Here is a 113,994-nt window from a genome sequence, read left to right as displayed (position 1 = left end):
TCTGGTACTCCTACGGCGCCTCCGACAACATCGGCCGTGAGGTCCGGCCCTCGAACGCGATGCAGTGGCGGATGCTGCGCGACGCGTACGCCATGGGCGCGACCGTCTACGACCTGCGCGGCATCTCCGACTCGCTGGACGAGACCGACCACCTCTTCGGCCTCATCCAGTTCAAGGTGGGCACCGGCGGCGAGGCCGCCGAGTACCTCGGCGAGTGGGACTTCCCGCTCAACAAGCTGCTGCACAAGGCTCTCGACATCTACATGTCGCGTCGCTGATGGTTGCGTAACCTCGTCTCTCACACCTCCGCTACACCGCAGCCACCAGAAAGGTTCCGGATCGTCCATGGCGCTCTCCCTGTACGTCGACACCGCTCGCTGGCGGGCGCACCAGAAGTCCGTGGTCGATCAGTTCCCGGGCATCGTCCCGGTCTGCAAGGGCAACGGGTACGGCTTCGGCCATGAGCGGCTGGCCGAGGAGGTGAGCCGCTTCGGCTCGGACGTCCTGGCCGTCGGCACCACGTACGAGGCGGCCCGCATCAAGGACTGGTTCGGCGGGGACCTGCTGGTGCTCACGCCGTTCCGCCGGGGCGAGGAGCCGGTGCCGCTGCCGGACCGCGTCATCCGCTCCGTGTCGTCCGTCGACGGGGTGCACGCCCTGGTCGGCGCGCGCGTGGTCATCGAGTGCATGAGCTCGATGAAGCGTCACGGCATCAAGGAGGAGGAGCTCGGCATGCTCCACTCCGCCATCGACGACGTGCGCCTGGAGGGCTTCGCCCTGCACCTCCCGCTCGACCGCACCGACGGCTCGGACGCGGTCGAGGAGGTCATCGCCTGGATGGACCGGCTGCGCGCGGCCCGGCTGCCGCTGCACACCATGTTCGTCAGCCACCTGCGGGCCGAGGAACAGGCAAGGCTCCAGCAGCAGTTCCCGCAGACCCGCTTCCGCGCCCGCATCGGTACGCGGCTGTGGCTCGGCGACCACGAGGCGACCGAGTACCGGGGCGCCGTCCTGGACGTCACCAGGGTCGCGAAGGGGGATCGTTTCGGCTACCGCCAGCAGAAGGCGGCCTCCGACGGCTGGCTGGTCGTGGTCGCGGGCGGCACCTCGCACGGTGTGGGCCTCGAAGCCCCGAAGGCGCTGCACGGTGTGATGCCGCGCGCCAAGGGCGTCGCCCGGGCCGGCCTCGCCACGGTCAACCGCAATCTGTCGCCGTTCGTCTGGGACGGCAAGCAGCGCTGGTTCGCCGAGCCGCCGCACATGCAGGTGTCGATCCTGTTCGTCCCCTCGGACTCCCAGGAGCCGCGGGTGGGTGACGAGCTGGTGGCCCATCTGCGGCACACCACCACGCAGTTCGACCGCCTGGTCGACCGCTAAGCGCTGCACGAAGGGGCCCCGCCGATTGACGGCAGGGGCCCCTTCGTCGTTTCTCCTACACGCCCGGCTGGCGCGTTCCCCACTCCACCCGAGGGCCCTCGGTCAGCTGCGCCGCGTGCCGGGGCGGATGCGCCGCCTGCCCCAGGACGAAGACGTCCGGGGCGCCGTCGAGCACCCCGCCGGACGGATCGTCCGCGCCGTCACGCCGTACGACGTCCCGCTCGGGCATCAGGATGTCCCGGACGATCACCGCGCACAGATACAGCGTCGCCAGCAGATGGGCGGCGATGGCCAGTTGATAGCCCTCCGGCGGCAGCCCTTGGTGCTTGTCGCCGCTCATCGTGTACGCCAGGTACATCCAGATCCCGAGGAAGTAGACCACCTCGCCGGCCTGCCAGATCAGGAAGTCCCGCCAGCGCGGCCGGGCCAGCGCGGCGAGCGGGATCAGCCACAGCACGTACTGCGGCGAGTAGACCTTGTTGGTGAGGATGAACGCGGCGACGACCAGGAAGGCGAGCTGTGCGAACCGCGGGCGCCGCGGCGCGGTGAGGGTGAGCGCCGCGATCCCCGCGCACAGCACGAGCATCAGCAGCGTCGCCAGGTTGTTCACCATGTCGACGTCCAGGGACTTGCCCGTACGCTGCGAGATGATCAGCCAGAACGACCCGAAGTCGACGGACCGCTCCTGGCTGAAGGTGTAGAACTTCTTCCACCCCTCGGGCGCGAGCAGCATCACCGGCAGGTTCACCACCAGCCAGGCCCCCGCCGCGCCGAGCACGGCGGCCCCGTACTCCCGCCACTTGCCGGCCCGCCAGCACAGGAACAGCAGCGGTCCGAGGAGCAGGAACGGATAGAGCTTGGCGGCTGTCGCCAGCCCGATGAGGATGCCGAAGGCGAGGGAGCGGCCGCGCGACCACATCAGCATCGCGGCGGCCGTGAGGGCGACGGCGAAGAGGTCCCAGTTGATCGTCGCGGTGAGCGCGAACGCGGGCGCCAGGGCGACCAGCAGGGCGTCCCAGGGGCGACGGCGGTGGGTGCGCGCGACACAGACGGCGATGACGGCCGTGCAGGCCATCAGCATGCCCGCGTTGACCATCCAGTACATCTGCTCGCGGTGCTGCATGGATCCGCCGACAGGGCCGGTGATCCAGGCAGCCACCTCCATGAACAACCCCGTCAGAACGGGGTATTCGAGGTAGTCCATGTCGCCGTTGAGACGGTCGAAGTACGGGACGAGGTTGTCGGCGAAGCCACGCCCCGCATACAGGTGCGGGATGTCGGAGTAGCAGGCATGGGTGTACTGGGAGTTCGCTCCCCGGAACCAGGCCCAGTCGTAGCACGGCGCCTTCTGCGCCATCCCGAGGGCGAACATGCCGAGCGCGACGAGGACGATCACCCGGACCGGCGTGAGCCAGTGACCGGCTCCCCAGGCCCAGCGGCCCACCGGACCGCCCAGCACCTCACTGCCCGCCGCGGCGACCTCGTCCTGCTCCGTGGGCCGTACGACGGGTTCGGCGGGATCTTCCCGCCGGTCCTCGCCGACGCGGGCACTGGTCTCGCTCGTCATGCCGCACATCCTGCCGTACACCTCTGTGGAAAAGCCGAGGGGCGGTGTTTCACGTGAAACATCGCCCCTGACTTTCAGCCCTGTGCGCCGGACCCGTTAGCCGCCGCCCGGCCCGCCGAAGATATTTCCTTGAGGTCCGTTACCCGGTTTGGAGCTGCTGGGTGACGGGCTGCCGCTGGGACCGCCGACGTTGCCGGTCGTGGTGCCCTGGTCGGCTCCGGCGTTGGTACCGCCGGGTCCGCCGCTGCAGTTCCAGTCCCACTTGCCGCAGGACTTGGTGGGCTTCGGCGACTTCGACGGAGTCACCGACGGAGTAGGCGACGGGCTGTCGGACGGCTTCGGGGAGTCCGAGGGCGACGGGGGCGCGCTCGGGCTGGGCGACATGCCGCCGCCGTACACCTTGTCGCCGATCGGCTCGGGCGTCGGGAAGGCGGCGGCCGGGACGCCGTTCAGCGCCTGCTCCATGTAGTCGTGCCAGATGGTGGCCGGGAACGAGGCACCATGGATCTTCTCCTGGCCGCCCGTCCCGAACATCTTCAGGAACTCGCGCTTCTTGTTGGTCTCGTTGTCGTCGAGCCGGTACATGCTGACCGCGGTCGACAGCTGGGGCGTGTAGCCGACGAACCAGGCCGACCGGTTGCCGTCGGTCGTACCGGTCTTACCGGCCACGTCACGGCCGCTGAGCTGGGCGTTGGTACCGGTGCCCTTCTCCACGACGTTCTTCAGCACGTCGGTGACGTTGTCCGCGATCGCGGCGGAGAAGGCGCGGGTCGCCTTGTCGTCGTGCTGGTAGACGACCCGGCCCTGCTTGTCGACCTTGTCGACCGAGTAAGGGTCGTGGTGCATCCCGCTGGTGGCGAAGGTGGCGTACGCACCCGCCATCCGGATCGCGCTGGGGGAGGAGGTACCGATGGAGAACGAGGGCACGCTCGACGAGGCCAGGCTGTCCTTGCGCAGACCCGCCGCGAGGGCGACGTCCTTCACCTTGTCGGTGCCGACGTCCATGCCGAGCTGCACATAGGGCGTGTTCGCCGACTCCTGCATCGCGTACCGCAGGTCTATGGCGTAGCTGGGCGGGTTGTAGGACTCATCGCCGTCGTTGGTCTGCAGCCACTGCCCGCCGTCCTTGTCGGTCCAGATGGTCCCGTCGTAGTTCTTGATCTTCAGCTTGTTCATACCGCTGTAGATGCTCTTGGGCGAGACCGGCGTCCGCTCCGAGTCGCCCTGGTCGGCGGGCCCCTTGGGGTCGCGCTTGCCGTACTCCATGGCGGCGGCCAGCACGAAGGGCTTGAAGGTCGAGCCGACCTGCGCACCGGTCTGGTCGGCGTTGTTGGTGAAGTGCTTGGTGGCGTCCTCGCCGCCGTACAGCGCCTTGATGGCGCCACTCTTGGTGTCCACCGACGCGGCGCCGAACTGTACGAACGTGTCGTACTTGGGCCGCTTCTTCGGGTCGATGTTCTCCTTGCGGACCTTCTTCACCACGTCTTCGAGTGCCTGGACCTTCTTCTTGTCGAAGGTCGTGTGGATCTCGTAGCCGCCCTGGTCGAGGTCGGCGGCGGTGATGCCCTGGGTGTTGTTGTTCACGAAGTACGCCTTGGCCAGGCTGACCAGATAGCCGATCTGGCCGCTGAGCTGCGCGTTCTTCTTGGGCTTGTCCGGCATCGGGAACTGCTTGTACTTCGCGCGGTCCGCCGCGGACAGATGGTCGTCCTTGACCTCCTGGTCCAGGATCCAGGCCCAGCGGTTCATCGCGTTCTTGGTGTTCTGCTCGGGCGTGGCGGCCGGGTCGATCTCTGTGGCACCGGCCGGGTCGAAGTACGTGGCGCCCTTGAGCAGCGAGGCCAGGAAGGCGCACTGGCTCGGATCGAGGTCCTTGGCGTCCTTGCTGTAGTACGTGCGGGCGGCGGCCTGCAGACCGTAGGCGCCGCGACCGTAGTAGGCGGTGTTCAGATAGCCCGCCATGATCTCGCTCTTCTTCTTGGTCGCACCGACCTTGATCGAGATGAAGAGCTCTTTGAACTTACGGGTGATCGTCTGCGACTGGTCGTCGAGCCGGGCGTTCTTCACATACTGCTGGGTGATCGTGGAGCCACCCTGCGTGTGGCCGCCCTTGGCCATGTTCAGCAGGGCGCGCGCGATGCCCTGCGGGTCCACGCCGGAGTCGGTCTCGAACGTCTTGTTCTCCGCGGAGATCACCGCGTACCGCATGGCCGCGGGGATCTTCTCGTACGGGATGATCTGGCGGTTGACCTCACCGCCGGTGGCGACCATCTGGGAGCCGTCGGCCCAGAAGTAGACGTTGTTCTGGGCCTGGGCCGCCTGGGCCACGTTCGGGACGCTCACCATCCAGTACGCGATGGCGATCACCGCCACCAGCGTGCCGAGGAAGCCGACGCACAGCCCGCTCACAAGTTTCCAGGACGGCATCCAGCGCCGCCACCCGCGCTTGTTGTAGCGCGGGTAGTCGATGATGCGCTTCTTGCCGGGCCGCCGGTTGCCGGGACCCGCACCGCCGCGCCGTCCGCCGGGGCCCGCCGGACCGCCGCCACCGGACTCGGCCCCGCGTCTGCGCCCGCCTCGCTGGGCGGCTCGCCGCGCCTCGGCGCGCCCACCGGCCGGGCGCGGCTCCCCGTGGGGAGCGGAGGGCGACCCTGCGACGGCGTCCCGGGCCGGGGCCGCGCGGCGGCCGGACGGCTGCTGCGCGGCTCGCCGGGCGGCAGCCCGGCCGCCGCCTTGCGACTCCGGCGGTTTGCGACGGTGCTCGCTCATCGAACGACTACTCCTCGGGCAGGCGAGAGCGCCTGAAAACGACTGGTGAGTTCCGGTCCCCCCGATACACGGACCAGCGCTGCGAGGAGCGCGTCCGCTGTGCACCCGGTATGCCGATGGCGCTGTACGCGCCGACGCCCCCTGACGTCATTCGGCCACCGGTGGTCTGCATGCCGCACAGACTACGCACGGTCAAAACCCACCTAGGGCCGAAGTTCACCCCAAATCAGGCAAGTTGCTTCCCATGAATTGACGATGTGACGCCGTTCACGATGGCCCCTCTTGTCGCAGGGGCGACACCGTTCTATCGTCAGGATGTATCGAGTCGATACATCAGCACGGCATAAAGGTCCGCGGCGACAGAGGAGGCGAAGGGTGAGCAGACGCTCCGGCATCCTCGAATTCGCCGTACTCGGTCTGCTTCGCGAGGCCCCGATGCACGGGTACGAGCTGCGCAAGCGGCTCAACACCTCACTGGGGATCTTCCGGGCCTTCAGTTACGGGACCCTCTACCCCTGCCTCAAGACGCTGGTCGCGAGCGGCTGGTTGATCGAGGAACCGGGCAGCGCTCCCGAGGACGCGCTGGCCGCTTCACTCGCAGGGCGCCGGGCCAAGATCGTCTACCGGTTGACGGCCGAGGGGAAGGAGCATTTCGAAGAACTGCTCTCCCACACCGGCCCCGACACCTGGGAGGACGAGCACTTCGCCGCCCGTTTCGCCTTCTTCGGGCAGACGGAGCGCGAGGTGCGGATGCGCGTGCTGGAAGGTCGTCGCAGCCGGCTGGAGGAGCGCCTGGAGAAGATGCGCGCCTCCCTGGCCCGTACGCGCGAGCGCCTGGACGACTACACGCTTGAGCTCCAGCGTCACGGCATGGAGTCCGTGGAGCGCGAGGTGCGCTGGCTGAACGAGCTCATCGAGAGCGAGCGGGCAGGGCGGGATCAGCGATCCGGCCCGGCCACCGGCTCCGCTCAGCAGGACCACACATCAGGAGAGACGGGCGGCCTGCCCCGGCATCGGGACAGTACCCGGCCGGATCCGTCCGAGGACACCGCCAACTGAAGGCCCTGCGTCCGCAGGACTTCGTCGAGAACACACAGGGAGCAACCGGAATGGGTTCGGTTCGCGTAGCCATCGTCGGCGTGGGCAACTGCGCCGCCTCGCTGGTGCAGGGCGTCGAGTACTACAAGGACGCCGACCCGGCCGGCAAGGTGCCGGGTCTGATGCACGTCCAGTTCGGCGACTACCACGTCAAGGACGTGGAGTTCGTGGCCGCGTTCGACGTGGACGCCAAGAAGGTCGGCCTCGACCTCGCGGACGCCATCGGTGCGAGCGAGAACAACACCATCAAGATCGCGGACGTGCCCTCCACGGGCGTCACCGTCCAGCGCGGTCACACCCACGACGGTCTGGGCAAGTACTACCGCCAGACCATCGAGGAGTCCGCCGAGGCCCCGGTCGACATCGTCCAGGTCCTCAAGGACAAGCAGGTCGACGTTCTGGTCTGCTACCTCCCCGTCGGTTCCGAGGTCGCCGCGAAGTTCTACGCGCAGTGCGCCATCGACGCCAAGGTCGCGTTCGTCAACGCCCTCCCGGTCTTCATCGCCGGTACCAAGGAGTGGGCGGACAAGTTCACCGAGGCCGGTGTGCCGATCGTCGGTGACGACATCAAGTCGCAGGTCGGCGCCACCATCACGCACCGCGTCATGGCGAAGCTGTTCGAGGACCGGGGTGTCATCCTGGACCGCACGATGCAGCTGAACGTCGGCGGCAACATGGACTTCAAGAACATGCTCGAGCGCGAGCGCCTGGAGTCCAAGAAGATCTCCAAGACGCAGGCCGTCACCTCCCAGATCCGCGACCGCGAGCTGGGCGAGGACAACGTCCACATCGGCCCGTCCGACTACGTCGCGTGGCTCGACGACCGCAAGTGGGCGTACGTGCGCCTTGAGGGCCGCGCCTTCGGTGACGTTCCGCTGAACCTTGAGTACAAGCTCGAGGTGTGGGACTCCCCGAACTCCGCGGGTGTCATCATCGACGCCGTCCGCGCCGCGAAGATCGCCAAGGACCGCGGCATCGGCGGCCCGATCCTCTCCGCGTCCTCGTACTTCATGAAGTCCCCGCCGGTCCAGTACTTCGACGACGAGGCCCGCGAGAACGTCGAGAAGTTCATCAAGGGCGAGGTCGAGCGCTAAGTCTCGGCTTCCGTGCCACTGTTGAGGGTCCCTGTGCCGCACCGGCACAGGGACCCTCTTCATATGTGACGCTTGCACACATGCCCGTCGTGCGTGATCTGCGCGTACTCCTGCGCCTGATGAATTTCCGGCATCTGCTGGCCGTACGGCTGCTGTCCCAGGCGGCGGACGGCGTCTACCAGGTCGCGCTCGCCACGCATGTCGTCTTCTCCCCCGAGAAACAGGCCTCGCCCACCGCGATCGCCTCGGCCATGGCCGTCCTGCTGCTGCCCTACTCCGTGGTCGGCCCCTTCGCGGGCGTCCTGCTCGACCGCTGGCAGCGGCGCCAGGTCTTTCTGTACGGCAATCTGCTGCGCGCCCTGCTGGCCGGCTGCACCGCGCTGCTCCTGGTCGCCGCCGCGCCCGACCCGCTCTTCTACGCCTCCGCGCTCTGTGTCACGGCCGTCAACCGCTTCGTCCTGGCCGGGCTGTCGGCCGCGCTGCCGAGGGTCGTGGACGCGGACCGGCTCATCATGGCCAACTCCCTCTCCCCGACAGCCGGAACGCTGGCCGCGACCGCCGGCGGCGGCCTCGCCTTCGGGGTGCGCCTGCTGGTTCCCGTCGACGCCGCGACCGTCCTGCTCGGGTCCCTCCTCTATCTCTGCGCGGCCCTGTGGTCGCTGCGGCTCGCGCCCGCGCTCCTCGGGCCCGACCCCGAGTCGGCACAGCCCGGTCTGGGCACGGCGATCCGTACGACGGCACGCGGGCTCGTCGACGGGCTGCGCCATCTGCGGCAACGCCCGTCGGCCGCCCGGGTCCTGGCCGCGATGACGCTCCTGCGCTTCTGTTACGGGGCCCTGACCGTCATGGTGCTGATGCTCTGCCGGTACGCCTGGGCCGACGGCACCTCCGACGGGCTGGCCCTGCTGGGGCTCGCGGTGGCCATCTCGGGCGCGGGGTTCTTCGCCGCGGCCGTCGTGACGCCCAGTGCGGTGGCGCGGCTGGGCCCCTATGGGTGGATGGCGGTGTGCGCGGCGGCAGCGGCGGTGCTGGAACCCGCTCTGGGGCTCTCGTTCGCTCCCGTACCCATCCTGATCGCCGCCTTCGTGCTGGGGCTGGTCACCCAGGGCGCGAAGATCTCCACGGACACGGTGGTGCAGTCCTCGGTGGACGACGGGTTCCGGGGCCGGATCTTCTCGCTCTACGACGTGCTCTTCAACGTGGCCTTCGTCGGTGCGGCGGCGGTTGCCGCGCTGATGCTGCCGCCTGACGGCAAGTCGGCCCCTCTGGTGGTCACGGTCTCCGTCATCTACGCGGCGGTTGCAGTGTTTATGACCCGCTTTCAGCGCGGCCAGTGTCACATGAGGGCCACAGAGTCCCCTCCGGTATCGGGGTTGTCGTAGCGGACCGCTACCTTACGGGCGTCATACATCGCCTGTTTTTCACCAAGGGGGAACCCCGAAGTGTCCACTCCGCCGCCCCAGGGCCAGAACCCGTACGCGCCGCAGCCCAACGCTCCCTACGGCCAGCCGCAGGGCGCAGGGCCGTACGGGCCGCCGCAGGGAGGCGCTCCGTACGGTCAGCAGCCGGGCCAGCCCGGGGTCCCGCAGCAGCCGTCGCCCTACTTCAACCAGGGCGCCCCGATACCGCACGCGCCCGCGCCGGCCCCGCCGCGCCGCAACGTCAAGAAGATCGTGCGGATCGTCGTCGCGGTGAGCGTCGTCATCGCCGCGGCCGTGGGCTGGTACACCAGCCGTCATGACGCCGACACCGCCAAGGTGGGCGACTGCATGAGCATCGGCAACCCGACCAGCAGCACGCACCCGGACCTGAAGGTCGTGAGCTGCGACGACTCCAAGGCCAAGTACAAGGTCGTCGAGAAGAAGGACGACAACAGCGGCTGCGACCGCACCAAGTACTCGGAGTACACGCAGACGGGCGGCAGCAAGGACTTCACCCTCTGCCTGGAGGACTACAAGAAGTAGTCCGAGGCAGACGCGAGGGGCGATGTTTCACGTGAAACATCGCCCCTCGTCGTACCACCGTGCCACCGTGTTTCACGTGAAACGCCGCCATGTTTCACGTGAAACATGGCCTCAGCCCTGCGCGGCCCACCACTCCTTGAGCGCCGCGATGGCCGCGTCGTGCTCCATCGGCCCGTGCTCCAGCCGCAGCTCCAGCATGTGCTTGTACGCCTGCCCGATCGCCGGACCGGGGCCGATCCCCAGGATCTCCATGATCTGGTTGCCATCCAGGTCCGGGCGGATCGAGTCGAGCTCCTCCTGCTCCTGAAGCTGCGCGATCCGCTCCTCAAGGCCGTCATAGGCTCGCGAGAGCGCGCCGGCCTTGCGCTTGTTCCGCGTGGTGCAGTCCGAGCGGGTCAGCTTGTGCAGCCGGTCGAGAAGCGGGCCGCCGTCGCGTACGTACCGGCGCACCGCCGAGTCGGTCCACTCGCCCGTGCCGTAGCCGTGGAAGCGCAGATGCAGCTCCACCAGCCGCGAGACATCCTTGACCATCTCGTTGGAGTACTTCAGCGCGGTCATGCGCTTCTTGGTCATCTTCGCGCCGACCACCTCGTGGTGGTGGAAGGAGACCCGGCCGTCCTGCTCGAAGCGGCGCGTGCGCGGCTTGCCGATGTCGTGGAGCAGCGCGGCCAGACGAAGCACCAGGTCGGGCCCGTCCTTCTCCAGCGCGATGGCCTGGTCGAGCACCGTCAGCGAGTGCTCGTAGACGTCCTTGTGCCGGTGGTGCTCGTCGCTCTCCAGCCGCAGCGCGGGCAGCTCGGGCAGGACGTGGTCCGCGATCCCGGTGTCGACGAGCAGCCGCAGCCCCTTGCGCGGGTGCGCGGAGACAAGCAGCTTGTTCAGCTCGTCGCGCACCCGCTCGGCGGAGACGATCTCGATCCGGTCGGCCATCGCCTTCATCGCGGCGACGACCTCGGGGGCCACCTCGAAGTCGAGCTGCGCGGCGAAGCGCGCGGCCCGCATCATGCGCAGCGGATCGTCCGAGAACGACTCCTCGGGGGTACCGGGGGTGCGTAGCACCCGCTCCGCCAGGTCCTCCAGGCCGCCGTGCGGGTCGATGAACTCCTTCTCGGGGAGCGCCACGGCCATCGCGTTGACGGTGAAGTCGCGGCGGACCAGGTCCTGCTCGATGGAGTCGCCGTAGGACACCTCGGGCTTGCGCGAGGTCCGGTCGTACGCCTCGGAGCGGTACGTCGTCACCTCGATGAGGTAGCCGTCCTTCTGGCAGCCGACGGTCCCGAAGGCGATCCCGACCTCCCAGACCGCGTCCGACCACGGGCGCACGATCTTCAGCACGTCCTCGGGGCGGGCGTCCGTCGTGAAGTCCAGGTCGTTCCCGAGCCGGCCAAGGAGCGCGTCCCGCACCGAGCCGCCGACCAGGGCGAGCGAGAACCCGGCGTCCTGGAAGCGGCGGGCGAGGTCGTCGGCGACAGGGGACACCCTCAGCAGTTCACTGACCGCGCGGCGCTGCACCTGGCTCAGTGCGCTGGGATTGTCTTCATTGGCGTTCGGCACAACTGAAAAGGGTACGTGCCCCGGCCGACCGGAGCGTCCCCGTTTCCGCCCGCCCCGCGCGCACAGGCTCCCCAGACGTCCCCGGCGGCTTGAAATGGCGCCTCGCGCGCCGCCTTGTCACACTCTTCCGATCATGTGGAGCAGTCCACGGCACTTCGCCACAGTCCACCTCGTTACCATGCGGGGACGCAGAAACCGACAACCACCGACACAGCTGACGACGACGAGGGACGGGCGAACGCGTGGCCGAGGCGGCAGATTCTCAGGGGACGGGCCACTCTCCTGCCCGCCGGTGGCTGCGCCGCACCGCGGCGCTGCTGGTCGGCGCGCCCCTGCTCGCCGGTCTGCTCTCCGGGACGGCCGCCACGCCGGTGGCCCACGCCGCTGAGAAGGCCGCCGCGGGCAAGGCCGGGACCGGAACGCGCACCGTCCAGGTGACGCTCGACTCGATGACCCCGAGCGCCCCCGTCAAGAGCGACACGCTGACCATCTCGGGGACAGTCACCAACACGGGCAAGCAGCCCGTCACGAGCGCCCATGTGGGGCTGCGGGTCGGCGGGCGCCTCCAGGGCCGCACCACGATCGACGACGCCTCCCAGCGCACCGGCTTCACCCCCGGCGTCGACGCCGCCGAGCTCGGTGACGGGCCCACGGTCAAGTTCCCGAAGCTGGCCCCGGGGATCAGCCGGGACTTCACCCTCTCCCTGCCGGTGAGCAAGCTGGGCTTGGACGGGGACGGCGTGTACCAGCTCGGCGTCTCCCTCTCGGGCCAGACCCCGAACCAGCCGTACGACCAGGTCCTGGGCATCCAGCGGACCTTCCTGCCGTGGCAGCCGGAGGCCGTCGACGGCAAGAAGTCGCAGCTCACCTACATGTGGCCGCTGATCTCCTCGACCCACCTCACCGCGCAGACGGGCTCGGACGAGCAGCAGACACCGGTGTTCGCCGACGACTCGCTGGCCGCCGAGCTCGCCCCCGGCGGGCGCCTGGAGCGGATGGTCTCGCTCGGCAGCCAGCTGCCGGTGACCTGGGTGATAGACCCCGATCTGCTGGCCGCCGTCGACGCGATGACCCGGAACTACAAGGTCAACTCCGGCGACACCAATGTGCCGGGCACCAATCAGGAAGTGGCCAAGCAGTGGCTGAGCTCGCTTGAGGAAGCGGTGCAGGGCGACAAGGTCGTCGCGCTGCCCTTCGCCGACCCGGACCTGGCCTCGCTCGCCCACCGGGGCAAGGACGTCTCCGGCTCGCTGAGCCATCTGCAGGGCGCCACCGAGGTCGCCGAGAAGACCGTCGACACGATCCTGCACGTGACCCCGTCGGTCGACTTCGCCTGGCCGGTGGACGGCGCGATCGACCCGTCGATCGTGGATGTCGCCACCTCGGCCGGCGCGCACAACGTGATCGCCCGCAGCGACAGCCTCCGGGAGACCGGCAACCTGTCGTACTCGCCGACGGCCGCCCGGCCGATCGGCGGCGGCACCACCGCCGTGGTCGCCGACGCCCGGCTCTCCACGGCCTTCGAGGGCGACATGTCGAGAGCCGGCAGCTCCACCCTGGCGGTCCAGGAGTTCCTCGCCCAGACGCTGGCCGTCACGCTCCAGAACACCGACACCCAGCGCAGCATCGTCGTCGCGCCGCAGCGGATGCCCACCTCCAGCCAGGCCCAGACGATGGCGAGCGCCATCCGCGCCCTGAGCGGACAGCGCTGGACCCAGCCCCTCGGCCTCGACGCCGCCGCCTCGGCCAAGCCGGACTCCCACGCCACCACCCGGGTCCCCGGCTCCTCCTCGTACCCGGGAGATCTGCGCAAGGACGAGCTGCCGCCGCAGGCGTTCCAGGACATGCGCAGCACCCAGGGCACCCTGGACAAGTTCAAGGTCATCCTGACCGCCCCCGACCGGGTGGTCACCCCCTTCGGCAACGCCATCAACCGCGAGATCTCCACGTCCTGGCGCACCAACCGGGAAGGCGCGGTGGTCTACCGGGCCGGCGTCCAGAGCTATCTGGACAGCCTCACCGACAAGGTCCGGCTCATCCAGAAGTCCACGGCCACCATGTCGGGGCGCAGCGCCACCCTCGCGGTCACGGTGCAGAACCAGCTGGTCCAGCCCGTCGACAACCTGGTGCTTCGGCTGGAGCCGGGCAGCCCCACCCGCCTCAAGGTGACCACCAACGACGACACGGGCGGCGGCCAGCAGGTCAAGGTCGACGGCGGCCACACCCAGTCGGTGAAGTTCACCGCCACGGCGAACGCGAACGGCCCCGTTCAGGTGACCGCGCGGCTGTACACCCAGGACGGCACGCCGTACGGCGACCCCATGGAGTTCACGGTCCAGGTCTCCGAGATCACCCCGACGGTGATGCTGGTGATCGCCGGCGGTGTCCTGCTGCTCGTGCTCGCGGGCATCAGGATGTACACCCAGCGCAAGCGCTCGACGGCCCGGAAGGAGAACGGCGAGGAGAACGGGGACGGCGACGGCGCCGAGCCCGGACACGGTGACGATCCCGAGCAGCCGAGTGACCCGACACCGGACACCGGTCCGGAAAGCGGGGCCTCGCCCGGCCCGGGTGAGAAAGTGGAGCATTGAGCTATCGCTATGCCGTGGCCGGCCAGGCCGGGGACGATGAGGTGGGGTATCCATGAACGCGCCGTACGACGGTGACCGCGGGCAGGGCGCGGGCGGCGGCTCCGCGTCTTCCGGGGGCACGCCCCCGGTGCCTCCCTACGCCGGACAGGTGCCTGCGCCGCAGCAGCCCGTACCGCCGGACCCGTATCAGCCGCAGCAGCCCGTGCCAGACCCGTACCAGCAGCAGCCCGCGGCCGACCCGTACCTCCAGGACGCCTACGGCTACGACCCGTACCGGGCGCAGGACCTGTCCGCCCAGGACCCGGTGGGCGAGGCGCTGTACGACCGCGCCGCGCACCCGCCGCCGCCCCCGGGCACCTACGCCGAGCCGCAGCCGCTCTACCAGCAGCCGCCCGCGCAGCAGTACGCGCCGGACCCCCGGATCTGGGCCCAGACCCCGCCGCCCGAGCCGGACGGGCCGTCGCGTCATCTGCCGTACGGCGACACGGCGGGCACCACGCAGTTCGTGGGCGTCGACGACCTGGTGACCTACTCGGGCGAGGAGCCGCCCGAGCAGGACGCCTTCGCGTACCTCTACCGGGACCAGCAGGCGGCGGGCCCGGCACCGGCCGGTCCGGAGCCCGAGCCGCTGCCTCCCGTGCCGCCGAAGGAGTCGGGCGGCCGGGCCTCCAACCTGCTCAAGTCGAGCGCCGTGATGGCCGCGGGCACGCTCGTGTCCCGGCTCACCGGCTTCGTCCGCAGCCTGGTCATCACCGTGGCGCTGGGCACCTCGCTGCTCGGCGACACCTACACCGTCGCGTACACGCTGCCGACGATGATCTACATCCTCACCGTCGGCGGCGGTCTGAACTCGGTGTTCGTGCCGCAGCTGGTGCGGTCCATGAAGGACGACGAGGACGGCGGCGAGGCGTACGCCAACCGCCTGCTGACCCTCGTCATGGTGGCGCTCGGCGCGATCGTCACCCTCGTGGTCCTCACGGCCCCGCTGCTCATCAAGCTGATGTCGAGCACCATCTCGGACGACACGGCCGCCAACAGCGTCGCCGTCACCTTCGCCCGCTACTGCCTGCCCACGATCTTCTTCATGGGTGTGCACGTGGTGCTGGGGCAGATCCTCAACGCGCGCGGCAAGTTCGGCGCGATGATGTGGACGCCGGTACTCAACAACATCGTCATGATCGGCACGTTCGGCCTGTTCATCTGGGTGTACGGCACCTCGGGCGAGTCCCACATGGGGGTGCAGACCATCCCGGCGGACGGCATCCGGCTGCTGGGCATCGGCACGCTGCTCGGCCTGGTCGTCCAGGCCCTGGCGATGATCCCCTACCTGCGGGAGACCGGCTTCCGGTTCCGGCCGCGCTTCGACTGGAAGGGCCACGGCCTCGGCAAGACGGTCAAGCTCGCCAAGTGGACCGTGCTGTTCGTGCTCGCCAACCAGGCCGGCGTACTCGTCGTCACCCAGCTCGCCACGGCCGCCGGAAAGGCGTCGGGCGCTCACGGGGCGGGCTTCCTCGCCTACTCCAACGCCCAGCTGATCTGGGGCATGCCGCAGGCCATCATCACCGTCTCGGTGATGGCCGCGCTGCTGCCGCGCATCTCCCGCGCCGCGCACGACAACGACCCGGGCGCGGTGCGCGACGACATCTCACAGGGCCTGCGCAACTCGGCCGTCGCGATCGTCCCGATCGCCTTCGCGTTCCTGGCGCTCGGCGTCCCGATGTGCAGCCTGCTGTACGCCAACACCAGCACCGAGGCCGCGCGGTCCATGGGCTTCATCCTGATGGCGTTCGCGCTGGGGCTGATCCCGTACTCGGTCCAGTACGTCGTGCTGCGCGGCTTCTACGCGTACGAGGACACCCGCACGCCGTTCTACAACACCGTCATCGTGGCCGCGGTGAACGCCGCCGCATCGGCCGCCTGCTATGCGCTGCTGCCCGCCCAGTGGGCGGTCGTGGGCATGGCGGGTGCGTACGGGCTGGCCTACGCGGTAGGTGTGGGAGTGGCCTGGCGCCGACTGCGCAACCGGCTGGGCGGCGACCTGGACGGCGCGCACGTCCTGCGTACCTACGCGAGGCTGTGCCTGGCGTCCGTACCGGCGGCGGCGATCGGCGGCGCGGTGGCCTTCGCGTCGCTCAAGGGCCTTGGCCAGGGGGTACTCGGCTCGCTCGTGGCGCTGATCGTGGGCGGGGCAGTCCTGCTCGGAGTCTTCTTCGTCTCGGCGAAGAAGATGCGGATCGAGGAGCTGAACTCCATGGTCGGAATGGTGCGGGGACGCCTCGGGCGCTGAGCCCGCTGCCCGAGCACAACCATCGTCCGCCGCCGTGTGTCGTGCATAGCGCCGGACTGTGGGCACAATTGGCATGACTTTGCATGGCTGGCCGACAGCACGCAACGGATGGGGAGGCAGGAACGACGGTGGCGGAACGTAGCACGGCTGCCGTCGACGTGGCCGACAACAGCGGCGACAACCCGCTGACCGCCAAGGCGGACGCGGCCACGACCGACGGGGTGGCGGAATCCATCGATACGGCAGACACGGCGGAGCAGGGCGCCGGCGACACGGGCGGTGAGCGGAAGGCCGCGGAGCCCTCCATCGCCACACCGGAGCTGCACAGCGGCCACAAGCTCGCCAGACGCTACCGACTCGAAGAGTGCGTCACCCGTCTGGACGGTTTCAGCAGCTGGCGGGCGGTCGACGAAAAGCTCCGCCGCGCCGTCGGGGTCCATCTGCTCCCCGCGGACCATCCGCGGGCGCGCTCGGTGCTGGCCGCGGCCCGCTCGTCCGCGCTCCTCGGGGACCCCCGCTTCGTCCAGGTCCTGGACGCGGTGGAGGAGAACGACCTCGTCTACGTGGTCCACGAGTGGCTGCCGGACGCCACCGAGCTGACCGCGCTGCTGGCCCTGGGCCCGCTGGAGGCGCACGACGCCTACCAGATGGTCACCCAGGTCTCCCAGGCCATGGCTGCGGCCCACCGCGAGGGCCTGGCGCACCTGCGGCTGACCCCCGGCGCGATCCTTCGCACGTCGTCCGGGCAGTACCGCATCCGCGGGCTCGCGGTGAACGCCGCCCTGCGCGGCATCGCCTCCGACACCCCGCAGCGGACCGACACGGAGGCGATCGGCGCGCTCCTGTACGCCGCGCTCACCCAGCGCTGGCCGTACAACAGCGACGCGTACGGCCTGCACGGCCTGCCCAAGGGGGTCGGCCTGATCGCCCCCGACCAGGTACGGGCGGGAGTCCACCGGGGCCTGTCGGAGCTCGCCATGCGGGCGCTGGTCAACGACGGCGCCACCGCGTCGCGCCAGGAACCGGCCTGCACCACCCCGGACGAGCTCGTCAAGGCCATCTCGGCGATGCCGCGCATCCGCCCGCCGGAGCCCGCGTTCACGGCGCCGCCGGAGTACCAGCGCACCACCTACCAGCAGGGCACCTACGGCCGCCCGCCCGCCGGGCCGCGCCCGCAGGTCACCCAGGCCGTGCCCGTCCCGCCGCCGACGCTTCAGGGCCGTACCGGCAAGGTCATCAAGTGGGGTGTCTCGGCGCTGCTGATCGCCGCGCTGGGCCTCGGCAGCTGGCAGCTCGCGGACACGCTCCTGGGCCACGACAAGGGCGGCTCCGGCGAGTCCGGCACGTCCCAGCAGACGACCAAGACCGACGGCGACAAGCCGAAGGTGCCGGTGCCGCTGCGGATCCAGGGCGCCGAGGAGTACGCGCCGGACGGCAATCCGCAGGACGCCAGGGACGTGGGCAAGACGTACGACGGCGATGCCTCCACGTACTGGCGCTCCAAGAGCTACAACGACGGCCCCAAGCTCGCGCCCTTCAAGCAGGGCGTGGGCATCGTCTACGACCTCGGGTCCGAGAAGGACGTCTCGGCGGCTTCGATAGCGCTCCGGTACGGCGGCGACCACACCACACTGGCGCTGTACGCGGCGGACTCCATGTCGCCGGGGCCGGTCGGCTCGATGCAGCAGATCGCCACCACGACGACCAAGGGCACCACGGTCGATCTGAAGGCGAAGAAGCCGGTGAAGACCCGCTATGTCCTCCTGTGGATCACGGCGGCGCCGTACGCGTCCGGCGACGAGTTCAGTGTCTCCGGCTACAAGCAGGCCATAACAGACGTCAAGTTCACCGGCTGATCAGAGATCCGACAGCAGGGGGAGGGGGTTCACCGTTGGACGACGCCACGCGCGGCGCGAGCGACCAGGAGCTCCTGGCCCGCCATGTCGACGGTGACCCCGACGCCTTCGGTGAGCTCGTGCGGCGCCACCGCGACAGACTCTGGGCGGTCGCCCTGCGGACGCTCGGCGACCGCGAGGAGGCCGCCGACGCGGTACAGGACGCCCTGGTGTCCGCCTACCGGGCCGCCCACACCTTCCGCGGCCAGTCGGCCGTCACGACGTGGCTGCACCGCATCACCGTGAACGCCTGCCTGGACCGGGCCCGCAAGGCGGCCTCCCGCAAGACCTCGCCCGTGGACGACGCGGAGCGCCTGGAGCAGCTTCTGGAGCCCCATGAGTCCGCCGAGGCTCCCGCGGAGCGCTCCGACCTCCACAGGCAGCTGGTGAAGGCCCTGGGGACGCTCCCGCCCGAGCAGCGCGCCGCCCTGGTCCTGGTGGACATGCAGGGCTATCCGGTGGCGGAGGCGGCGCAGATCCTCGATGTGCCGGTGGGAACCGTGAAAAGCCGCTGTGCCCGGGGCCGGGCGCGGCTACTGCCCCTGCTCGGGCATCTGCGCGGCGATGCGGGCGAGACCAGGGGCGGCAGAGATGGCGGGGATAGCAACGAGCAAGCCGGGGGAAGGAACCGGACGCCGGGGACATCCGTCCCACCTGCGTCGGGACCAAGGGACGCAGGACCGAATGATCCTGCTGCTGTGAAGGGCGGAGGTGGGCGCGCGTGACATCCACGGCCGACACGACTCAGCACCCGGACGTCTCGGAGATCTCCGACCTCCACGAGGGCGTTCTGCCGCCCTCCCGCACGGCCGCTGTCCGGCGGCATCTGGACTCCTGTGACCTCTGCGCCGACGTGCACGCCTCCCTGACGGAGATCCGTGAGCTGCTGGGCACCCTGCCGGGCCCCCCGCGCATGCCTGCCGATGTCGCAGGCCGTATCGACGCCGCGCTCGCCGCCGAGGCTCTTCTCGACGCGACGGCCCCCGCCGACAACGAAGCGCCCGTCAGCGTCGCGGCGACCGCTGAAGCAGCGCATGTTTCACGTGAAACATCGCCCCAGGCCGTCCCGGCGGAAGCACCCACGGTGGACCGTCCGGCCGGGCGCCCCCGGGCCGCGACAGGACCCGGCCGCCCCCGGATGACCAGGCGTCGTCGTACGGCCGTGCTCGGCGCCGTCTTCGGCGCGGCGGCGATCGGCTTCGGGGTCCTGCTGGTGCAGACCGTCCACACGTCCGACGACCACAGCACCCAGGCGACCGATACGACCACGCACAAGCCGCAGGGAGCCGAATTCTCAACCGCCTCCCTCCCGGGGCAGGTGCAGACCCTGCTCTCCTCCGCTCACCCGTCCCTGGAGAGCGCCCCGAACGCCACGTCGGGCAGGAAGCCTTTCGAGGCCGCGTCCGGCGACTCCTCGAAGACCGGAAGCGCCGTCACCGTGCCACCGTGTGTCCTGGCGGGCACCGGCCGTACCGCCGAGGCTCCCTTGGCGGCGGAGACCGGCGAGTACCAGGGGACCCGGGCGTACCTTGTCGTCCTTCCGCACGCCACGGACAACTCCCAGGTCCAGGCGTACATCGTCGACGCGTCCTGCGAGAGCGCGGCGCCCAATGACAAGGGCAAGCTGCTGCTGACCCACGCCTATCCCCATCGGTGAGACTCCTCGGGAATGCTCGCCCCGTAGGATCCGTTGGGTGGGGTGAGAGTCCTGGACCGGGCCCCGGTAGGCAGCAGGCAGTCCGCAGAGACGAGGAAGAAACCCGTGAGCGACGTCCGTAACGTGATCATCATTGGCTCCGGGCCGGCCGGGTACACGGCCGCGCTCTACACCGCGCGTGCGTCGCTTCAGCCGCTGGTGTTCGAGGGCGCCGTCACCGCCGGCGGCGCGCTGATGAACACCACCGAGGTGGAGAACTTCCCCGGCTTCCGCGACGGCATCATGGGTCCGGACCTCATGGACAACATGCGCGCGCAGGCGGAGCGCTTCGGCGCAGAGCTGCTCCCGGACGACGTCGTCGCCGTCGACCTCTCCGGTGACATCAAGACCGTCACGGACACCGCGGGCACCGTCCACCGCGCCAAGGCCGTCATCGTCACCACCGGCTCCCAGCACCGCAAGCTCGGCCTGCCCAACGAGGACAAGCTCTCCGGGCGCGGTGTCTCCTGGTGCGCCACCTGCGACGGCTTCTTCTTCAAGGACCAGGACATCGCCGTGGTCGGCGGCGGTGACACCGCGATGGAGGAGGCGACCTTCCTCTCCCGCTTCGCCAAGTCGGTCACCATCGTCCACCGCCGTGACAGCCTGCGCGCCTCCAAGGCGATGCAGGAGCGCGCCTTCGCCGACCCGAAGATCAAGTTCGCCTGGGACAGCGAGGTCGCCGAGATCCACGGCGACCAGAAGCTCTCCGGTCTGACCCTGCGCAACACCAAGACCGGCGAGACCTCGGAGCTGGCGGTCACCGGCCTGTTCATCGCCGTGGGCCACGACCCGCGCACCGAGCTCTTCAAGGGCCAGCTGGACCTGGACGACGAGGGCTACCTCAAGGTCGCCGCGCCCTCCACCCGCACCAACCTGACCGGTGTCTTCGGCGCCGGCGACGTGGTGGACCACACCTACCGGCAGGCCATCACCGCCGCCGGTACCGGCTGCTCCGCCGCCCTCGACGCCGAGCGCTTCCTCGCCGCGCTCGCCGACGACGAGAAGGCCGCCGCGGCCGCCGTCTGACCTCTTTCCCCACCCCCCAACCCACACCCCGCAAGGAGGATGCCGTGGCCGGCACCCTGAAGACCGTGACCGACGCCGACTTCGACGAGGTCGTCCTCAAGAGCGACAAGCCCGTACTGGTGGACTTCTGGGCCGAGTGGTGCGGCCCGTGCCGTCAGATCGCCCCGTCCCTGGAGGCCATCGCGGCGGAGCACGGCGACCAGATCGAGATCGTCAAGCTCAACATCGACGAGAACCCGGGCACCGCGGCGAAGTACGGCGTCATGTCGATCCCGACCCTGAACGTCTACCAGGGCGGCGAGGTCGCCAAGACGATCGTCGGCGCCAAGCCGAAGGCCGCGCTCCTGCGCGACCTCGACGTCTTCCTCGGCGAGTAAGTCACAGCCGCGCTGTTTCACGTGAAACAGCGACACGGGCCCGGTCCTCTTGGGGACCGGGCCCGTTCGCGTACAACGGTATGGATGCGGCGGCGCGCTACAGCGGCCGCAGGGCCGGTTCCTTCTGAACGGCTCCCAGCAGCCGGTCCAGGGCCAGCTCGACGTCTTCCTTCCAGGAGAGCGTCGTCCTCAGCTCCAGCCGCAGCCGGGGATGGCGAGGATGCGGCCGGACCGTCTTGAAGCCCACCGCCAGAAGATGGTCCGCGGGCAGCACACAGGCCGGCTCCCGCCAACGGGCGTCCCCGAACGCCTCGATAGCCTTGAAACCGCGCCGCAGCAGATCCTTCGCGACGGTCTGCACCATCACTCTGCCCAGCCCCTGCCCCTGGTAGCCGGGCATGATCCACGCCGTCATGAGCTGCACCGCGTCGGGTGACACCGGGCTCGTGGGAAAGGCGGTGGAGCGCGGCACATAGGCGGGCGGGGCATAGAGCACGTAGCCCACCGGCACGTCGTCGACATAGACGACCCGGCCGCAGGAGCCCCATTCCAGGAGCACGGCCGATATCCAGGCTTCTTTTTCGAGCTCGGGCGTCCCGGCCTTTATCGCGGCTTCTCCGCTGACCGGGTCAAGCTCCCAGAAGACACAGGAGCGACAGCGCTTGGGAAGGTCCGGAAGGTTGTCCAGCGTGAGCGGTACAAGCCGACGCCCCATGAAGGCTGTTCCTCGCTTCCCTCGCCTGCCGCTCCCTGGGCGGCCGACAGCGCGCTCCGTTCCCGGAGGAGACTGCCGACGAAGCCGCCGACCGCCCCGAGGCCAAGCCCCGCTGTCACCAGTTGGGTACGGCTCACCGTACGCATGGCTCCCCGCCCTCCCTTTGAAGTGGCTCAAGGTGGATGTGCCATACCAGAACGCATCGTATCCACCCAACGCCGACGCGCATACCGCGTGAAAGCAAAGGGCGGGCTGTGTTCCGTATGCATCGGAACACAGCCCGCCCGCTACGACAACTACCCTGGCCGCGACGACGAGAACATCATCGGGTCAGGCTTCGTCGCCCTCCGCCGACTCCTCGGCCAGGCCCTTGTTGAGGACCCGTCCCTCGCCGGGGGCGAGCGTGCCGAGGATCCGCTCCAGATCGTCTATCGACGCGAACTCGACGACGATCTTTCCCTTCTTCTGGCCCAGATCGACCTTCACCCGGGTCTCGAAGCGGTCCGAGAGGCGGGTGGCCAGATCGGTGAGCGCGGGCGCCAGCCGGGTCCCGGCACGCGGGCCCTTGGCCTTCGTGGCGCTCTTGGGCTCCGAGTTCAGCAGCGTCACGATCTCCTCGACCGCACGCACCGACAACCCCTCGGCCACGATGCGATGCGCCAGCCGGTCCTGCTCGTCCGAGTCGTCGACCGAGAGCAGGGCCCGGGCATGGCCCGCCGAGAGAACTCCGGCCGCCACCCTGCGCTGAACGGGTGGCGAAAGGCGCAGCAGGCGCAGCGTGTTGGAGACCTGCGGGCGCGACCGGCCGATGCGGTCCGCCAGCTGGTCGTGCGTGCAGCTGAAGTCCTTCAGCAACTGGTCGTAGGCGGCCGCCTCTTCCAGCGGGTTCAGCTGAGCCCGGTGCAGGTTCTCCAGAAGGGCGTCCAGGAGCAGCTTCTCGTCGTCCGTGTCCCGGACGATCGCGGGGATCCGCTCCAGGCCCGCCTCACGGCAGGCCCGCCAGCGCCGCTCACCCATGATGAGCTCGTAGCGCTCGGGGGCCAGCTGGCGTACGACGACGGGCTGGAGGAGCCCGACTTCCTTGATGGACGTGATGAGTTCGGCGAGCGCGTCCTCGTCGAACACCTCACGCGGCTGCCTCGGGTTGGGCGTGATCGAACCCAGCGGCACCTCGGCGAAGTACGCCCCGGCGGGCTCCTTCAGCTCCGGTACGGCCTCCGGCTCGGGCGCCTGAACCGGCAGCGATGTTTCACGTGAAACAGGAGGCGCGGCCAGCGTGGCCACCTTGGCCGCCGCCACCCCCCGCTCCGCGGTCAGTACCGGCACCGCCGCCGGGGACGTGGAAGCCGTCCCCTGCGAGGGCGCGGACTTCTCCTGCGGGGCGGCGGGGATCAGCGCACCGAGCCCGCGCCCCAGACCTCTACGTCGCTCACTCACTGGATCCCCTCCGACATGCTGTGCTGGTTGTTCTGACTGCCCACGGGGATGTGCGTCGTCGGGTCGTAGTTGATGCCGACCCCGCGCAGTGCGATCTCGCGGGCGGCTTCGAGATACGAGAGCGAGCCGCTGGAGCCCGGGTCATAGGTGAGCACCGTCTGGCCGTAGCTCGGAGCCTCCGAGATGCGGACCGACCGCGGGATGCTCGTCCGCAGGACTTCCTGCCCGAAGTGACTGCGTACTTCGTCCGCCACCTGGGAGGCGAGCCTGGTCCTGCCGTCGTACATGGTGAGCAGGATCGTCGACACATGCAGGGTCGGGTTCAGATGGGCGCGCACCAGATCGACGTTCCGCAGCAGCTGCCCCAGACCCTCCAGCGCGTAGTACTCGCACTGGATCGGGATGAGGACTTCGGCTCCGGCGACCAGCGCGTTGACCGTCAGGAGCCCAAGCGACGGCGGGCAGTCGATCAGGATGTAGTCCAGCGGCTGCTCGTATGCCTGGATGGCACGCTGCAACCGGCTCTCCCGCGCCACCAGGGACACCAGCTCGATCTCCGCGCCGGCCAGGTCGATCGTGGCGGGGGCGCAGAAAAGGCCCTCGACGTCATGAACCGGCTGGACGACGTCGGAGAGCGGCTTGCTCTCCACCAGGACGTCGTAGATCGAGGGGACTTCGGCGTGGTGGTCTATCCCCAGCGCGGTGGAGGCATTGCCCTGGGGGTCGAGGTCGACGACCAGGACCCGGGCGCCATGCAGGGCCAGCGAGGCGGCGAGATTGACCGTCGTCGTGGTCTTGCCGACGCCGCCCTTCTGGTTGGCGACCACCATGATGCGTGTCTGCTCCGGCCGGGGCAGTCCCTCGCCGGCACGGCCGAGAGCTTCCACCGCCAGCTGGGCAGCACGACCGATGGGGGTGTCGTCCATCGGGGGCGGTGTTTCACGTGAAACATCCTCCCCCGTTGACTCGGTACGGGGACCGGGGACCGGATCGGTCATCGGTCCCGCGATGTTGGCGTCGGACCGCAAGGATTCACTCTCCTCGACTTCAGGCTCGCAATGCACAGAGCCTGCCATGCCTTCGGGGTGGTGAACCAGCGAGGCCCGGTCTTCTGTGGATGAATCCACCGTTGTGGACAACTCCGTAGCCCCCAAGGGGGACTCCAGGGCCCCGCCGAAGGGCTTGCGGTCGCGTGGCGCGGCGGAACGGCCGCGGCTGATGATTCCATGCAGCAGAGAGCGACGTTTCACGTGAAACACGATGCACGCGCCCTGCGGTCAGATGGTTACGACACTCCGAAATGCGTACGTATCGCACCTTCTATGGAGCATCCACCCCGCGGCGGGTCCGACAGCGCAGGTCCGACACCTCAGCGACGGCGCCTGGTGCGGCCGGTCCTGGCAGCCTTGGCGCGCTTGGCGGCGAACCGGACACCGCCCGGGCTCTCGCCGACCTCGACCCGTACGACCGTGGAGAGCGGGTCCACGACGCCCTCACCGACGTGGAGCACTGAGGCGTTCACCACACCGAGCTTGCTCAGCGCGGCCCGCGCCCCCTGGATCTCCTCCTCGGCGGTGTCGCCCTTGAGGGCCAGCATCTCGCCGTACGGGCGCAGCAGCGGGACACCCCAGCCGGCCAGCCGGTCCAGCGGGGCCACGGCGCGCGCCGTCACCACATGCACGGGCTGGAGCTTGCCCAGCACCTCCTCGGCCCGGCCGCGCACCACGGTCACATGGTCCAGGCCCAGCAGTTCCACCACTTCCTGGAGGAAATTGGTGCGGCGCAGCAGCGGCTCAAGCAGCGTGATCTTCAGATCCGGGCGCACCAGCGCCAGCGGGATACCGGGCAGCCCCGCGCCGGAGCCGACATCGCAGACCGTGACGCCCTCGGGGACGACCTCGGAGAGCACCGCGCAATTGAGCAGATGCCGCTCCCAGAGGCGAGGAACCTCACGGGGCCCGATCAGGCCGCGCTTGACTCCCGCGTCCGCGAGCAGCTCGGCGTACCGGACGGCTTCCGGGAAGTACTCGCCGAATACCGCGCGCGCCTCTTCGGGCGCCTGGGGAAGCTCTGCTGCTGCCTCCGTCACGGGGACCGTCCTTCCGTACCGCGCTTCCCGCGCTGGGGTGGCTGACTATCAGGCTGACAAAGATCGGCCCCGCCTGCGAACAGACGGGGCCGAGAAAGCGATGAACCGCTCAGGCGGGGAGCACGACGACGAAGCGCTGCGGCTCCTCGCCCTCGGACTCACTGCGCAGACCGGCGGCCGCGACCGCGTCGTGCACGACCTTGCGCTCGAACGGCGTCATGGGCTGGAGCTTCACCGGCTCGCCGGAGTTCTTGACCTCGTCCGCGGTCTTGGCACCCAGCTCGGCGAGTTCCGTGCGCTTCTTGGCCCGGAAGCCCGCGATGTCCAGCATCAGGCGGCTGCGGTCCCCGGTCTCCCGGTGCACGGCCAGCCGCGTCAGCTCCTGGAGCGCCTCCAGCACCTCACCGTCACGGCCGACGAGCTTCTGGAGATCGCGGCTGTTGGCGTCGCTGATGATCGAAACCGCGGCACGGTCCGCCTCGACGTCCATGTCGATGTCGCCGTCGAGATCGGCGATGTCGAGCAGACCCTCAAGGTAGTCGGCGGCGATCTCCCCCTCCTGTTCCAGGCGGGACAGGGTGTCGACACCCTCGGCGGCCGGGGTGGTGCCTTCCGTCACGGATGGACTCCTTCTTACTTCTTGGACGGGTGCTTGGGCCGCTGCTGACCCTTGCGCTGTCCGGACTGGGCCTTGCTGCGTGCGGTACCGGAGGCGGGCTTGGCCGCCTGCTTGGCCTTGGCGTTCTGCGGCGCGTCCTGCTTCGCCTCGGACTCCTCGTCCGACGTGCCCTTGTCCAGCGAGGTCTTCGGCTCGTCCTCGGTGTCGACCGTGCCCTGCGCGGCACCCGCCTGGCGCTGGGCCTTGGTCTGGCGCTTGGGCTGCTGGCGCTTGGGCGCGGCGCCCTCCGCCTCGGCGACGGCGACGTCGCTCTTCGTCACGCTGCCGTCGGCCTGGGCCGCGAAGCCCTGCTTGGCCAGGCCGGTGATGAACTTGCGCTCGTTGTCGTTGCGGTCCGGGCCCTTGGCCACGATCGCCTGGACGACAGCGCGCCGGCGCTTGCCCCGCACCTCGCCGTGGGCGGCGACGCTCTTGCTCAGTCGCTCCAGGTAGCTGGCCTGCGCCTTCGAGCCCGGCGTCGGGTTCTGGTTGATCACGAACATCTGCTGGCCCATGGTCCACACGTTGGTGGTCAGCCAGTAGACGAGGACACCGACGGGGAAGTTGACACCCATCACGGCGAACATGACCGGGAAGACGTACATCAGCATCTTCTGCTGCTGCATGAACGGCGTCTTCACCGACAGGTCCACGTTCTTCGTCATCAGCTGGCGCTGCGTGAAGAACTGCGACGCGGACATCATCACGATCATGATCGCGGTGATCACGCGGACGTCGGTGAGCGTGGCACCCAGGCTCTCGACCTTGTGGGCGCTGTCCGTGAACTTGGCCGCCAGCGGGGCGCCGAAGATGTGGGCCTTCTGGGCGCTCTCCAGCAGCGGCTGGTTGATGACGCCGATGGTCTTGCCGCTCGCGATGCCCGACAGCACGTGGTACAGCGCGAAGAAGAAGGGCGACTGCGCCAGGATGGGAAGGCACGAGGAGAGCGGGTTGGTGCCCGTCTCCTTGTACAGCTTCATCATCTCTTCGGACTGACGCTGCTTGTCGCTCTTGTAGCGCTCCTGGATCGCCTTCATCTTCGGCTGGAGCGCCTGCATGTTCCGGGTCGACTTGATCTGCTTCACGAAGAGCGGGATCAGACAGATCCGGATCAGCACCACCAGGGACACGATGGACAGTCCCCAGGCCCAGCCCGTGTCCGGCCCGAAGATCGCGCCGTACAACTTGTGGAACTGGACGATGACCCAGGAAACAGGCCAGGTGATAAAGCTGAACAGACTGGCAATCGTGTCCACTAATCAGGCTCCTTGAGCATTGGGCGAGGTCTCTGCGGCCGGGCTGGGCTCGGTCTCAGCGGCGGAGTGCCCGCCCTTGCTGCCGCGCCAGGCGTTGCGCAGCGCCTCGTGCCAACGAGGGCGCTTGCGTTCGGGGACGTAGTCCACGCCGCCCGGCGACCACGGATTGCACCGCAGAATGCGCCAGGCGGTCAGTGCCGTGCCCTTCACCGCGCCATGCCGGTCAATGGCCGTGTACCCGTAGTGGGAGCACGACGGGTAGTACCTGCAGACGGGCCCGAGCAGCGGGCTGATCGTCCACTGGTACAGCTTGATCAGGGCCAGCAGCGGGTACTTCATCGCGCACCCCCTCCCAGCAGCCGCTGAAGGGCGGCGTCCAGGTCTCGGGCCAGCTGTGCATGATCGGCATCGCCCGCGCCGGGCAATGCTCGTACGACAACCAGGCTACCGGGGGGCAGCTGGGGCAGCCGATCGCGCATCAGATGGCGAAGCCTGCGCTTCACCAGGTTGCGCACGACCGCGACTCCCACGGCCTTGCTGACGACGAAACCCGCACGCGTCGGGGGAGCGCTCTCCCCAGGCGCGTGCGGGTCCGTTGCACCGCTGCGTAGATGGACGACGAGAAGCGGGCGACCGGCCCGGCGTCCTCGGCGTACCGCGGTCGCGAAGTCTTCGCGCCGCCTCAGCCGATTCTCGGTAGGCAGCACGTCATGACCTGATTACGCGATTACGCGGACAGGCTGGCGCGACCCTTGCCACGACGGCTCGCGAGAATCGCGCGGCCGGCACGGGTGCGCATCCGCAGGCGGAAGCCGTGGGTCTTGGCGCGACGACGGTTGTTCGGCTGGAAGGTGCGCTTGCTCACTCGGGGGCTCCAGAAGTGTTTCGGTGGTGGCGGGACATCGCCTGGCTGTCACCGTGCGCCCACGAGAAGCTCGCAATACGCCCGAGTGCACCGCTTCACGATCACAGACCGTGATCTTTGCCCATCGGAGGCAGGCGGCAGCAGCCATCGACAACTCGACCTGGTTACGGTACGCGCGACTACGCCATCCGGTCAAACCAGCATCTCGACGGGCCCCACTGTGCACAGGCTGTGGACAACAACTTGAACCACGTCAGCCGCCCCGACTACCGTGACTCGACCCCGACTTTTTCCTTCTGTCCTTTCCCAGCCCTTCCATCCCGTCCCGAGAACCACACATTCGTGGGACCTGCGAGAGAGCGTGCCTTGTGGCTGACGTACCTGCCGATCTTGCCGCAGTGTGGCCACGAGTGCTGGAGCAGCTCCTCGCGGAGGGCCAGCAGGGCATCGAGCCCAAGGACAAGCAGTGGATCGAGCGCTGCCAGCCGCTCGCCCTGGTCGCCGACACGGCGCTGCTCGCCGTCCCCAACGAGTGGGGCAAGCGCGTCCTGGAGGGCCGCCTGGCCCCGCTGATCAGCGAGACGCTCAGCCGTGAGTGCGGCCGCCAGATCCGGATCGCGATCACCGTCGACGACTCCGTGGGCGAGCCCCTCGGCGGCCCGCAGCCCGCGCCGCCCACCCCGCAGCAGCCCCCGCGCTACCAGGACGACGCCTATGGGCGCCCGGTCGACGACGGTCTGCCGAACGTGCGGCCCGCCTACCCGGACTACCAGCAGCAGCGCCCCGAGCCCGGCGCCTGGCCGCGCGCCCAGGAGGACCTCTCCTGGCAGCAGCCCCGCCTCGGCGGCTTCCAGGAGCGCGACCCGTACGCGACCGCCCGCCCCCAGCCGCAGCACGACTACCGCCAGCCGCAGATGCCCGAGCGGCCGCAGTACGAGCAGCAGCCCCAGGCGTACGAGCAGCAGCGGCCGGAGCGGCACGAGTTGCCCGAGCCGCAGGCCCAGCAGCACCACGGCGGACCGCAGGGCGGCGGTGCCCCGCGCCCGATGGGCGGCCCCTCGTCGTCCTCCGCGGCCCAGCCCGGCGGTCCCGGCGAGCCGCACGCGCGCCTGAACCCCAAGTACCTCTTCGACACCTTCGTCATCGGCTCGTCGAACCGGTTCGCGCACGCGGCCGCGGTCGCCGTCGCCGAGGCGCCGGCCAAGGCGTACAACCCGCTCTTCATCTACGGGGAGTCGGGCCTGGGCAAAACGCATCTGCTGCACGCGATCGGGCACTACGCCCGCAGCCTGTACCCCGGCACGCGCGTGCGGTACGTGAGCTCCGAGGAGTTCACCAACGAGTTCATCAACTCGATCCGCGACGGCAAGGGCGACACCTTCCGCAAGCGGTACCGCGATGTGGACATCCTGCTCGTCGACGACATCCAGTTCCTGGCGAGCAAGGAGTCGACGCAGGAGGAGTTCTTCCACACGTTCAACACGCTCCACAACGCCAACAAGCAGATCGTGCTCTCCTCGGACCGGCCGCCCAAGCAGCTGATGACGCTTGAGGACCGGCTGCGGAACCGTTTCGAGTGGGGTCTGACCACCGACGTGCAGCCGCCCGAGCTGGAGACGCGTATCGCGATCCTCCGTAAGAAGGCGGTGCAGGAGCAGCTCAACGCCCCGCCGGAGGTGCTGGAGTTCATCGCGTCCCGGATCTCGCGGAACATCCGTGAGCTGGAGGGCGCGCTGATCCGGGTGACGGCGTTCGCGTCGCTCAACCGGCAGCCGGTGGACCTCGGGCTCACCGAGATCGTGCTGAAGGACCTGATCCCCGGCGGCGAGGACTCGGCGCCGGAGATCACCGCGGGCGCCATCATGGCGGCGACCGCCGACTACTTCGGGCTGACGGTCGAGGACCTGTGCGGATCCTCGCGCAGCCGCGTCCTGGTGACGGCCCGCCAGATCGCCATGTACCTGTGCCGTGAGCTCACGGACCTCTCGCTGCCGAAGATCGGGGCGCAGTTCGGCGGCCGCGACCATACGACGGTGATGCACGCCGACCGCAAGATCCGCGCGCTGATGGCCGAGCGCCGCTCGATCTACAACCAGGTCACCGAGCTCACCAACCGCATCAAGAACGGCTGAACGAGCCGCTGAGCAGAGCCTCCAAAGGCGCCCGGGACACCCGTCCCGGGCGCCTTTGTCGTGCCGTGGCGGCCTCTCGCCGAGCGCTGTGAGGGCCCTTGCCGAGCGCCGTGAGGGCCCTTGCCGAGCGCCGTGAGGGCGTCTCGTCGAGCGCTGTGAGCCCTCTCGGCGCATGCCGTGGGGGCCTCTCACCACCGGTTCGTACGGACCTCCGAGCCCACCGGTGTTCGAATACCCGCTGGTCGGTGGGGGTTCTCCACAGATCGGGGGACATTTTCCCGTCCACACCCTGGGGACTGTTCAGTTGTCCAGATTGCATCCACAGGCCGACACCCTGATACTCCATCACCCCAGGTCAGCCGCCTGTGGATTTGTGCGCGAGCGGCCTCCACAGGCTGTGGACAAAATCTTCGTCCACAGCCTGTGATCAAAGTTGTCCACCGGCGGCCCACAGGCTGGGCCCTGTTGCCCACAGCTTCTCCACACCCCTGTCCACTGTTCGGCAACGAAACACCCCCGATCACCGTGTCGAGTGAAAGGCGTCACACCAAGGAGGTCGGTTGGGCTGTGGGGAACGTGGGTAAAGCTGGGGACAGCTCTGGGGAGAAGTACCCCCTGCCTGTGCATCGGGTGTGCAGAACTTTCGGATGTCCACAGAACCGGTGAGTTGTCCACCGGCTCCACCCACAGGCGCAGTGGACAAAAAAATGGGTCTGACCTGCGAAAACGGGGTTATCCACGGTTTCCACAGGCCCTACTACTACTGCCACTTAGAGTTAGCTCGGATTCCGCTTCGAAGTGGGGCCTGTGCACAACTCGGGCTCGGCGGCTCCGTGACCCGTCGGCGCGACTTGACCCCGACTCGCACCGAGTGTCAGCGGCGTACGTCAGACTGGTCCCCGGCGATACAGCCGACGACGAATGCCAGCAGGGCGAGCCAGCAACAGCAGGAGGCGGTTCCGGTGAAGATCCGGGTGGAGCGCGATGTTCTCGCGGAGGCGGTGGCGTGGGTGGCCCGCAGCCTCCCGGCCCGTCCGCCCGCGCCCGTCCTCGCGGGCCTTCTTCTGAAGGCGGAGGACGGCGCCCTCAGCTTCTCCAGCTTCGACTACGAGGTCTCGGCGCGGGTCTCCGTCGAGGCCGAGGTCGACGAGGACGGCACGGTGCTCGTCTCCGGCCGCCTGCTCGCCGACATCTGCCGCGCCCTGCCCAACCGCCCGGTGGAGATTTCCACAGACGGTGTACGGGCGACGGTCGTCTGCGGCTCCTCCCGCTTCACCCTCCACACCCTGCCTGTGGAGGAGTACCCGGCGCTGCCGCAGATGCCGACCGCGACCGGCACCGTTCCCGGTGAGGTCTTCGCCTCCGCCGCCGCCCAGGTCGCCATCGCCGCCGGTCGCGACGACACGCTGCCCGTCCTGACCGGCGTACGGATCGAGATCGAGGGCGACACGGTCACGCTGGCCTCGACCGACCGCTACCGCTTCGCGGTCCGCGAGTTCCTGTGGAAGCCGGAGAACCCGGACGCCTCCGCGGTCGCCCTGGTGCCCGCCAAGACACTCCTGGACACCGCCAAGGCGCTGACCAGCGGTGACACGGTCACCCTCGCCCTGTCGGGCTCGGGCGCCGGAGAGGGCCTGATCGGCTTCGAGGGCGCCGGACGGCGTACCACCACGCGGCTGCTCGAAGGCGACCTGCCGAAGTACCGCACGCTGTTCCCCACCGAGTTCAACTCGGTCGCGGTGATCGAGACCGCCCCGTTCGTCGAGGCCGTCAAGCGTGTCTCCCTGGTGGCCGAGCGGAACACGCCGGTCCGCCTCAGCTTCGAGCAGGGCGTGCTCATCCTGGAAGCCGGTTCCAGCGACGACGCACAGGCTGTGGAAAGGGTCGACGCCAACCTGGAGGGCGACGACATCTCGATCGCCTTCAACCCGACCTTCCTGCTCGACGGCCTGAGCGCCATCGACTCCCCGGTCGCCCAGCTCTCCTTCACCACCTCGACCAAGCCGGCGCTGCTGAGCGGCAAGCCCGCGCTCGACGCCGAGGCGGACGACGCGTACAAGTACCTGATCATGCCGGTGCGCCTGTCCGGCTGACCTGCGCGGGGCGTACGTCTGAGCGGCCGACCCCACAGGTGTGTGCCCGTGTCCGGGCGTAGTCTCGGACGCGGGTACGAAAGCCACAACGTCAAAGGATCATGTGATGGAGCTCGGTCTCGTCGGCCTCGGCAAGATGGGCGGCAACATGCGCGAGCGGATCCGCCGCGCAGGCCACACCGTCATCGGTTACGACCGCAACCCGGACGTCGCCGATGTCCACAGCCTGGAAGAGCTGGTGGGCAAGCTCAAGGGCCCGCGCGTGGTCTGGGTGATGGTTCCGGCCGGTGCCGCGACCCAGTCCACCATCGACGAGCTCGCCGAGCTGCTCTCCCCCGGCGACGTGGTCGTCGACGGCGGCAACTCGCGCTGGACCGACGACGAGAAGCACGCCGTCGAGCTGGGCATCAAGGGCATCGGCTTCGTCGACTGCGGCGTCTCCGGCGGCGTCTGGGGCCTGGAGAACGGCTACGCGCTGATGTACGGCGGCGACGCCGAGAACGTCGAGAAGGTCCAGCCGATCTTCGACGCGCTCAAGCCCGAGGGCCAGTTCGGCTCGGTCCACGCGGGCAAGGTCGGCGCCGGCCACTTCGCCAAGATGGTCCACAACGGCATCGAGTACGCGATGATGCAGGCGTACGCCGAGGGCTGGGAGCTCCTGGAGAAGGTCGACTCCGTCACCGACGTCCGCGAGGTCTTCCGCAGCTGGCAGGAGGGCACGGTCATCCGTTCCTGGCTGCTCGACCTGGCGGTCAACGCCCTCGACGAGGACGAGCACCTGGATCAGCTGCGCGGCTTCGCGGCGGACTCCGGCGAGGGCCGGTGGACCGTGGAGGCCGCCATCGACAACGCCGTGCCGCTGCCCGCGATCACCGCGTCGCTCTTCGCGCGGTTCGCGTCCCGGCAGGACGACTCCCCGCAGATGAAGATGATCGCGGCGCTGCGCAACCAGTTCGGCGGCCACGCGGTCGAGTCCAAGAAGTAATCCACAGGCTGTTGGCAGGGCCGGGGGAGGTCGGCGCACCACCATGCACGTCACGCATCTCTCGCTGGCCGACTTCCGCTCCTACGCCCGGGTCGAGGTCCCGCTCGACCCGGGCGTCACCGCTTTCGTGGGGGCCAACGGCCAGGGCAAGACCAATCTGGTCGAGGCGGTCGGCTATCTCGCGAGCCTCGGCAGCCACCGGGTGTCCTCGGACGCGCCGCTGGTGCGCATGGGCGCCGAGCGGGCGGTCATCCGCGCGGCCGTCACCCAGGGCGAGCGGTCCCAGCTGATCGAGCTGGAGCTCAACCCGGGCCGCGCGAACCGGGCCCGTATCAATCGATCCTCGCAGGTCAGACCGCGTGACGTGCTGGGGATAGTACGCACCGTGCTGTTCGCGCCCGAGGACTTGGCGCTGGTCAAGGGCGACCCCGGCGAGCGGCGCCGCTTCCTCGACGAGCTGGTCACCGCGCGCTCGCCGCGCATGGCGGCGGTCCGCTCCGACTACGACCGGGTCCTCAAACAGCGCAACACCTTGCTGAAGTCGGCGGCGATGGCCCGGCGGCACGGCGGCCGCGGCATGGACCTGTCGACCCTGGACGTGTGGGACCAGCATCTGGCGCGGGTCGGCGCGGAGCTGCTGGCGCAGCGCCTCGACCTCATCGCGACCCTCCAGCCGCTCGCGGACAAGGCGTACGAGCAGCTGGCGCCCGGCGGCGGCCCGGTGGCGCTTGAGTACAAGCCGTCGGCGCAGGGCCCGGCCGTCTCCCGCGAGGACCTGTACGAGCAGCTGATGGCCGCGCTCGCGGAGGTGCGCAAGCAGGAGATCGAGCGCGGTGTCACCCTCGTCGGCCCGCACCGCGACGACCTGCTCCTGAAGCTGGGCCAGCTGCCCGCCAAGGGGTACGCCAGCCACGGCGAGTCCTGGTCGTACGCGCTGGCGCTGCGGCTCGCCTCGTACGACCTGCTGCGCGCCGAGGGCAACGAGCCGGTGCTCGTCCTGGACGACGTCTTCGCGGAGCTGGACGCCCGGCGCCGCGAACGGCTGGCGGAGCTGGTGGCTCCGGGCGAGCAGGTGCTGGTGACGGCGGCCGTGGACGACGACGTCCCGGGCGTCCTCGCGGGGGTGCGGTACGAGGTCGCCGGGGGCGAGGTGAGGCGGGTATGAGCGAGCACTCCGGTAACGAGACGCCGCAGCCGAAGGTTCCCGAGTCCTCCGGCATCGACCTCGCGCGCGTGGCGCTGCGCGCCGCCAAGGAGCAGGCCAAGGCGAGGGGCGCCGCCGCGCAGCAGAAGAAGCAGGCCCGGCGGGGCGGCGGCCTGCGCTCGGGCGCGCGCGCGGACGGCCGCGACCCGCAGCCGCTGGGCGCCGCCATCAACCGGCTGATCACCGAGCGCGGCTGGGAGACCCCGGCCGCGGTGGGCGGTGTGATGGGCCGCTGGCCGCAGATCGTCGGCGACGACCTGGCCAAGCACTGCGTACCGCTGCGCTACGACGAGGACCCCGACGAGCGCGTACTCACCGTGCAGTGCGACTCCACGGCGTGGGCCACGCAGCTGCGTCTGCTCGCGCCCCAGCTGGTGGCGCGGCTGAACGCGGACCTGGGCCATGGCACGGTCCGGATGATCAAGGTCCTCGGGCCGGGCGGCCCGCCCACGCGGTACGGGCGCCTGCGGGCGCCGGGCAGCACGGGGCCGGGCGACACGTACGGGTGAGGGCGGCACTTCACGCCGTCGGCCGCGCCTTCGTCGGCCGGCCACGACCTCGCCCGGTCCGCACGCGCGCGCGTGCGCGGAGTGCGTCGCGGGCGCGAAGAAGGCGGCCCGCACCGCCTGTTGGCGGCCCCCGCGAGCCAGGAAACCGGGCGGTACGGGTGAGGCGTCCCTCACGGTAGCCGGAGGTTGACAGGCCGAAGCGCTGAACGCCCGCGTGAGGCTCTTAGAGCCCCTGCCTGGATATGGGGAGTCGGTAGCCGCCCGCTCAGGGCGGCACATGCGGACTCAGGTACCGGCAAACCCCCATTCATGTCGGCGCTACCGGTAGACTGGTCAATAATCCCGCCCTCCTCGCGGGACCCACCGAATGACGCGGTCGGGATGTGCCCACCACGGCGCCCCCCGACGCTGACCATCGCTGAACGACGCAGCTGCTCCTGTCTGCCCAGGGGAAGGCTGTGCTGTGCCAGAAAGGGCGCTTCGTGGCCGATTCCGGCAACCCCAACGAGAACACCCCGTCCGCTGCCGCCGGTGAGAACGGCGAGGTCACCGCCTCGTACGACGCCAGCGCCATCACCGTCCTCGAAGGTCTGGACGCGGTCCGCAAGCGACCCGGCATGTACATCGGCTCGACCGGTGAGCGCGGCCTGCACCACCTGGTGCAAGAGGTCGTCGACAACTCCGTCGACGAGGCCCTCGCCGGTCACGCGGACACGATCGACGTCACGATCCTGGCCGACGGCGGCGTGCGCGTGGTCGACAACGGCCGAGGCATCCCCGTCGACCTCCACCCCGTGGAGAAGAAGCCGGCCGTCGAGGTCGTGCTCACCGTGCTGCACGCGGGCGGCAAGTTCGGCGGCGGCGGCTACGCCGTCTCCGGTGGTTTGCACGGCGTCGGCGTCTCCGTCGTGAACGCCCTCTCGACCAGGCTCGCGGTCGACATCAAGCGCGACGGCTACCGCTGGACCCAGGACTACAAGCTCGGCGTCCCCACCGCCCCGCTCGCCAAGCACGAGCAGGTCGAGGAGAGCGGGACGACGGTCACCTTCTGGGCCGACCCGGACGTCTTCGAGACCACCGAGTACTCCTTCGAGACGCTCGCGCGGCGCTTCCAGGAGATGGCCTTCCTCAACAAGGGTCTGACGATCAAGCTGACGGACGAGCGCGAGTCGGCGAAGGCCGTCTCCGGCGCGGACTCGGCGGAGGAGTCGGAGGACCAGCAGGCGCTCTCGGTGTCGTACCACTACGAGGGCGGCATCGTCGACTTCGTGAAGTACCTCAACTCGCGCAAGGGCGACCTGATCCACCCGACCGTCATCGACGTCGAGGCCGAGGACAAGGAGCGCATGCTCTCGGCCGAGATCGCGATGCAGTGGAACTCTCAGTACAGCGAGGGCGTTTACTCCTTTGCGAACACCATCCACACGCATGAGGGGGGTACGCATGAGGAGGGATTCCGCGCCGCGCTCACGGGTCTGGTCAACCGGTACGCCCGGGACAAGAAGCTGCTGCGCGAGAAGGACGACAACCTTTCCGGCGAGGATATCCGCGAGGGTCTGACGGCGATCATCTCCGTCAAGCTGGGCGAGCCGCAGTTCGAGGGCCAGACCAAGACCAAGCTGGGCAACACCGAGGCGAAGACGTTCGTCCAGAAGGTGGTGCACGAGCACCTGACCGACTGGTTCGACCGGAACCCCAACGAGGCCGCGGACATCATCCGCAAGGCCATCCAGGCGCAGACGGCCCGTGTCGCCGCCCGCAAGGCGCGTGACCTGACCCGCCGCAAGGGTCTGCTGGAGAGCGCCTCTCTGCCCGGCAAGCTCTCGGACTGCCAGTCCAACGACCCGACGAAGTGCGAGATCTTCATCGTCGAGGGTGACTCCGCCGGTGGTTCGGCGAAGTCCGGCCGCAACCCGATGTACCAGGCCATCCTGCCGATCCGCGGCAAGATCCTGAACGTCGAGAAGGCCCGTATCGACAAGATCCTGCAGAACACCGAGGTCCAGGCGCTGATCTCGGCCTTCGGCACCGGGGTCCACGAGGACTTCGACATCGAGAAGCTCCGCTATCACAAGATCATCCTGATGGCGGACGCCGATGTCGACGGCCAGCACATCAACACCCTGCTGCTGACCTTCCTCTTCCGCTTCATGCGGCCGCTGGTCGAGGCCGGGCACGTGTACCTGTCGCGCCCGCCGCTCTACAAGATCAAGTGGGGCCGGGACGACTTCGAGTACGCGTACTCGGACCGTGAGCGCGACGCGCTCGTGGAGCTCGGCAAGCAGTCGGGCAAGCGGATCCGCGAGGACTCGATCCAGCGCTTCAAGGGTCTGGGCGAGATGAACGCCGAGGAGCTGCGCGTCACCACCATGGACGTCGACCACCGCGTGCTCGGCCAGGTCACCCTGGACGACGCGGCCCAGGCTGACGACCTGTTCTCGGTGCTGATGGGCGAGGACGTCGAGGCACGGCGCTCGTTCATCCAGCGCAACGCCAAGGACGTCCGCTTCCTCGACATCTGAGTCGGTCCCTCGCTGACCGCTTCGAAAGGACTTGAGAACCAGCAATGGCCGACGAGAACACTCCCGCGACCACTGAACCCACCGAGGAAGAACCTGTACTGCGCATCGAGCCCGTCGGGCTCGAAACGGAGATGCAGCGCTCCTACCTCGACTACGCGATGTCCGTCATCGTCTCGCGTGCGCTGCCCGACGTACGGGACGGCCTGAAGCCCGTCCACCGCCGGGTGCTGTACGCGATGTACGACGGCGGGTACCGGCCCGAGAAGGGCTTCTACAAGTGCGCCCGTGTCGTCGGTGACGTCATGGGTACGTACCACCCGCACGGCGACTCCTCGATCTACGACGCGCTCGTCCGCCTCGCCCAGCCCTGGTCGATGCGGATGCCGCTGGTGGACTCCAACGGCAACTTCGGTTCCCCGGGCAACGACCCGGCCGCCGCCATGCGGTACACCGAGTGCAAGATGATGCCGCTGTCCATGGAGATGGTCCGCGACATCGACGAGGAGACCGTCGACTTCCAGGACAACTACGACGGCCGCAACCAGGAGCCGACCGTTCTGCCGGCCCGGTTCCCGAACCTGCTGGTCAACGGCTCCGCCGGTATCGCCGTCGGTATGGCCACCAACATCCCGCCGCACAACCTGCGCGAGGTCGCGGACGGCGCCCAGTGGTTCCTGCAGCACCCGGAGGCCTCGCACGAGGAGCTCCTGGACGCGCTGATCGAGCGCATCAAGGGCCCCGACTTCCCGACCGGCGCCCTCGTCGTCGGCCGCAAGGGCATCGAGGAGGCGTACCGCACCGGGCGCGGCTCCATCACGATGCGCGCGGTGGTCGCGGTCGAGGAGATCCAGAACCGCCAGTGCCTGGTCGTCACCGAGCTTCCGTACCAGGTGAACCCGGACAACCTGGCGCAGAAGATCGCCGACCTGGTCAAGGACGGCAAGGTCGGCGGCATCGCCGACGTCCGCGACGAGACGAGCTCGCGCACCGGCCAGCGTCTGGTCATCGTGCTGAAGCGGGACGCGGTCGCCAAGGTCGTCCTGAACAACCTGTACAAGCACACCGACCTGCAGACGAACTTCGGCGCCAACATGCTGGCGCTCGTCGACGGCGTGCCGCGCACCCTCTCGCTGGACGCGTTCATCCGCCACTGGGTGACGCACCAGATCGAGGTCATCGTCCGGCGCACCAGGTTCCGGCTGCGCAAGGCCGAGGAGCGGGCCCACATCCTGCGTGGTCTGCTCAAGGCGCTCGACGCGATCGACGAGGTCATCGCGCTGATCCGGCGCAGCGACACCGTCGAGGTCGCGCGCGAGGGCCTGATGGGCCTGCTCCAGATCGACGAGATCCAGGCCAACGCGATCCTGGAGATGCAGCTCCGCCGGCTCGCCGCCCTGGAGCGCCAGAAGATCGTCGCCGAGCACGACGAGCTCCAGGCGAAGATCAACGAGTACAACGCGATCCTCGCCTCGCCGGAGCGCCAGCGCCAGATCATCAGCGAGGAGCTGGCCGCCATCGTCGAGAAGTTCGGCGACGACCGGCGCTCCAAGCTGGTGCCCTTCGACGGTGACATGTCCATCGAGGACCTGATCGCCGAAGAGGACATCGTCGTCACCATCACCAACGGTGGCTACGTCAAGCGCACCAAGACCGAGGACTACCGCTCGCAGAAGCGCGGCGGCAAGGGCGTGCGCGGCACGAAGCTGAAGCAGGACGACATCGTCGACCACTTCTTCGTCTCCACCACGCACCACTGGCTGCTGTTCTTCACCAACAAGGGCCGCGTCTACCGGGCCAAGGCGTACGAGCTGCCGGACGCCGGCCGGGACGCGCGCGGCCAGCACGTGGCCAACCTGCTGGCCTTCCAGCCGGACGAGAAGATCGCCCAGATCCTCGCCATCCGCGACTACGAGGCGGCGCCCTACCTGGTCCTCGCCACCAAGTCCGGCCTGGTGAAGAAGACCTCGCTGAAGGACTACGACTCGCCCCGTTCGGGTGGTGTCATCGCCATCAACCTCCGTGAGACGGAGGCCGGTGGCGAGGACGAGCTGATCGGCGCCGAGCTGGTCTCGGCCGAGGACGATCTGCTGCTCATCAGCAAGAAGGCGCAGTCCATCCGCTTCACGGCGACGGACGACGCGCTGCGCCCGATGGGACGCGCGACGTCGGGTGTCAAGGGGATGAGTTTCCGCGAGGGCGACGAACTCCTCTCGATGAATGTCGTCCGGCCCGGTACTTTCGTGTTCACCGCCACCGACGGCGGGTACGCGAAGCGCACCCCCGTCGACGAGTACCGCGTCCAGGGTCGCGGTGGCCTCGGCATCAAGGCCGCCAAGATCGTCGAGGACCGGGGCTCGCTGGTCGGCGCGCTGGTGGTCGAGGAAACAGATGAAATCCTCGCCATCACGCTCGGCGGTGGTGTGATTCGTACGCGAGTCAACGAGGTCAGGGAGACGGGCCGTGACACCATGGGCGTCCAACTGATCAACCTGGGCAAGCGCGATGCCGTGGTCGGTATCGCTCGTAACGCCGAGGCCGGTCGCGAGGCTGAAGAGGTCGACGGTCCCGAAGGGGCCGAGATCGACGCGGCCGAGGGCGAGTCTGCCGAGGCCGCAGCCGAGGGCATCGAGCCCTCGGCCGGGGAGCACGAGGAGTAAAGCGTGAGTGGAGCCACGGGCGCCGGATCGGCCAGTTCCGGAGCGAACGGTGCCCGTGGCCCTGCCGCGGACTCCCAGGGGGTAACGGTGACCGACACCCGCGGGCCGAAGGCCCGGTCCGACGAGGGGTACGCGGCCGGGCCGCTGCCCGGCGAGCGCGAGAAGCCCGCTTCGGGCCCCTCGCAGCCGTATCACCCGCCGCAGGCCTACCCGACGCCCCAGAACGGGTCGCAGGGCGGTCAGCAGCGCGGTGGCGGCCCGGCGTCCGCCACCATCCGCCGGCCCCGTACCGGTGGACGTACGACGCCGCGTACCCGCAAGGCGCGGCTGCGGGTGGCCAAGGCCGACCCGTGGTCGGTGATGAAGGTCAGCTTCCTGCTCTCCATCGCGCTCGGCGTGTGCACGGTGGTGGCGGCCGCGGTGCTGTGGATGGTCATGGACGCCATGGGCGTCTTCTCGTCGGTCGGCGGCACCATCAGCGAGGCCACCGGCTCCAACGAGTCCAACGGCTTTGACCTGCAGTCGTTCCTGTCGCTGCCGCACGTGCTGATCTTCACCTCGGTGATCGCCGTCATCGACGTGGTGCTCGCCACCGCGCTGGCGACGCTCGGCGCGTTCATCTACAACCTCTCGGCCGGTTTCGTGGGCGGCATCGAGCTCACGCTGGCCGAGGACGAGTAAGCGCCTTTCCCGCACGTCGGACGGGGGCCGGTCATCGATTTTGGGACTGGCCCCCACGTGCGCTAATCTTCAGAGGTCAGCGCGCGGGGGACACCCCCGAAGAGCGCGGCGGGGCTATAGCTCAGTTGGTTAGAGCGCATCCCTGATAAGGATGAGGCCACAGGTTCAAATCCTGTTAGCCCCACAGTGGCATGATGCCAGGTCAGAAGGCCGGTAGATCCCCAGGATCTACCGGCCTTCTACATGTGTTGATCTTGGTTTGCCCGAATCCTGCCCAAACTGGGAGATCATCCGGGAGATGTAACTTCCTGCTCTCGCGTCCCCGACGGCCACACGTCTACTGTGTGCAGCGCGCCCCCCTGCCGGTTCATGCGGCAGGGGGGCGCGTCCGTTCCCGGCTGGGGCCTCCCGAGCACCCAGCCGGAGTCTGAGCAACTTGGGGCTAACCCCAACCGACATCCCCGGCTACGACCGGAACGGGCTGCGCGAGGGCACCAGTGGGCGGCTGAGCAGTCCCGGCATCCTCGGCCTGGATGGTTGGGTGGGGGTCGGACGGGCTGGCGACGGCAGGCGCAACAGCGGCGCCAAGCGCGAGCAGCAGGGAAACCATGGCGATGCGTGCTTTGGTCATGCCCATTCCTCCAGTCCCCCCGTTGTCGAACAGGCTTCCGTTTAGTGCGTTACTCAACGTAGGTTCGCATGCGGGCCTAGTGAGATCCAAGAGGCTGATCGTGCACAAAGGTGCACGTGCACGAAATGCACCCACACAACAGGGGGCGAATATGGGTGAGTCCGGCGGGGCCAGAGAGAGGCTTCCTCTGTCCGCAGAGGAGTTCGACACCTACAAGATCATTGCGGCTGGTGGAAAGCTTCCCCCGGGCCGTCGCGTAGACCGCCTCATCGCGCTCGGCCTGATCGGCGACGACCCATACGGCAGCAGTGGGCAGATCGCCCATGACCCCAGGGCAGTCGCTCAGCGACTCATGACCACCTTCCAGGCTGAGCTGGCCGGGATCGTCGATTGCATGACAGAGCACGTTCCGGCTCTCGAAGCTCTCGCCGCCCACTTTGACCCCCACCGCTACTACGGCGGCCCCGGATCCGAGTTCCTGCCCACCAAAGAGCAGATGAACGCCCGCATCGGAGATCTCACCGCAAAGGCCACAGCGGAGATCTGCACGGCTCAGCCAGGCGAGCCGACCGACCGCGACCCCGAGATCGTCAAGCTCGGCACGGCGCGTACCAAGGCCGCCATCGAACGCGGGGTACAGGTGTGGTCTCTGTACAACACCGTTGCCCACTCGCATGAGCAGACCCGGGCAGCTGTAGGGGAAATCGCCGCCGCAGGTGCGGACGTCCGTGCCTTCAGCGACCGGTTCCCCCGAATGGTGCTCATCGACCGCCAGCACCTCTTCGTCGACAACCACGTGATCGAAGGAGCGGAAGGCAACAGCGGCTGGTACATCACGGATCGCAGCGCCGTCATGTGGGCCCGCTTCGTGTTCATGCTCTTCTGGCAGCTCGGAACTCGCTGGCAGGACCTCAGCCAACCGGAGGATGAGCCAGTCACAGAGCGCCAGAGGGGCATCCTTGAGGCGCTGCGGACGGGGTGCCAAGTGCAGCAGATCGGAGCGAAGGTCGGCTTGGCCACGAGGACGGTGAAGAAGGAGCTGAATGCGCTGAAAGAAAGGTTGGGATTCCAGACGCTCTACCAGCTGGCCGATTGGTGGGGTGCTGAGCGGACGAGGCGTGCCATCGATGGTGGCGTGCTGCTCGGTGAACCTGGCCCAGCGGCGGCCGCGTAGAAGTCGCTGTGTGGAATGGAGGTGCACCGAGAGGATGAGCCTCCCGAGGCAGGGCCATGCCTCAGATCCACGTGACCACCGCGCTGCGGCCGCCGCCAGCGACTGGCAGCGACCGAGACGGAAACACAAGCCTGCCCCCGGAAAACGGCCGGGGGCAGGCAGTCATGCGGAGAGCGCGGTCACTTGGCGACGGCCGGCGCGTCGTCGGATTCGTGCGCGTGCTGCGTCTCGGCTCGGCCGACGGACCGGGCGCCGACGCGTTCGAGGTGGTGGGCGAAGATCTTCCCCGCCTCGGGGGTGATGGTGCGCAGGGCGACCATGGCGGTCAGGATGACGTCGCACAGTTCCTTCTCGACGTCGTCCCAGGTGTGGGACTGGCCTTTGCGGGGGTTGTAGCCGACGGCTCCGATCACGGCTTGTGCCGCTTCGCCGACCTCTTCCTGAAGCTTGAGGATGCGCATCATGCGCGCCGTCTCCTCGGGGGCGGGGCTCTCCCGGTCGAGCCAGTCGACGATGCCGTCGATCGTGTCCCAGGTGGCGTCAGCCATGGGTCTCTCCCATCCGTAGGTCGTTCACTTCGTCCGCGATCCGCGCCGCGACGTCTTTGGGTGTCAGCTCGGTGCAGTCCAGTTCCATCACCAGGAAGCCCCGGGCCCGCAGAAAGCTAGCGGCCTCCTCATACAGGCGGGCCTCGATCCGAGTGCTGTCCTCCATAAGCTCGAATCTGCTGTGCGCGCCCCGGTTGGCGAGCCGCTTCGCGGTCACCTCGGGGTCGGCACCGAGGAGGACGGTCAGGTCCGGCCGGAGTACCGGCCGGTTGAGGTCCCACACGGTGTCCAGGGGAATGCCGTCGATGCGCTGAAGGACCAGGGAGGAGGCGATGAACCGGTCACAGAGCACGAGTTGGCCTTGGGTGAGGGCAGGCTGGATTTCGCGGGCGACGTGGTGGCGGCGGTCGCGGGCGATCATGCGGGCCAGCGTCATCCCCCGGTACTCGGTGGTGCCCTGGCGGATGAGGTTACCGAGCGGGGTGCGGGAGGGCTCGGCTGTGGCGTGCACCGGGCTGTACTCGGCCGTGAGCAGGCGGGCCAGGGCGGCGGCGGTGGTGGACTTGCCGACTCCGCCGGGTCCGTCGATTGCCACGAACAGACCCGGTCTGCGGCCGGTCATGACACGCCTACCACGGGAAGGACCCGGGTTTTCTTGGGCACGATCGGGCACTGCTCGGTGTCGACCGTGCCGATCCGTTCCCCGTTCGCGACGACGGCGGCCGGACAGCCTTTGCCGCAGTCGGCTGCCAGACCACACGATCCGCAGGTGGGGTTGGCGCCGACGGTGAACCGCTCATGGAACCTGTAGGCGTCGAGCCGGGCCGCGATGTCGTCGTGCTCCCACACGTTACCGACGATGAAGTCCGTGTCCGGGTGCTGGGAGACGCGGGTCCGGGCGGCGAAGACGAGGTAGGGACAGACGGCGACCTCGCCTTTGGTGAAGACATAGATGATCGTCCCGGCTTCGCATCCGGACAGCGGCTTGTCGTCGTTGGGGAAGCGGATGTGGACGAGGTCGAGGTCATCGGCGAACGGCATGGTCAGCTCGCGTATGTGCCGCATGTGCGTGTCCGGACTGCGCAGCTTGCGCATGGAGTTTTCACCCCGGCCCATCGAGCCGAGCGGGTTCATCAAGACGTACTTCGCGCCCTGGTCTACCGCGAACCGGCACAACTCGGCGTACTCGGTGTCCTCGGCCAGATTGTTCGGCGTGCACAGCAGCCCTTGCAGGATTCCGGCCGCCGCGAAGCGCTTGACCGTCTCCACGGTCTCCTCGAAGCCCTCGGGGCGGCCTCGGAACCGGCCGTGAGAGTGTGCGGAGAACCCGTCGAGGCTGACGTTCATGTGGACATCGCCGATCTCCACCAGATCTTTGATCTGCTGACCGGTGACGATCGTCGCGTTGGTGCAGATCCCCACCCCCATGCCCGCTTCACGGAACAGGGCGGCGATCTCGATCAGGTCGGGGTGTACGAACGGTTCGCCACCGGTCAGCGTGACGCGCGTGACCCGTGCCTTCACGAGCTGCGGCAGAAGCCGCGTACGGATACCGTCCAGGGGCATTGACTCCCCGCGCTTGGTGGCGGATACGAAGCAGTGCGCGCACTTCTCGTTGCACCGCTCGTCGATCTGGATCAGGGCCTTGCGGTGGGGGTGATCCACGGTGGTGCGGAAGTAGCAGGACGCGGCCTTTTCCTTCGTGATGATCGGTCGAGTCGTCACGTTGGAACTCCTTCCGGGAAGAGTGGGTCCGCCGCTGTCGGCGGCCCCGGCGGCGGGGTGCCGGCCAGCCTCGGGGGAAACCGTCCGACACCCCTGTTCCGCCTGCGGTCGACTGCCCAAGGTGCGGTGCGCAGGCGGAGTTTGGGGGTGGTTCAGTGTTGTGGTGGTGGCTGGTCGGGGGCGCTGATCGAGACGGGCAGCCAGTCACGCGACAGGGTCGGAATGTGGTGGCGCAGCACGAACACGGGCGGGACCAGACCGACGGCGAGGAGCAGCGCGAGGGGCCGCGCGAGAAGTAAGTGGTCCGCGTCGTCTCTGCTGCGGTGCTGGCCGCTCACCGCTTGCCCCCGGGTTCGGTTGCCAGGTCCAGGAGCCGGTCGGTCATGGCGGCGAGTCGCTGGGCGTGGACGGTGCTGGCGGCCAGGTGCGTGCCGGGGCCTTTGTCGAGCTCGGCCCGCACCTCGGTGACGGCCTTCTTCCAGCCGTCGGGCTGGTAGTCCTCGACGATCGGCACCAGGACCGCGATCTGACCGCGCAGGCGCTCCAGCCACTCCTCGATGATCTCGGCGACCGGAAGACCGGCCCGGGGAGCGAGGATGTGGGCCAGAAGGTCGCCGATGCCGTCCGGGTCCGTACGGCGCTCAAGGCTCACTGCGACCCCCGGCGGTTGCGTAGCGGGTGAGGATTTCCACGGATTTCGCGAGCAGGCGGAGCGTGGCGGCCGGGTCGCCGCCGGTACTCGTGGAGCGGGCCAGGTCCTTCGCGTGCCGCACAGTGGCGACTGCCACGTCCTTGGCCCGTCCCTCTTCCAAATGCTGGGCGTGCTGATCGGCCTGGTCTTCCAAGCCGACGATGTAGTTCCGCAGACGTCCGCGTACGGCAACGGCCTGGACGCTGGTCGGGCAGTGCGCGGACAGCGTCAGGGCAAGGTCCACCTCCCTGCGCAGATCGACAACAGTCGGCGCGGCGTGGGGTCTGGGCGGGGTGTTCACGAAGGTCACCACGTCTCGGGTTTGGGTCGTTGCGCATAGTGAACGGTGGGAGTGGTGGTGATCGGCATGAAAAAGTGCACGCCACTCGGGTCGCGGCCGACCGGAAAAACTGACCGCCCTTTGACCCCCGCTCTACAGCCAACGTCAATCACGCGGCTACGGTGAGCGCGTGGCGGTGAACCGCAACCTCAAAGAGGGCATGAGCGAACTCGGCCTCAAACAGGAAGAGTTGGCCGAGCGGATGAACGATGCGATCGAGCAGATGACCGGTAAGCGGGGCACGGTCTCCACTCGCACGATCCACAATCTGGTCACCGGAAAAACTCTGTGGCCGCAGTTGAAGCAACGCCTCGCCCTGGAGGCAGTATTTGGATGTAGCGCCATCGAGCTCGGCTTCGTCCCGCGTGGCCACATCGCGGCGCTCGACGACCCGCAGCACGACCAGCCGGAGGACCACGTGCTCCGCCGAACTTTCTTCACCTCCACAACCGGCACCGTCCTTGCCGTCACCTCCTCGGCCGCCGCTACCAGCCCACCTCACCGCGTCGGCATTTCCGACGTGAGGCGGCTGAACGCGCACTTCGCACGCATCATCGCCACCGACAACTCCCAAGGCGGCACCGATGACGTCGAACACTCCGCGCTCGACTACGCCCACAAGGCCCTCGGCCTGCAACAGGCAGGTAGCGCCTCCCAACGGGTACGCGCGCAGCTCTACTCCCTGGCCGCCGCCTTCACCGGCTCCGCCATGTGGGCCGCGATCGACGGCGGACGCCTCCACGGAGCCGAGACGCACCTGGACCGGGCCGTGAAACTCGCCGGTCTCTCCGGCGACCCAGCCGTCCAGTTCCGCGTCTGGGGCCACGCCGGAGCCCTCTACCGGCACCTTGGCCAGTACGACATGGCTCTCGCCGCCGATGAGGCCGCGAAATCCTCCCGCGTCGCCCGCGACCCGATGTACGCCTCACTAGCCCATGCCCGCACCGCCGTGCACCACGCCGAACGGCGGGAAACGGCAGCCACCCTGCGCTCCCTCGGCTACGCACAAGCAGCTCTCGACCGCGCAGACCCCACCACGCCCCGGCCGCCGTGGATGGCGTTCTACGACCGCGCCGAACTCCACCTTCTGGCCCTCACCGCCACCACGACCCTCGGCCGCTGGGAGGAAGCCGAAGCGCACGCCCACCAGGCCCTCACACGGCTGCGTCCGGAGATGAAACGCAACCACGCCCTAGCCCTAGCCCTACTCGCTCACGCCCAACTCGGACAGCGTGAATCGGAACTCGCCGTCACCACCGCCGCCAAGATCCCCGCCCAGGCGAGGCACGGCCGCACCGCCCGCCTCCTCAACGCCTTCGGGCACCGCCTCCACGTTCTGGCACCCACCAGCCCGGCCACCCGCAACTGGTTCGAGAAGGAGCCCCTGTGAGCATCGAGCTACGGCACCACACCGATGTCGAGCCCGTGAGGCAGACCGTCATCGACATCCACATCGAGGTCAGGCAGCGCGACCTTGGCCTCAGCGGCTCCTTCTACACCGCCGACAGCTTCAACACCCGCCTGACCGGACACAGCTCCCGCCCCGGGTGGGAGACCGTGATCGCCTACGACGGCACCGAGCCCGCAGGGTTCGCCTACGCCGTCCCCCTCGGCCCCGACACCCGCTGGTGGGACCACATGACCAGCCCGCTGCCCGACGAGTACACCGTGGAGAACGGCAAACGCACGCTGGCCCTGAACGAGATCGTGGTCCGCCGCCCATGGCGCGGGACCGGCCTCGCCCACCGCATCCACGAGGAACTGCTTGCCGCACGGCACGAAGAACGGGTCACGCTACTGGTCAACCCGAAGGCGGGAGACGGCAAGGTCCAAGCCGTCTACGAGCGGTGGGGCTACGAGAAGATCGGAGAACAGCAGCCCTTCCCTGACTCCCCCGTCTTCGTCGCCATGATGCGCCCCCTGACTGGGGTTGCCGAGTAACACAGACCGCGAGATGTCGAGGCCCGTCTCGCACAGCCGGAGCTCCAGGCATGACGAAAGCGCCCCCTGCCCGCCCGAAGGCGAGAGGGGGCGTCGTGCGGTCCAGGCCGGGGCCTTGGCGCCAGGGCGCGGCCCTCGATCTACACTCGAACATGTGAACGAGTCGGAGTCGTCGAGGCTTGCCGCCCTCCTCTTCCTGGAGCGCGTGCAGCGGGCCGACCTCGCCCGGACACGGCGCTGGATCGACCAGGAGCGCCAGCGCGCCGCCGAGGAAGCCGCCCGGCGACCACTCCCACCCCCACCGGACTGGGTTCTCGCCTACCAGCGCACCGGCCGCGGTCCGACCCCGGAAGCCGTACACGTCGGCGGATGCAGCATGGCGCCCGGTCAGCCCAAGGCGATCACCCGCGAGCAGGCCCTCGCCGCGCTCGCCGACGGCGTCTCAGCGTGCGAGTACTGCCGCCCCGACACAGAGCTCGGCGTGCTGGAGTGACCAGCCCGGAGCACCCTGGAGACATGGACGCGGCGCCGATAATCGTCCACCGGCCGCGCGGCACCGGCGGCCGGCGCGTAACAGTGCGAGGCCAGATCATCGGCCTGGCGCACAGTGATCGCGACCTGATCGAGTTCCTGCGCCAGTCCGGCCTGGACGAAACGACTGCTGAGGAAATGGTCGGCAGTAATTCGGCAATGATCGAGTGGCGCGGTGGCCGACCGCACGACTACGCCGCCGCGTAGCGATGGCCTCCCGATCCTCGCGCCTTCCGACTTCGCCCGCGCTCCGTCCGGGGGTGCGCTACAGCCATTCGATCAGAACCGGCACCACCAGGAGGAGGATCAAGAAATAGGCGATCCAGAAGAAGGCGAGCTTGTCGCTTCCTGGCTGCATGCTGGCAGGAAGCATCGGGTCAAGTTCTGACCGGTAGCGGCTTTCCGGTGTATCAATCGGCTCCGGCTTAACCCGACCGAGGCGCTTCAACAGCTCCGGATTGATGTGCTCATCCATCGCCCCTCCCAGAGGCGGCGGCGCTATGGAAGACCGACACTGGACGGCTTCCTATTCTGTTGTCAAGGCTTGTCGCGCAACGCGAAAAAGGCCCCTGCCCTCCCCGAAGGGAGAGCAGGGGCAACCTCAACGTGCAAGCGACTGCCAGACGCTCACCACGAGTGCAGCGCAGCCGGTCAGCGCAGCCACGGAGGGTAGCGGCCACCGCGCCCGCTCCAGCGCATCGAGCCGCTTCTCGTGCTCGTCGAGTGTCTTGTCCGTCTGATCGCCGCGCTGGACCAGGAGCGCCAGCTGTCCGCGCTGCTCGGCGAACCCGACCTCCATGGTCCGCCGCAGCTCGGCCAGCTCCAGGGCGACGCTCTGGGACTCGGGCGGCGTCACCGGCGGCGCACCGTCTCCGTGATCCCCGGCCCCTCTGCCCCACCAGAGGTGGCTATCGCCGTGAGCACGGCCAGCAGTCCCGCACCGGCTGCGAGCGACAGTCCGTCACCCCAGTCGGCATGCAGAACCCCCGCCGAGTCGAGCCCAAGCGCAGCCACGAGGGTCTGCGCGGCCGTGCGTACTGCTCGCTCGCCGGTCGCCTTCCAGAACGCAAGAGTGCCCATGTGATCAGTCCTCCACGGTGAAGCCATGGGCAGCGCCCAGGCGGGTGAGAGATGCCTTGCCGGGGATGCCGTCGGCATCGCTGCCGCTGTAGCCGTACCGGCGCTGAAGCGCGGCGTACGCGCTCACGGTGAGGGTTCCGAACGAGCCGTCCACGTAAGCGGAGTCGAGCAGCCCCTCCGCCTGGAGCGCCCGCTCGACGAGCAGCACCTCAGCCCGATAGGTCGTGTGGCCCTGGGGTGCCGGCGGGTCCTGGTGGGCCGCCGCCACGATGTGAGCCAGCGACACTGACTGCGGGGTCGGGGTGCTCGGCCCGGACGGCTTGCTACCGAGCCTGCGGGCGATCCGGGCCCGCATGTCCGGCATCGCGAAGCCGCGCGGATCGTTCTTCCAGTCGGACCACTCCAGGTGCCCGATCACCGACTTCGCCGACCAGTTGTGTCCACGGCAAATCGCGGCCGACACGCGCTCGATCGCGTCGAGCTGGGCGGCAGGCCACGGGTCGGAGCCGTCGCCCAGGTTCTCGCACTCGAAACCGTAGAAGTGGCTGTTGCCGTCGATCGCCCCGGAGCTGCCTTCGTGCTCGTGGCTGGCTGGTGGGCGCTCGTCGTAGTCCTCGGCCACGACTGCGGCCAGGACGCGGGGGTCGCCGCCGCCTGCGTGGTTGGCGCGGCCCCAGCCGACCAGGTGCACGACGCCGTCCTTGGCGATCATGCCGTGGCACAGTGGACCAGGCAGGCCGTCATAGCCGTTGTTGACGATGCGGACGGTGGAGTCGGTGCCACGGGACACTGTGTGGTGGATGATCACCCCGTTCACAGGGCCCCAGCCGCCGTGTCCGGCTCGGTTGTGGGTCTGCCAGTTGCCGACCTCGACGACGCGCACGCCTTCGGCGCGCAGTGCTGTGAGGAACTGGTCAGCGGTCATGGGTGTGGCCATAGGGGCCTCCAGACAGGGAAGAGGCCCCCGGCCGTATGGCTCGGGCCCGTGAATTGATTTGTGGGTTACGCCAGCGGATTGGTGATGCGTACGCCGTCCAGCCAGACGACGCTCGTGGTGGTGCCTGCGGCGCTGGGCACGCTGCCGGTTACGGCGCCGCTGCTGAGGAAGCCGAGTCGGACGGGGTAGTGGGCGCTGGTGCTCGCGTAAACAGTGAATCCACGCTCGCTTGCCACTCGGTACCCGGTGTTGAGGGTGAACATGGTCAACGTGGTCGCGGCGGCGAAAGACGAGGTGTTGATCCGCCCTTCGAACCACCACTCCTCGACGCCCCCCAACCTGACCTTCCGCATCCGGGGAGTGGGGGCGCCAGCGGAGAAGTTCGTCCCGAAGCTCCCTATCGTCGAAAGCGGAGTCCAGGGCAGCAACTCTTGAAAGGTCGCGAGGCTGCCGTCCCTGACTTCCTGGTTCATGAGCGCGGCTGTGACGACTTCGCCGACCACCCACGTCCTTGGAGTGAACGCCATCAGGCATCGACCTCCTCGGACGCGGAGTTCGGGTTGAGTGGATCACCGGCGTGCCACCAGTTCCGCAGATGTGGCAACTGATCGGCGAGGGTGGCCTCGACCGCCTCGGGGTCGGCCGGGAAGATCAGGCGGACCCAGCCGTAGCCACACTCGGTGCATGCGGCCCGTGCATCGCTCGGGCTGACCACCTGCGCCGAACCACACGGGCAGTCGACGACCCACCGATTGTGATTGATCCGCGCGAACACCTGATGCCCCACGATGGGCGCCTCGGGCGGGACGACTCGGCGCTGGGCCCGGTACTCGACCCAGCGGAACACCCGCTCAGCCGCCGGTACGAGATCCCACGCGGTCGTAGGCTCCGTCGGGGGCGGCAGATAGAAGGTCTCCGCGCGCTGAACAGGAACCAACACGGAACCTCCCAGCAATGCTTTGTGATTTATGTCGATCTTGTCTGTCGCGCAACCGTCGCCCTCGGTCTGAGCATGTACGGGGGCATGAACCGCACCCTCGAACAGCGCCGCGCCTGGGCACGCCGGAGAAGCCTGGCGCGCCGCGCCGGGACATGGCTCCTGATCACGGTGGCTGGGGTGGTGTTATGCGCGGGCCTGCCTTGGCTCGTATGGAAAGGCCCCTACGTCCTGGACGCGAAGTACATCGACAAGACGACCATCGGTAACGGAACCGGATCGGCCGCCCTGGTCACCGGCCTACGTACAGCCTTGGTGGCCTGCGTCGCCGCACTAGGCGCCGCGATCGCCCTTCTCTACACTGCCCGCAACTACCGCCTCACCCATCGCGGTCAGGTCACCGATCGCTTCACGAAGGCGCTGGAGCGCCTTGGCTCAACGGAGGTCTACGTGCGGATCGGAGGCATCCTTGCCTTGGAGCAGATCGTCCAGGATGCCCCCGAACAGGCAACCGATGCTGCCCGGGTCCTTGGCCACTTCCTACGCGAGCGCGCGCCCCGCGCACGAACCATCGCAGAATCAGCCAGCCCGCCCGAGGTCGGGAAATCCGCTAACCCACTTCCTTCAGAACCCGCTGGAGATATCCAGGTCGCCCTCACGGCATTGACCCGGCCGGAATCCCGCACCCACGTTGACCGTCGCGAAGGAATCGATCTCCACGGCCTCCATCTCATGGGTGCCAACCTGGGCGGGGCAGACCTCACCGGCGCCAACCTGGGCGGGGCGACGCTCACCATCGCTGACCTGGGCGGGGCGACGCTCACCAGAGCCAACCTGGGCGGGGCGACGCTCACTGGTGCTGACTTGCGTGGGGTGACGCTCACTGGCGCTGACCTGGGCGGGGCGACGCTCACGAGAGCCACCCTGCGTGGGGCGACGCTCACCGACACAAACCTGGGCGGGGCGACGCTCATTGGCGCTGACTTGCGTGGGGTGACGCTCACTGACACGAACCTGGGCATGGCGACGCTCACCGACGCTGACCTTGACGGGGCAGACCTCACTAGGGCCTATCTGGGCGACGCGACGCTCACCGGTGCTGACCTGGGCGGGGCGACGCTCACCAGAGCCACCCTGCGTGGGGCGACGCTCACCGACGCCAAGCTGGGCGGGGCGACGCTTACCGATGCTGACTTGCGTGGGGCGACGCTCACCGATGCTTACTTGCGTGGGGCGACGCTCACTGGCGCCAACCTGGGCGGGGCGACGCTCACCAGAGCCAACCTAAGGCGCGCCCGACTCATCGGCGCCCACAACCTCACCCAAGACCAGATCGATGCCGCGACAGTGGACGCAGAGACGACCCTTCCCGAAAGCCTCTCAGGGAAGCCTTCTAAGAAGACGTAGGGCTTAACCCGTCGAATCGACTGAGTGCGCGAGATGACATGGCCTTCCGCTGTCGGCGTTCGAAGGCCCCAATCACTCGGCACGTAGCTAAGCGGACTTGTGGAAGTCCGATGCGGTTCAAGGGGCGCGGAGAACTGCCAGACCAGCCACGCACGGTCCGCAGCCGAGTGACCGCACTTCCAGCGGGGCGCTTAGTAGGCGAGTCGGGTGGTGGTGCCGAGCACCGCGTACGTCGGATCATCGAGCACCCACACAGAGTCCGTTGCGGTGCGGGAGGTGTAGAAGTCGATCCGGTGGTTCTCCATCCCGATCGTCTCCACGTAGCCCTCTACCGTTGCCGTGACGGTCGGGGCGGCGGCCTGGGCGGGCATGCTGGTGATGGTCAGGAGGGTGGAGACGTCCGCGTCGAGCAGGCTCCGGTAGGTGGCCAGCGGCATCGTGTACGCCTCCACCGGGATATTTCTCAGCTCGGGCTGCGGGTCGGCGTACCGGTAGACGAGCCACGACATCGCATCGACGACCTCGTTATCCGTCGTCTTCAGAACCGTGAGGTCCTTCGGGTACCGGCCGTACGCCGCGATCGACGCATCCGACTTCACACGCTGAGTTGCCCCGCCCGGGCGCACCCCAGTGACGTCGTTGACGAGCTTCTGATCGTCGACGGGCATCTCGACATCGCCGGTCTCCAGATCAGCGAACGAGATCACCACCGACGGCGGGGCGTTGTAGCGAATGCTCCTTGCCTGGAAGACGAGACTGCCACTCCCGCGATCAGCCATGAACTTTCCGCCCTCGGTGGCCTCAACGGTCCGCATCATTTCCAGGGCGTTAGATCCACCTCCCCCCTGGCTCCCAACGGGCCTGAAGCTGCCAGAGCTGATCACGCTGGTGATGCCGGCGTACCCGGCGAGTCGCTTCATGCGCTGATCGGCCAGTTCTCCCGAGAACCCGAGGGCGCCCGCGGCGAAGTGCGCGGTGATCCAGCCCGGAGCGAGGTCGCCGGTCGGCCGAGTGTGCATCGCGATGTGGGCGATCTGCCCGGACCAGAGCCGGGTTCCAGCCCAGCCACCCACGATGAGCTGTCTGAGCGACATCATCGAGGCCGTGAAGACCGGGAGGGCTGACCCGCCGTCCAGATAGAGATTGTGGTTCCACTCGTCGTAGAAGAAGTGGTGCCACCGCCCGTCCGCCCAGGCGGCACCGGAGGGAGTCTCGGTGAGGCGGCTCGTACCGTTGTCGGTGTACTCGATGATGAACTGGCCACTTGCGTTGAGGGCGAACACGAGTTGGTACTGGCTGCTGCTGGACGCGAAGCCGCAGATGACCCGGTCCGGGATGCTGGTGCAGAACCAGCCCTCGATCCAGTTGAAGTAGCGACGGGACAGAGCCTCAACCTGTGGGCCCAGATCCGCCGACAGATACTGGCCTGCACTGGCCGACACGGGCGTGAACCATGCAGCGGTCCGGCCTGTCGCGGCCGGGCCGGTGGCTTGGCCGACTACGAGGGTGCCGCCCGATCCGATCTGTACGGACGAGAGGGAAGTGGCACCGGACCCAGAGAGATCGCCTGCGGTGGCGGAGCCGTCGGGCTCGGTGAGCGGATAGTAGACCGAGGGCTGAAGCTGCAAGATCTCCTCGGCCAGCAGTGGCTCCAACTGCGGCAGACTGGCCAGGGACTTGAGGAGATCAGTGGCCGTGATACGGACGGTGGAGTGGAGGCCGGTCCACTTCGCCGGCCACTCGCCGACTGCCCCATAAAACCGGGCGTGCAGACGCGCGAACGTGCTGTCGAACGCGGTCGGCGATGTCCCCTCCTCGACCTGGACCTCGTCGAGCCACACCGACCCGCCAGGGGTGGTGACCGCAATGGTGGTCAGCTGAAGGATGTGGGAAGGGGCGGTCGCCGTCCAGACCACGGTGATCCGCTGCCAGGCTCCGGTGACCGTGGAAGGACCGCCGAGAACGGCGCCGCCGTCGATCTGCCAGCGAACCGCCGGAGACCCGGTCGATACCCATACCCAGCCCGACGCGACGTACGTTCGATCGATCTCCAGGCCGTACACGATGGTCTGCTCGATGCCTGAGTATCCGATGGAGCTGTCGTTCCACTGGGTCAGCAGTGATGCTGAGCCCTGGTGAGCGCGGGTCAGGTCGACCAACGAGCTCAGGGGCGGCTGCGTGCTGTTGTCCTCCCAGCCGGTGTTGGCATACAGGCCGCTGCCGGGGCTGGTCTCCTCGAACGTTCCTTCCCGTACGAGGTTCTTGGCGGCGGTCAGTTCCATCACGCGGAGGGGGCAGTTCGGCCGCACGTATGGGTAGTACGGAGAGGCGGCGGTGCCCGCGCTGAAGCGGCCACCGTCGTTGTCGAGCGTCAGCGAGCATGTCCCCGGCTGAATCTGGGACAGCTCGTCGGCGGCGCCGCGCGTGATCCGAATCCCGGCCTTGAGGTCTACCCACGGAGTGATGTCCGTCCAGGTGACGGACGATGCCGTGGGAGCGAAGCCGAACCCGGCTTGGACCACGATCCTCATCGCATGATCACCCCCTTCACCCCGAGGTTTCGCTGAAGCTTGAGGAGCATGGTGCGGATCTGTTCGGCGACGGCCACGGGGTCCAAGGCCCCGTTCACGGTGATCTGAACCACCTGCTGGGTGCCACCTGAAACGGTCGCGGATCGCCCCGCCACAGGCCGTGCGGACGTGGCTGCGGCGGTCCCCAGACGCCCCGCGTTGAGATCGTCAAGGAAGCCCACCCCGTACCGAGCCACAGCGGCAGCCCGGACGACGAACTCGCCGTCGCTCAGGCGCGTCAGGATGCTGTCGGAGGTGCTCGTGCCCGGACCACGCACGTAGCCGCCACGCGGGAATCCGACGAGCCCACCGGTCGCGCGTGATTCGATCGCGTCCGGGATGCCGTTGGCGTTCTGGTCCCACGATGAGGCGGCGATGTACACGCTGATTGGGATCATGCGTCCGCGGATGCCGTTGATCGCGTTCTGGGCCTCTCGGACCTTGGCCTCCAGGTCCGAGATCTGCGCACGGATCGCGGCTTTTCGGCTGTCCGGTACGCGGGCCAGCTGGCGCTTCGCGGAATCCAGCTTGGCCTGAAGATCTTCCAAATTTCCGCGCAGCCGAGCGGTCTTGTCGGGAGTCTGGAGAATCTGGTCTGCGAGGCGCCGGGCCTCGATCCGGTTCAGCCCCATCTGCTGGGCGTAGGCGATCAGCCGGTCCCGGCCCCGGTCGTAGATCGCGTTGACCTGCTCCCACGACTGCCCGGACTGCCGGGCCTGCGCGGCGGCCTCGTCGGTCTTGGCAGCGAGATCATTCAGCGCCGTGGCCGCGCTGCGGGCCTTCTCACTGTCCAGGTCAAGCTGCCCGTTGTGCATCCGTAGGGCATCGGCGTTCTTCCTCGCTGCCTCGGCGGCCTTGTCGATTGCGTCCTCGAAGGCGATCATCCCGCCGAGACCGGAGCGCTGCGTGTCGTTCAGCGCTGCGATTGACTGCCGCAGGCCATCAGCGGACGCCTTCTGGGCATCGAGCTTCGCCTGGACACTCTGCGCCTGCTGGCCAAACAGCCCCTGCGACTGCGCCGCCAGCTGCTGCTCGAACGCTGCGTCATCCAGTGCCGACTGGTACTTGCCCAGATGATCGGTCAGATCCGAGACGTCCCGGCCGCTGCTGGCGTACTTGCCCTTCAGCATCTCCAGGGCGGCGGCGGCCTGATCAGCGTGGCCGTTTTTGACGAGGTTGGCGAGCGCCTGGTCGATCGCGTCGAGAGCCTGCTTGGCTTCCTTCGTGGGGGTCGAGTCCGCGAGACCGAGCGAGAACACTTTGACCAGGCCCTGCTGGATCTTGTCCACCGTCGCCGGGTCCGTCACGGCCCGCACTTTGTCGTACAGGCCATCGAGATCCTTGCCGAGGACGCGGGCCGCCTCGCCGGATACCTTGCCGGTAGAGCCCAGCTTGCCGAGCGCCGTGGTCATCTTGTCCACGTCCGGCGGCGCCGTCTTGCCGATCGAGGACAGCTTGGTCAGTGCCAGCGCCACGAGCCCCAGCCCGCCCGCGATGATGCCGAACTTTGCCGCGCTGCTCAGCGCGGCGAACGCAGCCCGTAGTGCCGCCAGCTTCCCGGTCGCCCCAGCCGCCGCCACCGTGGAGGCGCCGATCTGCGTGCCGACCGCAGCCAACGCCGCCTTCACCACGTCGAGTCCAGCGCCCGCGAGCCGCACCGCCTTGATTGCGATGGCCAGCTGGAACAGATTCGTCAGCGTGCTCGTGGGAACTGCGGTTACGAGCTTGGCCAGCGCGTTGACCACGGTGAGCATGCCGACGCCCACGTCCGCACCGGCCTCCAGCAGGTGCGCCACGGCGCGGGCGATGTTCTGGACGGTGTTGACGACGGCCGGGCCCTGCCGCTGTGCGTACGCCATGAACTTGCCGAGCCCGCCGCCGGTGATGTCGCCGGTCGACAGCTCGCGGCTGAGGTGGACGACCCAGTCCACGGCCGTACGGACCGTCCTGGTGGCGAAGTTGTCCATACGGTTGAAGGCGGCGTCGAAGCCGGGCGTGGTGATGGCGCCGCCGAGCAGTGTCATCAGCCGGGATGTCTGCTCGCCCGTGCCCTTGACCAGCGGAGTCAGCCGCGGAAAAAGCGCCTCCAGAATCCCGAAGCTCTTGATCGCGGTGGGCATGGTGTCGCCCGCAAGCGAGTCCGACCAGTTGTTGTAGGCACGGCTCAGACTGGCCAGCGCGACGGACGCCTGCTGGGTGGCGGGAGGCATGCCGGCCAGCTGACGCTGGTACTCCGCCTGTGCCGTGATCGACTTCTTGCTCTGCGCGCCGGACTTGGCAACGGAGTCCTCGTACTTCTTCTGCGCCTTCGCGGCCTCCCCGAGCGAGCCGATCTGTCCGCCTAAGGCGACGCCGAAGGCCGCGAGCGCCAGCGCGCCTGCTCCGGCCTGGACCACGAGCGGGGCGAGCGACGCGGCCGCCGGGATCGCCGCCGGGGCCAGCGAGATCAGGCTGGCCTTCAGCTTCTCTGTGAACTTCGAGCTCTTGTCCGCCAGGTCGTTCAGTTTGGCCATGGGGTCGTACGTGGTGCGGACCCCGTCACTCATCTGCCGGGCGGCCGCGTCCGCCGCAACGAACCGTCCGCGCAGGTCGTGCAACCTGCCGTTTGCGTCCCGGGTGAACTGGGTCAGCGCCCGGTTGCTGTCGTCACTACTGGCGTTGAGGCGGCGACGCATTCGCTCGGCGGCATCGCCCGCACGATCCAGAACGTTGGAAAGGCGGTCGCGGCCCTCGATGATGAAGTTGAAGACGTCCGCCACCTGCGCTCACCCCTCGGACTGCCGAGCCTGATGGGCGTCCATCCAGGCGATGAGCGAGTAGAAGTCCTCGACGATCAGGTCATCGACGGCTCCGGGAGAGATGTGGAGGAGGTAGGCGAAGAGTCCGAGATAGCTGCCTCGGGCGGCGATGATGTCTGGCTCGGGCTCGGGTCCGTCGCCTGCGGGCGGGGGGACCGCGCTTCGTCTTTTGGGGCCTCAGTCATTTCCTTGATCGTGGCTTCGGCGTGTGCCGGATCGGCGGCGGCCGCGATGGCCTTGCGCCACGCTTCGTCCAGGTCATCGCGCGTCACCTCGGGATCGCTGTCCGCCAGTGCGATGGCGCGCCGTACGAAGTCGGCAGTCTCGTCCTGGTCCCAGCGGGTGACCATCTCCTCGATGCCTGGGTCGAAGTCTCCGAGCCGTAGACCTGGGTGGGAGCGCTTCTTGATCACCCACACCACGGCGCGCATCGCGTCAAGGTCCTCGTCCTGGAGCCCCTGCACAACGTCTTTCCACTTCTGGCCGGTCGTCCTGGACACGATCGACGCCTCCGAGACACGCAGCGATCGCGCGTCGTACTGCTCCGGCTCGCCATCCGGCGGCGTGTACACAACGATCACGGTGGCTCCTTCTAGCTGAGGCGCTGACGCACGTCGTCAAGGACGCGCTCGACCTCGGCGCTCATGCGGGACTGGTGTCGGCGGACCGTGTTGGTCCACCACAGAGGGGTTGCGGTCTGGGTCGCCCAACGACGTCGGTTACCAAAGACGGGATGGCGGATGCGGCCGGTGTTGATCACATCGGGCATGCGCCGTAGATCTGGCGGTAGCAGGCCCTTGTCGATCCACACGCGAGCCCCGGCGCCCGAGCTGGTGGTGCGCACCGAGATGCGGATGGCGTCCGCGATCGTGGCGCGCAGCGGCCGGGTGGTCGGCGAAGGTCCGCCGGGACGGGTGCGGCCGGGCGAGCGGATGTCCAGGCCGCGGATCGCGGACTGGAGATCGTTGCGCAGCGGCTCGGCCGCGCGTCGGATGCGGCGCTGCACGGAACTGCGGAGGCTCTCGTGACCGGCTGCCCGAAGGCGCCGCTGCATCTCCAGCAGGCTGCCGGTGTTCATGATCCGGACCGATTCCACGGCTCACCTCACACGGTGGTGTCGGTACTCATGTACTCGATGGCGGGCTGATTCGTGCCGTCGAACAAGCCCTCGAAGCTGAACGACGGCCGGACGACGTCGGGGCCGTCCACGGTCGGTGGGGCGTCGTTGATGCGGATCACCGGGAGTTTGATCCGGAACGTCTCGAAATAGGTACTCGCGATATTCGCCCCGATGAATTCCCACACCAAGGCTGTGGCTCCGTCACTGGTGTGCAGGTCATCCAGGGTGGTGGCCACGTAATCCGTCTCCAGCGACCCACTGATCTTGACCTGGTCATTCGAGATCGGTTCCTTCTTCAGCCCGGCCTGCCCGGCATAGAAACGGTCCACGGCCTGCGGCCTCTCGATCTTCACCGACACCTTGCGAATGCCATCGAGGGCGACCTCTCCGCCGTAGGTACCGGTCTTGAGAGCCATCTGACCGAAGTGAAACGGTGCCATCGCCGGGTAGCTAGCCACGGCGAGAGTCTGCGTCTCGTCGCAGTCCTTGGCGTCGACGTCGAACGAGGCCATGAGCATGCCGCCGACCGTGCATGAGAATTCCGCCGCGATGATCTTGCAGCCGAGGAACGACTTGTCGGTGACCGTGCCCGTGGTGAGGGGCACGCCCTTCTGGATGGTCAGGCTCTTGCCCGCGACGTCCGCCAGAGTGTGCGTCTGGAGGTAGGCCGCCGTCGTGCCCTGCTGTACCGGCGTCACCGTCGTGCCCATCAGCGCTTGGAGCAGCAGCCCCATGGCCTTGGTTGTGACCTCCATATCGAGGCTGCCCGCGACCTGGCGCTGAGTGACCACACGCCGCGATGAAAGCGCTAGGAGCCGCCCAGCCGCGACGCCCGCCGACTGCGCCGTGGTCTTCTTGAGATGCAGCCCTTCCTTCGTGAACTCAACGAACCGCGTGGGTGCCTGGTAGGTGCCGTAGCCGTTCTCGGCCGCAATGCCCATCTGGGCACCGAGCCCGGACCCGATCGCCATCAGTCCTCAGCTCCCTTCCATACGGTCTTGGCCGTGGTCTTCGTGGGGGCCGGAAGCTCCACGAAGGCCCCGTTACCGCCCCCGGATTCGTTCCAGCCCTGCGGCTCCTCCACCGCCTCCCACGTGCCGGGCTGGCAGACGTACCCGCCGAACCGGTCGTCAGGGACCTCCACCACCTCGTCGAGCTCAACTTGCCGGCCGAGCTCCGGCACGGTGACCGGCTCCAGGCCGATGAAGCGCACACGCGCCATCGCGTTCCTCCATGGATGTTGATCAGATACGGGCCCGGCACGTGATCGTGAAGGCGATCCCCGCCCGGACGCCTCGGTCCGTAGCCATCTGCTGGAACACGCCCCGGGTCAGGTGCGCCCACAGCACAGTGCCGCCCAGCGTCGGCGCTTGCTGGTTGGTGTCCGTCGCGCGCAGCGCCGCCTCAATGGCGGCCAGGAGCTCGAACGCGCGTCGGCGCCTCGCGGCGACGTCGGTGTCCCCGGTCCACGACTCGGCCCATCCCGTGATCGAGATGTCTTCGTCCCGGGTACGGGCGCCAGCCGCGTTGAAGCTCTGCGTGAACTCCGCTGCCAGATCGCTGGTGGGGTCCCAGCCGATAGCGATCAGGTCCGCATCCGCCATGTCGCCCAAAGGCGGGCCGTCGATCACCTGCACACCGGTCAGGCTGGGAACTGCCCGGAACAAGGCCACCAGGGCATCCACCACACGGGGAACAGCTGAGGTCGCCATCTACCCCACCCCCGGCGGCAGACGGTATGGATCTAGAAGCTGGAGGGCACGGTGCGGGATGGCGTAGCCCAGCCCCGGAATCGGCTCGCTGACCGCATAGTCGTCCACCCCCAGCTGCGGGCGCCCTGGGCCCTGCTGAGTGCGCCACAGGTGTTGAAGGATGATCTTGGAGGCGGATGAGACCGCCGCTGGCACGATTCTTCGCCCTGCGCTGTAGGTAGCCCGTAGCGGCCCGTACAGCCACCCGCCGTCTTTGCGCCTCACCACACCGCTCGCGGCGTCTAGATCAAGATCGACTACCGCGTACGACGGCCGCCCCGTCACGACGGCGTCCACAGCGGTGAGCGCGAGCACCGGGGGCTGGAGCAGGGCAAGGGTGTCCATCCGACCGGCGCTGTGGGTCTCGGTCACTGTGCGCACAACTACCGGGCCGACGAACCATTCCACTGCCGCGGTAACCGATTCCACCCAACCGCGCAGCTCGTCATCGTGCTGCGGGCCGGTGATGTTCAGATGAGTTCTCGCGTCCTTCAGCGAGAGGAGCCCCAGGGGAGCCTGCGGGCGGACGTCGAACTGATCGGTGTAGGCATGCGCTGGCCCGGTGAACAGCCAGCGCACCATGTGCCTGCCGGCCACCGTGGTCGCGTAGTCCGCCTGGTAGGTCCCAGGGCCGACGGGGGCAACCGCCGGTATCGCGGTCGTCCCATCTGGAAGGGTGATGGTGAGGGTGGCCGAAGCTGCGGTGGCTAGGGCGCCGCCGGGGTCCCGGCATTCTGCGGTGAGACGGGCAGTCGCGCCGAGGTCGTAGGGCATTTCTCACCCCGCTTCAGTCTGCCCCGAGCTCAGTTCGCCGACCGCGCCCCCGCGATGCAGCAGCTCCCTTCGGTGCGGTGAACCCGAACTCGGCATCGCGCTTCGCGGTCCCTGCGGCCAGTTCAGCCCGGACCCCATCGGCCCACAGGGATGCCTGCTCCTCGTCGAGCTCGATCACATCCCCCGGTGCCCAGGAGAAGTCGGGACTGGCGATGGACTGGAGAATCCGAATGTGCGGCACAGCGGTGTCCTCCTTGGGTCAGCTGGCCGGGTGGGCGTAGACGCGGAACGCGGCGGCATCGTCGGGCTTGGCGTCCAGGCGCAGGAACCCGAAGAAGCCGACCTGAAGCATTTCCGCGTACCGCTCGGCGAGCCTCAGCATCTGCCCACCCGCGACCTGGCGGACGACGTACGCGGCGTTCACGTCGCCGAAGCCGACCGACTTCGCAGAGGCAGCCGGAGCCGGGATGCCGTTGTCGACGGTGACCGCGTAGCCGAGCAGGGTAGACGGAACGCCCGACTGAACCGAGGGTTCCCACAGCGGGCGGCCCTGGGCGTCCTTCAGCTTGCGGATCATCTTCAGGGCCTGGTCACCCATGACGAATCGGGAGATGTCCCGGTACGCCGGGTCAACCGAGTGGATCAGGTCGATGAGGTCGTCGTACGTAATGCTGTTGACCTGCCCAGCGGCTCCGGCCTTGCCGACGACGGCGTTGGTGAACAGGCCCTCGGGCTGCCCGGTACCGGTGCCGGTGGTCAGGTGCGCGGCGACAGCGCGGCCGATGCGCTCGCCGAGCTTCTTGGGCAGCCATGTCTCCAGGTCGAATGCTGAGTCCTGGAGCAGCTGGAGAGACAGCCTCACCAACTTCGACGTGTACATGTACGCCCCGATGGACTTCTGGCCGAACGCCACGTCCTGCTCGGTGATCGGCTGGTTCTCCGCGAGGATCGCGCCCACACTCGCTGTCTCGTCCGACGTCGGCCAGTTCAGCGGGTTGCCACTGGCCGTGGTGATGACGTTCGCCAGGCCCAGCAAGCCCCCGTACGCCTTCATCGCCTCCGTCATCGTGGCGAGGAGTTCGGTCGGGATCAGGAACCCGCCGGCCGTGTTCGGTGACGTGGCGCCCGCCCGGATCTCTTCCTCGTTGGCCATCATCAGCGAGCGGTGCTCGTCGCTGAGGGCACTCATGCCGCGCCGGGCCCAAGCCTTGAAGGCACCCCGGTATGCAGCTGCCTGCGCCTGCTCGTCGGCCCGCTCATCCTGCTCGCCAGTGACGACGATCTCCGTACGGTCAACGGCAGCAAGGCGAGCCATCCGCTCCAGCCGCTCTACGTCCTCGGACGCGGCGGTCAGCTCGGCCTCGGCCGCGTCCCACGCGGCGCGCTCCTCAGCGCTCAGATCCCGGCCGTCGCGCTCGGCGCGCTCGGTGATCTCCTGCATCTGAGACCACGTCCGGGCACGGGTGTCGAGCGCCCTTTCCAGCAGTGTGGGCATCGTGTCGTTGTCCTTTCACAGCACGACGTGTGGCCCACACAGAGGGCCCAGGGAATGAGATTGGTGGTCAGCGCGGCAGCCGGTAGCGGGCCGCGAGCGCCCGCATGCGTAGCTCGATCGCCCGCGCGGAGGCGGCTGGGTCCTGCTTCGTTCGGGCGGTGGTGGCTGGGGTGCGGTCGAGGTGGACCAGGTCGAGGAGTTCAGGACGGTAACGGGCGCGGGCCTCGACAGCTTCCCGGTCGCCGCGGTGGTCTAGGGCGCGCGCCACGGCCTTCAGCTCGGCCTCGGTCTCCGAATAGGCGGGGAATGTGACGGCTGACACCTCGACCAGGCGGACCTCCTGGATCACCCGGACATCGACCTCGACCGGGTCGGCCCCCTCTATCTCGATGGTCTCGGTGGTCCACTCGTCCTTGAGAACGTAGAACCCGAAGCTCATGCCGCTGACATTGCCGTTGCGGACGTTGGCCTTCAGGTCGTTCACGTACGACAGGCCCATGTCGAGGGCCGAGTCGACGGACAGGCCCCGCTCGTCCTCGGTCAGGTCGAGTGTCCCGGCGGAGACCCGGCTGACGACGTAATACGAGTCATGGTCGATCAGCATCCGGGCGTCGCCATCGGTGAGGGTCTGGGTGAACGCGCCGGGCGCGATCTCCTCGTAGAAGCCCCATCGCAGGGGGTTCCCGATCGCCGTACGGCTGTTGAAGATCGCGGCGTATCCGGCGAACCGCTCGGTCTCTGCGTCGGCGTGCGCGCGGATCGTCACGCCAGCAGCGGCAAGCGAGAGACGGCGACGCTCTTCAGAGCTGGTCGTGATCTGCGTCATCGTCCCCTCCCAGATTGAGGCTGATTCTGTGGGTGTCCAGGAGGCGGCTGACGACCTCCGGCCCGACCAGACGTTGCGCCTCGGCGAGCAGACCGGCAGCCCGCCCCAGGACCTGACCGCCGTCGTTGGCCAGCGGATTGGTGCCCAGCGGCGCCATGTAGGTCGGCTGCAGGTAGACGTCGCCTTCCGGGCCGGTGATAGGCGGAAGTTCTTCCAGGGCCCGGATGTCGTTCGCGGACATAACGCCGGTGTCGCGCATCGCCCGGTAGAAGGTGGCGCGGGCCGAGGAATCACCGCGAAGCAGCCCCTGGAGGGCGTACTTCGCGTACTGCCCAGACGGCAGAAGCTCCTTGGTGATGCGCTGTTCAGTGGGGCCGAGCCAGGTCGGGCCGAGGTCGAACTTCACCCAGCCCTGCGCTTGTTGCTCCAGCCCCGTTCCCCAGGACGTGCTCTTCGCGGTCTCCATAAGGAGGAACAGCGGCACGCCGAACATGCGGGCAATCTCGGTGATCTGGAACTGGCGAGACTCCAAGAACTGGGCGTCCCGGTTGGGCATGGTCACGGGGTGGAACGATGCCCCGGAGTCCAGGACAGCGACTTCGTGGCTGTTCGCGATGCCCGCCATCTTGGCCTGCCACCGGGACTTGAGTGCGGCGGCCTGATCAGGAGTAAGTCGCTGCTCAGTCTGGAGAACTCCGCCCAGGATGTTGCCGGAGCCGAAGAGGCGTGCGGCCCCGATTTCCGCAGCCTGCGCCAGGCCGATGCCCTCGGCCGCAAGGCGTACCGGCGAGCAGCCAGTGAGCCCGTCGTAGCCAAGGCCAGGGATGTGCAGAATCTCGCGCGAGGTCAATGCGTGGTGGGTACCCCAGTCGTCTGTGACGTCGAAGACCTTGCCGGAGGGAAGCTCGGCAGCCGGGCGCACACGGCCGACCTGGACCCGGTCGGGCGTGATCGGCCAGAGCTCGGCCACCGCGCCCGCCCTGTTGCGCACCTTCTGGAGGTAGGCGTTCCCCCACAACACACGGTGCACGTAGGCGAGGCGCCAGACCTCCAGCGGCGTGAATTCGGGGTGTGGATCGTCCAGGAGCGGCGACAGAGCCTTGTCCTTCGTACCCGCCCTATAGACGTGCAGCGGCAGCGCCGCTGACACACCGGCGATCACCGCGACCGACCGCCACACGGCCGGCATGTGGAGCGACGTGCGCTCCGACACCGCGACACCCGCGTCCGTACGACGTCCGCCGAGCCATTCCAGCAGGGAGGCATTGGTGAGCGGCGTGGCCGGACTCTCCAGGGAAGCACGGCGCTCGAACAGGCCGAAAAGGCTCACGGGTCCGTCTCCTTTGCCTGGTCATCCGGCTGCGCAAGGGCTGCCCGCTCGACCACCAGGACCCCGATGACGCCGCCGGTGATCAGCCCGAGCGGGAAGCAGATGAGGGCTACGCCGAGAAGGGCGAGGAGGACGAACAGCACCTCGGCCGTCAGCAACAGAGCCTCACGGGTCACCACAGGTTCGGCGCTCCTTCGGGCTCGATGTGGGCGCGCTCGGCGTGGCCCCAGGCCGCGAAGGTGGCGGCAACCAGTGGGCTGATGTCGACGTTCACGCCTCGTCGGGCCCAGGCCCACCCGTCGCCAACGGGGCGCTTGTCCGTCCCGGCCAGTGCTGTGGCGAGCGGCGCCTGGTCCAGATGCACGATCTGCTGCTCGGAGACCGCGTCGAAGAACTGGCCGCATGCTGCGGCGACTTCCCGAGTCCTCGGCTCCAGGAGGAGATCCTCCAGACCCAACTCCGCCAGCGCCTTCTTCACCGCTGGAATCAAAGAGGCGGCCGGTCCGCCCGCGTCGATGACGAGAGCGCACGGACGCCACTTCTCCACCAGCTCGACGAGCCGTTCCACGACCCAGCCGGTACCGGGGCGGTGGTCGACGACCTCGACGTGCACGGCATCGCCGCTCGCACCGGCCGCGCAGATCGCGCTGTGGGTCCGCTCGGGTGTTGTGTCGACGGCGAACGCCACGGGATCGGACATCGTCGACGTACCGTCGCCCAGCGCCCGCCAGGCGTCCTCACCGATCACCGACCAGGTGTCGGCCGAGTCGCTGGGGTAGTCACCGACCCCTAGCCGTTCCCGGGCGAAGATCTCGGGGGACATCGTCAGCCGCTCCCGTTCCGTGTGCTCCAGCGTCAGCCGATAGCCGAGCGCAGGGTTCGCCTTGGCCACCGAGAACGGCGACAGCGGGTCGTCGTGGTCCGTACAGCCTGGCCGGCACTCCTCAACGTGGGGATCGATCGACCACTCCAGATAGGCGAGGCTGGGATCTGGTACGCCGGATTCCATAGCCTCCAAGGCCCGCTTGCGCAGCCGCGCCAGCTGCATGGACGGCGACCCGATCCCCGCGCTGCCGAAGTACCAGACCTGCGGGTTATCGATGGCGGCCATGGTCGGCATGAGAGCGCCCATGGCGTCATCGCCGAGGATCATGTCCTCGTCCAGCATGTTGGCGTTTCCGGTGAACCCTCGCCCGCTGCCGCCGGACCGGGCCAGGAAGCGCAGCCGCTCGCCGGTCAGGAGCTCGATGGCTTCCTCGCCCGTCGTGCGCCGCACGGCCTTGACCCGCTTGCGGAGTGAGTCGGTGTTCACGATCAGCGACTCGATGCGCAGGAACGCTTCCTTGGCCGTCTTGAACTCATGGGCCGAATGCAAGATCAACCGCTCGCCGAGGAGGAACAGGCCCGCCAGCTCGCGGGCCTCGATGATCGCGCCCTTCCCGTTCTGCCGCGCCACGTTGATCGCGACTTCGAACGCGGACCACCGGCCGTCCGGCCGCTCCCCGAGCCCGACATGGAGGGCAAATTGCTGCCACTCGTCGAGCAGCAGACCGGCGACCGCAGCCAGTTCAACGGCTTCCTGGCCCGAGCTGGAGGTGTACGGCGGAGCGGTGAAGACCCGCGGCCGTTGCACGCCGCGAGCAGCCGAAGGCTGATCAGGCGCCCCGTCGTGCTGCTCTTCGGGAAGCGAGGTCATCTAGCGCGTCCCCCTTCGCGGCAGGCGGCGCCAGCTTCCTCAGCTCGGTCATGGTAGCCCGCAGCTCGCGCGCGGCTACAGCCATCGCGGTGGGGGCGTCGCTCTCGTCGATCGCAGTAGCCAGCTCAAGGGCAAGAGCGGCCAAGCCAGGGGCGACCATCTCCACACCGAGCTGCTCGATCTCAGCCCTTGTCGCACTCTCAACCACAGAGAGCACCTTTCTTGAGTGGGCAAACCAGCGCCGAACGCCGCGTGTTACAGGCAGACTTGATAGATGGCTGACAATGTTGCGCGGATCATCGCGGGAGCTAGCGCAAGTTTCACAGCCTCCAGCATGGCTGTTTCGTACGCCACTTACCGCCGCGGTAGGCCGAGGCTGAAGGCGTCAGGGCACTTCATGACCAGGGAGCGGACGGACGGAGGCGACAGCGAGGTCACCTATCTACTCGTCATGAGGGTCCGCAACCACGGGCAGACTGCCGTCAAGCTCGTTCGACCCCATGTGCAGTTCCGTGACAGCGGCCGTCAGCGAATTCTTGGCCTGTGGTCGAGGCGACGGCCAGGGGCTGGAATGACGTGGTTTCCACAACCACCTGAAGGATCGGTCATGGTCGCCGAGCCGTTCGGCGGAGTGCGTTGGGAAATGACGCTTAACAGCAGGGAGCTTCGCACTGTGCACCTGGGCGGCCCCTACTTGCGCCTAGGTGTTGAGATTTCTTCAGGGGCCGTCGTTCGTGATCGCTGGTGTGCGAACTGGTTTGCCCGCCGTGAGGTGATAGAGAACGGTCTAGACCCTCAGCAGCTCTCATTCGACGATCTCAACGTTGATGACTACTTCGAAGAGAGACAGTAGGCGTCGAGCCGTTAAATAGTTGAGGTCGATGGGTGGAGACGGCGGCCAGCCATCCGATATGTGACTCAAAGTGACGACTCTAATTGGGCTGGAACGTGGTTAGGCGCCAAGATCGTCTTCATGTGAGGTCGCGCAAAAAACCGGGCGACAAGGGCGTTTGGGTCGCCCACTCGCGTTCTGAACTTTTGATCCACTCTCCGGCCTCGACCGCCCGAATCGAACCTTCGAGTGATCATTTCGCTGGTTCATTGATCGCTGAACGTGATCACCAGGAGCGGGATGCCTGTGTGGTCACTGCTCGTGAGCCGCCCTTGCGCCGGTCGCGGTACCAGCGTGTGACGACGGCCTCCATGGCGGGCTGCCGCATGTCGCGTACGCGGCGGCGGACGATGTCCTCGCCTGGATCGATGACCACGATGCGGGCGCCGAGTCGCGTGTAGCGTGCGCGTGCCTTGGCCTGCGGCATGGTGTGGATGAGGTAGGCGTCGACCTCGGCAAGGTGGTGCTCGACCTCGTGGATGGCGGCCTGTCGGGCTCGGTGGACCACCTTCAGCAGGGCCGGGTGGTGGTTGTGGTGGTCGGCGCCCGGACCGGCCATGGCCAGTGCCATGAGATCGAGGTCGATCACGATGTCCGTGGGCTGGGCGTGCGCTTTGATCCAGCTGGATTTTCCTGCGGCTGGGGGGCCGCTGACGACGATCAGACCCATGGTCACCACCTTCGCGAAGCTCGGGGTTGTTTGACCGTCGTGCGGTTGCCGCGCGCGCTGTTGCATCTGCGGTGCGCGGTACGCGCGTTGGCGGGGTCGAGCAGGCTGCCGCCTCGCGAGAGAGGGGTGAGGTGGTCAAGGGTGAAGGAGAGCGGATGGCGTGGGTCCAGGCCCTCCGGGATGTCGTGGCCGCAGATCCAGCAGGGGAGCCCGAGAGCCTTCTGACTGGCGACGAGGCGGCGGTACGGGCGCCCGGTACGAGGGTTGCCGGCCACGAGCCCCCTTCGTCTACGTCTTGGGCACGGTCCATTCCAGGGGCCGGCTGTTGAGGCTGCGCGGCTTGTAGACGATGCGGGCGGGCCGCTGTTTGGGAGGCACAGGCAGCATGATCAGGCCGCGTACGCACTGGCCGGGAGAGATCGTCCCGTCGTAGGGGAACTCCGGCTTGGGGATGTCGCCGCCGGTTAGGCCCGTGGGTTCTGCCTGGGTGCCGTCGGAGAAGCTCAGATGCCAGTCAGCTGCGCTAACAGAGATCGGTTGGCCGGTTCCATTGGGGCTGGTGCTGCAGACCTTGGCGTCCAGGCGTGCCCAGATGGATCCCTCAGCCATGCCGAGGCTGGCGCCGGGTGGGTCCATGGTCTTGTCGGGCTGCCGGTAGCTCACGGCTATGGCGTTGAGGGTGGCGGCCTTGTCGGCGAGCCGTGCCTTTTGGCTGGCGCCAAGGGCTACGGGACCGCTCGGTGTGGGGGCGGAGCTGGCTGGTTCGGTGGTGGCCTTGACCGGCCTGACGTCCTTGGTGCCGGAGTCGCAGGCCGTGAGGGCGAGGGTTAAGACGGTGGTGCCGACGACGGCCGTGGTGGTGCGGGTGCGCATGGTCCCCCCTGGGCGGGTACGTGTGGGGGCCATCATGCGCGGTGTGGGTGGTGTGGGTGGGTGGTGTGGCCGAGCCGTGACATGCGTAAGGCCCGCACGAAGGCGAGCCATCGGTGTCCGGGCACGGCGGACTTAGGGACCAATTTAGATCATCAACGGCGGGAAAACCATCCATCTTTCGATGGAAGGTCGTTCCTGTGCTGACGTCGCGTACTTCCTGGTTGTCGGTCTACTGGGTTGCGTGGTGCGGGTTTTGGCTGTTGGGAAGGGCCGTTGCCAACAGCATTGAGGCTCGTATGCTTGTCCTGCTCACTCGCTCCTCCTCTTCAACTTCGTGGACCTGTTCGCGGGTTGCGGAGGTCCTGACATTCGTCAGGGCGACTTGGAGGAGAAGGAGGAGACGGTGGTGAACCCCGAGATGGGTAAGCCAGGCAGGAAGTGGACCCAGCCGGAGAAGTGGCAGTTGGGCATCGGACTGTTGGGGCTGCTCTTGGCGATCATCGCCACAGTGGGGCAGTTCGTCCGCTAGGGCGATCCACACACGGGTGCGGTCGGAGCCGTGGCTACGCAGTCAGCGAGCCCGGTCTCATGCACCGCGACCGGGCTCGTGAACTGCGCAGGAGGGCCTGACTGGTGCCAGCCGGTCGGGCCTTCCGCTTGCCACCTGTAGGCAGCTCTACACAACATTCTTCTCCAACCCTAGAACGTTGCATCACGTGAGTCGAGCTTGCAAGAACGGGCGTTTTTGCACTCGTACAACCTGGTGGGCTCGGCTTATGGGTTACGCCGGTAGCTCCGTCGCTTGATTACGGCCTGGGTGATCTTCTCCCCGTACCAGCGGTGCGCAGGGCCGGTGACGTCGTCTGGGGCGGGCCACCGGCCCTTAGAGCGGTCGGCGCGGATCGTGGCCGCTGTGATGCCGGTGGCGGCTTCGATCTCGCGGGCCGTGTAGAGCTTCCGGGGTTCGAGGTCGGTTGCGTGGCGCGCGAAGTGTTCCGTGATCACTGCGTCTACGGCGGCTGGGTCGTAGATGTACGAGCGTCCCCGCTTGCCGATCGGGGCGGGCCAAGCGGGGTGGCGGGACCACTGGGCCCGCAGGGTGTTGTAGGCCCGGCCATGGCGTTCGGCGATCTCGCGGAGGGTTTCGCCCTCGGGTGTGCGGTCTACCATGGGGGTCTCCGGTCCTTTCGAGACTGGTTGGTGACCGGCGGGGGCTTTGCGGCGGGCGCCCTTGGCGCCCGTGGGCTTCGGCCCGGCCCCCGTCGGTCGTCTGATCTTGATACGAGGATGCCCCCGGCTGGCTGCCGGGGGCATCTCGTCTCTTACTCGTCCAGTTCGTCGATCATGAGCATGAGCTCAGCGGCTGCGTCGATGATTGCGTCACCGGCGGCGACCAGGTTGATCTGGACTTCCAGCGTCGTCACGTGTTCCTGGGTCTTCAGCCATCGGTCGAAGAGGTGTGCTGCCGCGATCCAGTGGAGGCATCCGCCCCAGATCAGGACTTGCAGGTCTTGAGGGATGGGCTGCTCTTCGATGATCTCGGTGACCCGGATGGTGGCGGGGACGATTTCGGTGCTGTCGTAAACCGGGCCGCCGGGGAGGGCGATCGGGATCGGCAGCTTGGAGACGACCTTGGCGATCAGGCGGTAGACCCGGGCGAGTGCGAGCCCAAGGTTCTCCTTGTCCTGCTCGAATTCGTCAGACACGGTGTCTGGTCCTCTCTTGAGTTGTTCTGGTTGGGAGGTTCGGGGTTTGCGGCCCCTTCCCTCTGGTCTTAAGTATGGCAGCTTGATGTATTGGATTGCAACATCACCCGCCAAGAAGATGGCCCCAAATCCCGGAAGATCTGGGGCCGTTGACCGGCTACGCCAGTGCCCAACCACTAAGCCGTTCTCGGCTGTCCACCTCAGCCGTGAGCTTCTTGCCGGGCAGCTCTCGCTCGCTCAGGCCGACCGCTGCCGCGATTTCGGCAGCCGGGTACCGGACGGGCGTCGCCGCGTCCGTAGCGTCCGCGATGACCTCGGCCTCGGCCCCTACGAGCAGTAGCACCTTCACTTGTACACGCATGATTCGTCCTCTCTTGATCAACTCGGGTAGTAGTCGTTGAAACTGTCGGCCAGCTGTCGCAGAGCAAGAACATGCTCCTCCAGCGTGGTGCGCCACTGGTGGGCGACAGCGTCGGGCACGATCACGTACCCGGGCCGCGCCGAGACGACCGATGAGACAGCCGTCGCAAGCTGTCGCATCGCTGCCTCGGCTTCGGACGCGCGCTTCTCCACACCCGTCACCTGATCTGTGATGGCATCTCGGTGGGCCGCAAGGTCGCGGCGGGCGGTGTCCTTCGAGATGCCCAGCTGCGCCGCAATCTGCCGGAGGGAAGCCCCGTCGTCCGCCAGTCGCGCGACGACGGCGCGCCGGGCAACGATCTCGGGCGCCGCCTGGTTCATGCCGCGTACTCGTGCAGCGTCCAGGCCCGTTGGCAGTCGGAACACCGGACGGCTGGGGGCTGCCCATCTCCACCCTCGACCTTGAGCGCGCCGTCGCAGTGCGGGCAGGGGTGCGGTGTGGTGAGTACGCGGCGGGCGATACCCAGGGCTCGCTCGGCGCGTGCCGCGCATTGAGCGGCCACGTGGTCGAGACGAGCCTGTTCGCCCTCGGTCAGTGCCCGGAACGGTCCGTCGTCTGCGCGGGCGCGGCTGGCGAGCCACCGTGCGGCGGTGACGGTGTCGCGGTTTCCAACGAAGCGCCAGCGTCGGCCGTCCGCGCCGTCCTTCGTTGCGAGCATGACGGCCTGGCGGTGGATGTCGTCGCTCCAGCCGCGCCCGGTGACGCCCCTGAGCGCGGGGCGCTGAATCCGTTCGGCAAGCTGGTCAGCGAGCTCGACGAGGTCCCGCTCGATCGCCCGCATGACGTCGAAGATGTCCACAGCAAGTGGAGTCGGTCGGGGGCCCGGGGCGTCGGGGCTGCTGTCGGCCCGTTCGTCGAGCACGGCTTCCCGCTCCTGCTCGTCGAGGAGGCGGGTTACTCCCATGGCGGGAGGCCATCCTGTGTTCTGGCGGGCGGCGAGGGCGTCCTGGAGATCGGCCCAGGAGTCGACGACAGTGTCGAGGTGGTCGATGGCGCTGGTCACGGTGATTGCTCCGGGGAGGCCGGGGCGGGCCCTCGTGTGGGCCCCTTGGGGCACGGCGGCGGGGTTAGAAGGGCGGTTCGGCCGGGGCGGGTTCGGTCGCCCAGGGGTCGTCGGCAGGCGTGGCCGGTCGTGTAGGGGCGGGATGCCCAGCGTTCGTGGTGGTGCCGGTGGACCTGGTGACCGTGGCCGTGGCGTACGCGAGCGAGGGGCCGATCGAGCGGATCAGCAGGGTGGTTGCCTGGTGCTTTTGGCCGTCCTTCTCCCACGACTCGGTGCGGACTTCGCCGGAGACGAGGACTTCCATCCCCTTGGCCAGGGTCTCGGCAACGTGTTCGGCAAGGCGTTCCCAGGCGGTGCCGCGTACCCAGAAGGTGTCGCCGTCGACCCACTCGCCGCGATCGTTCTTGCGGCGGGAGTTGAAGGCGAGCCTGATGCGGGCAACGGCTTTGCCGCTTTGGGTGAAGGAGAGTTCGGGGTCAGCGACGATGCGGCCGACGCCGGTCAGGGTGGGCAGAGACAAGGATCTTCCTCTCGGTGGTGGGGTCAGCCGGTGGCGCCGGTGGCGGAGCGGCCGGTGTAGGGGTCGGCATCGATGGGGGTGTACGGGACCCAGGGCCAGCCGCCCTTGGCGCCCTGGCGTAGATACGGCGGGAACTGGCGGTCGTCGCGCAGGCCGCGCCATGGCACGAGCTGGCGGGCGCGGTCCTCCTCGGCGCTCCGCTCGTCGGCGACGGGCCGGAGGCCGAAACCGAACTCAGGCCAGCGCAACCACAGCGAGGACCCGGCCGGACGCAGGGCACGGGGGCCGAAGCCATTGCCGTGGGGCGCGTGTGCTTCCAGGACCATGGCGCAGTCCGCCGTGATCCGCGCTTCGTTCAGAGCGACGGTGACGCGCCGGGCGTGCTCCTCGGACGAGGGGTCGCCGGTGTGGAGCTGATAGATCGGGCCGATCACGAGGAGATCGGGCATGACGGTCTCGACCCGGCGCATGAGCCATGCGCGCCCGGCGCCGGTGGTGAGGTCTACGCCTTCGGGACGGACGTCTATGTGGAGGCGACCGCGCTTTACCGGCTGGTGAACACGCTCGGCCGCGTTCATCAAGGCGCGGTAGTGCCGACGGGACTGGGGCGCGCTGTTCTCGCAGTCGAGGACGAGGGTGGTCTGCGGGCCGTACTCGCTCGGCTGGATCGTGAAGGGGTTCACTCCGGCAGCCGTGGCTACGGCGATCTGCCGCAGCAGCACGGACTTACCGCCCCCCTCTCCTGCCGTGAGGATCAGACGGTCGCCGTGCTCCAGGAGCCCGGGGATCACCCAGCGGTAAGTGTCCTCGACGGTGAGGAAGTCGTGCATGTCCTGGATCGGGGCGTCCTCGGCGGCGCGGCCTGCGTCCCGTACGTCTCGCGTCATTGCCACGGCTTGCTCGGCAAGGTCGGCGGGCTCACCGGCCTCGGGGTCGTAGCCGAGCTGGACGATGCGCGCGCCGGTAGTGATGAGGGCGCGGCGCTGGGCCAGGGTGCGTATGCGCTCGGCATACCAGTCGGCGTTGGCCGGAGTGGGCATGGCCTGGGCGAGGGTGTGGAGGTACGCGGCGCCGCCGACTCGCGCGAGGGTGCCGGCGGAGTGGAGGGCGGCGCCGAGGGTGATCGGGTCGACGGGCTCGCCGTGGTCGATCAGAGTTCCGGCGGAGGCGTGGATGGTGGTGTGGGCGGGCCGGTAGAAGTCGCTGCTGGCGACGAGCTGGTGGATACGGCGGATGTCGCGGCCCGCGAAGCAGAGGGCGCCGAGGTATGCCTGTTCGGCGTCGGGGTCGTGGGGCTGAGTGCGTGTGAGGAGTTCGTCGGTCGTCGCGGCGGGGTCGGGAGTGGTCATCAGAAGATCCCTCGCTCCGTGGGGTCGGTGTAGCGCTGAGGCGTGCCGGGTCTGGGGGGCTGGGCGTGTGGCGGGAGGGGTTCGGGGGCGTCGTCGTAGCGGTCGCCGTTGAGCCAGGTCGCCGGATACGGGATGAAGCGGAGTTCGGTGCGGGCGGCGTGCCACTGCGCGGCGTGCCGGGCGGCGGCCGCGGCGATGAGGGCAGGGTCGGCGCCGCGCTTGAGTGCTTTGGTCCAGGCGGTGCGCGCGGTGCCCTTGGCGACCTTGCGGGGGTAGACGGCCCAGAAGGAGTCGAAGGCGTCGTCTGGGGCGGGAGTGTTTGTTCTTTCTCTTGGGGGTTGAGGGGTAGGCGTCTGGGATTCCCTGACACTGAGGTCCGGGATTTGCGGACACTGAGCCGCGTCAGTGTCCGCGATTTCCGGATGCTGACGCGGGCGCTCAGTGTCTGGGTTTCGCGGACGCTGAGGCTGGTCAGTGTCCGCAGAATCCGGACGCTGAACCGGGGCGTCAGTGTCCGGGATATCGACACACTGAGCAGGTGCGAGGGGCAGGAGTGCGTACTTCGCGACAGCGTTCTTCTGGCCCGCTGAGACTCGCTTCAGCACGCCCTTCGTGATCAGTGCCTTGATCACGGCGTACATCTGCGGGCGGGACACGCGCGCCCGGCGCAGGATGCGCGGCGCCTCGATGCTCGACCACGTCGTCCGGGTCTCGTCGCGGGCATCCTCCGCCAGCACCCCGAGGACCCATGCCTCGCGGTGCGTCAACGTCGTCGGGGCATGGTCCATGACCTCGACGATCAGGCGGATACCCACAGCCACAGGAGCCCTTCGATAGGTGCGGATCGGCACTGCGCCGGTGTCCGGCCGGAGGCATCGTCACGGCCGGAACCGGGGTCACGGCACGGCGGAACGCGTCATCCCGATACCGCCTTGATGCCGTCAACCCAAGCCAGCGCGCGGTTATCGAGCTCCAGCCGGGCCCGGGTCACGGCGACGTACGCGAGACGGGCCTCTTCGCGGCGGATCGTCACCAACCCGGTGGCGGGGTCAGGGGATGGCGCCCGGAAATCGCTGTGGATGCGGACCCGGTCCCACTCGCGGCCCTTCGACCGGTGCGCTGTCGACACCACGAGCTCCGCCCGGTCCTCAGCCACCAGCTGCTCGGTAGCCGTGATGATCACGGCCGGACCGTGCTCGTCGACCAGCTTCACCAGCACCCGCAGGTCTGCGCCGTCCGCCTCTTCCTCGGCGTACTGGCGAACCTGGTCCCACGTGGAGAACCCGGCGAGTTCGGGGTGATCGGTGTCGCGGCCGGACTGAAGGGCGGCGGCGGCCTCGGCGAGGCGCCGCATGTCCGAGCCGCCACCGACCAGCGCCACCCGCGTGCCACGGGCGAGCGCGTCCATGACGATTTCCATCGCTCCGGCGTTCGTTCGGCACAGGACCGCGTTGGGATCGGGAAGTTCGCCGAGCCGGGACGGAACGGGGTCGAATCCCTTCAGGCGCAGCTCAGTGCCGACGATGTACAGCCACTGATTCGCTGCCTCAGCGATCGCCGGGCCGAACCGGAAGGACTGGCTGAGGGTGCACTGCTGCGCCCCGTCGGCCGCAAACTTGTTCAGCGCGTCTGCGGCACCACGCCACTCGTAGATCTGCTGAGCCGAGTCCCCAACGACGATCCGCTGGGCGTGCTCCTGGCGGCGGATGACGTCGTACAGAACATCGTTGGTGTCCTGTGCCTCATCGAGAAGGATCACCTCGGCGTCCAGCTTGGGCTCGCCAAGCTGCCACGCCTTCATGTAGTGGTCGTGCTGGTACTTCAGAACGCCGTCCGGGCGCGTCAGGTCCCGCCAAGCGGCGTGGGCTACGGGCAGCACGAGCTCGCCGAGCTGGGTGATTGTCGCGGGCTGCTTCAGGTTCGGCTTGCGGGGTATGTGCCGCAGCTCGATCTCCGCGTCTGCCGAGTAGCACCATCGCGTGATGGTCTCCAGGGCGTAGCGCATGATCCGCTTCGACGGCATCGCGATCTTCTCGCCGATGTCGCTCACCACGCTGGGGACGCCGACGGGGTGGCCGAGGATGGCCGGTACGCCGAGAGCCTGCGCTGCCTGGTGGGCGGTCTGGCGGGTGCCGCCGAGCCGGTGGGCGTACTGCTTGCCGATGCCGTGGAAGGCGAGGCTGTGGCCGGTCGAGCAGACAGCGTTGCCGGGGAATGACTGCTGCGCGTCCCGCGCGATCGTCTTGTTGTAGGCGATGTACATCATGCAGGCGCGCGGGTCGGCTTTCGCGATCAGCTTCAGCGTGCTCGACTTGCCGCACCCGGCGCCGGCCTGGAGGACGAGGTCTGTGCCGTCGCCGTACGCGGCCATCGCCTCGCGCTGTTCTGGGGTGGGGTCCACCATTGGGGTGCACCTCCTTCCGGGGAGGTGCGGGGTCCCGCCGAGGGGAGGCGGCGGGACCCCGCAGTTCAGTGGTGGATCAGGCGGCTGCCTGCGAGAGGCCGTCGAGCATGGCGGCGAAGTCGGCGGCGGCGGTCTCGCGCTCCGTGTAGGCCGTGAGGGTGTCGAGCAGCGTCGCGGCCTCGGCGGTCGTGAGGTCGTTCGCGGACGAGATGGCGCGGCCGACGATCAGCGACGTCGCCCGAAGCCGTCCCTCGCGGTCGCCCTCCAGGCCCACCCCCTTGAACAGGGCATGCATCGCACGCATCTGCGGCGGCGTCGCCCGGTTGCTGACGCGCCCCGGTTCAGGCGCCGCAGCATGAGCCGTCGCAGGGGCCTTCGTCGTGCCAGATCCGACCGTGGAGACCGGGGGCGTAGGGCCCGCCGTCGGCGCCGAGCCGGGCTTAACGGCCTGCCCGTACTCACGGATCAAGTCCCCCAGCGTCGTCGGCTCACCCGAGGACGGGTGCAGCTGTCCGACGGCGAGGATGCCCCGGCTCTTGGCCCTCGCATGCAGCGCCAGCGCCTGCTCGTACGCCAGCCCCTCGGCGGTCAGCTCGTCCACGATCGCCTGCACCGGATCCACGCCCTGGCCCAGCTGTTCCAGGATCGTCTCAGCCACGTCCTCACCAGGGTGGTGAATGACCATGCCGTCGAGCGGCGCATACCGAGTCTTCGTGACCGTGGCAGTGCCCTCGACCATGTCCATCACCACGTCGAGCTCGTATTCGGCGCCCTCGCGCTGCACGGCCCGCACGCCGACCTTCGTGACCTTCTTGCCCTCGATCACGTAGTCACCCTTGGTGCGCATCGTGACGATGAGATGGCCCCGGAAGTTCAGGAGTGCGTCCAGCATCTCCTGCTCGATCGGGTTGCCGGTGCGCCAGCCACCGAAGGTGCCGCCCGCTCCCTTCTGGGCTCCGGCCTGCTCAACGATCTCCAGGAGCCCGCCCCTCCCATTCCAGAAGTGCGACCAGGAGTCGACGACCAGCACCGCGACGCTGGCCGCCTCGGCGGCCTTCACAGCCTGGATGAGGTGACGAGGGTCGTGGGTGTCCATCGGCATGTGACCGAAAGCGTGTCCGCCGAGGTCCGGGCGGCCAGGTACAGGGGCGTACTTGAGAGCAGAGCCCCGTTCGGTGTCGACGACTCCGATCGGCTTGCCCTGCGCCAGGCCCTCGGCGAGGCGCAGCGCGGACTTGGTCTTGCCGGACCCGGCCGGGCCCTGAAGCCCGATCCGGGCTCGGGCCGTCTCACGGGTGGCGGGAGTGAACGAGAACGTCATGTCGCCCTCCTGGGCTGAGATCGGGCGATGGCGTCGAGAATCCGGATGGAGGCCATGACGGCTCCGTACCGGGCCCGCTTCTTCCGAGCCGTCGCCGCTGTGTCCGACGGCGTGATTGCGTGCGTCTCCGCGTGCCGGGCGAGAGCAGCCGTGGCCTCGTGGACCGCCTCCCCTCGTACCCTGGCGAGGAGGGCAGCGGTCTCGGCCGCCGAAAGGGCGTGCCCAGACATAAGCGCTCGGTATGCGTCGGAGTAGGCGGTCATTGGGCACCACCGATCGCGCGCCGCCTGCCGTTGAGGCCCGTCTGCCCGATGTTCGCGGTGCGCCCGGCCGCGCGACCGGCTCCAGCGCCGGAGCCGCTGTACCTGGTACGCCCGCTCCTTGTGCGCGGGTACTGCTCTGCAAACTTCTGCTGGATGATCGCTTTGCGGTCGGCGAGTACAAGGGCCGTGGACCGACCCCCCTCAGCCGGGGCGGACTCACCTTGGGCAGCGGCCCGCGCCTCGGCCGCCTTCACTCGCTCCACCACTTCATCGGTGAAGCCGATCAGCCACGACCGCCGGTACGGGCGCGGCTTCTCCCACGAGGGCACCTTGGCCTTCGCCAGAGCATTCGTCATCTGGAGCAGAATCGACGTGAACAGCAACTCGACGCGCTGAATGTCGGAGTCGAACCCGAAGACGTGGACACGCGCGGCCCCATCGCCGTCACTGAGCAGCAAGGGGCGGCAGCGCATCGCATCAGCCAGCCAGTACAGCAGCCTGGCCTTCTCCCGCCCCCAAGGGTTATCGACCGCGATGACACGGTCCTCCGGCTTGTCGGAGTTCGGCACCCGGTCGCCGAGCAGGGCCTGCTCAATCCCGTACTTCGCCATGAGCTCGGTTGCCTTGGACGTGAACACCTCGGCTTCGGCGGGCGTTGCGGCCGGGTCCTCAGCCTTGGCGAGCAGAGCCCGGATCCGGCCCAACAGAGCGTCAGTCGGCTGGTCGCTCATGCTGCTTCACCACCCGGCAGTGCGGGCAGCACGGCGTCTCGGACGGCGAGCAGCGGGCCAACGAAGTCGATCACGTGGGCGAGGGAGCAGCGCTCCGGACGGCCGACCTGGGACAGCAGCGGCATCCCCTCAGCCGTCTTGCCGCAGGCGACCCAGACGTTTCCGTTGATATCGCGATGCGGCAATGCCAGGTCGTAGACCACAGCTCCGTGCCGGTGCGGACGCTGCGCTACCTCCATCGCCCGCTGCTCCAGCTGCGGGCCGTCGTAGCCGAGCAGCCACACGGAGATGCCGTCGCGGTGGCCGGAGCCACCGTAAGTGTGAGGCAGCGCACCGGATCGGTAGTCGGTGACCGAGAAGTACTCGACCCACTCCGCCCAGACGTGCAGATCGGTCACGTGCACGGAGACGATCAGCCGGTCCTGGTCGACGCGCACGCCCTGGAGCCCGTGCGTCTCGCCGTACAGTGCTTCGATCTGGGCCGCGAGGGTTCGTGCCCGGCCGCAAGTGGCGTCCCAGGCGATGGCCTGCTCTTCCAGTTCGGTCAGGTTCTGGGGCGACGGCTTGGGGCGCCGCATGTAGATCATTTCTGGCGGCTCGTTGTCGGGGGCCCGCTCGGGGCTAGCCTGTGTCATGGCCTGCTCCACTGATGGATGACGTGGGGGTGAAGGGCTGGGGGCGTCCCGGGCTTGGTAGGTGCGGGACGCCCCGTCTACGCGGCGGTGCGCTGCTGCCGCATGTGATCGAGCACGACGGCCGGATTGAAGCGGCGGCTCCGGCCGACGTAGATCAGTCCAGGCCAGGTTTCGCCCTCTGCCTGTGCTGCCTGGATCTGCTTGTCGATCCAGCTCATCGACTTCCGCAGGAAACGGGCGAGCTCGGACTGATCCATAAGACGGTCCGGCAGCGCCGGAGACGGCACTGGCACCTGCGATATGCGTGTAGATGTAGATTCTTTGAGAGTGAGAACGACCGGCTCGAAGAGCTCGTCGACCTCCCGATTGAGGGCGGCCGCGATCAGGTCGGCGGCGCGGTCGCTGCACTCTTCGCGGGCACTCTTGCCGCCGCCCGCGATGAAGCCAACCAGGGCCCGGGATAGGCCCTCGCCTGCTGGGTCGACCTCTTTCGTCCGGGCGGCGAGGCGGGGGATGTCCAGCCCGGTCGCCTGCATGGCGCGCCGGAGCGGTGCTCCCTTGTCCAGTCGTCGCATGGTGAACCTCTGCTGTGCAGCCGAATAGGGGTCGCGCTGGTCGCCCTGACCTGCGCTATCTACAATCTACTTGTAGATAGCTGATAGGTCAAGAGTGATGCACAGGGGTGTGGATAAGCTGTGGAAGGGGCTAGCGGGGTGAATGTAGACGCGTAGATCCCGTAAATTCAGGTCACAGCATCTCGGATCTACTTGCGAATGTAGATGGCGATGCCCGATCCTGACCGCGTGACAACCGCCCAGCACCCCCCCGGCGAGACCGACCACCCCGCCGAGGACCCCGCCGCAGGCGAGGACCTGGCGGCACTACTCGAACGCGCCCTCGCTGACGTCGGCCGCAACCAGAAAGAACTGGCGGAAGAGGCTGGCATCAAATACCCCACCCTCAACGCGTGGATGAACCGCACGCGCGGGTGGGGCCGCGTAGACCCCGAAGTCTGGCGGTCCGTAGCCGCCGCGCTGAAGAAGTGGGGGTCCAATGTGACCACCGCAGACGTCTTCCGCGCGGCCGGCAGGGCCGTCCCGGGCCCAGCCGAGGGCGAGCGAGAAACGCGACTGTTGGAGCTCTACCGCCGACTGCCGGTCACGTCGCAGCGCGCTCTGATCGCCTGCGCCGAGGCCATGGTCCGGGGAGTAAGCCCATGAGGAGGGATAACGCGGGCTGTTGAGACCTGAAGCATTTTCGGTCATATGCCCAACCCACATGCACAAGAGCCACGAGCGGGGTTAGGATCGTCCTCCCGCTGTCCTCCCGTAGCGGACTCAACCATGCCGCATCCATGGGGGACATCCGTGTGCATCCGCATCTGCACCGCCGAGACTGACGATCTGCCGGAGATCGCCACTTGGGACCCGGACGAAGTGTCCATCCTCGTCCGAACGGGCACCCACCACACCGACCTGATCAGAGAACTTCACGCGCTCCTGGCTGACCTCGGCGCACCGACACGCGGCGCTGGCCTTACGTGCTTCTGCGGCGATCCCGTCGACCTTCCGTCCGGGACGTCCGCGCCGAAGGCCGACGCCTCCACTCTCTGATCAAGGGGAATCACTGTGGGGCGCCCGACCACCAACAATCCGAGGCCCATCCCCAGCCGCACCTGCGGCTGCGACGGCTGCCTAGCCAAATACCCCGGCGACCGCGCTGCGGTCGAGGAGCACGAGGGGAGTTGGCAGGCCCGTTACACCGCACCCGGCGGCCATCGCATCCATGTCACCTGCGAAACGGAAGACGAAGGCATCGCCGCCTTGGAGCGGGCGCGGACCCAGATCCGTGACCGCACCTGGATCGACCCCAAGCGCGCCGAGATCACCCTGTGCGCTTGGCATGGCCTGTGGTGGCCGACCCAGGCCGCGAGGCTCGACGACAACACCGAGGACCGGGACAGCCGGGCCTGGCGCAATCACATCGAGCCCGCGTTCGGCAGTTGGCGGCTCTATGAGCTCGGCTGGCTGGAGATTCAGAACTGGGTCAATTCTCTGTGGGACCAGAACGGCGGCCCACTCGCGGCGAGTTCGGTCCCCAAGACCTTCCAGATCCTCGACCGCATGCTCGAAGCCGCCAAGCTGGACAGAAGAATCCCCTTCAACCCGGCCGATGGCGTCAAGCTGCCGAAGATCGCAAAGAAGCACCCCGAGGACCGGCGGCCCCCGACGTACGACATGCTGGCCAGCATCCGAAAGCACCTCCCGATCTACATGCGGGCCCTTCAGATCGTCGCCCAGGAGACCGGCCTGCGGTGGGGAGAGCTCGCGGGTCTCCGATGGTGCCGAGTCGATTTCAAGAACCGGCTTCTCCACGTCCGGGAGGTGCTGACCGAGGTTCGCGGCAAGATCAGGCGCAAGGCGTACCCGAAGAGCGACGCCGGCCTGCGTACAGTGCCGCTCACGCGGCTCGCCGTCCGCGCACTGCGCTGGCTGCTCGACCGCGAACCGGACGCGAGTCTGAATGAGTCGGCGCCTGAAGATGGCTTGTGCGAGAACGAGCTCATCTTCCATGGCAGAAACCGCAAGAACCGGCAGGGCGAGCCCTACCGGGCGCCCTTGCGAAGGTCCGCGTTCCGGCGGTTGTGGATCGCGGCGATCGAGGCAGCCGGGGTAGCGCGGAAGACGATCAAGAAGGTCGTCGAGACGGTCAAGGACAAGGTGACCGGGCGTCTGCGGCAGGCGATCAAGGAGCGGATCGACTGGTGGCCGGACTTCCATGATCAGCGCCACAGCTACGCCTCCCGGCTCCACGATCGCGGCGTGCCGGAGGCCATCGTTCAGGAGATCCTGGGGCACGAGCGCGCGGGTACGGTCACGTGGCTGTACACCCACGCGGCGACGAACTACGCGGGTCAAGTGCTTGCGGCGTTGGACGAGCAAGAAGAGGTCACCCAAGACGCTCTGGATCTTGTCGCGTGATGCCCAGCCGATGCCCAAACGCTGCCCATTGGATGGCGCCCTCTCTATATAGGGGAGAGGGGTGGAGCGGCAGCGGGGGATGTAGACGGACGTAGGCGCAGGTCAGGCGGGGTGTTCCGTGACCTGCGAGGGCTCAGTTTCAGGACTGAGTGCTGATAAGGATGAGGCCACAGGTTCAAATCCTGTTAGCCCCACAGTGACGAAGACCCCCGGACAGTGAGTCCGGGGGTCTTCGCGTTGTCGGCCGACGGACGGGCGGGCGGACGGGTGTCCGTGGTCTTGCCGGTTCCGGGGCGGGCGTCCTCTACGTACTACGTACGTACGGGAGAAGTCGCGCACGGACGAGACGGCGCGGCCATGACGACATCCCGCAGCCGTACCGGCATGAAGAAGCCCGGCAACTCGGGGAGTTGCCGGGCTCGTGCGCTCGGGCGGGCGCTGGGAGGTTCGGGCGGATCAGGGGGACAGGGCCGTGGCGCCGGGGGCGGCGGCGTCCGTGCTGTCGTCGGCCTCGCTGCCGTCCGCGCCGTTGCCGCTCTCGCTGTCCTCATGGGCGGCCGGCAGGTGCCGGGTCGAGGGCGAGGAGCCATGGGCCTCGGCGCGGATGCGCTGCTTCATCGTGGGCGGCAGTGCCGAGAGGCCGGGCAGGGCCCAGGGCGCGATCGGCGTACGGGCGGTGGGGATTTCGCTGCGGTTGTGCGCGGCGGCCTGCTGCGGTACGGAAGCGGCGGCCGAGGCCTCGGAGGCGAAGCCGAGGGAGGCGAGGAGGGCGACGAGCACGCCGATGAATGCGGTCCACCAGGTCGTGAGCTTGCTGGTTGCCATGACTTCCTCGCTTCTGTGCGCTTCTGGGTTGCCCGATTTGCGATGTACCTCATGATGTGTACGGGCGGGGCAGAGCGAGGGGTCGACGCACCGTTATGGGCGGATGTTCCGATGAACTGCACTCGGATGGACCATCACCGATTGATATCGATCGGTGTGTATAGTCGGGCGACAGAGGTCCCTTACGTCAAGGAAAGACGAGGTCGCGCGGTGAAGAAGCTCCTCCTGGTCGCACTGGCCGCCATCGGCGGGCTCCTCGTGTACCGCCAGATCCAGGCGGATCGCGCCGAGCAGGACCTGTGGACGGAGGCGACCGACTCCGTGCCCGCAGGTTCGGGTGTGTGAGCCCCACAGAGTCCAGTTGCAGAGCCCCGGCCGCCGACGCGGCCGGGGCTCTGTGCTGTCATGTGCCCGGGGCAGCGGCCCCCATGGGTTCACCTGCGCAAATCAATAGCTTGCACAAGCAAAATTGAAGGGGGCGCGGCGGCATGACGAACCAGCGGGGAAAGGCCCTGGCCGCAGCCGCCGTGGCCGCGTTGTGCGCGCTGGCGGCGTTACCGGGCCAGGGGCGGGCCCAGGCCGCCAACGGGCAGGCGCAGGCGCGGGACACACAGGCGCGGAGCAGCTCGTACCGCTATGACCCGGGCGCCCAGCCGGTCACCGGCGCCGCGAGCGGCCAGGACGGCCCCCGTCTCGATGCCGGCCGGATCTACCGGTCCACGATCGGGCCGGGCGCCAGGATCTCCTTCCAGATCGCCCTCGACGGCAGCGGCGACGCCTATGTGTCGGCCGTGGCCGTGCCGAAGCCGGACGAGAAGGTCTCCTCGACCGACGGCATCCAGCTGAGCCTGCGGGACCGCGACGGCAACACCTGCGACTCCGGCAGCGCCCTCTTCGGCTCCCCCGAGTACCCGAGGCCGATCGCCGCGTACGTCTCCCGGGGCCTCAGCCGCCATCAGACGTCCTGTCAGGCGGCGGGCACCTACTCCGTGTTGATCGAACGGGTCGGCGACCAGGCCGCCGCTCACGGCGCCTGGGGCCTTGAGCTGCGCCAGGCACGGGAGCGCAGGACCGCTCCCGGCGGCCCGAGCACCGCGCCGACGCACTGGTCCACCGCGTCGCCGCCCGCGCCCACCGGCGGCGGGCGCGAGATCCACGGCGGTGCGGGCTTCACCGACGCGCCCTCGATGCCCCAGGGCGAGTGGCGGGACAGGCTGCGGCCGGGCGACACGCTCTTCTACCGGGTGCCGGTCGGCTGGGACCAGCAGCTGTCCGTCACCGCCGTGCTGGCCCGCTCCGGCGGCAACCGGTACGTGCGGGAGGCGCTCGACCTCCAGCTCTACAACCCGGCGCTCGGCCCCGTCGTCTACGCCTACATCGGGTACGACGGCAGCAGCGCGGCCTCCACCGGCTTCCAGCCGCTGGCGCCGGTGAAGTACGAGAACCGGTACTCCACTTCCGACGTGTCCGCCGCCATGCGCTTCGAGGGCGACTACTACCTGGCGGTGAGCCTCAGCCCCGGCCTCGCCGACGCTCTCGGCAGCGAGGCGTACGGGGTGACGCTGCGGGTCGACGTGCGCGGCAAGGCGGGGCCCGGGCCCGCGTACGTGGGGTCCTCGCCCGGTTTCGGGATCACCGGTACGGGCCCCGCTCCGGGCGCTGCGGCGGGCACGGACGCCTCCGCCACCCGCCACGACGACGGCTCGGCCGGGATGCGGCTGCTCGCGGCCGCCGGGATCGGCACGGGCACGCTGCTGGTGGTGGGGCTCGGCGTGTGGACGCTGGTGGCCCGGCGCCGGGCGCTGCCGGTCAGGCCCGGCTGAGCGCCCAGAACCCGACGGCGAAGCAGAGCAGCGCGAGCAGCAGCACCGGGACGGCGACCCTGCGGGGCGGGCCGGTGAGGGGCCGCTTTCCGGGCTGAACCGGGGGCTCGGGCGAGGGCTGGACCGCGGGCGGGACCGGATCGGGAACCAGCTGAACCGGATCGGGAACCAGCTGAACCGGATGGTGAACCGGCGGGACCGGCTCGTGAACCGGCGGGGCCGGAGCGGGAACTTGTGGGCTCTGCCAGTCGTAGCTCTTGGTGACAGGTGTGGGTGCGTAGGAGGGCGGATACGGGGGTGGGGTGAGATGGAAGCCGTCGGCCGTCGGCGGGGTGGGCAACTGTTGTGCGGGCAGCTGTTGTTGCTGCCAGTCGTGCTGCTCGTGCTCCAGCTCCTGCCGCGGGTCCGGTTCCTGCTCGTACTGGTACGGCGTGGCCTGCGAATCCCACGCATCCCGCGAGTTCCGCGAGTCCGGCGCGCGGTGCGCGCCCCGGGGCGCAGCGCGCGGAACGAAGCCCTCCGGAAGCGGGCCGATCTGGTCGAAGACCTCGACCGGCTCCTCGTCGGCCGCGGGCTCCGGCAGCAGCTCGACGGCCGTGGCGAGCGCCTTGCGCGCCCCCGTGGCCGTCCGGAACCTGGCGTGCGGGTCCGGTTGCAGCAGACCCGCCAGGACCTGCCACAGCGGCTCCGGGATCCCCTTGGGCGCCCCCGGTGTCCCGTACGCCGCGAAGTACTCCACCAGCGCCCGGGCGTCCGGCTTCTGACCCTCCAGCAGATACAGCGCGACGAGCCCCACGGCGAACAGGTCGGCCGGGAAGTCCGGCTCCGCGCCCATGACCTGCTCGGGGGCGAAATAGCCCGGCGTCCCCATCACGAAGTTGGTCTCGGTCAGGCGCGGCTCGCCCTTGCGCAGGGCGATGCCGAAGTCGGACAGCCGCAGATGCGGCCGCCCGGTCCCGGTGGCCTCCAGGAGGATGTTGGCCGGCTTGATGTCGCGGTGGACGACCCCCTCGGCGTGCACCGCGCCCAGTCCGGCGAGCAGCTGGTCGAGCAGCACGCAGACGAAGCGCGGTGGCAGCGGGCCGTAGTCCCCGATCAGGTGGGCGAGCGAGCCGCCGGTCACCAGGTCCATGGTGAACAGGACCTTGTCGTCGTCGGCGGCCCAGCTCGCGGGGGCCAGCACATGAGGGTGGTCGATCCTCAGTGCCTGCTCGCGGACGAAGCGCAGCAGCGTGTGCGCGTCGCTCTGCTGGAGGACCTTCGCCGCCACACAGCGCCGGCGGCGGTGGTCCCAGGCGCGCCAGACGGCGCCGACTCCGCCGCGCCCGATCGGGTCGATGAGCTCATACCGACCGGCGAAGACCTCACCCACCTGCCACCCCCGCCCCCATCGGCTGTCAGCTCTGGTGCGCCTCGTAGTGGGCGACCGCCTCGGCGGTGCGTCCGGCGCCGTACACCCGGAGGAACTCTGCCAGTTCGGGGTGGGCCGGGGCGAGGGTGTCTGCGGCGTCGATGATGTCTCCGGCGGCGGCCACCGAGCGGAGCAGCGACTGGATCTCGCGCACCACCCGGCGTACGGTCGGCGCGCCCGAACTGGTCGTGGTCTGACCGGTGTTGGTGAGCACGGAGCCGCCCTGCGACTTCTTGATCTCGTCCATCCGGTCGGTGGCCTCGGCGGCGCTGACGCTGCCGTCCGCGACCTGGCCCGCCAGGTCCTGGAGGGCCTGGACGCGCTGCACGACGGCCGGATTGCCGATCTTGGCGCGCTGACCGCTCATCAGCTGGGACAGCATGGGAGCCGACAGGCCGAGGACGGCGGCGAGCCTGGCCTGGTTCAGGCCGAGATCGTCTATCAGCCGACGGAAGAGCGCCCCCAGCGGCTCCCCGTACCAGCTCCGCTGGAGCTCCCTGGCTCTTGCGGTCGCTTCCTGCTGTGCTGCGTCCATTGCGCGTCTCCCCATCGCTTCCCCTTGAGGCGCTTCGCTGTCGCGAACCCCGACGAGCATCTTACGGAGAGTGGTCGCCGACCGGGAGTCCCAATCCTTTTGCGGGATACCCCGTTCCACCCGGTACTCTGGTCTGCGCATCACCGTTTCGGGGCCTTAGCTCAGTTGGTAGAGCGCTGTCTTTGCATGGCAGATGTCAGGGGTTCGACTCCCCTAGGCTCCACAGCACGACGACGGCGGGTGGCGTAGACACAGGGTCTACGGCACCCGCCGTCGTCGTATGCGCGGCCGCCCGGGGCTTACGGCGGCCGGTCGCCGGGAGAGGTCAGTGCCTGCCGTCGCGGTCCTCGGAGCCGTACTCGGACTCCTCCTCGGCCTGCTTGGCCTCCACCTCGGGGTCCAGGACCGCGCGGTCGGCGCCGTCCACCGAGGAGAGCGGGGGGCGGTCGGCGACCTCGGTGGGGGCGGGGGGCTCGACCAGCCAGTCCGGGTTGGCCTGCTTGTCCCACCACTTCCAGGCGGCTACGGCGCCGCCCGCCAGGATGCCGAGCACCGCGAGGCCCTTGACCAGACGCCCGGCCCGGGCCCGGCGCTGCTGCTTCTTGGCCAGCTTCTCGATCTGGCGCGGGGAGACCTGGCCGCGCAGCGCCGCCAGGGCGGCCGTGGAGCGCGCGATCGCCTCCTCGCGCACCGGCTGGGCGGCGGCGACGGCCTGGCTGACGCGGGGCGCCGTGTAGTCGGCGGCCTGGCGTGCGGCCCGGCGGGAGCGGGCGGCGGCCTGCCGGGCCACCTCGTCGACCTTCGGCGGGACGTGCGGCGCGAGATACGCGTCGTACTGGAGGTGGGCCTGGTCGCGCGCCTGCTGGGCGGCCTTGGACACCTTGGGCGCGATGCGTACGCGCGCCTCGTGGGCATAGTGCGCGGCCTGGTTCCTGGCCGAGTCGGTGTAGGGCGCCACCACTTCCGCGGCGTGCACGATGCTGTCCTTCGCCGAGCCGGTCGCGGCGCGCACGCTCTCCATGCGGGTCACGTGATCCTCCTCCTTGGTGGCGGGGTTCAGGGCGGTGCGGGGCGCTCCAGGGAGATAGCCCCGGAATGAGCACTGTGTCGCCTTTCCACCCATCTCGAAATCATGCCTGTCGGACGAGTACCCGGCATGCGCGCTATGGCATCCGGGTCAAACGGGGCGGCTTCGGGTGACGCGCGGGCGAGAAGGCGCAACGGCGGTGCGAGGGGAGCTCGCGCTCGACAATGCCACGGTTCGCCCCGGGACGCGCCCGTTCTGCGGGGATCGACGGGCACTCGCGGCTTTTCCTTGCCGCGGGCCACTCCGTGCGAGGATCGTGGGACGTCAGCGCAGACCGAAGGAAGGCAGACCGTGGCCGAGCAGCTTTACGCCACCCTGAAGACCAACCAAGGGGACATCGAGATCCGGCTCCTGCCGAACCACGCCCCGAAGACGGTCAAGAACTTTGTGGAGCTCGCCAACGGCGAGCGCGAGTGGACGCACCCGGCTACCGGCAAGAAGTCCACGGACCGCCTCTACGACGGCACGGTCTTCCACCGGGTGATCAGCGGCTTCATGATCCAGGGCGGCGACCCGCTGGGCAACGGCACCGGCGGCCCGGGCTACGAGTTCGCCGACGAGTTCCACCCGGAGCTGGCGTTCGACAAGCCGTACCTGCTGGCCATGGCGAACGCCGGGCCGGCCACCAACGGCTCGCAGTTCTTCATCACGGTGTCCCCCACCGCGTGGCTGACCCGTAAGCACACGATCTTCGGCGAGGTCTCCAACGACGCCGGCCGCAAGGTCGTGGACACCATCGCGGGCACCCAGACCAACCCGCGCACCGACCGTCCGGTCAACGACGTGATCATCGAGTCGGTCGTCGTCGAGTCCCGCGAGGGCTGACGCCGGAAACGACCCGTTCGAGGGGAACAAAACCGCCCCGCCCGTCCGTATGACGTGACGAGCGGGGCGGCGCGATGCCGTACCGACCGCACCCGAATGCGCCGTACCCGCACCCGAGCACAAGGAGCCCGATGGACCAGGCGAGCCTGCCGAGCTGCTACCGGCACCCGGGCGTGCAGACGGGGATCACCTGCACCCGCTGCGAGCGCCCGATCTGCCCGGAGTGCATGGTCAGCGCCTCGGTCGGGTTCCAGTGCCCGGAGTGCGTGCGCGGCGGGTCCGGTACGGGGCACGCGCCGACGGCGAACCAGCCGCGCACGATGGCGGGAGCGGCGATCGCGCCGGGCGATCCGCATCTGCTCACCAAGGTCCTCATCGGGCTGAACATCGCCGTCTATCTGCTCCAGCAGTCGATCGGGGACAAGTTCACCGATGCGTACAGCCTGCTGGGGCAGGCCGTGGTGCCCGGGTTCGGCTCGGTGCAGGGCGTCGCCGAGGGGCAGTGGTACCGCCTGGTGACCGCGATGTTCCTGCACGGGGGCATCACCCACATCGCCTTCAACATGCTCAGCCTGTGGTGGATCGGCGGCCCGCTGGAGGCGGCGCTGGGGCGCGTGCGCTACCTGGCGCTGTACTTCGTCTCCGGGCTCGCCGGCAGCGCGCTGACGTACTGGCTGGCCGCCGCGAACCAGCCCTCGCTCGGTGCCTCCGGTGCGATCTTCGGACTGTTCGGCGCCACCGCCGTGCTGATGCGCAAGCTGAAGTACGACATGCGCCCGCTGGTCGCGCTGCTGGTGATCAACCTGGTGATCACCTTCAACCCCTGGGGCGGCATCGCCTGGCAGGCGCACATCGGCGGTCTCGTCGGCGGCACGGTGATCGCGTACGCCATGGTCCACGCGCCCCGCGAGCGCCGCGCGCTGGTGCAGTGGGGGACCTGTGGACTGGTCCTGCTGGCCGTGGTGGTCACGGTGATAGCCAGGACCGCCGAGCTCACCTGAGCCGCCGGACCCAAAGCCCTGCCCACCGGCCCCCGCCCGGCGCGACGACCTGGGCAACGACCTGGGCAGTGGCTTGGGCAGCGACCCGGACGGGCACACGGAGTCGGGCTTTCCCCCAAGGTTGTCCACAGTGTGTGCCGGATCTTGTGCATCCGGTGGGGAACAACTGTGCCCCTTGTCGCTGACCTGGGTTTTCCCAGCAGGGACAAGGGGCGGGCCGTGGGGCGGTGTGGAACAGTGGCAGTCACACCGGCGTCAACACGGCAGAGGTTATCCACAGATCGTCTGACCTTTTCCCCAGTGTGGATAGCGCTGTGGATAACCCGTGGGCAAGGCTTGACGAGGAGGCTGTGGAGAAGCTACTTCCCAGTGTGCGGAGCGGCTACTTCCACTGCGTGGAGACACCGAAGCCGCCGGCGATGAAGCCGAACCCGACCACGATGTTCCAGTTCCCGAAGGACTTCAGCGGCAGATCGCCCTCGGTCACATAGAAGAGGACGATCCAGGCGAGCCCGATCAGGAAGAACGCCAGCATGACCGGGGCCACCCAGCCCCGGCTGCCCAGTTTGATGGCGGTTGCCTGCTTGGCCGCCGGCGGCGGCGTGAAGTCGGCCTTCTTGCGGATACGTGACTTCGGCACGAGGAACTCTCCTGTCGATGCGCTGCGTGACCGCGCAGATAACTGTGGCTGGGCGCCGGGGGACGGGCAACGGGGGATCACTGCTGCCCCCGGGCGTCCGTTAGCGTAGTGCTTCCGTGGCGCCGAAGGAGATAAGGGTACGTTGAGCAATTCCGCCGACTCCCCCGAAGGGCTCCCCGGCCAGGCCGCCGGACCGGGCCGACGCACCTGGGCCCGCCCCGTGCGGCTGCTCTCCGCCGCCGTCTTCGCGCTGGCCGGGCTCATCTTCGTGACCAGCTTCAACACGGCCAAGGGCACCAACATCCGCACCGACGCCTCGCTGCTCAAGCTCTCCGACCTGATCCAGCAGCGCAGCCGCAAGAACGCCGAGCTCGACCAGTCCACCGCCACCGTCCGCGACGACGTCGACGCCCTCGCCCGGCGCGACAACGGCTCCACCAAGGCGCAGGACCAGCAGCTGGCCGCGCTCAAGGACGCGGCGGGCACCGAGAAGGTCGCGGGCAAGGCGCTCACCGTCACCCTCAACGACGCCCCGCCCAACGCCACGGCCGCCCCCGGCTACCCCGCCCCGCAACCCAACGACCTGGTCATCCACCAGCAGGACCTCCAGGCCGTGGTGAACGCCCTGTGGCAGGGCGGCGCCCGGGGCATCCAGGTCATGGACCAGCGCCTCATCTCGACCAGCGCCGTGCGCTGCGTCGGCAACACCCTGATCCTCCAGGGCCGCGTCTACTCGCCCCCGTACAAGGTGACCGCCGTCGGCGACACCGGGAAGCTGCGCCAGGCGCTCACCGCCTCCCCGGCGATCCAGAACTACCAGCTGTATGTGAAGGCGTACGGGCTCGGCTGGAAAGTCGACGAGCACAAGGCGATGACTCTGCCCGGTTACTCGGGCACAGTGGATCTCCACTACGCGAAGCCGGTGGGATAGCGCGGGGAGGGGGCGCTCGGGTGTCCGTTGTCTCGGTGCGGCTGGTCGTCAGGACGTTCAGCGAGCTGTGCATCACGGTCGGCGCCCTGATCGTCCTCTTCGTCGTGTACGTCCTGTACTGGACCGGGGTGAAGGCGGACAGCGCCGCCGCGAGTCAGATATCCGCCCTGCACCACCAGTGGGCGCGCACCCCCGCCGTGAGCGCGCCGCAGCACACTTCGCCGCCCGCCCCCGCCCCGTACACCGAGGGAAAGTCCTTCGCCGTCATGTACATCCCCCGGCTCGGCGAGGACTGGCACAAGCCCGTGCTTGAGGGCACCGGGGTGAAGGACCTCCAGAAGGGCCTCGGGCACTACGCCACGACCGCGCGCCTGGGCCAGCGGGGCAACTTCTCGGTCGCCGGGCACCGCCGCACCTACGGCGACCCGTTCAAGGACTTCCCCGAGCTGCGGCCCGGCGACGCGGTGGTGCTCACGGACGGGACGACCTGGTTCACCTACCGCCTCGACAACAAGCCGTACCGGACCCTGCCCGGCGATGTCGGGGTGATCGACGCGGTGCCCGCCGAGTCGCCGTTCCGCTCCCCGGGCAGCTATCTGACCCTCACCACCTGCGATCCCGAGTGGGGAAGCAGCCACCGGCTGATCGCCTGGGGCCACCTCGACTCCACCCGGCCCGTCGCCCAGGGCAAGCCCCAAGCTTTGACCAGCTGACCCCGCGCCGACAGCCGGGCCCCTTAGTCTGGTGCGGTAACGATCGTCGGAAGGGACAGCGCACAGCATGTACGTCTGGATCTGGCGGCATCTGCCGGGCAACGCGTGGGTACGGGCGTTCACTTCGCTCGTGCTCGTACTGGCGATTGTCTATGTGCTCTTCCAGTACGTCTTCCCGTGGGCGGAGCCGCTGCTGCCGTTCAACGACGTCACCGTCGACCAGGGGTTGGGAGCAGCCCGGTGAGCGCACGCGTTCTCGTCGTGGACAACTACGACAGCTTTGTCTTCAACCTGGTCCAGTACCTGTACCAGCTGGGCGCCGAGTGCGAGGTGGTACGCAACGACGAGGTGTCCCTGGAGCACGCCCAGGACGGCTTCGACGGCGTACTGCTCTCCCCCGGCCCCGGCGCGCCCGAGCAGGCAGGTGTCTGCGTCGACATGGTGCGCCACTGCGCGCGGACCGGGGTGCCGGTCTTCGGTGTCTGCCTCGGCATGCAGTCGATGATGGTCGCGTACGGGGGTGTGGTCGGCCGGGCGCCCGAGCTGCTGCACGGCAAGACCTCGCCGGTCCTGCACGAGGGCGCGGGCGTCTTCCAGGGTCTGCCCTCGCCGTTCACCGCGACCCGGTACCACTCGCTGGCCGCTGAGCCCGCCACGCTCCCCGCGGAGCTGGAGGTCACCGCCTGGACGGCCGATGGCATCGTGATGGGGCTGCGCCACCGTGAACTGCCCGTGGAGGGCGTCCAGTTCCACCCCGAGTCCGTTCTGACCGAGCACGGCCATCTGATGCTCGCCAACTGGCTGGTGCGGTGCGGGGACACGGGAGCCGTCGAGCGGTCGGCAGGCCTGGCACCGGTGGTGGGCAAGGCCGCGGCGTGACGGCGGTCCGGCCCGAGCACGAGTACGACCCGCTGACGGACCATCCGGCGGGTCGGCACGGGTCGCCGTGGTTCCGGGCCGACAACCTGCCCCGGACCGGGCCGGATCCGTACGCGTACGGGTATGCGCCGCAGGTGCCGGAAGCCGACGTCTACGCGCGCGTGCCGGAAGCGGTGCCGGAAGTGGTGCCAGAAGCCGACGTCTACGCGCGCGTGCCCGACATCGTGCCGGAGGCCGAGCCGGTGCTCGACGCGGGCTCCGCCCCCGCCCCGCCCGACGACTCGACCATGGCGCTGAAGCGCATAGCCGAGCCGCCCGCGCCGCCCACCGGGGGCCGGGCCGAGCGGCGGCGGGCCGCCAAGGGGCGGGGGCACCGGGCACCGGCCGCAGCCACGGGGCCCGCGGCCCCGGACCGGCCGCTGACCCGCGCCGAGGCCCGCCGCGCCGCCAAGGCGCGCAAGGACAGCGCGGCCGTCGTCGCCAGCCGTGTCATCGGCGAACTGTTCATCACGCTCGGCGTGGTGATGCTTTTGTTCGTCACGTACCAGCTGTGGTGGACGAACATCCGCGCCCATCAGCAGGCGGGCAGCGAGGCGAAGAAGATCGCGCACGACTGGGCGAGCGGCAAGGCACCCGGCGCGTTCGAGCCCGGCAAGGGCTTCGCCATCATGCACATCCCCACGCTGGACGTGGTCGTGCCGATCGCCGAGGGCACCAGCAAGACCAAGGTCCTCGACAAGGGCATGGTCGGCCACTACGGCCAGGGCAGCCTCAAGACGGCGATGCCGGGCGACCGGACGGGCAACTTCGCGCTCGCCGGGCACCGCAACACGCACGGCGAGCCGTTCCGCTACATCAACCGCCTCAAGCGGGGCGACCTCGTGATCGTCGAGACGCAGCAGGCGTACTACACGTACGCCATCACCAGCTCACTTCCGTCCACGAGCCCCAAGAACGTCTCGGTGCTCAAGCCGATCCCGGCCGGCTCCGGGTTCACGGCGCCGGGCCGCTACATCACCCTGACGACCTGCACCCCCGAATTCACGAGTACGTACCGAATGATCGTGTGGGGCAAGATGGTCGACGAACGACCGCGCAGCAAGGGCTTGCCCGACGCGCTCGCCGGCTGACTAGACGACAGACAGGTGCGGTGGCAGTGAGGACCGAGCACGACGAGCAGCAGACCGAAGCTCCCGCCCCGCCGCAGGCGCGCCGCCGCCGCGGCGTGGTCGCGGGGGTCGTCAGCGTCATCGGCGAGCTGCTGATCACGGCCGGGCTGGTGCTCGGCCTCTTCGTCGTCTACTCGCTGTGGTGGACCAACGTGATAGCGGACCGCGAGGCCGCCCGGCAGAGCAAGGACGTGCGCCGCGACTGGGCGAACAACGGCCCCGGCGCCCTCGACACCAAGGGCGGCATCGGCTTCCTGCACGTCCCCGCGATGCACAACGGCGAAGTCCTGGTCAAGAAGGGCACCGGCACCGACGTCCTCAACGGCGGTGTCGCGGGCTACTACACCGACCCGCTGAAGGCGGTCCTGCCGCAGGCGGGCGGCAACGGCAACTTCACGCTGGCCGCGCACCGGGACGGCCACGGGGCGAAGTTCCACAACATCGACAAGATAAAGACCGGCGATCCGATCGTCTTCGAGACGAAGGACACCTGGTACGTCTACAAGACGTTCGCGGAGCTGAAGGAGACGTCGAAGTACAACGTCGACGTGCTCCAGCCGGTGCCCAAGGAGTCCGGTGTGAAGAAGCCGGGCCACTACATCACGCTGACGACCTGCACGCCCGTCTACACCTCCGACTACCGCTACATCGTGTGGGGCGAGCTGGTCCGCACCCAGAAGGTCGACGACAAGCGCACCAAGCCGGCGGAGCTCCGTTAGAGCCCGGTCCCTGCTCGTACGTACGGGAAAGCCCCGGCCCCCTCGAAGGGGACCGGGGCTTCCTGCTGCCGGTGGGCGCGCGGCCCGTCAGCCGCCGGAGGGGCCGCCGAACGGGAAGCCGCCGCCCCCGTTCTGGTTCTGGCCGCCGATCGTCGTCAGGACGATCGCCGTGGTGGTCGGGTCGGACGGGGTGTTGGCCGCCGGGGTCTGCGAGGTGACCCTGGCCTTGTCGTCGTTCGAACTGCCGGGTGCGAACTGGATGTTGCTGAACCCGGCCGCGTTGAGCATCTCGGTGGCCTGCTTGACCGTCTTGCCGAACAGCTGCGGCACCGGGACCTGCTGGGGCGTCTGCGGGCCCTTGGAGACCTTCAGGACGATCTGGACGTCCTTCGTCTGGTTGGTGTTGCCCTTGGGGCTCTCGTCGACGACCTGGTTCGCGGGCTTGTCCGAGTCGACGTCCTGGCGGGAGACGCTGGTGAACCCGAGCCCGTTGAGCTGTGCCACGGCCGCGTTGTAGTCGGTGCCCACGACGTCGGGAATCTTCGTCGTCTTCTTCTTGGCGATCGAGAGGGTCACGGAGGTGCCCTTCTCGACCTGCTGGCCGCCCTGCGGGTCCTGCGAGACGACCGTGCCCTCCTCCTGGTCGGACTCGACCGTGGTGGTCTTCACGTCGAAGCCCTTGCCCGTGAGGATCTCCTTGGCGTTGTCCTGCTTCTTCTCCGTGACGTCCGGCACCTCGACCTTGGGCGCGCCGGTCGAGACGACGACCGAGACGGCGTCGCCCTTCTTCAGCTTGCCGCTGGTCGGACTCTGGCTGCAGACGTTGCCCTTGGGCTGGTCGGCGCAGGGCTCCGTCTTGGAGACGGTCAGCTTCAGACCGACGTTCGTCGTCAGGGTCTCGGCCGACTTCTGGGTCTCGCCGACCAGCTGCGGCACCGGCACCTGGCCGCTGTCGCCGCCTCCGCCGAAGACCGACTTGCCGATCAGGATCGCGCCGACCAGCACCAGGACGCCCGCGAGCACCAGCAGGATCGTCGAGGTGTGCGACTTCTTCTGGCGGCGGCGGTCCGGGCGGTCGTCGTAGCCGTAGCCGCCGTCGTCCGGGTTGACGGGGGGCAGCATGGAGGTCTGGCCCGCCGCGTCCGTCGCGCGCAGCGCGGTGGTCGGCTGGTCCGGGGGGCCCGAGGTGTACGCGTCGTAGCCGCCGTAGCCGACCGAGCCCATGGCGGCGGTCGCGGCGACCGGCTGGCCGTCCAGGCACGCCTCGATGTCGGCGCGCATCTCATCGGCCGACTGATAGCGGTAGTCCGGGTCCTTGACCAGCGCCTTCAGGACGATGGCGTCCATCTCGGGCGTGATCTCGGGGTCGAAGTTGCTCGGCGGCTGCGGCTCTTCCCGTACGTGCTGGTAGGCGACCGCGACCGGCGAGTCGCCGACGAAGGGCGGCCGCACCGTCAGCAGCTCGTACAGCAGGCAGCCGGTCGAGTACAGGTCGGAGCGGGCGTCGACCTGCTCGCCCTTGGCCTGCTCCGGGGAGAGGTACTGGGCGGTGCCGATGACGGCGGCGGTCTGCGTCATCGTCATGCCGGAGTCGCCCATGGCGCGGGCGATGCCGAAGTCCATGACCTTGACCTGGCCGGTGCGCGTCAGCATGACGTTCGCCGGCTTGATGTCGCGGTGGACGATGCCGGCGCGGTGGGAGTACTCCAGGGCCTGGAGGATGCCTACGGTCATCTCCAGCGTGCGCTCGGGCAGCAGCTTGCGCCCGGAGTGCAGCAGCTCACGCAGGGTGGACCCGTCGACGTACTCCATCACGATGTACGGGATGGAGATGTTGTCGACGTAGTCCTCGCCGGTGTCGTAGACAGCGACGATCGCCGGGTGGTTGAGCGAGGCGGCGGACTGGGCCTCACGGCGGAACCGGGCCTGGAAGGACGGGTCGCGGGCGAGGTCGGCCCGCAGCGTCTTCACGGCGACAGTGCGGCCGAGCCGGGTGTCGTGCGCGAGGTAGACCTCCGCCATGCCACCACGGCCGAGCACCTGGCCCAGCTCGTACCGGCCGCCGAGGCGACGCGGCTCTTCCATAACGTTCCAGCCCTCTCCGTCAGTCCCGACCGCACCCGTGTGTGTGGTCCGGCGGTGTGCTGTTCGCGCATACGCTACCGGGCAGCGGTGGCGGATCTGTCCCTGACCGTCAGCTGATACCGGACCGGTACAGGGCGCGAGCGACGTTTCACGTGAAACGAGGACCGTTTCACGTGAAACATCCCTCAGATCACTTCTTGAGCACCGCCTTCATCACGGCCTTGGCGATCGGGGCCGCCAGGCCGCCGCCGGAGATGTCGTCGCGATTGGCGTCGCCGTCCTCGACCACCACGGCGACCGCGACTGGGGAGCCCTGGTCGGTCTTGGCGTACGAGATGAACCAGGCGTACGGCTTCTCGCTGTTGTTGAGGCCGTGCTGGGCGGTACCGGTCTTGCCGCCGACGGTGACCCCGTCGATGGCGCCCTTCTTGCCCGTGCCGTCCGTGACGACGAACTCCATCATCTTCTGGATCTTCTGGGCGTTGGCCGCGGTCAGCGGCTGGCTCAGCTTCTGCGGCTGGGTCTTGGTCAGGACGTCCAGGTTCGGCGCCTGGAGCTGGTCCACCATGTACGGCTTCATCAGCTTGCCGTCGTTGGCGACGGCGGCGGCGACCATGGCCATCTGCAGCGGGGTGGCGCGGTTGGAGGCCTGGCCGATGCCCGCCATCGCGTTCTGCGGGCGGTTGTCCTTGGGGTAGATGCTGGCGTCGGCCCGGACCGGGGTGAAGATCTGGTCGTTGAAGCCGAACTTGTTGGCCTCGTCGATCATCTTCTGGTTGCCGAGGTCATCGCTGATCTTGCCGAAGACGGTGTTGCACGAGTACTGCAGAGCGACCTTGAGGGTGGCGTTCTCGCAGGGGATGTTGCCCTCGTTCTTCAGCTCGCTCGTCGACTGCGGCAGCTTGAAGGGCAGCGGCGAGCGGGTCGCCTCGTCCACGCTGGAGTACAGGTTGTTCTCCAGCGCGGCCGACGCGGTGACCACCTTGAACGTGGAGCCGGGCGGGTAGGTCTCGCGCAGCGCCCGGTTCAGCATGGGCTTGTCTTTGTCGTCGAGCAGCTTCTGGCGGGCGTCCGAGTCGGCCTTGGAGTTCCCCGCGAACACCGACGGGTCGTACGACGGGGTCGAGGCCAGGGCCAGGATCGCGCCGGTGCGCGGGTCCAGGGCCGCGACCGCGCCCTTCTTGTCGCCGAGCCCCTCGAACGCGGCCTTCTGGGCGGCGCTGTTGAGGGTGGTGACGACGTTGCCGCCCTGCTTCTTCTCGCCGGTGAACATCGACAGCGTCCGGTCGAAGAAGAGCCGGTCGTCGTTGCCCGAGAGGATCTTGTCCTCGATGTTCTCCAGCTGCGAGGAGTCGAAGGCCTGCGAGTTGTAGCCGGTGACCGGCGACCACATGGTGCCGTTGTTCCAGGCGCGCTTGAACTTGAAGTCGCTGCCCTGGGTCTCCTTGGAGGAGGTCATCGGCTGGCCGTCGGCCGTGATGATGTTGCCGCGCTCGTGGGCGAACCGCTCGATCTGGACCCGGCGGTTCTCCTTGCGCGAGTTCAGCTCGTCGGCGCGCACGTACTGGAGCCAGTTGTCACGGATCATCAGGGCCATGATCAGCAGCCCGCAGAAGATCGCGATCCGTCGCAGGGGCTTGTTCACGGTCGGACCACCTGGGTCATCTCGGCGTCGGGGGACGGGGCGGGGGCGGGCGCGGGACGCCGGGCGGTGTCGCTGATCCGGATGAGGATGCCGATCAGCGCCCAGTTGGCGATCACGGAGGAACCGCCCTGTGCGACGAACGGCATGGTCATACCGGTCAGCGGGATGAGCCCCATGACACCGCCGGCGACCACGAAGACCTGGAGCGCGAAGGCACCGGAGAGGCCGATCGCCAGCAGCTTGCCGAACGGGTCGCGGGCGGCGAGCGCGGTGCGCACGCCCCGCTCCACGATCAAGCCGTAGATCAGCAGGATCGCCATCATCCCGGCCAGGCCCAGCTCCTCGCCGACCGTGGAGAGGATGAAGTCGGCGTTGGCCGCGAAGCCGATCAGGTCGGAGTTGCCCTGGCCCAGGCCCGTGCCCATGGTGCCGCCCGAGCCGAACGACATGATCGCCTGGCCGATCTGCTCACAGGCGCCGGTGGTCTTGTAGCAGCCGAAGGGGTCCATCCAGGCGTCCACACGCAGCTTCACGTGCGGCTCGAAGGACGCCACCGCGACCGCGCCGATCGCCGACATCAGCAGACCGAACACGATCCAGCTGGTGCGCTCGGTCGCCACGTACAGCATGATCACGAACAGGCCGAAGAAGAGCAGCGAGGTGCCGAGGTCGGTCTCGAAGACCAGGATGAGGATCGAGACGCCCCACACCACGAGGATCGGACCGAGGTCACGGCCGCGCGGCAGATACATGCCCATGAAACGGCGGCTGGCCAGCGCCAGCGCGTCGCGTTTGACCATCAGGTAGCCGGAGAAGAACACCGCGATGATGATCTTCGCGAACTCGCCGGGCTGGATGGTGCCCATGCCGGGGATCGAGATCCAGATCTTCGCGCCGTTCACCGCCGGGAAGAACATCGGCAGGATCAGCAGGAACAGCGCCACCGCCATCGAGATGTAGGTGTAGCGCTGCAGGATCCGGTGGTCCTTGAGGAGCATCAGCACGGCGATGAACAGCGCCACGCCGATCGCCGTGTACAGCAGCTGCTTGGGGGCGTCCGGGCTGAACGCGCCGAACTGGTTCTTGGCCCGCTGGATCAGCCGCGGCGACTGGTCAAGGCGCCAGATCAGCACCAGACCGAGACCGTTGAGCAAGGTGGCCAGCGGCAGCAGCAGCGGGTCCGCGTACGGGGCGAACTTGCGCACCACGAGGTGTCCGACGCCCGCGAGCAGCCCGAGGCCCAGCCCGTAACCGAGCATGCCGGAAGGCAGTTTGCCGGTCATGGCCAGGCCCACGTTGGCGTACGCGAACACCGGGATGGCGACGGCGAAGACGAGCAGCGCGAGCTCGGTGTTGCGGCGGCTCGGTGCGTCGATCGCGCCGATGGTGGTCGTGTTGGTGACAACGCTCATGGTGTGGAAAGGCCCCCTACGGCTGCCTACTGCTTACCGCACTGCGGGACCAGCTTCTGCTCATCCTCCGAGAGGCTGGGGCCGGGCGTGGGAGTGGCGGTGGTCTTGGTGGAACCGGGCTTGCCGGACGGCGACGGTGTGGCCGTCGTACCGGTCTTCGGCGGGTTCTGGCTCTCGGCGGCGCGCCGCTGTTCGTCCTTCTTGCACGCCGACGCCTGCGTCGACAGCTCGGTGATCTTGGCCTGCGCCTTGGAGAGGCTGCTCTCCGCGATCGTCGACTCGACCTGCTTGCGCTGGTACGGCGGCAGGTACTTGAGTTCGATCTCCGGGTGGTCGGTCTCCACCTTCGACAGCTTCACCCAGGCGAGGTCCTGGCTGATGCCCTGGTAGAGAGCCACGTGCTCGTCCTTGGTGCCGACGAAGTACTGCGTCTGCGTCCAGCGGTAACCGCCGTACAGACCGCCGCCGACCACCGCCAGCGCGAGCACGATGTAGGCGGATCTGCGCAGCCACCTGCCGCGGCGCGGCTTCACGAAGTCGTCGTCCGTGTAGGCGCCGAAGGCGCCCTCGGGCGGGGCGCCGTAGCCGGAGTCGTCACCGCTGCCGGGCGGGCCGAAGCCCCCCTGCGGCGGGGTCGCACGGCCGAGCCCCGAGGCGCGGCCCGCGGGGGTCTGCATCGCCCCGCCGTCGTTGAGCTGAAGCTGGTTCTCGGCGACCGCGCCCACGATCACCGGGGTGTCGCTGAGCTGGCCGGCCAGGGTGTCGCCGGAGTCGACGTCCAGGACGTCGGCCACGATCACCGTGATGTTGTCCGGGCCGCCGCCGCGCAGCGCGAGCTGGATGAGCTCCTGCACCGTCTCCTGCGGGCCCTGGTAGCTGGCGAGGGTGTCCTCCATCGTCTGATGCGAGACCACCCCCGACAGGCCGTCGGAGCAGATCAGATAGCGGTCGCCCGCCCGCACCTCGCGGATCGACAGATCCGGCTCGACGTGGTCGCCGCTGCCCAGCGCGCGCATCAGCAGCGAGCGCTGCGGATGCGTGGTCGCCTCCTCCTCGGTGATGCGGCCCTCGTCGACGAGCCGCTGCACCCAGGTGTGGTCCTGCGTGATCTGGGTGAGCACACCGTCGCGCAGCAGATACGCGCGCGAGTCGCCCACGTGCACCAGGCCCAGGCGCTGGCCCGTCCACAGCAGAGCGGTGAGCGTGGTGCCCATCCCCTCCAGCTGGGGGTCCTCCTCGACCATCATGCGCAGCTGGTCGTTGGCGCGCTGCACCGCCGTACCGAGCGAGGTGAGGATGTCGGAGCCGGGCACATCGTCGTCGAGCGTGACCAGGGTGGAGATCACCTCGGACGAGGCGACCTCGCCGGCGGCCTGGCCGCCCATGCCGTCGGCGATCGCGAGCAGCCGCGGACCCGCGTAACCGGAGTCCTCGTTGCCCTCGCGGATCATGCCCTTGTGGGATCCGGCGGCGAAGCGCAGGGAGAGACTCATACGCACCTCGCCCGTCGGCTCGGGGTACAGCCGGTCTTGTCGAGCCACACTGCCCACCCTCCGGTCGGGAGCCCGCCCCGGTCCGTCGTCCGGACCGCCGCGGCTCGCTCGCTCCGCTCGCTCATTGTCGTACTACTTCCGCAGCTCGATGACGGTCTTGCCGATGCGGATCGGCGCGCCCAGCGGAATCGGGGTCGGGGTGGTGAGCCGGGTCCGGTCCAGGTAGGTGCCGTTGGTGGACCCGAGATCCTCGACGATCCAATTGCCGTCCCGGTCCGGGTAGATCCTGGCATGCCGGCTGGACGCGTAGTCGTCGTCGAGGACGATCGTCGAGTCGTGCGCCCGGCCCAGCGTGATGGTCTGGCCCTGCAGCGCCACCGTGGTGCCGGTCAGCGTGCCCTCGGAGACCACCAGCTTGGTGGGGGCTCCGCGGCGCTGGCGGCCGCCGGACGGCGGGGCCTGCTGGCCGCGCTGCTGCGGCGGCGCGGCGGCGGCGGCCTGCCGGCCGGTCTGCTGGCGGCCCGTGTCGCCGCCCCGGCGCGAACCGCGCTGGGTGACGCGCGTACCGAACAGGTCGCTGCGGATGACCTGGACGGCCACGATGACGAACAGCCACAGTACGGCGAGGAAACCCAACCGCATGACCGTGAGGGTCAGCTCTGACATTGCCCCCGCTTCACCCTTCGGCTTGCCGGTAAACGATGGTGGTGCTGCCCACGACGATCCGCGAGCCGTCGCGGAGCGTAGCGCGGGTGGTGTGCTGCCCGTCCACCACGATGCCGTTGGTGGACCCGAGATCCTGGATCGTCGAGGGCGTTCCGGTCCGGATCTCACAGTGCCGGCGCGAGACGCCGGGGTCGTCGATCCGCACATCGGCGTCGGTGCTGCGACCCAGCACCAGCGTCGGGCGGGAGATCTGGTGGCGGGTGCCGTTGATCTCGATCCAGCGCCGCACCGGGGAACCCGGCATGGGGCCCGGAGCCGCCGGACGGCGGTCCGCTCCCGGACGGCCGGGGCCGCCGTTCCCGCCGGGCGGCGGGGAGGCCGGCATCGGCGGCGCGGCGGCCGGCGGATAGCCGTAGCCGCCGCGGCCCTGGGGGGACTGCGGCGGTGCGGCGGGAGCGGGACGCGCGGGGCCCGGGGGCCGGCCGCCGAACTGCTCCTGCTGGCTGTGCAGGTCCTGCTGGTCGGTGCTGGAGGCGAGGGTGCGGCTGCGCACCCGGTACAGGCCGGTGTCGAGATCGTCGGCCTTCTCCAGGTGGACCTTGATCGGCCCCATGAACGTGTAGCGCTGCTGCTTGGCGTAGTCGCGGACCAGGCCGGACAGCTCGTCGCCCAGCTGGCCCGAGTACGGGCTGAGCCGCTCGTAGTCGGGCGCGCTCAGCTCGACGATGAAGTCGTTGGGGACGACGGTCCGCTCACGGTTCCAGATCGTCGCGTTGTTGTCGCACTCGCGCTGGAGGGCGCCGGCGATCTCGACGGGCTGGACCTCGGACTTGAAGACCTTCGCGAAGGTGCCGTTGACCAGGCCTTCGAGACGCTGCTCGAAACGCTTCAGGACTCCCATGGGGCACCTCCTCCGTCGATGTCGTCCTGGTACTGCTTACTGATCGTATCCACGCGTCGGGAAATCGGCTGGTTCCCCTTCTGTGACCGGTGGACGAGTGTCACCTCTCACACGGATCGTAGAGGTGGCCTCCGGACAGTGTCCCGCACCCGGGGTGCACCGTGGAGGAGTGGGTGGCGCCGGTATGGGTTGCCCCGAGGTCCCTGTGACGTTCCTGTGTGCCCCCCTTGTCGTCGCCCGCGCCCGTCTCCTCCCTTCCTCTTGTGCCCTCCAGGGGCGCCGGAAACAACGGATGTGAATCCACCCTGCGCAGCGTGCTAATCTTCTCGACGTCGCCAGGGAAACGGACCGAAACGGTTCGAAGAACTGGACACCACTCGGGCGAGTGGCGGAACGGCAGACGCGCTGGCTTCAGGTGCCAGTGTCCTTCGGGACGTGGGGGTTCAAATCCCCCCTCGCCCACAGAACGGAAGCCCCGCAGGTCATTGACCGGCGGGGCTTCCGCTTTTTCATGTGCGCGTTTCGCGCGTACGCGCGACTGTGTACGGGGTGATGTCCGCGTACGTACGAGTCGGCGCGGCGGATCGGCCGACGGTGCGGACCGGTGCGGACCGGTGCGGAGACTTTCGTCTCGGCGGGGCGCGACCAAAGAGAGCCGTCCGGGCACGGGTCCGCTGCCTAGGGTGCGGGCGTGGATGTGTCATCGAGAATCCGGGACGGCCTGCGGGACGCCCGACGCCGACTGGCCGGGCCGCAGCGCTGGACGCGCCGCAGGATCGTCGGCGAGTCGGCGCTCGCCCTCGGCCTCGCCGCCCCGGCCGCCGCGCTGAGCTCGGCGGTCCACGGCGGTGTGGTGCTGCCGGTCCTGGAGGCGGCCGCCGTCCTCGCCCTGTCACCGCTGCGCCGCCGCTTCCCCGCGGGTGTGCTGGTCGCCACATCGGCGCTGTCCGGGGTCAGCCCCGGGGCCACGCTGCTGCTGTTGATCGTGGCCTGCTCGTCCGGGCGCCGGATCATCGGGGCGGGGCGGGCGCTGCTCGCGTTCTGCGGCGCGTTCGCCGCGTATCTGGCGGTCACTGAGGTCGCCGAGCACGGGGAGGGGCCGCCGCTCCTCCTCGGCCTGTTCGCGGCGCTCTTCTTCGTGATGATGGTCGTCGTACCGGGCCTCGCCAGCCGTTACTGGTACCAGCGGCGCACCCTGCTGCAGACCATGCGGGAGCGCAACGTGCAGCTGCTGCGCGAGCGCGCGATTGTCGCCGGACAGGCGCGGCTGCGCGAGCGCCAGCGCATCGCCCAGGACATGCACGACAGCCTCGGCCACCAGCTGGCGCTGATTTCCGTGCACACCGGGGCGCTGGAAGTCGATCCCGCGCTGACGGGCCGCCAGCGCGAGGCCGTCGGCGTGCTGCGGGAGGCGTCGGTCGCCGCGATGCACGAACTGCGCGAGGTCGTCGGCATCCTGCGCGACGGCGTCGAGGCGCCGGACCAGGCCGACGAGGCGCAGCGCGCCGCCCGGGGCACCGCGGGCGTCGAGGCGCTGGTGGCGGCCGCGCGGGCGGCGGGCACCGCGGTGGAGCTGCGGGAGACGGGGGAGCCCCGGCAGCTGGCCGCCGCCTCCGACCACGCCGCGTACCGGATCGTCCAGGAGGCGCTCACCAACGCCTACAAGCACGCCCCCGGCGCCCCCATCGCGGTCGAACTGCGCTACGAGCCCGACTCCCTCGTCGTCGAGGTCGTCAACGGGCCGGTCGCCGAGCCGCCCGCGGACGAGGTGGTCAGCGGCGGCCAGGGCCTGACGGGGCTGCACGAGCGGGCCCGGCTGGTCGGCGGCATGGTCCACACCGGGCGCACCCACGAAGGCGGCTTCCGGGTGGCGGGCGTCCTGCCGTACGGGGCGGCGGAGTCGGCGACCTTCGTCGACGCGGCGGACGACTTCCGGCAGCAGTCGCGGGAGGTGCCGCTCGGCGACGGTGGTCCGGCCGGGCCGACGCGGACCGGCCGGCAAGGGGCCGGCTCGCGCGTCGGGTGGGACGTCGACCTGAAGGTCGCGGAGAGGGAGTTGGCCATGAGCAGCAGGAGCAGGGGCGGCGGCATCGCGCTGGGATGCGGGATCGCGTTCGCGGCGGTGGTCCTGCTGGTGGTGGCCGCGGGCGTCGGGCTCTTCTTCCTCGCCGGGTCGGCGGAGAAGGCCGTGATCGACCCGTCCGAGTACGAGAAGATCAAGGTGGGCACGGCCGAGCACGCCGTACGCGACCGGCTCCCGAAGGGCGACACCTTCCTGACGAGCGGTCTGTCCGGCAAGGGCCCGGCCGAGCCCGCCGGGTCGAAGTGCCTGGTGCTGATGTCCTCGGAGACCGGGGACAGCCTGAAGAGCGAGCCGGTTTTCCGGTTCTGCTTCAAGGACGGCAAGCTGATCGAGAAGAAGGCGTACGACGTCGAGCGGTAGCGCGGCGCCAGGACGGGAGCAGGAGTGACGGGTCCACAGACGGGTCCACTCGGTCCGGGCGGCGCGGGCGGCGGGGGTGGTGGGGGCGGCGTGCAGGGTGCGCGTGGGCCTCGGGGGCCGCGTATCAAGGTCGTGATCGCGGACGACGAGCCGCTGATCCGCGCGGGGATCAGGATGATTCTCACCTCGGACCCGGACATCGAGGTCGCGGCGGAGGCGGCGAACGGCCGCGAGGCCGTCGAGGCGGCGCGCGCCCACGCCGCCGACGTGGTGCTCCTCGACATCCAGATGCCGGTGATGGACGGGCTGACCGCGCTGACCGAGCTGCGCAGGACGGCCCCCTCGGTGCACGTGATCATCCTCACGACGTTCGGCGAACGCGAGAACGTGCTGCGTGCCCTGGAGCACGGGGGCGCCGGGTTCCTGCTGAAGGACACCGCCCCGGCCGAGCTGATCCGTGCGGTACGTGCGGCCGCGGCCGGGGACGCCTATCTGTCGCCCGCCGCGACCCGGCATGTCGTGGACCAGCTGGCCACGGGGCGCGCGGCGGCGCGGGGTGAGCAGGCGCGGCGCCGGGTGGCCGTCCTGTCCGAGCGGGAGCGGGACGTGCTGGCGCTGCTAGGCGAGGGCCTGTCCAACGCGGACGCCGGGAAGCGGCTCCATATGAGCGAGGCCACGGTGAAGACGTATGTGAGCCGGATCCTGGCGAAGCTGGAGTGCGAGAACCGGGTGCAGGCGGCGCTGCTGGCGCGGGACGCGGGGTTGTAGGGGAAGCCAGGCTGTCGGGGGGGGCATGTGGCTGTAGGGGGCGGAGGCTTTGGGGCGTTCCGGCGCTCGGCCGGTGGCGTGCTGTGCGTTGTTTCACGTGAAACGTCGGCAGTGGCGGCGGCGGTGGCAGTGGCGGGGTAGCGCCCGTGGCAGGCGGTGGCACGGGTAGCGCGGGTGGCAGCGGTGCGGCCGTTGGCCGATGACCGGCCGTGACGGCCGGGCGCAGGGGCTGATCTGGGCGTTCGCCCTTTCCCGAAAGTGGTTGTAGAGTACAACGTATCGCATGAGTTGTATAAACCAACCATTGGAGTCGTGGTGTCCGCCGGTACCGCTTCCAGCCCCCTGCGTCATGTGCTCGGCCATCTCCTCACCCCCCTGCTGATGTGCCTCGGAATGGGCCTCGCCTACCTGGGGGCCTTCCACAGCCCGCAGCCGCACGACCTGCGGGTCGACATCGTCGGGTCGGGCCCCAGCGCGCAGGTGCTCGCCCAGACCCTCCAGGGCAAGGGCGCGGGCGCGCTCGACGTCCGCACCGTGCCCGACCGGTCCACGGCCGTCCACGCTCTGGAACAGCAGCAGGTCTACGGCGCGTACCTCCCCGGCGCCAGGCCCGAACTGCTCGTCGCCTCCGCCTCCTCCGACACCAGCGCCACCGTCGTCGAGAAGGTCTTCACCAAGGTCGCGGCGGCGCAGAACGCGCCCCTCAAGGTGACCGACGTGACCGACCTCGCGAAGGGCGACCCCACCGGACAGGGCATCTTCTTCCTGCTGGTGGCGCTCAGCATCGGCTCGTACGCGTCCGTCGCGGTGATCGGCGGCGCCGGCGCGGTGCTCGCGCTGCGCATCAGGGCGCTGCTGGCACTGGGCATGTCGCTCCTGGTCAGCGGCATCGGCGCGGTCTTCGCGGGCCCGATGTTCCACCTCGTCGAGCACGGTCTCGGCGGCGTGTGGGCCATGTCGTGGCTGTACTCGGCCGGGATCCTGCTCATCGGCGTCGGGCTGCACACGTTCTTGAAGCGGTGGACCACGCTCGGCGTGATGGTGCTCTTCGTGATGCTCAACTTCACCAGCTCCGGCGGCATCTTCCGCCCCGAACTCCAGCCCGGCTTCTTCGGCGCGCTGCACGCCTTCTGGAACGGCGCCGGATTCGTCGAAGGCACCCGCAGCCACGTGTACTTCGCGGGCCACGGCCTCGGCGGCCATGTGCTGGTCCTGACGCTGTGGCTGCTGGCGGGCATCGCGCTGCTGGGCATCGCGGCCGTGGCCGAGGCGCGAGCGCGGCGGGGCGCGGTGGCGGCGCCGGCTGGTGTGCCGACCGCGGGATCGGCTGCGGTGAGCGGTGACGCCGGTGGCCGGGACGAGGCTCGCGAAGGCCAAGGGGAGGACGACGAGGTGGAGGAAGAGCTGGAGGAAGCGGTCGCTGTCTGAGCGGCCGACTCAGTGGACGGATCGTGGATGGATCCAGGGACGGATCCGTGGACAGGTCGTGGACAGATCTGTGGACAACTCCCGCCGGTGGCCTGCGGTATGGCCGCCGACGGGAGTTATCCACAGGGGGAGACGCCCATCGTCCACCGCCTGTACGGTCATGGCAGTCGAGCTGTTGATGTTGTACGAGGACGGGGGAGGCGGCACGCGATGAGCGATGTCGAGGCGGTGATTCCGGTACTGCGAGCGGTGCCCGACGGCGGGCAGATCCGGATACCGCACGTACCGGGCTTCCGGCACCGCAACGGCCGGGGAGCGGACCGCGCGCCCGGCTCGCCGAAGGGCGACGGCAAGGCCCTGCGCGACCGCGTGCCCCGCGCCTCGCACAACGCGCTGGCGCTCTCCGCCGACCGGCCGGACGCCGTCCGCGCCGTCGAGGAGTCGAACCGGGGCCGGGTGGCCGAGCTCACCCCGATCCGGGTCGGCCGGATGGCCGCCTCCCCGTTCGCGTTCCTGCGCGGCGCCGCCGGACTCATGGCCCACGACCTGGTCGGCACCCCGACCACCGGCATCGGCGCCCAGCTCTGCGGCGACGCCCACGCGGCGAACTTCGGCCTCTACGGCGACGCGCGCGGCGGACTCGTCATCGACCTGAACGACTTCGACGAGACCGTGCCCGGCCCCTGGGAATGGGACCTCAAGCGCCTCGCGGCCTCGCTCGTCCTGGCCGGCCGGGCCGCGGGCGCCGACGAGGACACCTGCCGCGCCGCCGCGTACGACGCGGTCGGCGCCTACCGCCGGACCATGCGGCTGCTGGCGAAGCTGCCGGTGCTGGACGCGTGGAACGCGATAGCCGACGAGGAACTCGTCTCCCACACCGACGCCCGGGACCTGCTCGGCACCCTGGAGCGGGTGTCGGCCAAGGCCCGCAACAACACCAGTGCGCGCTTCGCCGCCAAGGCGACCCAGCAGAGCCCCGACGGCCACCGCCGCTTCCTCGACGCGCCGCCGGTCCTGCGCCGGGTGCCCGACGCGGAGGCCGCCGCGGTCGCCGCCTCGCTCGGCGAGTACCTGAAGACCCTGTCGGAAGACCGCCTGCCGCTGCTCGCGCGGTACGCGATACACGACGTGGCCTTCCGGGTCGTCGGCACCGGCAGCGTCGGAACACGGTCATATGTCGTGCTGCTCCTCGATCACCGGGGCGAGCCCCTGGTGCTTCAGGTGAAGGAGGCCCGGCCCTCGGCCCTGCTGCCGCACTTGGCCAAGGCGGGGGTCCACGCGCCGCACGTGAGCCACGAGGGCCAGCGCGTGGTCCTCGGTCAGAAGCGGATGCAGGTCGTCAGCGACATCCTGCTGGGCTGGACCACCGTCGACGAACGGCCCTACCAGGTACGCCAGTTCCGCAACCGCAAGGGCAGCGTGGACCCGGCCGCGCTCGCCCCGGACCAGCTGGACGACTACGGCCGTATGACGGGCGCGCTGCTCGCCCGCGCCCACGCACACAGCGCCGACCCCCGGCTGATAGCCGGGTACTGCGGCAAGAACGAAGAGCTCGACGAAGCCGTGGCCGGCTTCGCGGTCCAGTACGCCGACCGTACCGAGGCGGACCACGCGACCCTGCTGGCCGCGATCAGGGACGGGCGGGTGGCTGCGGAGCTGGGGGTGTGAGGCGGCGGTGTGAGCTGGGCGAGCTGTCGCACCGCCGTGAGCGGCGGGGTGAGCGGCGGGGGTGAGGTGGGGGCGGGGAGGGGTGGGGGAGGGGGAGGGAGGGCCCCCACCCCCCGCGCCCGTACGCTGGACCGGTGACGGACGAACCTGCCGAAGAGACGACCGCCCCGACCGCCCCCGCCGAGGCCCCGGAGAACGTGGCGGCCCCGGAGACCCCGGAGCGGCCCGAAGCCCGGCTGGACAGGGCTGTGCGGGCGGCCGAGCAGGCGTTGATCGAGTTCGAGATCGCGGTGGAGACCTTCCGGGTGGAGGTGGAGAACTTCTCCCGCCTGCACCACCAGAAGCTCGGCCCGATGTACGCCCGGCTCGACGAGCTCGACGCCCAGATCGCCGAGGCCAGGGCCGCACTCACCGGCGACCCCGAGGATCTGCGCAAGGCACGTGAGGCGCGGGCCGCGGTGCTGCCGATGCCCGGGGTCGAGGAACTGTTCCACGACTGGATGGACTCCGACGGGCTCTCCCCCGAGGCCGCCTCCATGCTCACCGACCAGCCGGTTCGGCCGCCGAAGCGGGTGCGGCCGAGCGAGGAGGCGCGCAGGCTCTACCGCGAGCTCGCCCGCAAGGCGCACCCCGACCTCGCGCAGGAGGACGGGGAACGCGCCCGGCGCGACGAGTTCATCGCCCGCGTCAACGCGGCCTATGGGCGCGGCGACGAAGCGCTGCTGCGGGAGCTCTCGGAGGAGTGGGCGGCCGGGCCGGTGCCGGAGGAGGTGCGGCCCAGCGAGAGCGAGGAGCTCTACGCCCGCCTTGAGTGGCTGGCCCAGCGCAAGGAACTGCTGGCCGTGCTGGCCAGGGAGCTGGAGGAGAGCGCGATCGGCTCGATGCTGCGGATGGCGCCCGACGACCCCGACCGGCTCCTCGATGAGATCGCTGAGCAGCTGCTGGCCGAGGTGGCCGGTCGTGAGGCGGAACTCGCGGAGCTGGTGCAGTAGCGTTCCAGGTGACCAGCCGGTAGGAGTGGCCTGTCGGTACAAGTGACCAGCCGGTGCGAGTGCCCTGTCGGCGCGCGTGCCCCGTCGGCACGAGTGACCTGCCGATACGTACGAGAGAAGGCATGACCCATGAATTTCGCCCAGCTGCCGTCGGTGGATGTCGCTGCCGTGCCGGCCGACGCCCTGGTGCTGGATGTCCGTGAGGACGACGAGTGGGCGGCCGGGCATGTCGAGGGCGCGCTGCATGTGCCGATGAGCGAGTTCGTATCGCGGTTCGGTGAGGTGACCCAGGCTGTCGAGGACGGGCGCCGGGCGTATGTGATGTGCCGGGTCGGCGGGCGTTCGGCGCAGGTCACGCAGTATCTGGTGCAGCAGGGCATCGACGCCGTGAACGTCGACGGTGGCATGCAGGCGTGGGACGGCGCCGGGCGCCCGATGGTCACCGACAACGGCACCCCGGCTTTCGTCCTCTGACGACCACGTTCTGACGACCGCCTTCTAGTGATCACGTTCTGACGACCGCCTTCTGGCGATCACGTCCTCGCGGGTCACGTTTCCGGCGGCCTCCCGGTGGCCTGGCGGCCTCCCGGCTCCCGGGTGTCCGGCGAGGCGAGCGGGTGCGCGGCCAGCAAGTCCCCGAGCGCTTCCTCATGGGCCGCGGCCGGGCCGAGTGACAGTTCCAGTTGTTTGGCCCAGGCGTGGTACCGGTGCAAGGGGTAGTCGGTGTCGGCGCCGAATCCGCCGTGCAGATGCTGAGCGGTCTGTACGACTCTGCGCACCCCGTCGGATGCCCAGATCTTCGCCACCGATACGTCGCCGCTCGCCGGCAGCGCGCCCGCGGCGCCGGTGCTGATGCGCCACGCCGCCTGCCACAGCGTGGCTTCCATCGCGCGCAGGTCGATGTAGCGGTCGGCAGCCTGGACGGCGACTGCCTGGAATGTGGCGACGGGGAAGCCGAACTGCTCGCGTTTTCCCGTGTATTCGCTGGTCATCGCCAGTACACCCGTCCCCAGGCCGAGCGCGAGCGCACAGGTGCCGGTGGCGAGCAGATCACGCAGCCACTCCCACGCGCCTTCGGCGTCGATGACCGCGTCCGCCTTGACGCGGACGGAATCGAGGCGGACCTCGGCGAAGCGTTCCCCGCTGGTGGAGAACTGTTCGGCGAGGGTGAGCCCTTCGTGTACGCGGGGGATCAGGGCGAGTACGGCGCGGCCCTCGCCGGTGTGCGCGGGCACGGCGATACGGTCCGCGCTGTACGCCCACGGCACGGCGGTCTGTACGCCGTCGAGCACCCAACTGCCTTCCCCACCACCGCTTTCGCCGGTTACCAGCTGAGCGGTGACCCCGAGTTCGGCGGGGTCGTGTCCGGTGCGGCCGCTGGCGCCGACGGTGAGTACCAGCTCGCCCCGGCCGACGGCCGGCAGCAGCTCCCGCGCCAACTCGGTGCTTCCGTATCGCTCTACGGCCATCGCGACAGCGCTGGTCTCCAGGAGCGGCACCCGGGCCAGCACCTTCGCCGACTCGCGCAGCACCAGACAGAGGGCAATCGGATCGAGCCCCGCGCCGCCGTACTCCGGGCCGATGACCAGGCTCAGCAGGTCCGACTCGGCGAGCTTGGCCCACAGCGGCCGGTCGAAGTCATCGGCCACCGCGCCCGGGGTGAGCGCGGGGCTGGGCACCGTATCGGGCACGACACCCGAGAAGACCGCCCGCGCCGCCTCCACGGCCGCCTGCTGCTCCTCGGTGAAGGTGAAGTCCACAGCCCTGCCCTCCCGCATCGGTATCCGCATCCCGCATCCCGCAGCCTGCACACGCACTGGATCTGACGGGTCGTCAAGATAGAACAGGTTCTAGCGGATTGGAATGCGACAGTCACGGAATGTTGAGGCGGCTGACTGTCGGGCAGAGCCTGGGGCTGTTGAGCAGAACCTGGGGGACCTCCCCCTCCCCCCCGCCCCCATCCCCCACCCCGACCCACCCCTCCCCCTCACCGATCGAAGTCCAACTCCACTTCCTTAGTAGCAGGACGGGACTGGCAGGCCAGCACATAGCCCGCCTCCGTCTCGTCCTCCTCCAGGGCGAAGTTGCGGTCCATCCGCACCTCGCCCGAGACCAGGAACGCCCGGCAGGTCCCGCATACCCCGCCCTTGCAGGCGTACGGAGCGTCCGCGCGGGCGCGCAGCACCGTGTCCAGCAACTTCTCGCCCTCCTGGACCGGCCAGGTGCCGGAGCGGCCGTGCAGGGTCGCGGTCAGGGTGGCGTGCGCCGGGGCCGATGCCGCGGCCGTGCTCTGCACCGGTGCCTCGTCGACGTGGAAGATCTCCTCGTGGATCCGGCCCCGTGCCACGCCCAGTCCGCGTAGGGCTCGTTCGGCCGCCTGGACCAGGCCGAACGGTCCGCACAGGTACCAGCCGTCGACTTCCTCCACCGGGAGCAGCGCGGGCAGCAGCCCGGTGAGACGTTCCTGGTCGAGCCGTCCGGAGGGCAGACCGGACTGCTGCTCTTCCCGGGAGAGCGCGTTGACCAGCTGGAACCGGTCGGGGAAGCGGTCCTTAAGGTCGGCCGTCTCTTCCAGGAACATGGTGGACGCGACGGTGCGGTCGCTGCGTATGAGGCAGAACCTGGCCTGGGGTTCGCGCTCCAGCAACGTCGTGGCGATCGACAGGACCGGGGTGATGCCGCTGCCGCCGACGACGGCCACGAAATACCCCGCGCGCGGTTCCAGGATGAAGCGGCCCATCGGTTCCATGACGTCGACGACGT

At 68.9% G+C, this 113,994-nt stretch carries 114 protein-coding genes and 3 tRNA genes (2 of these 117 running past the window's edge); 51 read left to right on the top strand and 66 right to left on the bottom strand.

Going from position 1 to position 113,994, the window contains the following annotated elements; translation table 11 throughout:
- On the top strand, positions 1-278 hold the 3' end of the coding sequence (locus ACGFRG_RS08300; RefSeq protein WP_188276665.1) for a peptidoglycan bridge formation glycyltransferase FemA/FemB family protein. Its footprint begins 841 nt before the window's first position; the window shows 278 of its 1,119 coding nt (coding positions 842-1,119); its start codon lies off the left edge, out of view; its stop codon occupies positions 276-278.
- A gap of 67 nt (positions 279-345) precedes the next feature.
- The gene (locus tag ACGFRG_RS08295; protein WP_361423067.1) at positions 346-1,377 is read left to right on the top strand and encodes an alanine racemase; all 1,032 of its coding nucleotides are present in this window, start codon (positions 346-348) and stop codon (positions 1,375-1,377) included.
- Between the two features lie 55 nt (positions 1,378-1,432).
- On the opposite strand, the gene ACGFRG_RS08290 is transcribed toward ACGFRG_RS08295, so the two are convergent.
- The gene (locus ACGFRG_RS08290) at positions 1,433-2,944 is read right to left on the bottom strand and encodes a glycosyltransferase family 87 protein (protein WP_393262477.1); all 1,512 of its coding nucleotides are present in this window, start codon (positions 2,942-2,944) and stop codon (positions 1,433-1,435) included.
- A gap of 96 nt (positions 2,945-3,040) precedes the next feature.
- Positions 3,041-5,713 (bottom strand): transglycosylase domain-containing protein, encoded by a 2,673-nt coding sequence (locus ACGFRG_RS08285; RefSeq protein WP_393262475.1) that lies wholly within the window; start codon positions 5,711-5,713, stop codon positions 3,041-3,043.
- A 375-nt stretch (positions 5,714-6,088) separates the two neighbouring features.
- On the opposite strand from ACGFRG_RS08285, the gene ACGFRG_RS08280 reads away from it, so the two are divergent.
- The 4 genes from ACGFRG_RS08280 to ACGFRG_RS08265 all read left to right on the top strand — a co-directional run bounded on the left by ACGFRG_RS08280 (position 6,089) and on the right by ACGFRG_RS08265 (position 9,869).
- Positions 6,089-6,772 carry a PadR family transcriptional regulator gene (locus ACGFRG_RS08280; RefSeq protein ID WP_188276669.1) on the top strand — a complete coding sequence of 228 codons (684 nt, stop codon included), beginning with the start codon at positions 6,089-6,091 and terminating at the stop codon, positions 6,770-6,772.
- 50 nt (positions 6,773-6,822) lie between these two features.
- Positions 6,823-7,905, top strand: coding sequence for an inositol-3-phosphate synthase (locus ACGFRG_RS08275; protein WP_361423075.1), 1,083 nt, complete (start codon positions 6,823-6,825; stop codon positions 7,903-7,905).
- A gap of 80 nt (positions 7,906-7,985) precedes the next feature.
- The gene (locus ACGFRG_RS08270; RefSeq protein WP_393262473.1) at positions 7,986-9,287 is read left to right on the top strand and encodes an MFS transporter; all 1,302 of its coding nucleotides are present in this window, start codon (positions 7,986-7,988) and stop codon (positions 9,285-9,287) included.
- A 60-nt stretch (positions 9,288-9,347) separates the two neighbouring features.
- Positions 9,348-9,869, top strand: a complete 522-nt coding sequence (locus ACGFRG_RS08265; protein ID WP_361423081.1) for a hypothetical protein — start codon at positions 9,348-9,350, stop codon at positions 9,867-9,869.
- Between the two features lie 111 nt (positions 9,870-9,980).
- Here the strand turns inward: ACGFRG_RS08265 and ACGFRG_RS08260 are convergent, their stop codons facing one another.
- Entirely contained in the window at positions 9,981-11,423 is a 1,443-nt protein-coding gene (locus ACGFRG_RS08260; RefSeq protein ID WP_361423084.1) for a CCA tRNA nucleotidyltransferase, read from the bottom strand.
- A 242-nt stretch (positions 11,424-11,665) separates the two neighbouring features.
- Between ACGFRG_RS08260 and ACGFRG_RS08255 the strand changes: the two genes are divergently transcribed.
- From ACGFRG_RS08255 to trxA, 7 genes are all read left to right on the top strand, one after another.
- The gene (locus ACGFRG_RS08255; protein WP_393262469.1) at positions 11,666-14,014 is read left to right on the top strand and encodes a DUF6049 family protein; all 2,349 of its coding nucleotides are present in this window, start codon (positions 11,666-11,668) and stop codon (positions 14,012-14,014) included.
- A 52-nt stretch (positions 14,015-14,066) separates the two neighbouring features.
- Positions 14,067-16,301, top strand: coding sequence for a murein biosynthesis integral membrane protein MurJ (murJ, locus tag ACGFRG_RS08250; RefSeq protein ID WP_393262467.1), 2,235 nt, complete (start codon positions 14,067-14,069; stop codon positions 16,299-16,301).
- Positions 16,302-16,429: 128 nt separating this feature from the next.
- Positions 16,430-18,157 (top strand): protein kinase family protein, encoded by a 1,728-nt coding sequence (locus ACGFRG_RS08245; RefSeq protein WP_393262464.1) that lies wholly within the window; start codon positions 16,430-16,432, stop codon positions 18,155-18,157.
- 35 nt (positions 18,158-18,192) lie between these two features.
- A complete protein-coding gene (gene sigM, locus ACGFRG_RS08240; protein WP_361423096.1) occupies positions 18,193-18,921 on the top strand; it encodes an RNA polymerase sigma factor SigM in 729 nt (242 codons plus the stop codon).
- Positions 18,918-19,853: an anti-sigma factor family protein gene (locus ACGFRG_RS08235; RefSeq protein WP_393262461.1), complete on the top strand. Its 936-nt coding sequence runs from the start codon at positions 18,918-18,920 to the stop codon at positions 19,851-19,853. The genes sigM and ACGFRG_RS08235 overlap by 4 nt, the downstream gene beginning before the upstream one ends.
- 105 nt (positions 19,854-19,958) lie before the next feature.
- Complete coding sequence (trxB, locus tag ACGFRG_RS08230; protein ID WP_361423102.1) at positions 19,959-20,921, top strand: thioredoxin-disulfide reductase; 963 nt, start codon at positions 19,959-19,961, stop codon at positions 20,919-20,921.
- 44 nt (positions 20,922-20,965) lie between these two features.
- Complete coding sequence (gene trxA / locus ACGFRG_RS08225; protein ID WP_361423105.1) at positions 20,966-21,298, top strand: thioredoxin; 333 nt, start codon at positions 20,966-20,968, stop codon at positions 21,296-21,298.
- A gap of 97 nt (positions 21,299-21,395) precedes the next feature.
- On the opposite strand, the gene ACGFRG_RS08220 is transcribed toward trxA, so the two are convergent.
- From ACGFRG_RS08220 to rpmH, 9 genes are all read right to left on the bottom strand, one after another.
- A complete protein-coding gene (locus ACGFRG_RS08220; RefSeq protein WP_361423108.1) occupies positions 21,396-22,013 on the bottom strand; it encodes a GNAT family N-acetyltransferase in 618 nt (205 codons plus the stop codon).
- 330 nt (positions 22,014-22,343) lie between these two features.
- On the bottom strand, positions 22,344-23,450 hold the full coding sequence (locus ACGFRG_RS08215; protein WP_361423111.1) for a ParB/RepB/Spo0J family partition protein: 1,107 nt from the start codon (positions 23,448-23,450) through the stop codon (positions 22,344-22,346).
- Positions 23,447-24,526: an AAA family ATPase gene (locus ACGFRG_RS08210; protein ID WP_361423114.1), complete on the bottom strand. Its 1,080-nt coding sequence runs from the start codon at positions 24,524-24,526 to the stop codon at positions 23,447-23,449. Before ACGFRG_RS08210 ends, ACGFRG_RS08215 begins: the two co-directional genes overlap by 4 nt.
- 293 nt (positions 24,527-24,819) lie before the next feature.
- Entirely contained in the window at positions 24,820-25,539 is a 720-nt protein-coding gene (gene rsmG / locus ACGFRG_RS08205) for a 16S rRNA (guanine(527)-N(7))-methyltransferase RsmG (protein WP_361423117.1), read from the bottom strand.
- A 109-nt stretch (positions 25,540-25,648) separates the two neighbouring features.
- Positions 25,649-26,158, bottom strand: a complete 510-nt coding sequence (locus ACGFRG_RS08200) for a R3H domain-containing nucleic acid-binding protein (RefSeq protein WP_361423120.1) — start codon at positions 26,156-26,158, stop codon at positions 25,649-25,651.
- A 14-nt stretch (positions 26,159-26,172) separates the two neighbouring features.
- Positions 26,173-27,453, bottom strand: a complete 1,281-nt coding sequence (gene yidC / locus ACGFRG_RS08195) for a membrane protein insertase YidC (RefSeq protein WP_361423123.1) — start codon at positions 27,451-27,453, stop codon at positions 26,173-26,175.
- 3 nt (positions 27,454-27,456) lie between these two features.
- The gene (yidD, locus tag ACGFRG_RS08190; RefSeq protein ID WP_188276686.1) at positions 27,457-27,792 is read right to left on the bottom strand and encodes a membrane protein insertion efficiency factor YidD; all 336 of its coding nucleotides are present in this window, start codon (positions 27,790-27,792) and stop codon (positions 27,457-27,459) included.
- Positions 27,789-28,160 carry a ribonuclease P protein component gene (gene rnpA, locus ACGFRG_RS08185; RefSeq protein WP_361423126.1) on the bottom strand — a complete coding sequence of 124 codons (372 nt, stop codon included), beginning with the start codon at positions 28,158-28,160 and terminating at the stop codon, positions 27,789-27,791. Before rnpA ends, yidD begins: the two co-directional genes overlap by 4 nt.
- A gap of 20 nt (positions 28,161-28,180) precedes the next feature.
- Positions 28,181-28,318: a 50S ribosomal protein L34 gene (gene rpmH, locus ACGFRG_RS08180; protein WP_010985740.1), complete on the bottom strand. Its 138-nt coding sequence runs from the start codon at positions 28,316-28,318 to the stop codon at positions 28,181-28,183.
- A 368-nt stretch (positions 28,319-28,686) separates the two neighbouring features.
- Between rpmH and dnaA the strand changes: the two genes are divergently transcribed.
- The 10 genes from dnaA (at position 28,687) to ACGFRG_RS08130 (ending at position 42,906) form a co-directional block, all read left to right on the top strand.
- Positions 28,687-30,450, top strand: a complete 1,764-nt coding sequence (gene dnaA / locus ACGFRG_RS08175; RefSeq protein ID WP_393262455.1) for a chromosomal replication initiator protein DnaA — start codon at positions 28,687-28,689, stop codon at positions 30,448-30,450.
- Between the two features lie 962 nt (positions 30,451-31,412).
- The gene (gene dnaN / locus ACGFRG_RS08170; protein WP_101389151.1) at positions 31,413-32,543 is read left to right on the top strand and encodes a DNA polymerase III subunit beta; all 1,131 of its coding nucleotides are present in this window, start codon (positions 31,413-31,415) and stop codon (positions 32,541-32,543) included.
- A 106-nt stretch (positions 32,544-32,649) separates the two neighbouring features.
- Positions 32,650-33,528, top strand: a complete 879-nt coding sequence (gnd, locus tag ACGFRG_RS08165) for a phosphogluconate dehydrogenase (NAD(+)-dependent, decarboxylating) (RefSeq protein WP_361423132.1) — start codon at positions 32,650-32,652, stop codon at positions 33,526-33,528.
- A 43-nt stretch (positions 33,529-33,571) separates the two neighbouring features.
- Positions 33,572-34,693: a DNA replication/repair protein RecF gene (recF, locus tag ACGFRG_RS08160; RefSeq protein WP_361423135.1), complete on the top strand. Its 1,122-nt coding sequence runs from the start codon at positions 33,572-33,574 to the stop codon at positions 34,691-34,693.
- Positions 34,690-35,241 (top strand): DUF721 domain-containing protein, encoded by a 552-nt coding sequence (locus tag ACGFRG_RS08155; protein ID WP_393262452.1) that lies wholly within the window; start codon positions 34,690-34,692, stop codon positions 35,239-35,241. Before recF ends, ACGFRG_RS08155 begins: the two co-directional genes overlap by 4 nt.
- A 458-nt stretch (positions 35,242-35,699) precedes the next feature.
- Positions 35,700-37,763, top strand: a complete 2,064-nt coding sequence (gyrB, locus tag ACGFRG_RS08150; protein WP_361423141.1) for a DNA topoisomerase (ATP-hydrolyzing) subunit B — start codon at positions 35,700-35,702, stop codon at positions 37,761-37,763.
- Positions 37,764-37,807: 44 nt separating this feature from the next.
- Complete coding sequence (gene gyrA / locus ACGFRG_RS08145; RefSeq protein ID WP_393262449.1) at positions 37,808-40,420, top strand: DNA gyrase subunit A; 2,613 nt, start codon at positions 37,808-37,810, stop codon at positions 40,418-40,420.
- Positions 40,421-40,507: 87 nt separating this feature from the next.
- The gene (locus ACGFRG_RS08140; protein WP_361423147.1) at positions 40,508-41,101 is read left to right on the top strand and encodes a DUF3566 domain-containing protein; all 594 of its coding nucleotides are present in this window, start codon (positions 40,508-40,510) and stop codon (positions 41,099-41,101) included.
- 110 nt (positions 41,102-41,211) lie between these two features.
- Positions 41,212-41,285 (top strand) — tRNA-Ile (locus ACGFRG_RS08135).
- Between the two features lie 598 nt (positions 41,286-41,883).
- The gene (locus ACGFRG_RS08130) at positions 41,884-42,906 is read left to right on the top strand and encodes a LuxR C-terminal-related transcriptional regulator (RefSeq protein WP_393262447.1); all 1,023 of its coding nucleotides are present in this window, start codon (positions 41,884-41,886) and stop codon (positions 42,904-42,906) included.
- A 179-nt stretch (positions 42,907-43,085) separates the two neighbouring features.
- Here ACGFRG_RS08130 and ACGFRG_RS08125 read toward each other — a convergent pair whose 3' ends face one another.
- The 6 genes from ACGFRG_RS08125 to ACGFRG_RS08100 form a co-directional block, all read right to left on the bottom strand.
- On the bottom strand, positions 43,086-43,454 hold the full coding sequence (locus ACGFRG_RS08125) for a MazG-like family protein (protein WP_393262445.1): 369 nt from the start codon (positions 43,452-43,454) through the stop codon (positions 43,086-43,088).
- On the bottom strand, positions 43,447-44,076 hold the full coding sequence (tmk, locus tag ACGFRG_RS08120) for a dTMP kinase (protein WP_393262443.1): 630 nt from the start codon (positions 44,074-44,076) through the stop codon (positions 43,447-43,449). The genes ACGFRG_RS08125 and tmk overlap by 8 nt, the downstream gene beginning before the upstream one ends.
- Entirely contained in the window at positions 44,073-45,179 is a 1,107-nt protein-coding gene (locus tag ACGFRG_RS08115; protein ID WP_393262440.1) for a radical SAM protein, read from the bottom strand. The genes tmk and ACGFRG_RS08115 overlap by 4 nt, the downstream gene beginning before the upstream one ends.
- Positions 45,180-45,331: 152 nt before the next feature.
- Positions 45,332-45,517: a hypothetical protein gene (locus ACGFRG_RS08110; protein WP_393262438.1), complete on the bottom strand. Its 186-nt coding sequence runs from the start codon at positions 45,515-45,517 to the stop codon at positions 45,332-45,334.
- Positions 45,514-45,831, bottom strand: coding sequence for a DUF6415 family natural product biosynthesis protein (locus tag ACGFRG_RS08105; RefSeq protein WP_393262436.1), 318 nt, complete (start codon positions 45,829-45,831; stop codon positions 45,514-45,516). The genes ACGFRG_RS08110 and ACGFRG_RS08105 overlap by 4 nt, the downstream gene beginning before the upstream one ends.
- On the bottom strand, positions 45,821-46,171 hold the full coding sequence (locus tag ACGFRG_RS08100; protein WP_393262434.1) for a hypothetical protein: 351 nt from the start codon (positions 46,169-46,171) through the stop codon (positions 45,821-45,823). The genes ACGFRG_RS08105 and ACGFRG_RS08100 overlap by 11 nt, the downstream gene beginning before the upstream one ends.
- 169 nt (positions 46,172-46,340) lie before the next feature.
- Here ACGFRG_RS08100 and ACGFRG_RS08095 point away from each other — a divergent pair, with 169 nt between their 5' ends.
- The 4 genes from ACGFRG_RS08095 to ACGFRG_RS08080 all read left to right on the top strand — a co-directional run bounded on the left by ACGFRG_RS08095 (position 46,341) and on the right by ACGFRG_RS08080 (position 48,889).
- On the top strand, positions 46,341-47,600 hold the full coding sequence (locus ACGFRG_RS08095; protein WP_393262431.1) for a helix-turn-helix transcriptional regulator: 1,260 nt from the start codon (positions 46,341-46,343) through the stop codon (positions 47,598-47,600).
- Positions 47,597-48,151 carry a GNAT family N-acetyltransferase gene (locus tag ACGFRG_RS08090; protein ID WP_393262429.1) on the top strand — a complete coding sequence of 185 codons (555 nt, stop codon included), beginning with the start codon at positions 47,597-47,599 and terminating at the stop codon, positions 48,149-48,151. The genes ACGFRG_RS08095 and ACGFRG_RS08090 overlap by 4 nt, the downstream gene beginning before the upstream one ends.
- Before the next feature lie 154 nt (positions 48,152-48,305).
- Positions 48,306-48,644 (top strand): DUF6233 domain-containing protein, encoded by a 339-nt coding sequence (locus ACGFRG_RS08085; protein ID WP_393262426.1) that lies wholly within the window; start codon positions 48,306-48,308, stop codon positions 48,642-48,644.
- A gap of 23 nt (positions 48,645-48,667) precedes the next feature.
- On the top strand, positions 48,668-48,889 hold the full coding sequence (locus ACGFRG_RS08080; RefSeq protein ID WP_393262423.1) for a hypothetical protein: 222 nt from the start codon (positions 48,668-48,670) through the stop codon (positions 48,887-48,889).
- A 58-nt stretch (positions 48,890-48,947) separates the two neighbouring features.
- On the opposite strand, the gene ACGFRG_RS08075 is transcribed toward ACGFRG_RS08080, so the two are convergent.
- The 6 genes from ACGFRG_RS08075 to ACGFRG_RS08050 form a co-directional block, all read right to left on the bottom strand.
- Entirely contained in the window at positions 48,948-49,157 is a 210-nt protein-coding gene (locus ACGFRG_RS08075; protein WP_393262420.1) for a hypothetical protein, read from the bottom strand.
- A 126-nt stretch (positions 49,158-49,283) separates the two neighbouring features.
- Positions 49,284-49,481, bottom strand: coding sequence for a hypothetical protein (locus tag ACGFRG_RS08070; protein WP_393262722.1), 198 nt, complete (start codon positions 49,479-49,481; stop codon positions 49,284-49,286).
- A 53-nt stretch (positions 49,482-49,534) separates the two neighbouring features.
- Complete coding sequence (locus tag ACGFRG_RS08065) at positions 49,535-49,762, bottom strand: holin (RefSeq protein ID WP_393262417.1); 228 nt, start codon at positions 49,760-49,762, stop codon at positions 49,535-49,537.
- 4 nt (positions 49,763-49,766) lie between these two features.
- Positions 49,767-50,699, bottom strand: coding sequence for an N-acetylmuramoyl-L-alanine amidase (locus ACGFRG_RS08060; RefSeq protein ID WP_393262415.1), 933 nt, complete (start codon positions 50,697-50,699; stop codon positions 49,767-49,769).
- Positions 50,700-50,764: 65 nt separating this feature from the next.
- Positions 50,765-51,226, bottom strand: a complete 462-nt coding sequence (locus ACGFRG_RS08055; protein WP_393262412.1) for a hypothetical protein — start codon at positions 51,224-51,226, stop codon at positions 50,765-50,767.
- The gene (locus tag ACGFRG_RS08050) at positions 51,226-51,639 is read right to left on the bottom strand and encodes a hypothetical protein (RefSeq protein ID WP_393262410.1); all 414 of its coding nucleotides are present in this window, start codon (positions 51,637-51,639) and stop codon (positions 51,226-51,228) included. The genes ACGFRG_RS08055 and ACGFRG_RS08050 overlap by 1 nt, the downstream gene beginning before the upstream one ends.
- An 84-nt stretch (positions 51,640-51,723) precedes the next feature.
- On the opposite strand from ACGFRG_RS08050, the gene ACGFRG_RS08045 reads away from it, so the two are divergent.
- Positions 51,724-53,043, top strand: coding sequence for a pentapeptide repeat-containing protein (locus ACGFRG_RS08045; RefSeq protein ID WP_393262407.1), 1,320 nt, complete (start codon positions 51,724-51,726; stop codon positions 53,041-53,043).
- Between the two features lie 191 nt (positions 53,044-53,234).
- On the opposite strand, the gene ACGFRG_RS08040 is transcribed toward ACGFRG_RS08045, so the two are convergent.
- The 13 genes from ACGFRG_RS08040 to ACGFRG_RS07980 all read right to left on the bottom strand — a co-directional run bounded on the left by ACGFRG_RS08040 (position 53,235) and on the right by ACGFRG_RS07980 (position 67,340).
- Positions 53,235-55,574: a carbohydrate binding domain-containing protein gene (locus tag ACGFRG_RS08040; protein WP_393262404.1), complete on the bottom strand. Its 2,340-nt coding sequence runs from the start codon at positions 55,572-55,574 to the stop codon at positions 53,235-53,237.
- Positions 55,571-58,372, bottom strand: coding sequence for a hypothetical protein (locus ACGFRG_RS08035; RefSeq protein ID WP_393262401.1), 2,802 nt, complete (start codon positions 58,370-58,372; stop codon positions 55,571-55,573). The genes ACGFRG_RS08040 and ACGFRG_RS08035 overlap by 4 nt, the downstream gene beginning before the upstream one ends.
- Positions 58,373-58,446: 74 nt before the next feature.
- Complete coding sequence (locus tag ACGFRG_RS08030; protein WP_393262399.1) at positions 58,447-58,992, bottom strand: hypothetical protein; 546 nt, start codon at positions 58,990-58,992, stop codon at positions 58,447-58,449.
- An 11-nt stretch (positions 58,993-59,003) separates the two neighbouring features.
- Entirely contained in the window at positions 59,004-59,507 is a 504-nt protein-coding gene (locus tag ACGFRG_RS08025) for a hypothetical protein (RefSeq protein WP_393262397.1), read from the bottom strand.
- An 8-nt stretch (positions 59,508-59,515) separates the two neighbouring features.
- Positions 59,516-60,502: a phage tail tube protein gene (locus ACGFRG_RS08020; protein WP_393262394.1), complete on the bottom strand. Its 987-nt coding sequence runs from the start codon at positions 60,500-60,502 to the stop codon at positions 59,516-59,518.
- The gene (locus tag ACGFRG_RS08015; RefSeq protein ID WP_393262392.1) at positions 60,502-60,753 is read right to left on the bottom strand and encodes a hypothetical protein; all 252 of its coding nucleotides are present in this window, start codon (positions 60,751-60,753) and stop codon (positions 60,502-60,504) included. The genes ACGFRG_RS08020 and ACGFRG_RS08015 overlap by 1 nt, the downstream gene beginning before the upstream one ends.
- 22 nt (positions 60,754-60,775) lie before the next feature.
- The gene (locus tag ACGFRG_RS08010) at positions 60,776-61,243 is read right to left on the bottom strand and encodes a hypothetical protein (protein WP_393262389.1); all 468 of its coding nucleotides are present in this window, start codon (positions 61,241-61,243) and stop codon (positions 60,776-60,778) included.
- Positions 61,244-62,056: a hypothetical protein gene (locus tag ACGFRG_RS08005; protein ID WP_393262387.1), complete on the bottom strand. Its 813-nt coding sequence runs from the start codon at positions 62,054-62,056 to the stop codon at positions 61,244-61,246.
- A gap of 259 nt (positions 62,057-62,315) precedes the next feature.
- The gene (locus ACGFRG_RS08000) at positions 62,316-63,551 is read right to left on the bottom strand and encodes a phage major capsid protein (protein ID WP_393262384.1); all 1,236 of its coding nucleotides are present in this window, start codon (positions 63,549-63,551) and stop codon (positions 62,316-62,318) included.
- A gap of 67 nt (positions 63,552-63,618) precedes the next feature.
- Positions 63,619-64,317 (bottom strand): HK97 family phage prohead protease, encoded by a 699-nt coding sequence (locus ACGFRG_RS07995; protein ID WP_393262381.1) that lies wholly within the window; start codon positions 64,315-64,317, stop codon positions 63,619-63,621.
- Between the two features lie 34 nt (positions 64,318-64,351).
- Entirely contained in the window at positions 64,352-65,707 is a 1,356-nt protein-coding gene (locus ACGFRG_RS07990) for a phage portal protein (protein WP_393262379.1), read from the bottom strand.
- Entirely contained in the window at positions 65,704-65,883 is a 180-nt protein-coding gene (locus ACGFRG_RS07985) for a hypothetical protein (RefSeq protein ID WP_393262376.1), read from the bottom strand. Before ACGFRG_RS07985 ends, ACGFRG_RS07990 begins: the two co-directional genes overlap by 4 nt.
- Complete coding sequence (locus ACGFRG_RS07980) at positions 65,880-67,340, bottom strand: terminase (protein ID WP_393262373.1); 1,461 nt, start codon at positions 67,338-67,340, stop codon at positions 65,880-65,882. Before ACGFRG_RS07980 ends, ACGFRG_RS07985 begins: the two co-directional genes overlap by 4 nt.
- Positions 67,341-68,010: 670 nt before the next feature.
- Here ACGFRG_RS07980 and ACGFRG_RS07975 point away from each other — a divergent pair.
- Entirely contained in the window at positions 68,011-68,256 is a 246-nt protein-coding gene (locus ACGFRG_RS07975) for a hypothetical protein (RefSeq protein WP_393262371.1), read from the top strand.
- Positions 68,257-68,521: 265 nt separating this feature from the next.
- Here the strand turns inward: ACGFRG_RS07975 and ACGFRG_RS07970 are convergent, their stop codons facing one another.
- Genes ACGFRG_RS07970 through ACGFRG_RS07960 form a run of 3 tightly spaced genes read right to left on the bottom strand, consistent with a single transcriptional unit; the run spans position 68,522 to position 69,838 of the window.
- Complete coding sequence (locus tag ACGFRG_RS07970; RefSeq protein WP_393262369.1) at positions 68,522-68,965, bottom strand: AAA family ATPase; 444 nt, start codon at positions 68,963-68,965, stop codon at positions 68,522-68,524.
- Positions 68,966-68,967: 2 nt separating this feature from the next.
- Positions 68,968-69,240, bottom strand: a complete 273-nt coding sequence (locus ACGFRG_RS07965) for an HNH endonuclease (RefSeq protein WP_393262366.1) — start codon at positions 69,238-69,240, stop codon at positions 68,968-68,970.
- Positions 69,241-69,253: 13 nt separating this feature from the next.
- Positions 69,254-69,838 carry a DUF4352 domain-containing protein gene (locus ACGFRG_RS07960; RefSeq protein ID WP_393262363.1) on the bottom strand — a complete coding sequence of 195 codons (585 nt, stop codon included), beginning with the start codon at positions 69,836-69,838 and terminating at the stop codon, positions 69,254-69,256.
- Between the two features lie 334 nt (positions 69,839-70,172).
- Between ACGFRG_RS07960 and ACGFRG_RS07955 the strand changes: the two genes are divergently transcribed.
- Positions 70,173-70,367, top strand: coding sequence for a hypothetical protein (locus ACGFRG_RS07955; RefSeq protein WP_393262361.1), 195 nt, complete (start codon positions 70,173-70,175; stop codon positions 70,365-70,367).
- A gap of 245 nt (positions 70,368-70,612) precedes the next feature.
- Here the strand turns inward: ACGFRG_RS07955 and ACGFRG_RS07950 are convergent, their stop codons facing one another.
- The 13 genes from ACGFRG_RS07950 to ACGFRG_RS07890 all read right to left on the bottom strand — a co-directional run bounded on the left by ACGFRG_RS07950 (position 70,613) and on the right by ACGFRG_RS07890 (position 80,766).
- Positions 70,613-71,008, bottom strand: coding sequence for a hypothetical protein (locus tag ACGFRG_RS07950; protein ID WP_393262358.1), 396 nt, complete (start codon positions 71,006-71,008; stop codon positions 70,613-70,615).
- A 152-nt stretch (positions 71,009-71,160) separates the two neighbouring features.
- Positions 71,161-71,544 carry a hypothetical protein gene (locus tag ACGFRG_RS07945; protein ID WP_393262356.1) on the bottom strand — a complete coding sequence of 128 codons (384 nt, stop codon included), beginning with the start codon at positions 71,542-71,544 and terminating at the stop codon, positions 71,161-71,163.
- A 157-nt stretch (positions 71,545-71,701) separates the two neighbouring features.
- On the bottom strand, positions 71,702-71,905 hold the full coding sequence (locus ACGFRG_RS07940) for a hypothetical protein (RefSeq protein ID WP_393262353.1): 204 nt from the start codon (positions 71,903-71,905) through the stop codon (positions 71,702-71,704).
- 17 nt (positions 71,906-71,922) lie between these two features.
- The gene (locus ACGFRG_RS07935; RefSeq protein WP_393262351.1) at positions 71,923-72,285 is read right to left on the bottom strand and encodes a helix-turn-helix domain-containing protein; all 363 of its coding nucleotides are present in this window, start codon (positions 72,283-72,285) and stop codon (positions 71,923-71,925) included.
- Positions 72,282-72,968 (bottom strand): hypothetical protein, encoded by a 687-nt coding sequence (locus tag ACGFRG_RS07930; RefSeq protein WP_393262349.1) that lies wholly within the window; start codon positions 72,966-72,968, stop codon positions 72,282-72,284. Before ACGFRG_RS07930 ends, ACGFRG_RS07935 begins: the two co-directional genes overlap by 4 nt.
- 64 nt (positions 72,969-73,032) lie before the next feature.
- Positions 73,033-73,488 (bottom strand): single-stranded DNA-binding protein, encoded by a 456-nt coding sequence (locus ACGFRG_RS07925; RefSeq protein ID WP_393262347.1) that lies wholly within the window; start codon positions 73,486-73,488, stop codon positions 73,033-73,035.
- 23 nt (positions 73,489-73,511) lie between these two features.
- Positions 73,512-74,837, bottom strand: coding sequence for a DnaB-like helicase N-terminal domain-containing protein (locus ACGFRG_RS07920; protein ID WP_393262345.1), 1,326 nt, complete (start codon positions 74,835-74,837; stop codon positions 73,512-73,514).
- Positions 74,837-75,688, bottom strand: a complete 852-nt coding sequence (locus ACGFRG_RS07915) for a hypothetical protein (RefSeq protein ID WP_393262342.1) — start codon at positions 75,686-75,688, stop codon at positions 74,837-74,839. The genes ACGFRG_RS07920 and ACGFRG_RS07915 overlap by 1 nt, the downstream gene beginning before the upstream one ends.
- Before the next feature lie 65 nt (positions 75,689-75,753).
- A complete protein-coding gene (locus ACGFRG_RS07910) occupies positions 75,754-77,208 on the bottom strand; it encodes a UvrD-helicase domain-containing protein (RefSeq protein WP_393262339.1) in 1,455 nt (484 codons plus the stop codon).
- Positions 77,209-77,317: 109 nt separating this feature from the next.
- Entirely contained in the window at positions 77,318-78,562 is a 1,245-nt protein-coding gene (locus tag ACGFRG_RS07905; protein WP_393262336.1) for an AAA family ATPase, read from the bottom strand.
- Positions 78,563-78,821: 259 nt separating this feature from the next.
- Positions 78,822-79,556: a DUF2786 domain-containing protein gene (locus tag ACGFRG_RS07900; RefSeq protein WP_393262333.1), complete on the bottom strand. Its 735-nt coding sequence runs from the start codon at positions 79,554-79,556 to the stop codon at positions 78,822-78,824.
- Positions 79,553-80,359, bottom strand: a complete 807-nt coding sequence (locus ACGFRG_RS07895; RefSeq protein WP_393262719.1) for a BN159_2729 family protein — start codon at positions 80,357-80,359, stop codon at positions 79,553-79,555. Before ACGFRG_RS07895 ends, ACGFRG_RS07900 begins: the two co-directional genes overlap by 4 nt.
- The gene (locus ACGFRG_RS07890) at positions 80,269-80,766 is read right to left on the bottom strand and encodes a hypothetical protein (RefSeq protein ID WP_393262743.1); all 498 of its coding nucleotides are present in this window, start codon (positions 80,764-80,766) and stop codon (positions 80,269-80,271) included. The genes ACGFRG_RS07895 and ACGFRG_RS07890 overlap by 91 nt, the downstream gene beginning before the upstream one ends.
- Before the next feature lie 228 nt (positions 80,767-80,994).
- Between ACGFRG_RS07890 and ACGFRG_RS07885 the strand changes: the two genes are divergently transcribed.
- The 3 genes from ACGFRG_RS07885 (at position 80,995) to ACGFRG_RS07875 (ending at position 83,172) form a co-directional block, all read left to right on the top strand.
- Positions 80,995-81,411 carry a helix-turn-helix domain-containing protein gene (locus ACGFRG_RS07885; protein ID WP_393262330.1) on the top strand — a complete coding sequence of 139 codons (417 nt, stop codon included), beginning with the start codon at positions 80,995-80,997 and terminating at the stop codon, positions 81,409-81,411.
- A 147-nt stretch (positions 81,412-81,558) separates the two neighbouring features.
- A complete protein-coding gene (locus tag ACGFRG_RS07880) occupies positions 81,559-81,804 on the top strand; it encodes a hypothetical protein (RefSeq protein ID WP_393262327.1) in 246 nt (81 codons plus the stop codon).
- 15 nt (positions 81,805-81,819) lie between these two features.
- Positions 81,820-83,172 carry a tyrosine-type recombinase/integrase gene (locus ACGFRG_RS07875; protein WP_393262325.1) on the top strand — a complete coding sequence of 451 codons (1,353 nt, stop codon included), beginning with the start codon at positions 81,820-81,822 and terminating at the stop codon, positions 83,170-83,172.
- 456 nt (positions 83,173-83,628) lie between these two features.
- Here ACGFRG_RS07875 and ACGFRG_RS07870 read toward each other — a convergent pair whose 3' ends face one another.
- On the bottom strand, positions 83,629-83,997 hold the full coding sequence (locus tag ACGFRG_RS07870; protein WP_393262321.1) for a DUF6344 domain-containing protein: 369 nt from the start codon (positions 83,995-83,997) through the stop codon (positions 83,629-83,631).
- Positions 83,998-84,207: 210 nt separating this feature from the next.
- Between ACGFRG_RS07870 and ACGFRG_RS07865 the strand changes: the two genes are divergently transcribed.
- Positions 84,208-84,342: a DLW-39 family protein gene (locus tag ACGFRG_RS07865; protein WP_003958712.1), complete on the top strand. Its 135-nt coding sequence runs from the start codon at positions 84,208-84,210 to the stop codon at positions 84,340-84,342.
- Positions 84,343-84,485: 143 nt separating this feature from the next.
- The gene (locus tag ACGFRG_RS07860) at positions 84,486-85,820 is read left to right on the top strand and encodes a hypothetical protein (RefSeq protein WP_393262318.1); all 1,335 of its coding nucleotides are present in this window, start codon (positions 84,486-84,488) and stop codon (positions 85,818-85,820) included.
- On the opposite strand, the gene ACGFRG_RS07855 is transcribed toward ACGFRG_RS07860, so the two are convergent.
- Complete coding sequence (locus ACGFRG_RS07855; RefSeq protein ID WP_393262316.1) at positions 85,807-87,192, bottom strand: serine/threonine-protein kinase; 1,386 nt, start codon at positions 87,190-87,192, stop codon at positions 85,807-85,809. The genes ACGFRG_RS07860 and ACGFRG_RS07855 overlap by 14 nt on opposite strands.
- Positions 87,193-87,217: 25 nt before the next feature.
- Complete coding sequence (locus tag ACGFRG_RS07850; protein ID WP_188276699.1) at positions 87,218-87,766, bottom strand: DNA-binding protein; 549 nt, start codon at positions 87,764-87,766, stop codon at positions 87,218-87,220.
- Between the two features lie 150 nt (positions 87,767-87,916).
- Between ACGFRG_RS07850 and ACGFRG_RS07845 the strand changes: the two genes are divergently transcribed.
- Positions 87,917-87,989 (top strand) — tRNA-Ala (locus ACGFRG_RS07845).
- 102 nt (positions 87,990-88,091) lie between these two features.
- On the opposite strand, the gene ACGFRG_RS07840 is transcribed toward ACGFRG_RS07845, so the two are convergent.
- Positions 88,092-88,796, bottom strand: coding sequence for a DUF5324 family protein (locus tag ACGFRG_RS07840; protein ID WP_393262313.1), 705 nt, complete (start codon positions 88,794-88,796; stop codon positions 88,092-88,094).
- A gap of 348 nt (positions 88,797-89,144) precedes the next feature.
- On the opposite strand from ACGFRG_RS07840, the gene ACGFRG_RS07835 reads away from it, so the two are divergent.
- Positions 89,145-89,678: a peptidylprolyl isomerase gene (locus tag ACGFRG_RS07835; RefSeq protein WP_361423162.1), complete on the top strand. Its 534-nt coding sequence runs from the start codon at positions 89,145-89,147 to the stop codon at positions 89,676-89,678.
- A 131-nt stretch (positions 89,679-89,809) separates the two neighbouring features.
- Complete coding sequence (locus ACGFRG_RS07830) at positions 89,810-90,679, top strand: rhomboid family intramembrane serine protease (protein ID WP_393262311.1); 870 nt, start codon at positions 89,810-89,812, stop codon at positions 90,677-90,679.
- 382 nt (positions 90,680-91,061) lie between these two features.
- Here the strand turns inward: ACGFRG_RS07830 and crgA are convergent, their stop codons facing one another.
- Positions 91,062-91,319, bottom strand: coding sequence for a cell division protein CrgA (crgA, locus tag ACGFRG_RS07825; RefSeq protein ID WP_101389137.1), 258 nt, complete (start codon positions 91,317-91,319; stop codon positions 91,062-91,064).
- Between the two features lie 142 nt (positions 91,320-91,461).
- Here crgA and ACGFRG_RS07820 point away from each other — a divergent pair, with 142 nt between their 5' ends.
- From ACGFRG_RS07820 to ACGFRG_RS07795, 6 genes are all read left to right on the top strand, one after another.
- Positions 91,462-92,250 carry a DUF881 domain-containing protein gene (locus ACGFRG_RS07820; protein ID WP_361423168.1) on the top strand — a complete coding sequence of 263 codons (789 nt, stop codon included), beginning with the start codon at positions 91,462-91,464 and terminating at the stop codon, positions 92,248-92,250.
- Positions 92,251-92,270: 20 nt separating this feature from the next.
- Positions 92,271-92,963 (top strand): class E sortase, encoded by a 693-nt coding sequence (locus ACGFRG_RS07815; RefSeq protein WP_361423171.1) that lies wholly within the window; start codon positions 92,271-92,273, stop codon positions 92,961-92,963.
- A gap of 67 nt (positions 92,964-93,030) precedes the next feature.
- Positions 93,031-93,207: a hypothetical protein gene (locus ACGFRG_RS07810; RefSeq protein WP_361423173.1), complete on the top strand. Its 177-nt coding sequence runs from the start codon at positions 93,031-93,033 to the stop codon at positions 93,205-93,207.
- Positions 93,204-93,842 (top strand): aminodeoxychorismate/anthranilate synthase component II, encoded by a 639-nt coding sequence (locus tag ACGFRG_RS07805; protein WP_361423176.1) that lies wholly within the window; start codon positions 93,204-93,206, stop codon positions 93,840-93,842. The genes ACGFRG_RS07810 and ACGFRG_RS07805 overlap by 4 nt, the downstream gene beginning before the upstream one ends.
- The gene (locus ACGFRG_RS07800; RefSeq protein WP_393262307.1) at positions 93,839-94,972 is read left to right on the top strand and encodes a class E sortase; all 1,134 of its coding nucleotides are present in this window, start codon (positions 93,839-93,841) and stop codon (positions 94,970-94,972) included. Before ACGFRG_RS07805 ends, ACGFRG_RS07800 begins: the two co-directional genes overlap by 4 nt.
- A 20-nt stretch (positions 94,973-94,992) precedes the next feature.
- Positions 94,993-95,730: a class E sortase gene (locus tag ACGFRG_RS07795; RefSeq protein ID WP_361423182.1), complete on the top strand. Its 738-nt coding sequence runs from the start codon at positions 94,993-94,995 to the stop codon at positions 95,728-95,730.
- 87 nt (positions 95,731-95,817) lie between these two features.
- On the opposite strand, the gene pknB is transcribed toward ACGFRG_RS07795, so the two are convergent.
- From pknB to ACGFRG_RS07765, 6 genes are all read right to left on the bottom strand, one after another.
- Complete coding sequence (gene pknB, locus ACGFRG_RS07790; protein WP_361423185.1) at positions 95,818-97,815, bottom strand: Stk1 family PASTA domain-containing Ser/Thr kinase; 1,998 nt, start codon at positions 97,813-97,815, stop codon at positions 95,818-95,820.
- A 190-nt stretch (positions 97,816-98,005) separates the two neighbouring features.
- On the bottom strand, positions 98,006-99,460 hold the full coding sequence (locus tag ACGFRG_RS07785; protein ID WP_361423188.1) for a penicillin-binding transpeptidase domain-containing protein: 1,455 nt from the start codon (positions 99,458-99,460) through the stop codon (positions 98,006-98,008).
- Complete coding sequence (locus ACGFRG_RS07780; protein WP_361423191.1) at positions 99,457-100,872, bottom strand: FtsW/RodA/SpoVE family cell cycle protein; 1,416 nt, start codon at positions 100,870-100,872, stop codon at positions 99,457-99,459. The genes ACGFRG_RS07785 and ACGFRG_RS07780 overlap by 4 nt, the downstream gene beginning before the upstream one ends.
- 26 nt (positions 100,873-100,898) lie before the next feature.
- Positions 100,899-102,365, bottom strand: coding sequence for a Stp1/IreP family PP2C-type Ser/Thr phosphatase (locus ACGFRG_RS07775; protein ID WP_361423442.1), 1,467 nt, complete (start codon positions 102,363-102,365; stop codon positions 100,899-100,901).
- A 132-nt stretch (positions 102,366-102,497) separates the two neighbouring features.
- Positions 102,498-103,031, bottom strand: a complete 534-nt coding sequence (locus tag ACGFRG_RS07770; RefSeq protein ID WP_067162108.1) for an FHA domain-containing protein — start codon at positions 103,029-103,031, stop codon at positions 102,498-102,500.
- Between the two features lie 10 nt (positions 103,032-103,041).
- On the bottom strand, positions 103,042-103,932 hold the full coding sequence (locus ACGFRG_RS07765) for a DUF3662 and FHA domain-containing protein (RefSeq protein ID WP_361423195.1): 891 nt from the start codon (positions 103,930-103,932) through the stop codon (positions 103,042-103,044).
- 379 nt (positions 103,933-104,311) lie between these two features.
- Here ACGFRG_RS07765 and ACGFRG_RS07760 point away from each other — a divergent pair.
- The 7 genes from ACGFRG_RS07760 to ACGFRG_RS07730 all read left to right on the top strand — a co-directional run bounded on the left by ACGFRG_RS07760 (position 104,312) and on the right by ACGFRG_RS07730 (position 111,705).
- A tRNA-Leu gene (locus ACGFRG_RS07760) sits at positions 104,312-104,394 on the top strand.
- A gap of 229 nt (positions 104,395-104,623) precedes the next feature.
- Positions 104,624-106,375: a sensor histidine kinase gene (locus ACGFRG_RS07755; RefSeq protein ID WP_393262303.1), complete on the top strand. Its 1,752-nt coding sequence runs from the start codon at positions 104,624-104,626 to the stop codon at positions 106,373-106,375.
- A gap of 132 nt (positions 106,376-106,507) precedes the next feature.
- The gene (locus ACGFRG_RS07750) at positions 106,508-107,143 is read left to right on the top strand and encodes a response regulator (RefSeq protein ID WP_393262300.1); all 636 of its coding nucleotides are present in this window, start codon (positions 106,508-106,510) and stop codon (positions 107,141-107,143) included.
- Positions 107,144-107,458: 315 nt separating this feature from the next.
- Complete coding sequence (locus ACGFRG_RS07745; protein WP_393262716.1) at positions 107,459-108,571, top strand: hypothetical protein; 1,113 nt, start codon at positions 107,459-107,461, stop codon at positions 108,569-108,571.
- A 210-nt stretch (positions 108,572-108,781) separates the two neighbouring features.
- Positions 108,782-110,239, top strand: coding sequence for a DUF2252 domain-containing protein (locus tag ACGFRG_RS07740; protein WP_393262298.1), 1,458 nt, complete (start codon positions 108,782-108,784; stop codon positions 110,237-110,239).
- A gap of 197 nt (positions 110,240-110,436) precedes the next feature.
- A complete protein-coding gene (locus ACGFRG_RS07735; protein WP_361423447.1) occupies positions 110,437-111,231 on the top strand; it encodes a hypothetical protein in 795 nt (264 codons plus the stop codon).
- A 129-nt stretch (positions 111,232-111,360) separates the two neighbouring features.
- A complete protein-coding gene (locus ACGFRG_RS07730) occupies positions 111,361-111,705 on the top strand; it encodes a rhodanese-like domain-containing protein (RefSeq protein WP_361423207.1) in 345 nt (114 codons plus the stop codon).
- Positions 111,706-111,779: 74 nt separating this feature from the next.
- Here ACGFRG_RS07730 and ACGFRG_RS07725 read toward each other — a convergent pair whose 3' ends face one another.
- Both ACGFRG_RS07725 and ACGFRG_RS07720 read right to left on the bottom strand, forming a co-directional pair.
- Entirely contained in the window at positions 111,780-112,991 is a 1,212-nt protein-coding gene (locus tag ACGFRG_RS07725; protein WP_393262715.1) for an acyl-CoA dehydrogenase family protein, read from the bottom strand.
- A gap of 227 nt (positions 112,992-113,218) precedes the next feature.
- Positions 113,219-113,994: the 3' portion of a 2Fe-2S iron-sulfur cluster-binding protein gene (locus ACGFRG_RS07720; protein ID WP_393262295.1), read on the bottom strand. 280 nt of this gene lie beyond the right edge of the window; the window shows 776 of its 1,056 coding nt (coding positions 281-1,056); the start codon falls outside the window, past its right edge; it ends in the stop codon at positions 113,219-113,221.

Source organism: Streptomyces sp. NPDC048696, from assembly GCF_043198895.1.
Lineage (GTDB): Bacteria > Actinomycetota > Actinomycetes > Streptomycetales > Streptomycetaceae > Streptomyces.
This window is presented reverse-complemented; position numbering and strand designations above follow the sequence as displayed.

What these genes read in the sequence shown, in the direction of transcription:
- ACGFRG_RS07775 (WP_361423442.1), bottom strand. Translation starts at nt 102,365, where the DNA reads ATGAGTCTCTCCCTGCGCTTCGCCGCCGGATCCCACAAGGGCATGATC.
- ACGFRG_RS07810 (WP_361423173.1), top strand. Translation starts at nt 93,031, where the DNA reads ATGTACGTCTGGATCTGGCGGCATCTGCCGGGCAACGCGTGGGTACGG.
- ACGFRG_RS07960 (WP_393262363.1), bottom strand. Translation starts at nt 69,838, where the DNA reads ATGCGCACCCGCACCACCACGGCCGTCGTCGGCACCACCGTCTTAACC.
- ACGFRG_RS08060 (WP_393262415.1), bottom strand. Translation starts at nt 50,699, where the DNA reads ATGGCCACACCCATGACCGCTGACCAGTTCCTCACAGCACTGCGCGCC.
- ACGFRG_RS07935 (WP_393262351.1), bottom strand. Translation starts at nt 72,285, where the DNA reads ATGAACCAGGCGGCGCCCGAGATCGTTGCCCGGCGCGCCGTCGTCGCG.
- murJ (WP_393262467.1), top strand. Translation starts at nt 14,067, where the DNA reads ATGAACGCGCCGTACGACGGTGACCGCGGGCAGGGCGCGGGCGGCGGC.
- ACGFRG_RS08270 (WP_393262473.1), top strand. Translation starts at nt 7,986, where the DNA reads ATGCCCGTCGTGCGTGATCTGCGCGTACTCCTGCGCCTGATGAATTTC.
- ACGFRG_RS07740 (WP_393262298.1), top strand. Translation starts at nt 108,782, where the DNA reads ATGAGCGATGTCGAGGCGGTGATTCCGGTACTGCGAGCGGTGCCCGAC.
- ACGFRG_RS07870 (WP_393262321.1), bottom strand. Translation starts at nt 83,997, where the DNA reads ATGGCAACCAGCAAGCTCACGACCTGGTGGACCGCATTCATCGGCGTG.
- ACGFRG_RS08040 (WP_393262404.1), bottom strand. Translation starts at nt 55,574, where the DNA reads ATGAGGATCGTGGTCCAAGCCGGGTTCGGCTTCGCTCCCACGGCATCG.
- ACGFRG_RS08075 (WP_393262420.1), bottom strand. Translation starts at nt 49,157, where the DNA reads ATGGATGAGCACATCAATCCGGAGCTGTTGAAGCGCCTCGGTCGGGTT.
- ACGFRG_RS08015 (WP_393262392.1), bottom strand. Translation starts at nt 60,753, where the DNA reads ATGGCGCGTGTGCGCTTCATCGGCCTGGAGCCGGTCACCGTGCCGGAG.
- ACGFRG_RS07850 (WP_188276699.1), bottom strand. Translation starts at nt 87,766, where the DNA reads ATGGACGCAGCACAGCAGGAAGCGACCGCAAGAGCCAGGGAGCTCCAG.
- ACGFRG_RS08210 (WP_361423114.1), bottom strand. Translation starts at nt 24,526, where the DNA reads ATGGCAGGCTCTGTGCATTGCGAGCCTGAAGTCGAGGAGAGTGAATCC.
- pknB (WP_361423185.1), bottom strand. Translation starts at nt 97,815, where the DNA reads ATGGAAGAGCCGCGTCGCCTCGGCGGCCGGTACGAGCTGGGCCAGGTG.
- gnd (WP_361423132.1), top strand. Translation starts at nt 32,650, where the DNA reads ATGGAGCTCGGTCTCGTCGGCCTCGGCAAGATGGGCGGCAACATGCGC.
- ACGFRG_RS07910 (WP_393262339.1), bottom strand. Translation starts at nt 77,208, where the DNA reads ATGGCCGCGTACGGCGACGGCACAGACCTCGTCCTCCAGGCCGGCGCC.
- ACGFRG_RS08045 (WP_393262407.1), top strand. Translation starts at nt 51,724, where the DNA reads ATGAACCGCACCCTCGAACAGCGCCGCGCCTGGGCACGCCGGAGAAGC.
- ACGFRG_RS08065 (WP_393262417.1), bottom strand. Translation starts at nt 49,762, where the DNA reads ATGGGCACTCTTGCGTTCTGGAAGGCGACCGGCGAGCGAGCAGTACGC.
- ACGFRG_RS08275 (WP_361423075.1), top strand. Translation starts at nt 6,823, where the DNA reads ATGGGTTCGGTTCGCGTAGCCATCGTCGGCGTGGGCAACTGCGCCGCC.
- ACGFRG_RS07780 (WP_361423191.1), bottom strand. Translation starts at nt 100,872, where the DNA reads ATGAGCGTTGTCACCAACACGACCACCATCGGCGCGATCGACGCACCG.
- ACGFRG_RS08155 (WP_393262452.1), top strand. Translation starts at nt 34,690, where the DNA reads ATGAGCGAGCACTCCGGTAACGAGACGCCGCAGCCGAAGGTTCCCGAG.
- ACGFRG_RS07890 (WP_393262743.1), bottom strand. Translation starts at nt 80,766, where the DNA reads ATGCGACGACTGGACAAGGGAGCACCGCTCCGGCGCGCCATGCAGGCG.
- ACGFRG_RS08285 (WP_393262475.1), bottom strand. Translation starts at nt 5,713, where the DNA reads ATGAGCGAGCACCGTCGCAAACCGCCGGAGTCGCAAGGCGGCGGCCGG.
- ACGFRG_RS08130 (WP_393262447.1), top strand. Translation starts at nt 41,884, where the DNA reads ATGGGTGAGTCCGGCGGGGCCAGAGAGAGGCTTCCTCTGTCCGCAGAG.
- gyrA (WP_393262449.1), top strand. Translation starts at nt 37,808, where the DNA reads ATGGCCGACGAGAACACTCCCGCGACCACTGAACCCACCGAGGAAGAA.
- ACGFRG_RS07730 (WP_361423207.1), top strand. Translation starts at nt 111,361, where the DNA reads ATGAATTTCGCCCAGCTGCCGTCGGTGGATGTCGCTGCCGTGCCGGCC.
- ACGFRG_RS08005 (WP_393262387.1), bottom strand. Translation starts at nt 62,056, where the DNA reads ATGCCCTACGACCTCGGCGCGACTGCCCGTCTCACCGCAGAATGCCGG.
- ACGFRG_RS08295 (WP_361423067.1), top strand. Translation starts at nt 346, where the DNA reads ATGGCGCTCTCCCTGTACGTCGACACCGCTCGCTGGCGGGCGCACCAG.
- ACGFRG_RS07830 (WP_393262311.1), top strand. Translation starts at nt 89,810, where the DNA reads ATGGACCAGGCGAGCCTGCCGAGCTGCTACCGGCACCCGGGCGTGCAG.
- recF (WP_361423135.1), top strand. Translation starts at nt 33,572, where the DNA reads ATGCACGTCACGCATCTCTCGCTGGCCGACTTCCGCTCCTACGCCCGG.
- ACGFRG_RS08055 (WP_393262412.1), bottom strand. Translation starts at nt 51,226, where the DNA reads ATGGCGTTCACTCCAAGGACGTGGGTGGTCGGCGAAGTCGTCACAGCC.
- ACGFRG_RS07940 (WP_393262353.1), bottom strand. Translation starts at nt 71,905, where the DNA reads ATGCGTGTACAAGTGAAGGTGCTACTGCTCGTAGGGGCCGAGGCCGAG.
- ACGFRG_RS08010 (WP_393262389.1), bottom strand. Translation starts at nt 61,243, where the DNA reads ATGGCGACCTCAGCTGTTCCCCGTGTGGTGGATGCCCTGGTGGCCTTG.
- ACGFRG_RS08290 (WP_393262477.1), bottom strand. Translation starts at nt 2,944, where the DNA reads ATGACGAGCGAGACCAGTGCCCGCGTCGGCGAGGACCGGCGGGAAGAT.
- ACGFRG_RS07765 (WP_361423195.1), bottom strand. Translation starts at nt 103,932, where the DNA reads ATGGGAGTCCTGAAGCGTTTCGAGCAGCGTCTCGAAGGCCTGGTCAAC.
- ACGFRG_RS07900 (WP_393262333.1), bottom strand. Translation starts at nt 79,556, where the DNA reads ATGAGCGACCAGCCGACTGACGCTCTGTTGGGCCGGATCCGGGCTCTG.
- ACGFRG_RS07905 (WP_393262336.1), bottom strand. Translation starts at nt 78,562, where the DNA reads ATGACGTTCTCGTTCACTCCCGCCACCCGTGAGACGGCCCGAGCCCGG.
- ACGFRG_RS08080 (WP_393262423.1), top strand. Translation starts at nt 48,668, where the DNA reads ATGGACGCGGCGCCGATAATCGTCCACCGGCCGCGCGGCACCGGCGGC.
- ACGFRG_RS07950 (WP_393262358.1), bottom strand. Translation starts at nt 71,008, where the DNA reads ATGGTAGACCGCACACCCGAGGGCGAAACCCTCCGCGAGATCGCCGAA.
- ACGFRG_RS08000 (WP_393262384.1), bottom strand. Translation starts at nt 63,551, where the DNA reads ATGCCCACACTGCTGGAAAGGGCGCTCGACACCCGTGCCCGGACGTGG.
- yidD (WP_188276686.1), bottom strand. Translation starts at nt 27,792, where the DNA reads ATGAAGTACCCGCTGCTGGCCCTGATCAAGCTGTACCAGTGGACGATC.
- ACGFRG_RS08125 (WP_393262445.1), bottom strand. Translation starts at nt 43,454, where the DNA reads ATGGCTGACGCCACCTGGGACACGATCGACGGCATCGTCGACTGGCTC.
- ACGFRG_RS07860 (WP_393262318.1), top strand. Translation starts at nt 84,486, where the DNA reads ATGACGAACCAGCGGGGAAAGGCCCTGGCCGCAGCCGCCGTGGCCGCG.
- ACGFRG_RS08070 (WP_393262722.1), bottom strand. Translation starts at nt 49,481, where the DNA reads ATGGAGGTCGGGTTCGCCGAGCAGCGCGGACAGCTGGCGCTCCTGGTC.
- ACGFRG_RS07970 (WP_393262369.1), bottom strand. Translation starts at nt 68,965, where the DNA reads ATGGGTCTGATCGTCGTCAGCGGCCCCCCAGCCGCAGGAAAATCCAGC.
- ACGFRG_RS08020 (WP_393262394.1), bottom strand. Translation starts at nt 60,502, where the DNA reads ATGGCGATCGGGTCCGGGCTCGGTGCCCAGATGGGCATTGCGGCCGAG.
- tmk (WP_393262443.1), bottom strand. Translation starts at nt 44,076, where the DNA reads ATGACCGGCCGCAGACCGGGTCTGTTCGTGGCAATCGACGGACCCGGC.
- ACGFRG_RS07920 (WP_393262345.1), bottom strand. Translation starts at nt 74,837, where the DNA reads ATGACCACTCCCGACCCCGCCGCGACGACCGACGAACTCCTCACACGC.
- ACGFRG_RS07770 (WP_067162108.1), bottom strand. Translation starts at nt 103,031, where the DNA reads ATGTCAGAGCTGACCCTCACGGTCATGCGGTTGGGTTTCCTCGCCGTA.
- ACGFRG_RS08220 (WP_361423108.1), bottom strand. Translation starts at nt 22,013, where the DNA reads ATGGGGCGTCGGCTTGTACCGCTCACGCTGGACAACCTTCCGGACCTT.
- ACGFRG_RS07975 (WP_393262371.1), top strand. Translation starts at nt 68,011, where the DNA reads ATGGTCGCCGAGCCGTTCGGCGGAGTGCGTTGGGAAATGACGCTTAAC.